Annotated in this window: 73 protein-coding genes and 1 pseudogene (1 of these 74 only partly in view); 53 read left to right on the top strand and 21 right to left on the bottom strand. The window is 74.6% G+C overall.

From position 1 onward, the window contains the following. Positions 1-82: pseudogene (locus tag ACWCRA_RS22325) on the bottom strand (electron transfer flavoprotein subunit beta); the annotation flags it as partial. Between the two features lie 185 nt (positions 83-267). Between ACWCRA_RS22325 and ACWCRA_RS22320 the strand changes: the two are divergent. Continuing rightward, positions 268-981, top strand: coding sequence for a TetR family transcriptional regulator (locus ACWCRA_RS22320; protein ID WP_451068425.1), 714 nt, complete (start codon positions 268-270; stop codon positions 979-981). Between the two features lie 98 nt (positions 982-1,079). Further along, a complete protein-coding gene (locus ACWCRA_RS22315; protein WP_351554655.1) occupies positions 1,080-1,463 on the top strand; it encodes a Zn-ribbon domain-containing OB-fold protein in 384 nt (127 codons plus the stop codon). A 42-nt stretch (positions 1,464-1,505) separates the two neighbouring features. Here the strand turns inward: ACWCRA_RS22315 and ACWCRA_RS22310 are convergent, their stop codons facing one another. Beyond that, positions 1,506-2,096: a TetR/AcrR family transcriptional regulator gene (locus tag ACWCRA_RS22310; RefSeq protein WP_451068417.1), complete on the bottom strand. Its 591-nt coding sequence runs from the start codon at positions 2,094-2,096 to the stop codon at positions 1,506-1,508. Positions 2,097-2,193: 97 nt separating this feature from the next. On the opposite strand from ACWCRA_RS22310, the gene ACWCRA_RS22305 reads away from it, so the two are divergent. From ACWCRA_RS22305 to ACWCRA_RS22290, 4 genes are all read left to right on the top strand, one after another. Beyond that, the gene (locus tag ACWCRA_RS22305; RefSeq protein ID WP_351554649.1) at positions 2,194-2,607 is read left to right on the top strand and encodes a VOC family protein; all 414 of its coding nucleotides are present in this window, start codon (positions 2,194-2,196) and stop codon (positions 2,605-2,607) included. Positions 2,608-2,691: 84 nt separating this feature from the next. Next, positions 2,692-3,372, top strand: a complete 681-nt coding sequence (locus ACWCRA_RS22300) for an ABC transporter permease (protein WP_451068416.1) — start codon at positions 2,692-2,694, stop codon at positions 3,370-3,372. Further along, complete coding sequence (locus tag ACWCRA_RS22295; protein WP_351554643.1) at positions 3,369-4,040, top strand: ABC transporter permease; 672 nt, start codon at positions 3,369-3,371, stop codon at positions 4,038-4,040. The genes ACWCRA_RS22300 and ACWCRA_RS22295 overlap by 4 nt, the downstream gene beginning before the upstream one ends. After that, the gene (locus ACWCRA_RS22290; protein WP_451068415.1) at positions 4,040-5,035 is read left to right on the top strand and encodes an ABC transporter substrate-binding protein; all 996 of its coding nucleotides are present in this window, start codon (positions 4,040-4,042) and stop codon (positions 5,033-5,035) included. Before ACWCRA_RS22295 ends, ACWCRA_RS22290 begins: the two co-directional genes overlap by 1 nt. 16 nt (positions 5,036-5,051) lie before the next feature. Here the strand turns inward: ACWCRA_RS22290 and ACWCRA_RS22285 are convergent, their stop codons facing one another. The 5 genes from ACWCRA_RS22285 to ACWCRA_RS22265 form a co-directional block, all read right to left on the bottom strand. Then, entirely contained in the window at positions 5,052-6,410 is a 1,359-nt protein-coding gene (locus ACWCRA_RS22285; RefSeq protein ID WP_451068414.1) for a sensor histidine kinase, read from the bottom strand. Continuing rightward, entirely contained in the window at positions 6,407-7,087 is a 681-nt protein-coding gene (locus tag ACWCRA_RS22280; protein WP_351554634.1) for a response regulator transcription factor, read from the bottom strand. The genes ACWCRA_RS22285 and ACWCRA_RS22280 overlap by 4 nt, the downstream gene beginning before the upstream one ends. Positions 7,088-7,652: 565 nt before the next feature. Beyond that, positions 7,653-9,206, bottom strand: coding sequence for a hypothetical protein (locus ACWCRA_RS22275; RefSeq protein ID WP_451068413.1), 1,554 nt, complete (start codon positions 9,204-9,206; stop codon positions 7,653-7,655). A gap of 70 nt (positions 9,207-9,276) precedes the next feature. Continuing rightward, a complete protein-coding gene (locus tag ACWCRA_RS22270; protein WP_351554628.1) occupies positions 9,277-10,248 on the bottom strand; it encodes an acetylxylan esterase in 972 nt (323 codons plus the stop codon). A 302-nt stretch (positions 10,249-10,550) separates the two neighbouring features. Further along, the gene (locus ACWCRA_RS22265; RefSeq protein WP_451068412.1) at positions 10,551-11,714 is read right to left on the bottom strand and encodes an ABC transporter ATP-binding protein; all 1,164 of its coding nucleotides are present in this window, start codon (positions 11,712-11,714) and stop codon (positions 10,551-10,553) included. A gap of 198 nt (positions 11,715-11,912) precedes the next feature. Between ACWCRA_RS22265 and ACWCRA_RS22260 the strand changes: the two genes are divergently transcribed. The 3 genes from ACWCRA_RS22260 (at position 11,913) to ACWCRA_RS22250 (ending at position 15,734) form a co-directional block, all read left to right on the top strand. Next, complete coding sequence (locus ACWCRA_RS22260) at positions 11,913-13,424, top strand: cellulase family glycosylhydrolase (protein WP_351554622.1); 1,512 nt, start codon at positions 11,913-11,915, stop codon at positions 13,422-13,424. 237 nt (positions 13,425-13,661) lie between these two features. Then, entirely contained in the window at positions 13,662-14,960 is a 1,299-nt protein-coding gene (locus tag ACWCRA_RS22255) for an alpha/beta fold hydrolase (RefSeq protein WP_351554669.1), read from the top strand. A 27-nt stretch (positions 14,961-14,987) separates the two neighbouring features. Next, positions 14,988-15,734 carry a PIG-L deacetylase family protein gene (locus ACWCRA_RS22250; protein ID WP_351554619.1) on the top strand — a complete coding sequence of 249 codons (747 nt, stop codon included), beginning with the start codon at positions 14,988-14,990 and terminating at the stop codon, positions 15,732-15,734. Positions 15,735-15,752: 18 nt separating this feature from the next. Here the strand turns inward: ACWCRA_RS22250 and ACWCRA_RS22245 are convergent, their stop codons facing one another. From ACWCRA_RS22245 to ACWCRA_RS22235, 3 genes are all read right to left on the bottom strand, one after another. Further along, the gene (locus ACWCRA_RS22245) at positions 15,753-16,505 is read right to left on the bottom strand and encodes an SAM-dependent methyltransferase (protein ID WP_351554616.1); all 753 of its coding nucleotides are present in this window, start codon (positions 16,503-16,505) and stop codon (positions 15,753-15,755) included. 66 nt (positions 16,506-16,571) lie between these two features. Continuing rightward, positions 16,572-17,477: a ribokinase gene (locus ACWCRA_RS22240; protein ID WP_351554614.1), complete on the bottom strand. Its 906-nt coding sequence runs from the start codon at positions 17,475-17,477 to the stop codon at positions 16,572-16,574. A 289-nt stretch (positions 17,478-17,766) separates the two neighbouring features. After that, entirely contained in the window at positions 17,767-18,852 is a 1,086-nt protein-coding gene (locus ACWCRA_RS22235) for a LacI family DNA-binding transcriptional regulator (RefSeq protein ID WP_451068411.1), read from the bottom strand. 274 nt (positions 18,853-19,126) lie between these two features. Here ACWCRA_RS22235 and ACWCRA_RS22230 point away from each other — a divergent pair, with 274 nt between their 5' ends. From ACWCRA_RS22230 to ACWCRA_RS22185, 10 genes are all read left to right on the top strand, one after another. Then, positions 19,127-20,149 (top strand): NADPH:quinone oxidoreductase family protein, encoded by a 1,023-nt coding sequence (locus ACWCRA_RS22230; protein ID WP_451068410.1) that lies wholly within the window; start codon positions 19,127-19,129, stop codon positions 20,147-20,149. Then, positions 20,146-21,333 (top strand): acyl-CoA dehydrogenase family protein, encoded by a 1,188-nt coding sequence (locus ACWCRA_RS22225; protein WP_351554609.1) that lies wholly within the window; start codon positions 20,146-20,148, stop codon positions 21,331-21,333. The genes ACWCRA_RS22230 and ACWCRA_RS22225 overlap by 4 nt, the downstream gene beginning before the upstream one ends. Then, complete coding sequence (locus ACWCRA_RS22220; RefSeq protein WP_451068409.1) at positions 21,330-22,451, top strand: acyl-CoA dehydrogenase family protein; 1,122 nt, start codon at positions 21,330-21,332, stop codon at positions 22,449-22,451. The genes ACWCRA_RS22225 and ACWCRA_RS22220 overlap by 4 nt, the downstream gene beginning before the upstream one ends. A 161-nt stretch (positions 22,452-22,612) precedes the next feature. Beyond that, positions 22,613-24,187, top strand: coding sequence for an ABC transporter substrate-binding protein (locus tag ACWCRA_RS22215; protein ID WP_451068408.1), 1,575 nt, complete (start codon positions 22,613-22,615; stop codon positions 24,185-24,187). A 62-nt stretch (positions 24,188-24,249) separates the two neighbouring features. Continuing rightward, positions 24,250-25,215 (top strand): ABC transporter permease, encoded by a 966-nt coding sequence (locus ACWCRA_RS22210; RefSeq protein ID WP_351554667.1) that lies wholly within the window; start codon positions 24,250-24,252, stop codon positions 25,213-25,215. Beyond that, positions 25,208-26,086, top strand: a complete 879-nt coding sequence (locus tag ACWCRA_RS22205; RefSeq protein ID WP_351554600.1) for an ABC transporter permease — start codon at positions 25,208-25,210, stop codon at positions 26,084-26,086. The genes ACWCRA_RS22210 and ACWCRA_RS22205 overlap by 8 nt, the downstream gene beginning before the upstream one ends. An 86-nt stretch (positions 26,087-26,172) precedes the next feature. Then, positions 26,173-27,099, top strand: a complete 927-nt coding sequence (locus tag ACWCRA_RS22200; RefSeq protein ID WP_451068424.1) for an ABC transporter ATP-binding protein — start codon at positions 26,173-26,175, stop codon at positions 27,097-27,099. A 35-nt stretch (positions 27,100-27,134) separates the two neighbouring features. Next, on the top strand, positions 27,135-27,806 hold the full coding sequence (locus ACWCRA_RS22195) for an ABC transporter ATP-binding protein (protein WP_451068407.1): 672 nt from the start codon (positions 27,135-27,137) through the stop codon (positions 27,804-27,806). 272 nt (positions 27,807-28,078) lie between these two features. Beyond that, on the top strand, positions 28,079-28,885 hold the full coding sequence (locus tag ACWCRA_RS22190; protein WP_451068423.1) for a phosphatidylinositol-specific phospholipase C/glycerophosphodiester phosphodiesterase family protein: 807 nt from the start codon (positions 28,079-28,081) through the stop codon (positions 28,883-28,885). Positions 28,886-29,005: 120 nt separating this feature from the next. Further along, the gene (locus tag ACWCRA_RS22185; protein ID WP_351554594.1) at positions 29,006-29,200 is read left to right on the top strand and encodes a hypothetical protein; all 195 of its coding nucleotides are present in this window, start codon (positions 29,006-29,008) and stop codon (positions 29,198-29,200) included. 21 nt (positions 29,201-29,221) lie between these two features. Here the strand turns inward: ACWCRA_RS22185 and ACWCRA_RS22180 are convergent, their stop codons facing one another. Beyond that, complete coding sequence (locus tag ACWCRA_RS22180; RefSeq protein WP_351554591.1) at positions 29,222-29,578, bottom strand: DUF779 domain-containing protein; 357 nt, start codon at positions 29,576-29,578, stop codon at positions 29,222-29,224. Positions 29,579-29,757: 179 nt separating this feature from the next. On the opposite strand from ACWCRA_RS22180, the gene ACWCRA_RS22175 reads away from it, so the two are divergent. Together ACWCRA_RS22175 and ACWCRA_RS22170 are read left to right on the top strand one after the other, a co-directional pair. After that, positions 29,758-30,204: a nitroreductase family deazaflavin-dependent oxidoreductase gene (locus ACWCRA_RS22175; protein WP_351554588.1), complete on the top strand. Its 447-nt coding sequence runs from the start codon at positions 29,758-29,760 to the stop codon at positions 30,202-30,204. Between the two features lie 714 nt (positions 30,205-30,918). Next, complete coding sequence (locus tag ACWCRA_RS22170; protein ID WP_451068406.1) at positions 30,919-32,112, top strand: hypothetical protein; 1,194 nt, start codon at positions 30,919-30,921, stop codon at positions 32,110-32,112. 39 nt (positions 32,113-32,151) lie between these two features. Here ACWCRA_RS22170 and ACWCRA_RS22165 read toward each other — a convergent pair whose 3' ends face one another. From ACWCRA_RS22165 to ACWCRA_RS22155, 3 genes are all read right to left on the bottom strand, one after another. After that, positions 32,152-33,162: an ABC transporter substrate-binding protein gene (locus tag ACWCRA_RS22165; RefSeq protein ID WP_351554582.1), complete on the bottom strand. Its 1,011-nt coding sequence runs from the start codon at positions 33,160-33,162 to the stop codon at positions 32,152-32,154. 113 nt (positions 33,163-33,275) lie between these two features. Then, positions 33,276-34,073, bottom strand: coding sequence for an ABC transporter ATP-binding protein (locus ACWCRA_RS22160; RefSeq protein ID WP_451068405.1), 798 nt, complete (start codon positions 34,071-34,073; stop codon positions 33,276-33,278). Continuing rightward, entirely contained in the window at positions 34,073-35,185 is a 1,113-nt protein-coding gene (locus tag ACWCRA_RS22155) for a FecCD family ABC transporter permease (protein WP_451068404.1), read from the bottom strand. The genes ACWCRA_RS22160 and ACWCRA_RS22155 overlap by 1 nt, the downstream gene beginning before the upstream one ends. Before the next feature lie 539 nt (positions 35,186-35,724). On the opposite strand from ACWCRA_RS22155, the gene ACWCRA_RS22150 reads away from it, so the two are divergent. Continuing rightward, the gene (locus ACWCRA_RS22150; protein WP_451068422.1) at positions 35,725-36,945 is read left to right on the top strand and encodes a serine hydrolase domain-containing protein; all 1,221 of its coding nucleotides are present in this window, start codon (positions 35,725-35,727) and stop codon (positions 36,943-36,945) included. A gap of 5 nt (positions 36,946-36,950) precedes the next feature. Here ACWCRA_RS22150 and ACWCRA_RS22145 read toward each other — a convergent pair whose 3' ends face one another. After that, on the bottom strand, positions 36,951-38,432 hold the full coding sequence (locus ACWCRA_RS22145; protein ID WP_451068403.1) for an MFS transporter: 1,482 nt from the start codon (positions 38,430-38,432) through the stop codon (positions 36,951-36,953). A gap of 421 nt (positions 38,433-38,853) precedes the next feature. On the opposite strand from ACWCRA_RS22145, the gene ACWCRA_RS22140 reads away from it, so the two are divergent. From ACWCRA_RS22140 to ACWCRA_RS22100, 9 genes are all read left to right on the top strand, one after another. Beyond that, positions 38,854-39,837 carry a FecCD family ABC transporter permease gene (locus ACWCRA_RS22140; RefSeq protein WP_451068402.1) on the top strand — a complete coding sequence of 328 codons (984 nt, stop codon included), beginning with the start codon at positions 38,854-38,856 and terminating at the stop codon, positions 39,835-39,837. Continuing rightward, positions 39,834-40,904 carry a FecCD family ABC transporter permease gene (locus tag ACWCRA_RS22135; protein WP_351554567.1) on the top strand — a complete coding sequence of 357 codons (1,071 nt, stop codon included), beginning with the start codon at positions 39,834-39,836 and terminating at the stop codon, positions 40,902-40,904. The genes ACWCRA_RS22140 and ACWCRA_RS22135 overlap by 4 nt, the downstream gene beginning before the upstream one ends. A 70-nt stretch (positions 40,905-40,974) precedes the next feature. After that, a complete protein-coding gene (locus tag ACWCRA_RS22130; protein WP_351554564.1) occupies positions 40,975-41,841 on the top strand; it encodes an ABC transporter ATP-binding protein in 867 nt (288 codons plus the stop codon). A gap of 596 nt (positions 41,842-42,437) precedes the next feature. Next, positions 42,438-43,805 carry a salicylate synthase gene (locus tag ACWCRA_RS22125; RefSeq protein ID WP_451068401.1) on the top strand — a complete coding sequence of 456 codons (1,368 nt, stop codon included), beginning with the start codon at positions 42,438-42,440 and terminating at the stop codon, positions 43,803-43,805. A 24-nt stretch (positions 43,806-43,829) separates the two neighbouring features. Continuing rightward, positions 43,830-47,480, top strand: a complete 3,651-nt coding sequence (locus tag ACWCRA_RS22120; protein ID WP_451068400.1) for a non-ribosomal peptide synthetase — start codon at positions 43,830-43,832, stop codon at positions 47,478-47,480. Continuing rightward, a complete protein-coding gene (locus ACWCRA_RS22115; RefSeq protein ID WP_451068399.1) occupies positions 47,477-49,108 on the top strand; it encodes a (2,3-dihydroxybenzoyl)adenylate synthase in 1,632 nt (543 codons plus the stop codon). The genes ACWCRA_RS22120 and ACWCRA_RS22115 overlap by 4 nt, the downstream gene beginning before the upstream one ends. Before the next feature lie 57 nt (positions 49,109-49,165). Next, positions 49,166-53,917 (top strand): amino acid adenylation domain-containing protein, encoded by a 4,752-nt coding sequence (locus ACWCRA_RS22110; protein WP_451068398.1) that lies wholly within the window; start codon positions 49,166-49,168, stop codon positions 53,915-53,917. Beyond that, positions 53,914-58,590, top strand: coding sequence for an amino acid adenylation domain-containing protein (locus ACWCRA_RS22105; RefSeq protein WP_451068397.1), 4,677 nt, complete (start codon positions 53,914-53,916; stop codon positions 58,588-58,590). Before ACWCRA_RS22110 ends, ACWCRA_RS22105 begins: the two co-directional genes overlap by 4 nt. Next, positions 58,587-66,146 (top strand): amino acid adenylation domain-containing protein, encoded by a 7,560-nt coding sequence (locus ACWCRA_RS22100; protein ID WP_451068396.1) that lies wholly within the window; start codon positions 58,587-58,589, stop codon positions 66,144-66,146. Before ACWCRA_RS22105 ends, ACWCRA_RS22100 begins: the two co-directional genes overlap by 4 nt. 738 nt (positions 66,147-66,884) lie before the next feature. Here ACWCRA_RS22100 and ACWCRA_RS22095 read toward each other — a convergent pair. Next, the gene (locus tag ACWCRA_RS22095; RefSeq protein ID WP_351553579.1) at positions 66,885-67,925 is read right to left on the bottom strand and encodes an ABC transporter substrate-binding protein; all 1,041 of its coding nucleotides are present in this window, start codon (positions 67,923-67,925) and stop codon (positions 66,885-66,887) included. 357 nt (positions 67,926-68,282) lie between these two features. On the opposite strand from ACWCRA_RS22095, the gene ACWCRA_RS22090 reads away from it, so the two are divergent. Continuing rightward, positions 68,283-69,212: a TauD/TfdA family dioxygenase gene (locus ACWCRA_RS22090; RefSeq protein ID WP_451068395.1), complete on the top strand. Its 930-nt coding sequence runs from the start codon at positions 68,283-68,285 to the stop codon at positions 69,210-69,212. Positions 69,213-69,248: 36 nt separating this feature from the next. On the opposite strand, the gene ACWCRA_RS22085 is transcribed toward ACWCRA_RS22090, so the two are convergent. Genes ACWCRA_RS22085 through ACWCRA_RS22075 form a run of 3 tightly spaced genes read right to left on the bottom strand, consistent with a single transcriptional unit; the run spans position 69,249 to position 72,060 of the window. Next, positions 69,249-69,884 carry a LutC/YkgG family protein gene (locus tag ACWCRA_RS22085; RefSeq protein WP_351553585.1) on the bottom strand — a complete coding sequence of 212 codons (636 nt, stop codon included), beginning with the start codon at positions 69,882-69,884 and terminating at the stop codon, positions 69,249-69,251. After that, positions 69,881-71,305: a LutB/LldF family L-lactate oxidation iron-sulfur protein gene (locus ACWCRA_RS22080; protein WP_451068394.1), complete on the bottom strand. Its 1,425-nt coding sequence runs from the start codon at positions 71,303-71,305 to the stop codon at positions 69,881-69,883. Before ACWCRA_RS22080 ends, ACWCRA_RS22085 begins: the two co-directional genes overlap by 4 nt. Continuing rightward, positions 71,302-72,060: a (Fe-S)-binding protein gene (locus ACWCRA_RS22075; RefSeq protein ID WP_451068393.1), complete on the bottom strand. Its 759-nt coding sequence runs from the start codon at positions 72,058-72,060 to the stop codon at positions 71,302-71,304. The genes ACWCRA_RS22080 and ACWCRA_RS22075 overlap by 4 nt, the downstream gene beginning before the upstream one ends. A gap of 248 nt (positions 72,061-72,308) precedes the next feature. On the opposite strand from ACWCRA_RS22075, the gene ACWCRA_RS22070 reads away from it, so the two are divergent. Continuing rightward, positions 72,309-74,411 carry a restriction endonuclease gene (locus ACWCRA_RS22070; RefSeq protein ID WP_451068392.1) on the top strand — a complete coding sequence of 701 codons (2,103 nt, stop codon included), beginning with the start codon at positions 72,309-72,311 and terminating at the stop codon, positions 74,409-74,411. 54 nt (positions 74,412-74,465) lie between these two features. On the opposite strand, the gene ectB is transcribed toward ACWCRA_RS22070, so the two are convergent. Next, the gene (ectB, locus tag ACWCRA_RS22065) at positions 74,466-75,734 is read right to left on the bottom strand and encodes a diaminobutyrate--2-oxoglutarate transaminase (protein WP_351553596.1); all 1,269 of its coding nucleotides are present in this window, start codon (positions 75,732-75,734) and stop codon (positions 74,466-74,468) included. Between the two features lie 488 nt (positions 75,735-76,222). On the opposite strand from ectB, the gene ACWCRA_RS22060 reads away from it, so the two are divergent. The 20 genes from ACWCRA_RS22060 (at position 76,223) to ACWCRA_RS21965 (ending at position 112,542) form a co-directional block, all read left to right on the top strand. Then, on the top strand, positions 76,223-80,263 hold the full coding sequence (locus tag ACWCRA_RS22060) for a non-ribosomal peptide synthetase (protein ID WP_451068391.1): 4,041 nt from the start codon (positions 76,223-76,225) through the stop codon (positions 80,261-80,263). A 53-nt stretch (positions 80,264-80,316) separates the two neighbouring features. Further along, on the top strand, positions 80,317-81,288 hold the full coding sequence (locus ACWCRA_RS22055; protein ID WP_351553601.1) for an ornithine carbamoyltransferase: 972 nt from the start codon (positions 80,317-80,319) through the stop codon (positions 81,286-81,288). Positions 81,289-81,580: 292 nt separating this feature from the next. Then, a complete protein-coding gene (locus ACWCRA_RS22050; protein ID WP_451068390.1) occupies positions 81,581-83,173 on the top strand; it encodes a hypothetical protein in 1,593 nt (530 codons plus the stop codon). A gap of 14 nt (positions 83,174-83,187) precedes the next feature. Then, a complete protein-coding gene (locus ACWCRA_RS22045) occupies positions 83,188-83,415 on the top strand; it encodes an acyl carrier protein (protein WP_351553607.1) in 228 nt (75 codons plus the stop codon). 12 nt (positions 83,416-83,427) lie between these two features. Next, the gene (locus ACWCRA_RS22040; protein WP_351553610.1) at positions 83,428-84,366 is read left to right on the top strand and encodes a thiamine pyrophosphate-dependent dehydrogenase E1 component subunit alpha; all 939 of its coding nucleotides are present in this window, start codon (positions 83,428-83,430) and stop codon (positions 84,364-84,366) included. Beyond that, positions 84,359-85,438: an alpha-ketoacid dehydrogenase subunit beta gene (locus ACWCRA_RS22035; RefSeq protein WP_351553613.1), complete on the top strand. Its 1,080-nt coding sequence runs from the start codon at positions 84,359-84,361 to the stop codon at positions 85,436-85,438. Before ACWCRA_RS22040 ends, ACWCRA_RS22035 begins: the two co-directional genes overlap by 8 nt. Further along, on the top strand, positions 85,435-86,625 hold the full coding sequence (locus ACWCRA_RS22030; RefSeq protein ID WP_451068389.1) for a 2-oxo acid dehydrogenase subunit E2: 1,191 nt from the start codon (positions 85,435-85,437) through the stop codon (positions 86,623-86,625). The genes ACWCRA_RS22035 and ACWCRA_RS22030 overlap by 4 nt, the downstream gene beginning before the upstream one ends. Next, a complete protein-coding gene (locus ACWCRA_RS22025; RefSeq protein WP_451068388.1) occupies positions 86,622-88,397 on the top strand; it encodes a hypothetical protein in 1,776 nt (591 codons plus the stop codon). Before ACWCRA_RS22030 ends, ACWCRA_RS22025 begins: the two co-directional genes overlap by 4 nt. A 108-nt stretch (positions 88,398-88,505) precedes the next feature. Then, positions 88,506-91,796, top strand: a complete 3,291-nt coding sequence (locus ACWCRA_RS22020; protein WP_351553622.1) for a non-ribosomal peptide synthetase — start codon at positions 88,506-88,508, stop codon at positions 91,794-91,796. Continuing rightward, positions 91,786-96,447 (top strand): SDR family NAD(P)-dependent oxidoreductase, encoded by a 4,662-nt coding sequence (locus ACWCRA_RS22015; protein ID WP_451068387.1) that lies wholly within the window; start codon positions 91,786-91,788, stop codon positions 96,445-96,447. Before ACWCRA_RS22020 ends, ACWCRA_RS22015 begins: the two co-directional genes overlap by 11 nt. 67 nt (positions 96,448-96,514) lie before the next feature. Beyond that, positions 96,515-99,757: a non-ribosomal peptide synthetase gene (locus ACWCRA_RS22010; RefSeq protein WP_351553627.1), complete on the top strand. Its 3,243-nt coding sequence runs from the start codon at positions 96,515-96,517 to the stop codon at positions 99,755-99,757. Next, positions 99,754-103,074 (top strand): amino acid adenylation domain-containing protein, encoded by a 3,321-nt coding sequence (locus ACWCRA_RS22005; RefSeq protein WP_451068386.1) that lies wholly within the window; start codon positions 99,754-99,756, stop codon positions 103,072-103,074. The genes ACWCRA_RS22010 and ACWCRA_RS22005 overlap by 4 nt, the downstream gene beginning before the upstream one ends. A gap of 19 nt (positions 103,075-103,093) precedes the next feature. After that, positions 103,094-104,908, top strand: a complete 1,815-nt coding sequence (locus ACWCRA_RS22000) for a condensation domain-containing protein (protein WP_451068385.1) — start codon at positions 103,094-103,096, stop codon at positions 104,906-104,908. A 43-nt stretch (positions 104,909-104,951) separates the two neighbouring features. Continuing rightward, entirely contained in the window at positions 104,952-105,890 is a 939-nt protein-coding gene (locus ACWCRA_RS21995; RefSeq protein WP_451068384.1) for a class I SAM-dependent methyltransferase, read from the top strand. Positions 105,891-105,938: 48 nt separating this feature from the next. Further along, complete coding sequence (locus ACWCRA_RS21990; RefSeq protein ID WP_351553639.1) at positions 105,939-106,148, top strand: MbtH family protein; 210 nt, start codon at positions 105,939-105,941, stop codon at positions 106,146-106,148. 48 nt (positions 106,149-106,196) lie between these two features. Then, a complete protein-coding gene (locus ACWCRA_RS21985; RefSeq protein ID WP_351553642.1) occupies positions 106,197-107,513 on the top strand; it encodes a lysine N(6)-hydroxylase/L-ornithine N(5)-oxygenase family protein in 1,317 nt (438 codons plus the stop codon). Positions 107,514-107,527: 14 nt separating this feature from the next. Beyond that, complete coding sequence (locus ACWCRA_RS21980; protein WP_351553645.1) at positions 107,528-108,223, top strand: FMN-binding negative transcriptional regulator; 696 nt, start codon at positions 107,528-107,530, stop codon at positions 108,221-108,223. 12 nt (positions 108,224-108,235) lie between these two features. After that, entirely contained in the window at positions 108,236-109,063 is an 828-nt protein-coding gene (locus ACWCRA_RS21975) for a 2OG-Fe(II)-dependent halogenase WelO5 family protein (protein ID WP_351553648.1), read from the top strand. Positions 109,064-109,130: 67 nt separating this feature from the next. Then, positions 109,131-109,982 carry a dimethylargininase gene (ddaH, locus tag ACWCRA_RS21970; protein WP_451068383.1) on the top strand — a complete coding sequence of 284 codons (852 nt, stop codon included), beginning with the start codon at positions 109,131-109,133 and terminating at the stop codon, positions 109,980-109,982. Positions 109,983-110,301: 319 nt separating this feature from the next. Next, positions 110,302-112,542 (top strand): BTAD domain-containing putative transcriptional regulator, encoded by a 2,241-nt coding sequence (locus ACWCRA_RS21965; RefSeq protein WP_451068382.1) that lies wholly within the window; start codon positions 110,302-110,304, stop codon positions 112,540-112,542. On the opposite strand, the gene ACWCRA_RS21960 is transcribed toward ACWCRA_RS21965, so the two are convergent. After that, a protein-coding gene (locus ACWCRA_RS21960; RefSeq protein ID WP_351553657.1) for an MFS transporter crosses the window boundary here: on the bottom strand, positions 112,510-113,486 show its 3' portion. The gene runs 580 nt beyond the window's last position; 977 of the gene's 1,557 nt are visible here — the last part of the coding sequence; its start codon lies beyond the right edge, outside the window; it ends in the stop codon at positions 112,510-112,512. The two genes, ACWCRA_RS21965 and ACWCRA_RS21960, sit on opposite strands and share 33 nt — an antisense overlap.

The raw sequence follows: 113,486 nt of genomic DNA, 5'->3' as shown, positions 1-113,486 counted from the left end.
CCACCGTCAGATCCCCGGCGAAGCCACGGTCACCCGAGGCATCGGGCACATACTTCACACAGACAACGATCCTCAAGCTCACGCCGGCTCTCCTCGTGATGGGCGGGTCAGTCTCCGACCGAGGCTATGGCACTGAGTACCCCGTGTAAAGGTACTCAGTGCCAAAACCTCCCTTCCGGTGCTACGTTTCCCGGCATGACTGAGGTGCGCAGACGACGCAAGGCCGCCCCCGGGCCCACGACGGAGCCGGCGGCGGCCAGGGCACCCATGCGCGATGTGCTCGCCGAGGCCGCCTTCCAGCTCTTCATGGAGCGGGGTTTCGAGGGGACCACGGTGGACGACATCGTGGCCCGGGCGGGGGTGGGGCGCCGGTCCTTCTTCCGGTACTTCCCCTCGAAGGAGGACGCGGTCTTCCCCGACCACGAGCGCTGCCTCGCCGATATGACGGCGTTCCTGGGGGCCGCGGCCGACGGCGACCCGGTGGAGCGGGTCTGCGAGGCGGCCCTGATCGTGCTGCGGATGTACGCGGCCAACCCCGAGTTCTCCGTCCAGCGTTACCGGCTCACCAGGGAGGTCCCCGGGCTGCGCACCTATGAGCTGTCCGTGGTGCGCCGCTATGAGCGCACGCTCGCCGGCTATCTGCGCGGACGCTACGCCACGGCGCCGGACGGGTCGCTGCGGGCCGAGGTGATCGCCGCCGCCGTGGTGGCGGCGCACAACAACGGCCTCCGCTCGTGGCTCCGTTCGGGCGGCGACGGCGATGCCCGGGCCGCGGTGGACCACGCGCTCGGATTCGTGCGCGAGGTCTGGGGCGGCGCCCCGGGCGGGTCCGCGACGGTGCTGCCACCGGCGGCCGGGGCGGGCGCCGGGACCGGCGACGACCGCGAGGTCGTGGTGATGGTCGCACCGAGAGGCGCCCCGCTGTGGCGCGTGGTGCAGCAGCTCGAAGCGGCCCTCGGCGACGGCCGCACCAGCACATAGGCACTCAGTACCTGTACGGGAAGGCACTCAGTGCCATATGGTGCGGAGGCGCCCCCGCGAGGCGTGGCGCGTTCGAGTCGAGTGCAGGGAGTCGAGACGTGTCCCAGCCCGCAACCGGTACCGCGCCGACGGCGCGGCGAGAGACCGGCCTGATCTTCCAGCGCTGCCGCTGGTGCGGTACCGCCTCCTTCCGGCGGCTGCTGTGCCCGGTCTGCGCGTCCAGTGACCTGGAGTCGGAGTGCAGCTACAGCGAGGGTGTCGTGGTCCGGTCGGCCGTCGTCAACCGCTATACGCGGGTGGCGCGCAACGAGTCCCTGGTGCGCTTCCCCGAGGGCTTCATGTTCCGCTGCCGTGTCGTCGGCATCCCGCCGCAGTTCGTCTGGGTCGGCGCCAGGGTGCGCCCGGTGGCCGACTGCGACCCCCACGAGGGCGATCCCGTCCTGGAACTCTGTGATCCGGTCGGACACTCCGACCGCTACTGAGCACCCGCCGGCCCGGCCGCCCGGGCGGGCCGCCGCCCCGGCTCACGGCGCCCGCAGCGCCTCCAGCATCCGGGAGAGCGCCGCCCGGGTGTCCGCCAGATCGTCCGGGGTCCCGGACGCGGCCAGCCACAGGGCTGCCTCGTTCATCGCGCCCGAGAGCAGATGGGCCAGCGGGGCGACCGGCTGCCGGGTGATGACGCCCCGCTCCGCCAGCGCGGTGAGCGCCTCGGCGAGATGGCGCGCCGATGACGCCTCGTCCATGCCCCGCCACTCGTTCCACCCCAGCACCGCGGGGCCGTCGATCAGCATGATCCGCTGGATCTCGGGGGCGGTGGCCGCCGTGATGAACTCCTGACAGCCGGCGGTGAGCCGCTCCCACGGGTCCTCCCGGGCGTCGGCCGCGGCGGCCACCCGCTCGCCCACCTCCTCCTGGACCTGCTCCAGCACCGCGCGGAACAGCGCCGCCTTGCCCTCGAAGTGGTGGTAGAGCGCGCCCTTGGTGACCTCCGCGGCCCGCACGATCTCCGCCAGGCCCACCGCCCCGTACCCCTGTGCCGCGAACAGCTCCCGGCTCACCCGCAGCAGGGTCTCGCGGGTCCGCTCCCGCTGCTGGGCTCTGGTCATGTGCCGCATCGTGCTCCGTCCGCCATGCGCTCCCGCCTTTGACATACCGATGGTACGTCACTACCGTTATTCGCGTACCAACGGTATGTGAAAAAGGGAGACCACCGTGCTGACCAGCTTCTATCCCGTGATTGCCACCGACCGGGTCCAGGAGACCGTGGACTTCTACACCCGGCTCATGGGCTTCGAGACCACCTTCGAGGCCGACTGGTACGTCAGTCTGCGCCGCCCCGGCGAGCTTCCCTACGAACTGGCCGTCCTGGACCACACCCACCCCACCATCCCCGAGGGCCACCGCAACCCCGTCAGTGGTCTCCTCCTCAACTTCGAGGTGGCGGACGCCGACGCCGAGTGGGAGCGCCTGGTCGTCCGCGAGGGACTCGAACCCCTGCTGGAGCTGCGCACCGAGGACTTCGGCCAGCGGCACTTCATCGTCGCCGACCCCAACGGCGTCCTCATCGACGTCATCACCGAGATCCCGCCGGCGGCGGAGTACGCGGGCCACTTCCTCACCCCGTGAGCCGCCCGCGGCCCACGGGCGGGCACGCACTCGAACAGGCGAGCAGAACGCGCGCCCGTCCCGCCACCGGGCTCCAATGAACGGGTGACGGCGACCCCCGACGACTGCCTCGCACGCAATGAGTGGATCTGCGGTGAGTACCTCTCCACACGCAGCGCGATCCTCACGGACGCGGTGCTCCAGCACCTCCAGCTCACCGCGGTCTCCGTGCTCATCGCCCTCGTCGTCGCCTTTCCGCTCGCCATCGCCGCCCGCCGCTGGCGCTGGGCGGCCGGACCGGTCCTCGCCGTGACGACCGTCCTCTACACCATCCCCTCCCTGGCGATGTTCTCGCTGCTGCTGCCCGTCTACGGGCTCTCCGCCTCCATCGTCATCGCGGGCCTGGTCCTCTACTCCCTCACCCTGCTCGTACGGAACATCCTCGCCGGGCTCCGCGCGGTCCCCGAGGAGACCCGGCAGGCGGCCCGCGGCATGGGGTACGGCCCTGTCCGGCTGCTGCTCGCCGTCGAGCTGCCGCTCGCGCTGCCCGCCGCCATGGCGGGTCTGCGGATCGCCACCGTCTCCGCGATCTCCCTGGTCACCATCGGGGCGATCGTCGGCTACGGCGGTCTCGGCAACCTCATCTACGCCGGAATGAACACCTACTTCAAGGCGCAGGTCCTGACCGCATCGGTCCTCTGCGTGGTGATCGCCGTCGCCGCCGATCTGCTGCTCCTGCTGGTCCAGCGGTTCGCCACCCCCTGGACCCGGGCGGTGAGCGCATGAACACCCTCGCCCAGGCGTGGGAGTGGCTCACCGACCCGGCCCACTGGTCCGGCGAGGACGGCATCACCCACCGCCTCGTCGAACACATCCACCTCACCGGAGTCTGCCTCGCGCTGAGCTGTCTGATCGCCCTGCCCGTCGCCCTGGTCCTCGGCCACCTCGGCAGGGGCGGTGCGCTCGCCGTCAACATCTCCAACGTCGGCCGCGCCGTGCCGACCTTCGCCGTCCTCGTCCTGCTGCTGCTCAGCCCGATCGGCGGCTACGGCGCCTGGCCCACCATCATCGCCCTGGTGCTCTTCGCCGTACCGCCGCTGCTGACCAATGCCTACGTCGGCATGCGCGGCGTCGACCGCGATGTCGTACGGGCGGCACGGGGCATGGGCATGACGGGCCGGCAGATGCTGTACGGAGTGGAGATCCCGCTCGCGCTGCCGCTGATCCTCACCGGCGTACGGATCGCCGCGGTCCAGCTCGTCGCCACCGCCACCATCGCCGCGCTCGCGGGCGGCGGCGGGCTCGGCCGGATCATCACCGCGGGCTTCAACCTCGCCTCCACACCCCAGGTGGTGGCGGGCGCGGTCCTGGTCGCCGTCTTCGCGCTGATCGTCGAGGGACTCTTCGAGGCCGGGCAGCGACTGGCCCCCGGCCGGCCCCGGGGGAACGGCTGATGCGGGCCCGCCTCGGTGTCGCCGCCCTCGCCCTGCTGGCGGTCACCACCTGCACCAGCGGGCCCTCGCTGGAGCACCGGGGCGAGGTCACCGCGCCCCCCGGCGACAGCAGGGACCTGACCATCGGCTCGGCCGGCTTCACCGAGAGCGACCTCCTCGCCCAGATGTACGCCCTCCTCCTGCGCCACGCCGGATACCGGACCCGGGTCCTGTCCGTCACCAACCGGGAGATCTACGAACCCGCGCTGGAGAGCGGTCAGATCGATGTGGTGCCCGAGTACGCGGCCACCTTCGCCGACTGGCTGAACGCCAAGGCCAACGGCCCCGACGCGCCGCCCGCCGGCTCCCCCGATCTCGGCCGGACCATGACCGCCCTGCGCCGGCTCGCGACCCCGCGCGGCCTCGAAGTCCTCGACCCCGGGAAGGCCGTCGACCAGAACGCCTTCGCCGTGGCCCGGAGCTACGCCGCCGAGCACCGGCTGAAGACCCTGAGCGACCTGGGCAGGTCGGGGCTCCCCGTACGGCTCGCCGCGGGCGACGAATGCGTCCAGCGGCCCTACTGCGAACCCGGGCTCAAGAAGGTCTACGGAATCGACATCACCGCCGTCGACCCCAAAGGGGTCGGCACCACCCAGGCCAAACAGGCGGTCCAGAGCGGCCGGGACCAGATGGTGCTGACCACGACCACCGACGCGACACTCGACAGCTTCGGACTCGTGCTCCTCGCGGACGACCGGCACCTCCAGAACGCCGACTACATCGTGCCCGTGGTCAACCGCTCCCGCGCGGGCGGCGCGGGGGCGACCCGCGCGCTGGCCCGGCTCAACACCGTACTGACCACCGCCGATCTGGCGTCGCTGAACCGGCAGGTGGACAGCTGGCGCAGACTGCCCGAGGACGTGGCACGGCGGTATCTGGAGTCCAGGGGACTGCTCAACGGGCCCGGGGCGGGACCCCGGTCCTGGGTCTGCCCCTCCTGCGCGGGGCCGCCCTGACCGGCGGGGCCGCCGGTCAGCTCCCGTCCGCGCAGTGGGCGCACGGCAGGGAGACGACGAAACGCGCACCGCGCGGGCTGTCGACGATCGCCAGAGAGCCCTGGTGGAGCCCGACGACATGGTGGGCGATGGCCAGACCGAGCCCCGCCCCGCCGGTACGGTGGCTGCGGGCGTCATCGAGCCGGCTGAACCGTTCGAACACGCGCTCACGGTCCTGCGCGGGGATGCCCGGACCGTCGTCGCTCACCTCCAGCAGCGCCCGCCCGGACCGCGCCTCGTGGCGCAGCCGGACCGAGATCCGGCCGGCGGCGTAGCGCTCGGCGTTGTCGAGCAGATTGCCGAGCACCTGCGCCAGCAGCAGCGGATGGCCGCGCACCACCGAGGGGCCCGGCCCGGCCGACACCGCGAGCGCCAGATGCGCGGCGGGGGAGCGCCGGCCGCACTCCGAGCGCACCAGACGCCCGAGGTCGACATCGTGCCCGGCGGCGGGCCGCACGGCACCCGCATCGATCCGGGCGAGCACCAGCAGATCCGCCGTGAGCTGCTGAAGCCGCATCGCGTCGCCCAGCGCGCGCTCCACCACCCGGGGCCAGTCCGCGTTCCCCGGCTGCGCCAGCGCGATCTCCAGCTCCGCGCGCAGCGCGGCGAGCGGTGTGCGCAGCTCGTGCGAGGCGTCCGCGGTGAAGCGCCGCTGCTGCTCCACCGAGAGTTCGAGACGGGCGAGTGTCTCGTTGAGGGTCCGGGCCAGCCGGCTGATCTCGTTGTCGGTCCGGGGAACGGGCACCCGCTGGTCGAGATGGTGCTCGCTCAGGTCGGTGAACCGCAGCCGGATGACCTCCATGGGCCGCAGGGCGCGCCGGGCGGTGAACCAGGCGGTCGCCGCCACCGCGGCGGTGACCATGATGACGGAGACCGCCGCCCGCCGCCCCACCGTGGTGAGCCTGGCCTGCTCCCGCTCCAGGGTGTTGACCGTGACCAGCCGGATGATTCCGGGCGGGGCGTTCGCCGGGGTCGTCATCCGCAGCGGCCGGGGCCGGTCGCCCAGGAGCGCGGGCCACGGCCAGGGTGACAGCGTGCCGCCCCGCTCGCCGCCCGCCGGGTCCTCCACCGCGCAGTACATCCGTATCCGGGGAGCGGGCGCGGCCGTGCGGGCCATGCCCAGACGGTCGCAGGTCTCCAGCATCCGGCCGTCCCGCACGGCCTGCTCCCCGGCGAGGTTCGCCCGCAGCGCGGCGGCGCTCAGCAGCTCCTGCCGGGACAGAAGCACGACGAAGGACGCCCCCATGGCCAGCGGGATCGCCACCAGGACCGCGGCGAGCAGCGCCACCCGCGCCCGCAGGCTCAGCGCGGGCCACGGCCGCCGCGCGCGGATCACGGCGCGGGCCGTTCGTCTTCCAGCCGGTAGCCGGCGCCGCGGACGGTGTGGATGGTGCGGCGCCCGAACGGGGTGTCGATCTTGCGGCGCAGCGCGCTGACATAGACCTCCACCACATTGACATCGCCGTCGAAGTCGCCCCAGACGTGCTCCAGCACCTCGGTCTTGGCGACCACCTCCCCCTGGCGGCCGGCGAGATACCAGAGCACGGCGAACTCACGGGCCGTCAGCGGCACCGGGACATCGCCGCGGTGGCAGCGCCGGGTGGCCGGGTCCACCGTCAGATCGCCCAGCCGGATGACGGCGGGCCGCTCCCGCCGGCCCCGGCGGACCAGGGCGCGCAGCCGCGCCACCAGGGCGACATACGAGAACGGCTTGGTGACGTAGTCGTCCGCGCCGGTGTCCAGCCCCTCCGCCTCGTCGTACTCGCCGTCCTTGGCCGTCAGCATCAGGACGGGGGTCCACGAGCCGGCTTCCCGCATCCTGGCGCAGACCCGGAATCCGTTCATCCTCGGGAGCATCACATCGAGTACGACGATGTCGTACTCGTTCTCCAGCGCCAGCTCCAACCCCCGTAACCCGTTGTCCGCGGCGTCGACCGCGAACCCCTCCCCGGTCAGCCCGCGTCTCAGCAGTTCCACGAGTCTCGGGTCGTCCTCCACCACCAGAATCCGCATGTGCGCAGTATTGCCCCGCGCGCCTGAGGCCACGCTGAGAACGAACACGCGCGGGACGCCGCCGCGTTCCTGAGGATCTCTCAGGAATCCTCAGGCTGCCCACAGGACACCGGTGCCAGCATTTCCCCACGAGGACGGCCGGCCCGGAGGCGGTCCCCCCGGCGGGCGGACCGCCCGGGGGCCCGGCCGGGGTTCGCGGTACCGGGGGACAGGAGGGGGCGTGCCGATGTCCGGGCAGCGGTGTGAGGGCGGTTGCCCCGGCCTCGCGGTCGCCCCGCCGGCGGCCGGGGGCGCCGGCGCCTCCCGGGCGCTGTTCCCCGGCCTTTTCGGGGGAGGGGCGGGGCGCGTCGCGGAGCGCGGACCGGGGGAGGGGGCGCGGAGTCCGGGCAAGGGGTCACGGGGGTATCCCTTGCCCGGCGGACCACCGTGCCCCCGGCCCCGCCCGGAGGAGGGGGCGGCCCGGGCGCCCCGGGCCGGCTGCCGCGCCGGTGGCCGCGTGGTTCTTCCGGCGGGCCCGCGGGGACGCGCCCGCCGGGGGGACCGCCTCCGGGCCGGCCGGCCCGGCTCAGACCGGATGCTCCGCGTGCAGGCTCTCCAGCCGCTGCTGGAGCACCTTGAGCGCCCCGCGCTGCCGCCCCGGCACCCGGCGGCGCAGCGCCACCAGCCTGGGGGCGAGCGCGCGGGCCCGGGCCGCGTCCTGGATCTGCTCCCACTGGTGGTGGGCCCGGTCGACGGCGCCCTCGACATCGGGGTCGTCGGTGGTCTGCTCGCGGACCAGCCGGGCGTCGGCCGCGGTCATCCACAGCTCACAGCTGAGCGCGGGCTCCCGCGCCAGCCGCGCCAGATCGGCGCGCACCTCCAGCCAGTGCAGGGCCTGCGCCGAACCGGGGCCGTGGGCCCGCAACTCCTGCTGCTCCCACGCGGCGGCGGCAGCGGCGGCCTCGGTGTGCCGGCCCGCGCGCGCGGCCGACAGTATCGCCGGATGGGGATCGTCGGCGGCGCCGCCGCCCGGAGGCGCCAGCGGACCGGGCCCCGGCCGTGTCCGCCGCGGCGGACCGCCCACCACGGGCGACGGGCCCGCACCGCCGTACCCGGGGGACGGCTCCGGCGCCCCGGCCGGAACCGGTGTCCCGGTGGGTGCCGGCGCGGCGAGGGGCGGGCCTGGAAGGGTGTCGGGTGCCTCGGAGGAGGGTGCGGGGTGCGGCGAGGGGGCGGCGGCTCCCGGGAGGGAGGGTGCCGAGGGAGCGCCGGGCGTCGCGGTGCCGAGGGACGGCGCGGGGCCGGGAAGGGGTTCGGGTGGTCCGGCGGGGTCGGGGTCCGGGGTCCCGCCCGGCGCCCCGGGGGAGGGCGCGGAGGCCGCCGGCGCCGGGTTCGGGAAGGTGCCGGGGAGTGCGGCGCGGGACACGAACGGGGGCGCGCCCGGTGTCCCGGCGGGAGCGCTTCCCGGCTCCCCGAACACCCCGGGCCAGCTCGGCAACCCGGACAGCAGCAGAGCCCCCTCCGCCCCCACCTGGGCCACCGCCTGCTCGTGCAGGGCGTCCGGGCCGGGCCGGGCACCGGCGCGCCAGATCGACGCGCACGCCCGCAGATACTCGGGGGCCGCCTCCTCGCGGCGGGACGGCGCCGGCACCACCCGGCCGTACATCCGGATGGAGAGCCCCAGCCCGAGACCGTCCTCGCCCACCTTCCGCCAGGCGTCGGTGTCCGCCACCAGATCGACGAAGACCGTGGTCGTCCCCGGCCGTCTGATCGTCAGCTCCGAGGCCAGCCAGTGCCAGGGCAGCCCCGTGTACCGCAGGGTCGACGGCGTCGACCGGGCGAGCGCCAGATGCGGCAGCCGCTGCTTGCGGTCGAGCTGCAACTGCCCGGCGACATAGAGGAACAGCGGTCCGGGCTCGGCCGCGGCGGCCCGGATACGGGTCAGCACCGTCTGCGGGTCGAGCGGATCGGCGAGTTCGACCACGGTCGCCGCGCCGGTGCCCGTCAGCGCGCTCGGCGGCACCGCGGCGAGCGCGGGCAGCACGGAACTCGCGTCGACCAGACGCCCTTTCCCGACCGGCGCGGCCGCGATGAGCAGCGCGGTCCCCGTCGCGGCAGTGTCCCCACCCGTGATCAGCACACCCCGCACGGTATCCGACGCCGCCCCCGGGGAGCGCCCCGCACGCCGGTTCCGGGGTGCGCCCCGCACCTCACCCGGACAGGACCTTCGGCAGCCAGCGCAACTGGGCCGCCTGCTGGAACGGTCCGCCCCCCTCATGGTCGTTGAAGTCGTAGACCTCGATCTCCTTGCTCCGCCCGGCATAGGCGTTGAACGCCGCGAACACCGTCGACGGCGGGCAGGTCGTGTCCTCCAGGGCCACCGAGAACAGCGCGGGCATCCGGGCCCGCGCCGCGAAGTGCACTCCGTCGAAGTACGCCAGCGTCCGCCGGACCCGCTCCCCGCTGCCCCGGTGCGTCCGGAGGTAGTTCCCCACCTCGACGTAGGGGAGCCGGTCGGTGATGGAGATCGCCCGGGGGAAGTCGCACAGAAAAGGCACATCCGGAGCTATCGCCACCAGGTCGGGGACGAGCCCGCCCACCGCGAGCGCGACTCCGCCGCCCTGGCTCTCCCCGACCACCGCCGTGCGGGTGGCGTCGGTGAGCGGATGCGCGCGCGCCGCCTCCACCGCGCGGACCGCGTCCGTGATCAGCCGTCGGTAGTAGAAGCTCTCGGGGGCCTCGATGCCCCGGGTCAGAAAACCGGGGTGGGAGGGAGCGCTGCCGACCGGGTCGGCCGTCGTCCCCCCGCTCCACATGCTGCCCTGGCCCCGGCTGTCCATCACGAAGTGGGCGAACCCGGCCGAGGCCCAGAGCAGATGGGCGTGCGGCAGCCCGCGCCCACCGCCGTACCCGACGAACTCCACCACCACCGGGAGCGGTTCACCGGCCCGCGCGGGGAGCACCAGCCAGCCGTCGACCGGATGCCCGCCGAACCCGGCGAAGGTCACGTCGTACACCTCGACCGTGGCGAGCCCGGTCTCCACCGGTTCGAACCGCGCCCCGAGTCCGTGCGCCCGGGTCCGCGCCAGGGTGTCCGCCCAGAACCGGTCGAAGTCCTCCGGCTCGGTGGAGCTGCTGTGGTAGGTGCGCAGTTCTTCGATGGGCAGATCGAACAGGGGCATCGGGCACCGCCTTGGGCTCGGGGACGGCCGCGGCCGCGGGGTGAACGGGGCGGAACAGGGGAAGCGCGGGGAAATTGTGCCCGAAGTCCTGACGATTGTTCAGACGGCGTCGCCCGTATCCCCTTGAAGTGCCGGACCGGTGGACACCCGTCCGCGGGGGCGGTACGGCCCCGGCGCCCACCGCCCCCTGTCCGCGCCGGGCGCCCCACCCCTGCGGGGGAGCGCGTACGGCTCCGTACCGCCCCCTGTGTCCGCCGCTCCGCGCCCCCTGTGTCCGCCCGGCACGGTCCGGGCGGAAGACCCTAGGCGTCCGACACCGAGTCGAAGTCCACCTCGTCGCGCGGGATGCCGCGCTCATCCGCGTCCACCGACCGGCGCAGCGCCTCGTGCAGCTTCGCCGGGGTCAGCACCCCGGCGAAGCGCGCTCCGTCGACCACCGCGACCCACCCGGCGTCGTGCTGGAGCATTTCGCTGAAGGCCTGCTTCAGGGGCGCCCCGAGCGGTACCCACGCCTCCATGCGGCGGGCCTGGTCGCCCACCGTGGCCTGATCCCCGGCGAGCGAGAGCGCCTCGGCCGACACCCAGCCGTGCAGATCGCCGCTCGTGCCGACCACCACGGCCCAGCGTGCCTCCTCGGCCCTCAGCCGGGCCGCCGCCGCCCGCGCCGGCTCGTCCAGCCGGGCGAGCGGCGGCTGCTCCAGGTCGTCCCGCTCGATCGCGGTCACCGAGAGCCGCTTCAGCCCCCGGTCGGCGCCGACGAACCGGGCCACATAGGGGGTGGCGGGGGCGCCCAGCACGGCGGCCGGGGTGTCGAACTGCTCGATGTGCCCCTGTCCGTACACGGCGATCCGGTCGCCCATCCGCACCGCCTCCTCGATGTCATGGGTCACCAGGAGCACCGTCTTGCGCACGGTCGCCTGGAGGCCGAGGAACTCGTTCTGGAGCCGTTCGCGCACCACCGGGTCGACCGCCCCGAACGGCTCGTCCATCAGCAGCACGGGCGGGTCGGCGGCGAGCGCGCGGGCGACACCGACCCGCTGGCGCTGGCCCCCGGAGAGCTGGGCCGGGTAGCGGGGCCCGTAGGTGCCGGGGTCGAGCCCCACCAGATCCAGCAGTTCGGCCGCCCGGGCGCGCGCCTTCGCCCGTTTCCACCCGATCAGCGCGGGCACCGTCGCCGTGTTGTCCAGAACTGTGCGGTGCGGGAAGAGCCCGACCTGCTGGATGACATAGCCGATACGGCGGCGCAGCCGCACCGGATCGACGGCCGCGATGTCCTCGCCGTCGACCAGGATGCGGCCCGAGGTCGGCTCGATCAGCCGGTTCACCATCATCATCGTGGTGGTCTTGCCGCAGCCGGACGGCCCCACCAGGGTGACCAGCTCACCCTCACCGACCTCGAAGGACAGGCCGTCGACGGCGGCCGTGCCGTCCGGGTAGACCTTGCTGACCTGCTCGAACCGGATCATGTCCCCACGCTAGGAGCGCGGCCGTGCCGCCGCACACGGGCGGGACTGTACGAGTTGCCCGCCCCGGGGCCGGGGGCCGCGCCGGTGGCCGATCTTTACTTGTCATGACCCTTGCAGACCATGGCCGGGACTGGTTCCATCGTTAGGAAAGTTTCCTTCCAGTCCCGGTCTGTACCCCAACCAGGCAACGGAGACCTCATGAAACCCTCACGGAACGTGCTCCGCTCCCTCGGCGGCTTCGGCGCGGTGGCGGCCGCCCTGCTCCTCGGCGCCACCGCCGTCCCCGCCGCCCAGGCCACCCCCGCCGCCCAGGTCACCGCCCCCGTCTCCCGGGCCGCCGCCCCCACCGCGCCCCGCCCGGCAGCCGCCACCGTCCACGAGGCCGAGAGCGCGGCCGTCTCCCGGGGAGCCGTCGAGTCCAACCACCGCGGCTACACCGGAAGCGGTTTCGTCAACTACGACAACGTCACCGGCAGCAGCGTCGAGTGGACCGTCGCCGCCGCACAGGCGGGCGCCACCTCACTCACCCTCCGGTTCGCCAACGGCACCACCGCCAACCGGCCGATGGACATCAGCGTCAACGGGACCGTCGTCGCCGCGAAGAAGTCCTTCGCCGGCACCGGCGCCTGGACCACCTGGACCACCGTCACCGTGGAGGCCGACCTCAGGGCCGGTGCCAACGCCGTCCGGGCCACCTCCACCAGCGCCAACGGCGGACCCAACGTGGACAGCCTCAGCAGCGAGCCGAAGGGCGCGCCGCCCGCCGGGAACACCCCCGCCGGGATCAACGGCCAGCTCACGGTCTGCGGCACCAAGCTCTGTAATCAGTACGGCAAACCCATCCAGCTGCGGGGCATGTCCACCCACGGCCTCCAGTGGTACCCCCAGTGCGTGACCAACGGCTCCCTCGACGCCCTCGCGGGCGACTGGAAGGCCGACGTCCTGCGGATCTCCATGTACATCCAGGAGGGCGGCTACGAGACCAACCCGCGGAAGTTCACCGACCAGGTCCACGCGATCATCGAGCAGGCCACCGCGCGCGGGATGTACGCGATCGTCGACTGGCACATGCTCAGCCCCGGCGACCCGCACCACAACCTCGCCCGAGCCAAGACCTTCTTCACGGAGATCGCCCAGCGCCACGCGGGCAAGAGCAATGTGATCTACGAGATCGCCAATGAGCCCAGCGGTGTCACCTGGTCGCGCATCAAGAGCTACGCCGACCAGCTGATCCCCGTCATCCGCCGGCAGGACTCCAACGCCCCCGTCCTGGTCGGCACCCGCGCCTGGTCGTCCCTCGGGGTCTCCGAGGGCGCCAACGAGACCGAGATCGTGAACAACCCGGTCAGCGCCTCCAACATCATGTACACCTTCCACTTCTACGCGGCCTCGCACCGCGACGAGTACCTCAGCACGCTGTCCCGCACCGCCGACAAGCTCCCCGTCTTCGTCACCGAGTTCGGCACCCAGGACTACTCCGGTGACGGTGCCAACGACTTCACCATGTCCCAGCGGTATCTGGACCTGATGGCGAGCAAGAAGATCAGCTGGGTCAACTGGAACTTCTCCGACGACCACCGCTCCGGCGCCGTGTTCCAGCAGGGCACCTGCGACAGCGGCGGACCCTGGGCCGGCACCTCGTCCCTGAAGCCCGCCGGTGTCTGGATTCGCGACCGGATCAGGACCGCGGACAACTTCCCCACCGACTGATCCGCCCCTCCCCCGCGGACCGGCCCGCCACCGGTCCGCCGGCCGGCCCCCGCCGGCCGTCTCCCGACCGGGCCCACCGGCCCGTCTCCTGACCGGTCCGGCAAGGCCCGCCCCACCGCTGAACAGCACAGCGGCCGGGCGGCGCCGGCCGGACCCCGCAGTGCCACCCGCGCCCGCCCGGGGCATCGCCGTGTGATCCCATGGGCGGGCGTGCAGCACAGAACATCAGGAGTGCCAGTGACCCGTTACCGCCAGCCCGGCGTCGTCCTCACCGATCGGTCCTTCACCGTCCCGCTCGACCACACCGAACCCGGTGGCGAGCAGCTGGAGCTCTACGGCCGCGAGGTCGCCGCCGCCGGGCACGGCGGCGAGGAGCTGCCCTGGCTGGTCTATCTGGAGGGCGGCCCCGGCTGCGGCGCCCGCCGCTTCGCCGGTGCGCAGGCCTGGCTGGGCCGCGCCGTCCAGGACTACCGGGTCCTCCTCCTCGACCAGCGCGGCACCGGCCGCTCCACCCCGCAGAACCGCCAGACCCTCCCGCAGCGCGGCGGCCCCGGGGCCCAGGCCGCCCACCTCGCCCACTTCCGCGCCGACAGCATCGTCCGCGACTGCGAGCTGATCCGGCGGCGGCTCACCGGCGGCGCCCCCTGGAGCGTGCTGGGCCAGAGCTTCGGCGGCTTCTGCGCCACCCACTACCTCTCCACCGCGCCCGAGGGCCTGCGCGAGGTGTTCATCACCGGCGGCCTGCCCTCCCTCGACGCCCACGCCGACGACGTCTACCGCGCCGCGTACCCCCGTATCCAGCGCAAGACCGAGGCCCACTACGACCGCTACCCCCAGGACGTGGCGCGGGCCCGCCGGGTCGCCGCCCATCTCGCCGAGCACCCCACCGTGCTCCCCGGCGGCTACACCCTCACCCCCGAGGCGTTCCAGTCGCTCGGCATCCTCCTCGGCGGCGGGGACGGCAGCCACCAGCTCCACTACCTCCTGGAGGACGCCTTCATCAGGACGGGCTCCGGACACCAGCTCTCCGACGCCTTCCAGGAGGCGGCCCTGGGCCACCTCTCCTTCGCCACCCGCCCGCTGTACGCCGTACTGCACGAGGCCATCTACGGCCAGGGCGGGCGGCCCACCGGCTGGTCCGCCGAGCGGGTCCGGGCCGAGTTCCCGCAGTTCGACGCCGCCGGCGCGCTCGGCGGCGGCGCGCCGCTGCTGTTCACCGGCGAGACCATCCACCCCTGGCACTTCACCGCCGACCCCTCGCTGCGCCCCCTGCGCGAGACCGCGGAACTGCTCGCCGCCCGCACCGACTGGGCCCCGCTGTACGACGCCGGCCGGCTCGCCGCCAACGAGGTGCCCGTCGCCGCCGCGATCTACCACGACGACATGTACGTCGACACCGCCCACTCGCTGCACACGGCCCGCGCCATCCGCGGACTGCGCACCTATGTCACCGACGAGTACGAGCACGACGGGGTGCGGGCCGGCGGACGACGGGTGCTGGACCGGCTGATCGCCCTGGTCCGCGGAGAGGTCTGAGCGGCCTCCCCGTCCTAGGGTGTGATCATGACCGACTCCCGTGATCAGCAGCTCGCACCCATGCCCGAGGACTGGCGGCGCGCGCTCGCCGTCGTCGCCCACCCCGACGACCTCGAATACGGCGGTGCCGCGGCCGTCGCGGGCTGGACGGACGGCGGCCGGGAGGTGTCGTATCTCCTCGCCACCCGCGGCGAGGCCGGGATCGACACCATCCCGCCGGCCGCGTGCGCGCCGATCCGCGAACGGGAGCAGCGGGCGAGCGCGGCGGCCGTCGGGGTGTCGACGGTGGAGTTCCTGGACCACCCCGACGGGGTGATCGAGTACGGCACCGCCCTGCGCCGGGACATCGCGGCGGCGATCCGCCGCCACCGCCCCGAGCTGCTGATCACCCTGAACCACCGGGACACCTGGGGCGGCGGGCACTGGAACACCCCCGACCACCGGGCCGTGGGCCGGGCGGCGCTCGACGCGGTGGCCGACGCGGGCAACCGGTGGATCTTCCCCGAACTGATCGCCGAACAGGGCCTCGAACCCTGGAACGGGGTCCGCTGGGTCGCGGTGGCCGCCTCCACCACCCCGACCCACGCGGTCGACGCGCGCCCGGGCCTGGAGCGCTCCATCCGCTCGCTCCTGGAGCACCGCACCTACCTCGAGGCGCTCACGGACGAGGACCCGGAGACCTACTGCCGGACCTTCCTCACCGGCCACGCGGAGGCGGCGGGGGAGCGCTTCGGAGGACGGCCCGCGGTGACCTTCGAACTGTTCCCGCACTGACCGGTCCCGGACCGGCGCTCACCCGCCCCCGGGCGTCTCCCGGAGCAGCAGGGTGACGAAGCCGAGCGTGCGCCGGTAGCCGCGCAGCCAGCCGGCCCGGTGCTCGGCCGCCGCCCTGAGCGCGTCCCCGCTCTCCGGGTCCTCCGGATGGTCGAGTCCCCAGCGTGCCAGGGTCCCGGTCCACGCCCACTCGTACGCGTCCCACTCGGCGAGCGAGCTGACATGCCCGTGGACCGGCGTCCAGCCCTCGGCGGTCACCCGGTCGACGGTCACGGCGAGAGTGTCGTACTCGTCCGCCGCGAACCCCGCGCCGAGCGCGGCCCGGTCCGGCTCCCGCTCCCAGAACCCGTCCCCGATCAGCGCGGTGCCGCCCGGCGCGAGATGGCGGCGGGCGGCCTCCAGGGCGGGCAGCAGACCCCCGAAGGCATGGGCGGCCCCGACGCAGATCACCACGTCGAACCGGTGGCCGGGCGCGAAACCGGCCGCGTCCCCGGTGTGCAGCGCGATCCGCCCGTCCAGACCGGCCGCGCGGAGGTTCTCACGGCCCCGCGCGACGGCCGCCGCGTCCAGGTCGACGCCCTCCGCCCGCAGCCCGGGGCGGTTCCGCGCCGCCCGCTCCAGCCAGACCGCCCGGCCGCAGCCGAGATCGAGCACCCGTTCGTCACCGCGCGGCAGGGCGCGGTCCAGGAGCGCGGCCACCGAGTCGTCGCTCAGGGGCGCGGCGACGGGATGGTCGCCATGGGCGAGCGCACTGATCCTCTGACGTTCCATGGGCACATCCTGCCGCCGGCCGCCCCGCGCGTCTCCTGGATTCTCCCGCCGGGCCGCGCCCCCGCTTCAGCCCGCCGGGAGCTGCTCGGCGGTGGGGTACGAGTCCTGCGCGCCCTTCCGCGTGACGGCGGCGGCTCCCACCCGCGCGGCGTAGGCGGCTGCCGCGGCCAACTCCTCTCCGAGTCCCAGCCGCCACGCCAGGGCGGCGGTGAACGCGTCGCCCGCCCCGGTGGTGTCGACGGCCCGGACCCGGGGGCTCGGCACCCGTACCGCCGTGTCCCCGTCGCCCTCGGCGACCAGCGCGCCCTCCGCGCCCAGCGTCACCACCACCGAGCGGGGGCCCCGGGCGAGCAGGGCCCGCGCCCAGCCGGCGGGGTCGTCGCCCGCCTCCTCGCCGAGCAGGAACCGGGCCTCGTGCTCATTGACGATCAGCGGATCGCAGGCGGCCAGCACCTCGGCGGGCAGCTCGGCCGGCGGCGACGGATTGAGCACCAGCCGCCCGCCGGGCGGCAGGGCGCGCACCGTCTCCGCGACCGTCGCGAGCGGGATCTCCAACTGGACCGAGACCACCCGGGCGGCCCGGAACAGCGGCGCGGCGTCCCGGACATCCGCCGGGGTCAGCCGGGCGTTGGCGCCGGGCGACACCACGATGCTGTTGTCGCCCGAGGGGTCCACCGTGATCAGCGCGACGCCCGTCGGCGCGCCGCCCACCAGCACTCCGCTCACATCGACCCCGGCCTCGCGCTGGGCTTCGAGCAGCAGCCGCCCATGGCCGTCGTCGCCGACCCGGGCCAGCAGGGCGGTACGGGCCCCGAGCCGGGCCGCCGCGACGGCCTGGTTGGCGCCCTTGCCGCCGGGGTGGACGGCCAGATCGGAGCCGAGCACCGTCTCACCCGCCCCCGGCCGGCGCTCCACCCGGGTCACCAGATCGGCGTTGGCCGAGCCCACGACCAGCAGTTCACAGTCGTCCATCCGCAGTCTCCCTCGCTCCCACAGGTCCGGGTCCGTGTCCGGGTCCGGTTCAGCTCCGGGACCGGGTCCGGTCAGCCGGAGCCGGTCGCCTTCCCGCCCCTGTCCATCCTCATGGGCACCGGCACCCGGCGGCGGGCCTCCCGCGCCGGGCCGCGCCGGCCGTGTGCCCCGCGGCCGCCCGGCGGCCCGGTCGCCCGGAGCCCGCCGCCGTCGCGGCCGGCCGCCGTCACCGGGGAGCCGCGCGGGCGCGGGCGGGCGCCCCCGGTCGGGGGCTGTCGGGCGGGTGTGCTCATGAGGCCGTCGTCCGGCCCTCCGGCCCCCCACCGCCGGAGCCGTGGAGGGTCTGTCCGCGACCGGGGGAGGGGGCGGCGGGCGGCGGCGGGTGCGGCTCGCCGCAGGAGCGCCGGACGACCAGCCTGGCCGGGAGGGTCACCGACCTCGGGGGCCGGCCCTCGATCCGGTCGATCAGCGCCCGCACGGCGGCGCGGCCCAACTCCTCGGTGGGCTGGGCCACCGAGGTGATGGGCGGATCGGTGTGGACGAACCAGGGGATGTCGTCGAAGGCCGCCAGCGCGATGTCCTCCGGGACCCGCAGACCGCGGGCCCTGATCGCGTCCAGCGCGCCGAGCGCCATCAGATTGTCGGCGGCGAAGACGGCCTCGGGGGGCTCGGGCAGCGCGAGGAAGCGCTCCATGGCCGTCCGCCCGCTCCCGGCCTGGAAGTCGCCCTGGCCGATGTACGTTTCGGGCAGCGCCAGGCCCAGGGCGCCGAGCCCCGCGCGGAACGCCGTCACCCGCTCGCTGCCGGTGGTCGTGGCGGGCGGACCCGCGATGATCGCGAGCCGGCGGTGGCCGAGGCCGTGCAGATGGCCGACCAGATCCGCCACGGCGGCCCGGCCGTCGGCCCGGATGACGGGCACGTCCAGGCCCGGAATCCAGCGGTCCACGAAGACCACCGGCATACCCGACCGCACGGCGTCGGGCAGCAGCGGGGAGCCCCCGCCGGCCGGGGAGACCAGCAGCCCGTCGATCCTGCGGTCCAGCAGGGTGCGGATGTGGTGGTCCTGGAGTTCGGGCCGCTCGTCGGCGTTGCCGAGGATGACGCTGTAGCCGAGGGTGCGGGCCTCCTCCTCGACGGCGCGCGCCAGCGCGGTGAAGTAGGGGTTGAGCAGATCGCTGATGACCAGGCCCAGGGTGCGGGTGCGGTCGGTGCGCAGCGACCGGGCGACCGCGTTGGGCCGGTACTCCAGCGCGGTCACGGCCGCCAGCACACGGGCCCGCGCGCCGGGGCTGACCGAGGGATGGCCGTTGAGCGCGCGCGACACCGTCGCCACGGACACCCCGGCGCGCGCCGCGACATCCTTGATGCTCGCCACCGCCGGACCGCCTCCCTGCCGTGTCATGTTCCGCGTGTCACCGTTTCCAGCGCCGATTGGAATCGATTACACCGAGGTGTGACAAGAGGTCGTGACCGGATTGTGATCTGCCGGTTCGCTTCTCTGTTCCGGCTGGGCGACGGCTCCCGGCCCTGGTCTCATGGGTGCGTACCCGGCGTCCGGCCGGGCGCGGCGCCTCCTTCCCGGAGTGCAAGCGACCGCTTAGTATGCGCTCCGTGGGCAGTGCTGCCAACGGTTTGTGGGAGGCCACGAGATGCAGGCATGGCGAGTGCACCGCAACGGCGAGCCGAACGAGGTGATGCGGCTCGAAGAGGTGGAGCGGCCGGTCCCCGGGGAAGGACAGGTGCTGCTCAGGGTCCGCGCCGCCACGGTCAACTTCCCCGACGCGCTGCTCTGCCGGGGGCAGTACCAGGTGCGGCCCCCGCTGCCCTTCACCCCCGGGGTCGAGGTCTGCGGCGAGACCGGCGACGGGCGCCGGGTGATCGCCAACCCGGTGCTCCCGCACGGCGGCTTCGCCGAGTACACCCTCGCCGACGCCGCCGGGCTGCTCCCCGCGCCCGACTCCCTGGACGACGCCGGTGCCGCCGCCCTGTGCGTCGGCTACCAGACCGGCTGGTTCGGGCTCCACCGCCGGGCCCGGCTGCGGGCGGGCGAGACCCTGCTCGTCCACGCGGCGGCCGGCGGGGCCGGCAGCGCGGCGGTCCAGCTCGGCAAGGCGGCGGGTGCCACGGTCATCGGAGTGACCGGCGGGCCCGAAAAGGCCGCCGCCGCCCGGGAGTCCGGCTGCGATCTGGTCATCGACCGGCACGCTCAGGACGTGGTGGCCACCGTGAAGGAGGCGACCGGCGGGCGGGGCGCGGATGTCGTCTACGACCCGGTCGGCGGTGACGCGTACACCATGGGGGCGAAATGCGTCGCCTTCGAGGGCCGCATCGTCGTCGTCGGGTTCGCGAGCGGCACGGTCCCGGCCCCGATGCTCCACCACGCCCTGGTGAAGAACTACTCGATCGCCGGGCTCCACTGGGGCCTGTACCGCCAGAAGGACCCGGCGGCCGTGCGCGACTGCCACCGGGAGCTGACCCGGCTGGCCGCCGAGGGCGCGATCGCGCCGCCGATCAGCGAACGGGTCCCCCTGAAGGAGGCCGCCGACGCCGTCCAGCGGGTCGCCGCCGGCACCACCACCGGCCGTCTGGTGGTCTTCCCGGGCGCCGTCGAGGCCCCCCGGACCGGGGCGGTCGCCGACGGGAGCCGCACCCGGCGGGGGGACACCCGATGACCGCCACCGGCGACGGCGGCGTGCGCGGCCTCGCCCGGGACCTGCTCGCCGCCCATCCGCCCGCCACCACCGCGCGGGCCGACTTCCTCCGGGCCCGTTTCGACGCCGGGCTCGCCTGGGTGCACTACCCCGAGGGCCTCGGCGGCCTCGGACTGCCCCGTTCCCTCCAGGCCGTCGCCGACGCCGAACTGGCCGCCGCCGGCGCGCCCGGCAATGACCCCCGCCGGATCGGCATCGGCCTCGGCATGGCCGCTCCCACTCTGCTCGCCCACGGCTCCGAGCAGGTGAAACGGCGCTTTCTGCGCCCCTTGTGGACCGGCGAGGAGATCTGGTGCCAGCTCTTCAGCGAACCCGGCGCCGGTTCGGACCTGGCGGCGCTCGCCACCCGCGCCGTCCGGGCCGGCGAGCACTGGACCGTGGACGGCCAGAAGGTGTGGACCTCCGGCGCCCACCTGGCCCGCTGGGGCATCCTCATCGCCCGTACCGACCCCGATGTGCCAAAGCACCGGGGCATCACCTACTTCATCTGCGACATGACCGACCCCGGTGTGGAGGTCCGCCCGCTCCGCCAGATCACCGGCGAGGCCGAGTTCAACGAGGTCTTCCTCAGCGGGGTGCGCATCCCCGACGCCCACCGCGTCGGCGGCATCGGCGACGGCTGGAACGTGGCCCGCACCACCCTGATGAACGAGCGGTTCGCCATCGGCGGCGGCCGGCTGCCGCGCGAGGGCGGGATGATCGGCCGGGCCGCCCGCACCTGGCGCGAACGCCCCGAACTGCGCACCCACGATCTCCATCAGCGGCTGCTGGCCCTCTGGGTGGAGGCCGAGGTCGCCAGGCTCGCCGGGGAGCGGCTGCGCCAGCAACTCGCCGCCGGCCGCCCCGGGCCCGAGGGCAGCGCGATGAAGCTCGCCTTCGCCCGGCTCAACCAGCGGATCAGCTCCCTGGAGGTGGAACTCCTCGGCCAGGAGGGGCTGCTCTACGACGACTGGACCCTGCGCCACCCCGAACTGGTCGACTTCACCGGCCGGGACGCGGGCTACCGCTATCTGCGCGCCAGGGGCAACTCCATCGAGGGCGGCACCAGCGAGGTGCTCCTCAACATCGTCGCCGAACGGGTGCTCGGACTGCCGTCCGAACCGCGCGACGACAAGGACACCGCCTGGAAGGACCTCGCCCGATGAACCCCGGGACCACCCGCACGACCGGCCTGGCCGGCGACACAGCGGCCGGCCCGCCCGGCCTCCTCTACTCCGACACCGAGGACGAACTGCGCGCCGCCGTGCGCGCCCTGTTCACCGACCGGGCCGGCACCCCCGCCCTGCTCGCCCGCGCCGAGGCCGGGGCGCCCTACGACCCGGTGCTCTGGAAGACCCTCACGGCGGACATCGGCGCCGCCGGACTCCTGGTGCCCGAGCGCCTCGGCGGACAGGGCGCCGGCCACCGCGAGGCCGCCGTCGTCCTGGAGGAGATCGGCCGGGGCATGGTGCCCGCGCCCTATCTCACCAGTGCGGTCATCGCGACCGAGACCCTGCTCGGCCTCGGCGGCTCACACCCCGGCGCCCCCGGCCTCCTCGGCGAGATGGCGGCGGGCCGGGCCACCGCCGTCGTCGCCGTGCCGCTCTCCACCGCACCGCACGGACGGCTCCCCGCCGGCACCGCCCCCGTCCCCGCGGTCGCCGACGCCGCCGCCGCGGATGTGCTGCTCATGCTGCTGCCCGACGGTCTGTACGCCGTCGAACGCCCCCCGCTCGTCCCGCAGACGGCCCTCGACCTCACCCGCCCGCTCGCCACCGTCACCCCGGTCCGCGAGGGCCTCCGGCTCGCGGACCGGCCCGCCGCCGAGCGGGCCGTCCGCCGGGGGCTGCTCGCCGGGGCAGGGCTGCTCGCCTCCGAGCAACTGGGCACCGCCGAATGGTGCCTGGAGGAGACCGTCCGCCACACGCGCCGCCGTCATCAGTTCAACCGTCCCATCGGCTCCTTCCAGGCACTCAAGCACCGTATGGCGGAGCTGTGGCTGGAGATCGTGTCGGCCCGCGCCGCCGCCCGCAACGCCGCCGGGGTCCTCGCCGCCGGCGGTCCCGGCGCACCCCTCGCGGTCGCCGTGGCACAGGCGTACACCTCCAGGGTCGCCGTCCACGCCGCCGAGGAGTGTGTCCAATTGCACGCGGGCACCGGCATGACCTGGGAACACCCCGCGCATCTGTACCTCAAGCGCGCCAAGTCGGCGGAGATCGCCCTCGGTTCCCCGGGCAGCCACCACCGGGCGCTGGCCGAGCTGACCGGGCTCCGCGGCCCCTAGCCGCCGTCCCGCTTCCCGGAGGTATTACGCACCCCATTGACATGCTGTTTAATGCAATCCGTTCGCAATAACAGCTGATCTTCAGTAGGGGTGTGGGTAGCGTGTCCGCGCGACCGAACCGACCGACGCGATCCAAGCGATCGATACGCGGCCTGGCCGCCATGACGACCGTCGCCGCGCTGACCGCCGGCGCGGCGGCGTGCTCCAACCCGGAGAGCTCCGGCTCGGACGGCAAGGACGCCGGGACCAGCGCCGTCGTCGGTATCGCCTATGAGCCGGAGACCCTCAGTCCGCTCCTCGGCTTCGGCAAGGACGGCAACTCCAAGATCTTCGACGGGCTGCTCGCCTTCGACGCCGAGATGCGGCTCAAGCCCGCCCTCGCCGCCGCGCTCCCCGAGGTCGGCGCGGACGGCCTCACCTACACGTACAAGCTCCGCCAGGGCGTGGAGTTCAGCGACGGGAAGCCGTTCACCGCCAAGGACGTGCTCTTCACCTACCGCACCATCCTGGACGAGAAGACCAACAACGCCTCGAAGTCCGAACTCGACGCGATCGAGGACATCCGGGCCCGGGGCGACGACACCGTCGTCTTCACCCTGAAGTACCCCTACGCGCCCTTCGCCCAGCGCACCGTCCTGCCCATCGCGCCCGAGCACATCGCCGGGGAGCAGGACGTCAACACCGGCCCCTTCACCACCAAGCCGATCGGGACCGGCCCGTACACCCTGACCAACTGGTCCAAGGGCGAGAAGATCAGCTTCACGGCCAACCCGTCCTACTGGGGCGGCGCGCCCAAGGTGAAGAAGTTCACCATGGCGATCATCAAGGACGACGACGTGCGCGCCACCCGGCTGCGCGCCGGCGACCTCGACGGCGCGATCCTGCCGCCGAACCTCGCCGAGGGCTTCAAGGGCGACAAGGGCCGGAAGACCCACGCCGCGAAGACCTACGACTACCGCACCGTGACCCTCCCGACCGGCAACAAGGTCGCCGGGGACACCGCCGTCCGCCGGGCGCTCGATGTCGCCGTCGACCGGCAGGCCATGGTCGACCAGATCCTGGAGGGCGCCGGAAAGCCCGCTCACGGCCCCGTGCCCACCGACAGCGAGTGGTTCACGAAGGGCACCGAGCGCACCCACGACCCGGCCCGGGCCAGGAAGATCCTGGACGACGCCGGCTGGAAGCCCGGCGCGGACGGCATCCGGGTCAAGGACGGCGTGCGCGCCGAGTTCCCGCTCTGGTACCTCTCCGGCGACCGGCTCCGCCAGGACCACGCGCTCGCCTACGCCTCCGACGCCAAGAAGGCCGGGATCTCCATCAAGACCCAGGCCGGCACCTGGGAGGTCATCGAGCCCCGGATGAAGAGCGACGCCGTCCTCGCGGGCGGCGGCGCCCCCGGCGACCCCGACTTCGACCAGTACCTGCTGCTCACCTCCTCCCTCGCGGGCGACGGCTTCAACAACATGGCCTGGTACGACAACCCGGTGGTCGACAAGGCGCTGGTCAAGGGCCGGGAGAGCGGGAAGAGGGCCGAGCGGAAGGCCGCGTACGACACCGTCCAGCGCGAGCTGGTCAAGAACCCCGGCTACACCTTCCTCACCCACATCGACCACCTCTACGTCGTGGACGACACCTGGGAGCCGCTGACCAACCAGGTCGAGCCGCACGACCACGGTCTCGCCTCCGGCCCCTGGTGGAACGTCGAGGACTGGACGCCCAAGGGCACGGAGAAGTGACCACCGGCCTCATGAAGGGCGGGGCGGCGACCCGGCGGGCGCGCCGCCTCCCCTGGGGGCCGATGGCACGGATGGCGGGGCGGCGGACACTCTTCGCCGTCCCCGTCCTGCTGGCGGTGACCTTCGGCGTCTTCGCCGTCGCCGCCGCCTCCCCCTTCGACCCGGTGAAGGCGTACACCGGCACCGCCGGGCTCACCGCCTCCCAGGAGAACCTGGACCAGATCCGCGCCAACCTCGGCGTCGACCAGCCCTTCACCACCCGCTGGTGGAACTGGCTCACCTCCGCCCTCACCGGCGACCTCGGCGACTCCAGCGTGATGCGCCAGCCCGTCGCCGATGTCATCACCGAACGCGTCGGCTGGTCGGTCCTGCTCGCCACCACCGCTTTCCTCGTCGCGATCGTGCTGGGCACCGTCCTCGGCGTGCTCGCCGCGCGCCGCCCGGGCGGCTGGCTCGACCGCGCTGCCTCCTCCGCCGCGTACACCCTGGAGGCCGCGCCCGCCTTCTGGCTGGGGCTGCTCGCCATCTGGTTCTTCGCCCTCGAACTGGGCGTCCTGCCCGCCGGCGGGCTCACCGACACCGGCAGCGATGTCATCACCCCCGGCCAGGTCGCCTCCCACCTGGTGCTGCCCGCCGCCGTCCTCGGCATCTCCCAGCTGCCCTGGTTCTTCCTCTACGTCCGCCAGGGCGTCGGCGACGCCCTCGACGAGGACCCCGTGCGCGGCGCCCGCGCCCGGGGCCTGGGCGAGAGCACCGTCCTGCTGGGACACGCCCTGCGCTCCGGGATGCTCCCCATGCTCACCCTCATCGGCTCCCGTGTCCCCGAGCTGATCACCGGCGCGCTGCTGGTGGAGACCGTGTTCAGCTGGCCCGGCATCGCCGCCGCCACCGTCGAGGCCGCCACCTCCGTCGACTTCCCGCTGCTCGCGGCGCTCACCGTGCTCGCCACCGCCGCCGTCCTCCTCGGCAATCTGCTCTCCGATCTGCTGTACGGACTCGCCGACCCGAGAGTGGGCTTCGATGGCTGACACCCTCCCCGAGACGTCCTGGCGCTCCCGGGGGCGCACCCGGCGCTCCACCCGCACGGTCCGGATCTCCGTCTCCGGCCTGATCGTCGCCGCCGTCGTCCTCGCCGTGCTGATCGTGCCGCCGCTCGTGCAACTGGACGAGCAGGCCGTCGACCTCTCCCAGAAGCTCCAGCCGCCGTCCTGGGCCCACCCCTTCGGCACCGACGACGTCGGCCGGGACCTGCTCGTGCGCTGTGTCTACGGGCTGCGGATCTCGCTCCTGGTCGGACTGGTCGCCGCGCTCGTCGCCACCGTCGTCGGCACCCTCGTGGGAGCGGCCGCGGCCGCCTTCGGCGGCTGGGTCGACCGGATCGTGATGCGGCTCGTGGACACCTTCGCCTCCGTGCCCCACCTCCTGCTGGGCATCTTCATCGTCGCGATGTTCCGCCCCGGGGTCTGGCCGGTGATCGCCTCCGTCGCCCTCACCCACTGGCTCTCCACCGCCCGGATCGTCCGCTCCGAGGTGCTGTCGCTGCGCTCCCGCCCCTTCATCGACGCCGCCATCTCGGGCGGCGCGTCCCGGCTGCGGGTCACCGGACGGCATCTGCTGCCCAGCGTGCTGCCGCAGGCGGGGCTCGCGGCCGTGCTGATGGTGCCGCACGCCATGTGGCACGAGTCGGCGCTCTCCTTCCTCGGTCTGGGGCTCCCCACCCACCAGGCGAGCCTGGGCAACCTCGTCCAGTCCGCGCGCAGCTCCCTGCTGGCGGGGGACTGGTGGCCGACCCTCTTCCCCGGACTGTTCCTGATCATCCCCACCCTCGCGATAGCGGGGCTCGCGGGGGCCTGGCGGGAACGGATCAACCCGCGCCGTCGATCGGAGCTGATGCTGTGACTCCCGCCCCTCCGGCCTCTCCCGTCGCCCCCGTGTCACCGGCGTCCCCGGTCCTCTCGGTGCGGGATCTCTCCGTACGGTTCCGGATGCGCGGCGGCCGGCACATCGCCGCCGTCAGCTCCGTGGGCTTCGACCTCGCGGCGGGGGAGTGCCTGGCGCTCGTCGGCGAGAGCGGCTGCGGCAAGTCGGTCCTCGCCTCCGCGCTCCTCGGACTGCTGCCGGGCAACGCCCAGACCACGGGCAGCGCCACCATCGACGGCCTCGAACTGCTCGGCGCGGACGAGCGCACCCTCGCCCGCACCGTACGGGGGCGGCGCGTCGGACTCGTACCGCAGAGCCCCGCCGCGCACCTCACCCCCGTACGCACGGTCGGCGCGCAGCTGGAGGAGACCCTGCGGGCCCTGACCGGCACGCCCCGGCGGGAGCTGCGCCGGGCTGCCGTCGCCGCCGCCGAGCGCGCCGCCTTCCCCGCCGACCACCTCGACCGCTACCCGCACGAACTCTCCGGCGGGCTCGCCCAGCGCGCCGCCACCGCCCTCGCGCTCATCGGCGACGCGCCCCTGCTCCTCGCCGACGAGCCCACCACCGGGCTCGACCGCGAGCTGGTCGACCGGACCGCCGACGAGCTGCGCCGGCACATCGACGCCGGCGCCGCCGGCCGGGCGCTGCTGATGATCACGCACGATCTCGCGGCGGCCGAGCGGATCGCCGACCGGGTGGCCGTGATGTACGCGGGCCGGATCGTCGAGATCTCCGCCGCGAGTGCCTTCTTCGGCGAGCCGGGGCCGCGCCACCCCTACGCGCGAGGGCTGCTCGCGGCGCTGCCCGAGCGCGACTTCGCCCCCATCCCGGGCCTTCCGCCGGAGCTGGGCGACCTCCCCGAGGGGTGCGCCTTCGCCGCCCGCTGCCCGCGCGTGACGGAGCGCTGCGCCACCCGCCCGCGCTTCGAGGAGCGCGTGGCCTGCCACCACCCGGCGACCGTGTCCGACGAGCGGAGGACGGCCCGTGTGTGAGCCCGCCGCCCGCCCCGCCGGCCAGGAGGCCCGCCGTGCTTGAACTGGACTCCATCACCGCCGGGTACGACCGCCGCCGTCCCGTCGTCCGCGACGTGTCGCTGACCCTCGCTCCCGGGGAGGCCGTGGGACTCCTCGGCCCCAGCGGCTGCGGCAAGTCCACCCTCGCCCGGGTGGCGGCGCTGCTGCACCGCCCGTACGCGGGCCGGGTCGTCATCGACGGCGAACCCGCCCGGGGCTGGCGGCACACCGCGCCCCGCGCCCAGCGCACCGCGATCGGCGTGGTCTTCCAGCAGCCGAGGATGTCCGCCGACCCCCGGCTCTCCCTGCGCGATCTGATCGCCGAGCCGCTGCGCGCCACCGGCCGCCGGGACGAGACCGGCCTCCGGGTGGCGGAGCTGGCGGACGCGGTCGGCCTCACCGGAGAACTCCTCGCCCGCCGCCCGCACGCGGTGAGCGACGGCCAGCTCCAGCGCGCCTGCCTGGCCCGGGCGCTGGTGCTCCGGCCGCGCTGGCTGATCTGCGACGAGATGACGGCGATGCTCGACGCGTCGACCACCGCGGCCCTGGTGGCGGTGGTCGAGGAGTACCGCCGCCGTGAGGGCGCCGGGCTGCTGGCCGTCGGCCACGACAGGGTCCTCCTGGAGCGCTGGTGCGACCGGACCCTCCACTGGAGCACCCCGGCCCCGGCCCCGGCCGCCGTCTGAGGAGCCCCCGGTCCCGCACGGGCGGGCGGGTGCCACCTCGGCCGTCCCCGAGGTGGCACCGGCCGTCCCCGAGGTGGCACCGGCCGCCCCCGAGGTGGCACCGGCCGCGCCGGCGGGTGGCGTTCCGGTGGCGGTGGCGCGAACTCCCCGTGGTCCCCTGCCCTTCCGGGGCCCGCGGGCCGATACTCGGGGCGTCCCTCCCCTCTCCGCGCACCGGAGGCATCCCCGTGCCGAGCACCCGCCGCAGAGCCCTGACCGTCGCCGCCGCCGCGCTGGCCGGCGGCATCACCGTACCCGCCGCCGCCCGTGCCGACGGGCGCTCCCGCACCCGCGCGCTGCGCCGGGCGCACGCGCACAACGACTATCTGCACCCGCGCCCGCTCCACGACGCCCTGGCGCACGGCTTCACCAGCCTGGAGGCCGATGTCTTCCTGGTCGGCGGGGAGCTGCTGGTCGCCCACACACCCGGGGAACTCGACCCCGCCCGCACCCTCGGCGCCCTCTACCTCGACCCGCTGCTGGAGCGGGTCCGGGCCCACGGCGGCCAGGTCCACCGGGGCCGGCCGCACCCCGTGCAGCTCCTGATCGACATCAAGGCGGACGGCGCCGCCTGCTACGGCGAACTCGACCGGCTGCTGCGGCGGTACCACCGGATGCTCAGTGTCTTCTCGCACGGACGGGTCCGCCTCGGCGCGGTCACCCCCGTGATCTCCGGCGACCGGGCCGCCCGCGCGCCGATGGAGGCGCAGGCGCACCGGTACGCCTTCTACGACGGCCGTCTCGACGACCTCGGCACCTCCGCCCCGGCCTCCCTCATCCCGCTGGTCTCCAGCAACTGGAACCACAGCTTCACCTGGCGCGGAGTCGGCCCCTTCCCGCCGGCCGAGCGGAAGCTGCTGCGCACGATCACCGCCTCGGCCCACGCGGGCCGCCGGCGCGTCCGCTTCTGGGCCACCCCCGACACCCCCGGAGCCGCCCGGGAAGCGGTCTGGGGCGAGCTGCTCGCCGCCGGCGTCGACCATCTCAACACCGACGACCTGGCCGGCCTGGAGCGGTTCCTGCGCCGCCATGGGCCCTGACGGGACGGCCCGCGAGCCCAACCACCCGTACGGCGGACACGCCAGTCGGCCGTACGGACCGCTCACTGCGCCAGACTACGGCCGAATGCCGCAAATCCGGCACAGTGAAGGAGGTTGGCGATGGCCATTTCGATTTCGGTGGTGCTGCTTCTGGTGGTGCTCGCGGTGATCTTTCTCCGCAACGGCGGACTGAAGTTCTCCCACGCGCTCACCTGCGCGCTGCTCGGCTTCTTCCTGGCGGGCACCAGCATGGCGCCGACCATCCACGAGGGGGTCGCGGCCACGGCCGAGGTCGTCGGCAGCCTGCATCCGTGATCCCGGTCCCCGGGCGGCGGATCAGCCGCCCACCACATGGGACCGGATCAGGAACCGCACCCCCTCCGGCGCCTCCAGGGAGAAGCCGCTGCCGCGCCCCTCGACCACATCCACCACCAGCCGGGTGTGGCTCCACAGCTCGTACTGGCTCCGCGACATCCAGAAGGGGATCACCTCCGCGACGCCCTCCACGCGCAGCTCCGCCAGCAGCACATCGGACTGCCCGGTCCGGAACTCGCCTCGCGGATAGCACATCGGGGCGCTGCCGTCACAGCAGCCGCCCGACTGATGGAACATCAGCGGACCGTGCGCCGCCGTGAGGACGGACAGCAGTTCTGCGGCGGCCGGAGCCAGCTCCACGCGCGGGGATGCGGTCATCCCGGCAGCAGAGCACGGACAAGGTTGCGACCCCGTTGCGCCCCGCCATTCGGCCGACGGGCCCTGTCGCCCGCGCCCGTGTCCGGGAATGATGTCGGGGGTCCGGCCGCTTGGACGATGTGGCGGCGAAGCGGCCGTGACCGACGAGAACTGTCTCCGAGGAGAGAAGGGCGGACACCATGCCTCTTGAGGGCGAGTACGAGCCGAGCCCGGCGCAGTGGGTGCGGGACCAGGTCGAGCTGTACGAGAGCTCCGGCGGCACCGAGGGTACGACACTCAGGGGCATGCCCGTCGTCATCCTGACCACCCGGGGCGCCCGGAGCGGCCGTATCCGCAAGTCCCCGCTGATGCGGGTGGAGCACGGCGGCCGGTACGCCATCGTGGCCTCGGCCGGCGGCGCGGACAAGCACCCCGTCTGGTACCACAATGTGGTGGCCGAGCCGGAGGTGGAGCTTCAGGACGGGCCCGTGCGGCAGGACATGACGGCACGCGAGGTGACCGGCGAGGAGAAGGCCGAGTGGTGGGCGCGGGCCGTCGAGGCCTACGCCGACTACGCCGACTACCAGAAGAAGACGGACCGCCCGATCCCCGTGTTCGTCCTCGAACCGGCCGGGGAAGCCGTCTGAGCGGAGCCGTGGAACCCGGCCCCGTCTGCGTGTGCCGCGCGGGGGCCGGCCCTGCCCGCCGGACGGGATGAATTCGGCGGTCCCGTCATGCGGTGAAGCGCGCCCCGCCCCGCCCATCCCGCCCGCCTCGCCGGCCCCGCCGGGAGCCCGGGCGATCCCCGCGATCCCCGCCTCGGCCTCCGAGGCGCGGGGATTCGTGGCCCTCGGCGCGGCTCCTGTGGTCCGGGGTCCTTCCTTGAGCGCCGGACCGACCGGGAGTGCCCGGCGCCGGTCCCTGTGCGCCGGGACGCGTCGTTGAGCGCCGCACGGGCGCGGAGCGTCCGGCGCGGGTTCAGGCCAGATTCGGGGCGGCGGGGCGGCGCCCCGGCCGGCACCCGCCACCGACGGCCGCCGGGCGCGCCCGGGCGGCCGTCCTCCCGGTTCCCGCTCCCCGGCCCCCTGCGGAGCCGCCCCTCGGGCCACATGCCCCGCAGAGCCCGCCAGGCGACCGCGCCCCCCCGCCCTGTCCGGAACGGACGCGCATTTTCCCCACCCCGACATCGGCGCGGCACCACCATGACCGGTATTGACCATATGAAGGTCAGAAGTGTCGTTTTCCTTATACGCCGGAGACACGCCACGTTCATCCGGCGCTGGTCTCCCGTGCACGCGCGGCGGGCATCACTCCCACACCCCCATCCCTCAGAGCCCAGGATCAGGACCTCGGAGGAACCCATGCGAAGAAGCACCCCCACCCGGCCGGCGGCCCTCCCCATGACCCTCGTCACCGCCACGGTCGTCGCATCGGCCGTGGTGGCGGGCGGCGGCACGGCCCACGCCCGCACCCCCGCCGAGCACCTCACCGCCAGGACCCCGCTCCCCGCACCCCCCGTCGTCGACGGCGGCGCCTGGAAGTCCGGCCACCTCCAGGGCATGGCCCTCGACCGGCTCAAGGGCCATATGTACTTCTCGTACACCAACCTCGTGGTGAAGACCGACCTGCGGGGCAAGCCCATCGGCTCCGTCACCGGTTTCACCGGACACCTCGGAGACCTCGCCTTCAACAAGAGCGACGGCCGGGTCTACGGCTCCCTGGAGTACAAGTCGGCGAAGGCCTTCTACATCGCGATCCTCGACGGCGACCGCATCACCCGGATGAACATGGACGCCGAGTCCACCGGCGTGGTCACCACCGTCCACCTCGGAGAGGTCGTCAAGGACTACACCGCCGACATGAACGGCGACGGGGTCTTCGACGGCAACACCGGCAACACCCCTGATCACCGCTACGGCTGCAGCGGCATCGACGGCGTGGCCTTCGGCCCCGCCCTGGACGGCTGGGGCCAGAGCCGGCTCACGGTGGCCTACGGCGTCTACTCCAACACCACCCGCACCGACAACGACCACCAGGTCCTGCTCCAGTACGACGTCCGCACCTGGTGGAAGTACGAGAAGCCGCTCACCGAGAGCGCCCCGCACACCAGCGGCCCCCGGTTCCACCAGGGCAAGTTCTTCGCGTACACCGGCAACACCACCTACGGCGTGCAGAACCTGGAGTACGACGCCGACAGCGGCAACTGGCTGATGGCGGTGTACAAGGGCAAGAAGAAGACCTTCCCCAACTACTCGCTCTACGTCGTCGACGGTGCGAAACGCCCCCGCTGGGCCCCCGTGACCGGCCAGGCGCGCCCCGAGTACGGCCGCCATCTCTCCCTGCTGCCGCAGGGGCTGCACGACACGAAGACCGGTCTGTACGGGTATGAATCGGCCGGGCAGTACGGGCTGATCCCGCTCGACGACGGCCGCTTCTACGTCGCCGAGGCGGGCACCGTCGACTCGGGGGGCGAGACCCTCCAGACCGGGCGGGCCCTGCTCCACGAGTGGACCGGCGCCACCCCCAACCCGTTCGCCCGGCTCACCCGCCGCTGATCCGTACGCCTCCCCGTTGCCGAGTTCGGCGGCCGGCGGTCAGCGGGCCCCACCGCCGAACTCCTCGGCCAGCTTCTCCACGGCGGCCGGGTTGCGCGGGCTCTCCACCAGATCCACGTAGTCCAGCACGACGAAACGGTTGTTCCGGACCGCCGAGACACCCGCGAGCGGCGGATACGAGCGGAGGAAGTCCTTCTTCTGCCCGGCGGTGGTCCCGCCGTAGTTGTTGATCACGATCACCTCGGGGTCCCGCTCCACCACCGTCTCCCAGCCCACCGTCGTCCAGCTGTCCTCCAGGTCCTTCATCACATGGTCGCCGCCGGCCTTGGTGATGATGTCGTGCGGTCCGGCGAAGGCTCCCGAGGTGAACGGCTTGTCCCGGCCGTCGTCGTAGAGGAAGACCCTCGGCCGGTCCGCCCCTCGCGGCGCCCCGGCCTGCGCGTCGGCCACCCGCTTCCGGAACTCCCGCACCAGCTCGTCGGCGCGCTTCTCGACATCGAAGAGGGTCCCGAGGTTGCGCAGATCGGTGTAGAGGGCCTCCAGCGGCGGCATCACCCCGCGCACCTTGCCCTTGCCGCTGCGGCAGGACTCGGTCAGCAGATACGAGTCGACTCCGAGCCGCTTCAGCACGGCGGGGGTGAAGCCCTCGCCCTCGTTGAAGCCGTAGTTCCAGCCGGCGAAGACCAGATCCGCGCGGGCGTCGAGGACCAGCTCCTTGTTGATCCGCTTCTTCGACAGCCAGGTGGTGCGGTCGTAGGCGCCCTTCCACGGCACGTCCTTGACGGAGCCCTTGTTGTCCGGCATCACATAGCCGGCCATCCGGTCCTCCAGACCGAGGGCGAACATGATCTCGGTGATGCCGACATCGTTGGTGACGACCCGCTCGGGAGCCCGGTCGAAGGTCCTGCGCTCCCCGCAGTTCTCGATGGTCACCGGGTAGTGGCGGCCGGCCCGGGGGCCCTTCTCCTCGGTGGCGACCTCGGCCCCGCAGCCGGAGAGCGCCAGCACGGTGGCGAACGCCAGAGCGGCGGTGAGCGGGGGACGGAACATGGCACGGACTCCTCGGTGAGAGCGGACAGCGCGGCGAAACGAACAGAACAGTCAGCACGGACAGAACAGACAGCACGGACAGGGCGCACAGGGCGCACAGGGCGGACGGAGGGTCAGAAGGGCCGGGGGATCTCCCCGGGACCCGGCGGCAGCCGGTCGAACAGCAGATGGACCGCGCCCGACACCGGATGCGCCACGCGGTGCGCCCGCACCCCGAACACCTCCGCGAGCAGCTCCGCCGTCAGCACCTCCCCGGGAGGCCCACAGGCCACGATCCGGCCGTGGTCGATCACCTGGAGCACATCGCAGTGCGCCGCCGCCAGATTGAGGTCGTGCAGCGCGGTCAGCACCGTGAGGCCGCTGGCGCGCACCAGCGCGAGCACCTCCAACTGCTGGGCGATGTCCAGATGGTTGGTGGGCTCGTCGAGCACCAGCACACTCGGCCGCTGGGCCAGCGCGCGGGCGATGAGAACCCGCTGTCTCTCGCCGCCGGAGAGGGTGGGGAAGGCACGGCCCGCCAGATGGGCCGCACCGACCGAGGCCAGCGCGGCCCGGCACACGGAGCGGTCCTCGGCCGTGGTCCTGACGGCCGCCCGCTGATGGGGGAGACGCCCCATCGCCACCACCTCGGCGACGGTGAAGTCGAATTCGGCCATGGTCTCCTGGGGAAGCGCCGCCACTCTGCGCGCGCCCTCCCGGGAGCTGAGCGCGTGCAGATCGTCGCCGTCGAGCCGTACCGTGCCGGCCGTGGGCGTCAGCGCCCGGTAGACACAGCGCAACAGGGTGGACTTCCCGCTGCCGTTGGGGCCGACCAGACCCACCAACTGCCCGCTCCCGGCCCGCACGCTGACCTCCTCCACCAGACGGGCCCCGGCCACGGAGACGGTCACGTCCTCGATGTCGATCCGCATCACTTGCCTCCGAAGGCATAGCCGCGACGGCGCATGAGCAGGACGAAGCACGGCACTCCGATGACCGCCGTCAGCACGCCCACCGGCAGCTCGGTCGGTGCCAGCACCGTCCGCGAGAGGATGTCCACCCAGATCAGCAGGATCGCGCCCGCCAGGGGCGCGACCGCCAGCAACCGGCGGTGGTCGGCGCCCACCACCATCCGTACGGCATGGGGGACCATCAGCCCCACGAAGCCGATCGCCCCGCTCACCGCCACCACCGCACCCGTGACGGCGGCGGAGACCAGGAAGAGTTCCCGGCGCAGCCGGTCCGCGTCCACGCCCAGCGCGGCGGCGGTCTCGTCGCCCATGGCCAGCGCGTTCAGCCGGCGGGCGGAGAGTCCGAGATGGACCAGCCCGGCGGCCACCGCGCCCGCCGCGATCGGCACCGAGTCCCAGTTCGCCCCGCCGAGGCTGCCGAGCAGCCACATCATCGCGGAGCGGGCCGCCTCACCGTGCTCGGCCGCGAAGACCATGAAGGTGGTGACGGCCGAGAAGCCGTAGTACATGGCGGTGCCCGTCAGCACCAGCCGGACCGGGGTGAGCCCACGATCCGTCCTGGCCACCGCGTACACCAGGGTCATCGCCAGCAGAGCGGAGACGAAGGCCGCGGTGGAGAGCGCCCAGACCCCGAGGGCGCTCAGCGTCCCGAAGATGAGGACGGCGTTGGCCCCGACCGCCGCCCCCGAGGAGATCCCGAGGACGAACGGGTCGGCCAGCGCGTTGCGCACCATGGCCTGCACGGCGACCCCGATCGCGGCCAGACCGGCCCCGACGACCGCCGCCAGCACGGCGCGCGGGAAGCGCAGCTCCCAGACGATGGTGTACGCGGCGGCCTCGCCGGGGGTGATGGTGCCGCCGGTGAGCCCGGCCCGCAGATGGCCCAGCACCTCGCCCCAGCCGATGCCCGAGGCGCCGATGCCCGCGCCGCAGACCACGGAGAGCGGCAGCGCCGCGCCGAGCGCGAGGACGAGCGGGAGGAGGGGGACGCGCCGGAGCGGCGCGGGGCCCGTGCCCGAGGGGGCCGGACCGCCGGGTGGCGCGGTGGTCTTGCGGTCGGTGCCTACGGCCACGTGCGAGGTCGCTTCCGCCTCGGGCCGTGCTCCGGCGGGGAGAAAGCGGCCCGGTGACGCACGCGCCCGGCCCGGCATCCTCTCGCAGTCCACGGCGAGTTGACAGGATTCAGCGCCGCTGCGGGTGATCGGGCTCACGGGCCCGGCTCTCCCGGGCTCCGTCCACCGTTGCGGGTCAGCGCCGGATTTCGACCGGACTTCCCCCACAGGGCGGTTGCAGCGTAACGCGTCCCCGCGCGGGCCGTCGGGCGGGGGCCGCCGCACGCGGGTCGGCGGCCGGCCCAAGTGCCCCGGGGCACCGCCCGTCACCGGCCGCGCGGGTCTCCCGCCCGGCGCGGCGGCCCGCCGGGCGCCGGTGATCCCGTCACCCCGGCACGAGCGCTCCGTCACCCCGGGTGGCGGGGGCGGGTGCCGCCGTGCGGGGCCGCCGGAGCGGACCTAGCCTGGTGAAAGATGTCCGTCCCCGGCCCGGAGGAGGTCCCGTGAGGTGTTCGCCGTCTCTCCGGCGCGGGGCCTGCGCGGCTCTGGCGACGGCCGCGATGCTGGTGGCACCCGTCTCCACGGGAGTCGCCGGCACCCTGACCGCGCCGGGGGCCGCCGCCTCCGTGTCCGCCGCCTCTGTCGCCGCCTCCGCCTCCGGGGAGCCCTCGCCGGGCGGTGGATTCCCCGAGCTGGACGCCTCCGTCGCCGAGCGGCTGGACACGGCGGTCCAGCGGGTCATGCGGGAGGCCCGGGTGCCCGGTGTCACCGTCGGGCTGTGGGCCGCCGGGAAGGGCGGCTATGTGCGCTCCTTCGGCGTGGCCGACAAGGCCGGCGGCGCGCCCATGGAGCCCGGTCTGAACATGCGGATCGGCAGCGAGACCAAGACCTTCACGGTGACGGCGGTCCTCGAACTGGTGGACCGGGGCGAGGTGGGACTCGACGACCCGATCGCGCGGTACGTCGAGGGGGTGCCCAACGGGGACCGGATCACCCTGCGCGATCTGGCGGGCATGCGGAGCGGGTTGTTCAACTACTCCATGGACGAGGACTTCTTCCGGGCGCTGACCTCCGATCCGGAACGGCCGTTCACCCCGCAGGAGTTGCTGGACTACTCCTTCAAGCACCCGGTGCGGTTCCAGCCGGGGGCGGAGTTCGAGTACTCCAACACCAACGCGATTCTGCTGGGGCTGGTCGTGGAGAAGGCCGGCGGCATGCCGCTGAACGAATTCATCGAGGAGAATGTCCTGGAGCCCGCCGGGCTGCACCGCACACTCTTCCCGACCGGCGCGGAGTTCCCCGCTCCGCACGCCCACGGCTACACCGACCAGACGGCGTCCGGCGAGGTCGAGGACGCCACGGACTGGAATCCGTCCTGGGGCTGGGCCGCCGGGGCGATGATCTCCGACCTCGGGAATCTGCGCAGCTGGGCCCGGACCGTCGCCACCGGCACCCTGCTGACCCCGGAGACCCAGGCCGAGCGGCTGAGGACCGGCCCGACCACCATCCCGGGCGCCGGGTACGGCCTGGGCATCTTCAATGTGCGGGGGTGGATCGGCCACAACGGATCACTGCCCGGCTACGAGTCCCTGACGATCCATCTCCCCGAGGAGGAGGCCACCCTGGTCGTCCTCCTCAACACGGACATCGTGCACGACGGGGCCGAGCCCAGCACCCTCTTCGGTGAGGCGGTCACCCGCATCGTGACACCGGACCACGTCTACAACCTCCCGGTACCGGCGACGAAGTCCCCGTCCCCGTCTCCGTCCCGCAGCGGCTGAGCCGCTCAGGACGCCGCGGCCGGCTTCTCCCGGGGGAGGGAGACCGCGGTGAGCAGCGCGGCGGCGACCAGGAGCCCGCCGGCGACCAGAAAGGCCCGGCCGTACCCCGCCGCCAGCGCCTCCTGGGCCGTGCCGCCCGCGTTCCCGGAGGCGCGGCCGGCGCTGAGCGCCAGGGTGGACAGCACCGCGAGGCCGATGCTGCCACCGCACTGGCGGCTGGCGTTGAGCAGCCCGCTGGCCAGCCCGGCCTCCTCGGGCGCCACCCCCGATGTGCCCATATAGGTGTTGGTGACCATGCTCAGCCCGATGCCCACACTCGCCACCAGGGACGGGCCGAGGAAGCCCCCGGCGAAGGTCGACGTCGGCGCCATGGTGCTGAACCACACCATGCCCGTGCCGCCCAGCAGCAGCCCGCCGACGATCAGGGTCCTGCGGTCCACCCGTCGCACCAGGCGCATGCCCAGGGTGCTGCCGGCCACGGCCCCGCAGCAGAACGGGAGGAACGCCGCGCCGGCCTCCATGGGCCCGTACCCCAGCACGTTCTGGAGGAACAGCGAGGCGAAGTAGAAGCCGGCCACCATCCCGGCGCCCACCAGCAGCCCCGTCACATTGGAGAGCCAGACGGTCCGGCTGCGGAAGATCCCCAGCCGGACGATCGGCGCGGGACAGCGGCGCTCCCACCAGACGAAGACGGCGCCGAGCACCACCGCCAGCCCCAGCACCGACAGGGTGCGGACCGAGTCCCAGGCGTGGTGCTCGGTGCCCAGCACGCCGTGGGCGGCCGCGGTCATCGCCGCCGTGACGAGCACCGCGCCCGGCACGTCGAGCCGCGCCCGGCCGCCGGTGCGGCGGTCCCGCACCGATGCCAGGGCGATCGGCAGGGTCAGGGCGACCAGTGGCACATTGATGAGCAGGACCCACCGCCAGCCCAGCAGATCGGTCAGCAGCCCGCCCGCCAGCACGCCCAGCGCGGTGCCGGAGCCGGCCACCGTGGCCCAGACACCGACCGCCCGGGAGCGGGCCGGCCCCTCGGCGAAGGTCACCAGGATGACGGTCAGCCCGATCGGGGCGAGCACGGCGCCCGCCAGCCCCTGGCCCGCGCGGGCCGCGATCAGCTGCGCCGGGTTCTGCGCGAGGCCGCCGAGCAGTGAGGCGACGCCGAAGAGCACCAGACCGGCGGCCATGGTGCGCCGGTGCCCGAAGAGATCCGCCAGCCGGCCGCCCAGCAGGAGCAGCCCGCCGAAGACCAGGGTGTAGGCGTTCACCACCCACGACAGTCCGCCGGGGGAGAAGCCGAGGTCGCGGCTGATCTCCGGCAGCGCCACATTCACCACGCTGATGTCCAGCACCACGATCAGCTGGGACAGGCACACCGCCGCCAGCACCAGCCCGGTGCGGGGCCCGGGGCCCGGTGTCGCTTCCGCCGCCCCGGGCGGCGCGCCGGGCGCCGTACCCCTGGCGGGGGAGTGTCCGGCGGAATCACCCACGGTTGCCTCCTGTGTACCTGGCCGCACTGCTCGGGTAAGGTATGCCTAACTTACCTGCTGTGCAAGGGTGCTCGATCGACACGGCGTCCAACTGGCGGGCAGGCCAAGTTGATTCGCTCATACAAGGATGATTAGGCTTGCCTAATCAAGATCGCATGCAGGGTGTCGGGTGGAATGGGGGAGGCCGGGTGGCTGAGTCATGGTGCCGCTCCGCCGGTACGGAGGCGGCCGGGTGGTGAGGCCGCGCGGTCGGACCGCGTCCGCCCCCACCGCGTCGCCGGCAGGGCCGCGCAAGCGGCCCGGGACGGGATCGCATCCCTCGGAGAGCCGTTTACCGGACCCGGCCCGGAGCGCCGGACCCCCGGAGGGGGCGGCGGCGCGGCACCCCGCCCGGGCCACGGGCCGCCGCCGGGCGGCGGCGGTGCGCTGGAGCGGGCTGGCCGCCGCCCTGGTGGCGCTGGCGGCCGTCTGTGTGCTGAGCCTCGCCGTCGGCGCGCGGAGCATTCCGTTCGCCACCGTGTGGGAGGTGCTGGCCCACGGCCGGGGCGGTGAGGAGAGCTTCGTCGTACGGGAGCTGCGGCTCCCGAGGACCGTGCTCGGACTGCTCGCCGGGGCCGCCCTCGGGCTCGCCGGAGCGCTGATGCAGGGGCTGACCCGCAATCCGCTGGCCGACCCGGGGCTGCTCGGTGTGAACAACGGGGCGGCGGCGGCCGTGGTGGTGGCGATCTCCGTGCTGGGCCTCGGATCGCCCGTCGGCTACGTCTGGTTCGCCTTCCTGGGCGCCGCCGTGGCGTACACCGCCGTCTATCTGCTCGGCTCGACCGGGCGGGCGGCGACACCCGACCGGATGGTCCTCGCCGGGGCCGCGGTCAACGCCTCCCTGGTCGCCTTCGTCTCCGCCGTGGTGATCCACGACCCCGCCACCTTCGACGAGTTCCGCTTCTGGGCGGTGGGGTCACTCGCCGGGCGGGACCTCGATGTGGCGTTCCAGGTGGGCCCGCTGATCCTGCTGGGTGTGGTGATCGCGCTGAGCCTGGCCCGGCCGCTGAACGCGCTGGCGCTGGGCGACGAGACGGGCCGGGCGCTGGGCGCGCGGACCGAGCGGACCCGGATCGCCGGTGCCGTCGCGATCGCCCTGCTCTGCGGGGGAGCGACCGCCGTCGCGGGGCCCATCGCCTTCATCGGTCTGGCGGTGCCGCACATCGTCCGCATGGTCACCGGCCCGGATCAGCGCTGGGTGATGGCCTATTCGCTGGTACTGGCGCCGGTCCTGCTGCTGGGCGCCGATGTCGTGGGGCGGCTGCTCGCCGCCCCGGGAGAGCTGGAGGCGGGTATCGTCACCGCATTCCTGGGCGCGCCGGTCTTCATCGCGCTCAGCCGCCGACGCAGGATCACCGCCCTGTGAGCGCCGTACGGGAGCGCCGGCCCGCTGTCCGGCCGGTCACCGGCGAGGTGTTCCGCACCCGCGCGGGCGGCGTCTCGCTCCGCTTCCACCGGCGCACGTTCACCGTGGCCGCGCTGCTGGCCCTGGTGACCGCGGTGGTGGGTGTCGTCAGTCTGACCACCGGCAGCTACCGCGCCTCGGTCCCCGACGTGGTCGCGACCCTGCTCGGCGGCGGACCCGCCGGGCTGGACTTCATCGTCAACGAACTGCGGCTGCCCCGGCTGCTGGTGGCCGTGATGGTCGGTCTCGCGCTGGGCATCAGCGGGGCGATGTTCCAGAGCATCTCCCGCAATCCGCTGGGCAGCCCGGACATCATCGGCTTCACCGTCGGCTCCGCCTCCGGCGCCCTGGTGGTGATCCTGCTGCTGGACGGTGGTGTCCAGGCCATAGCCGCCGGCGCGGTCGGCGGCGGCCTCGCCACCGCCGCGCTCGTCTACGCGCTCGCCTTCCGCCGGGGTGTGCAGGGGTTCCGGCTCATCCTGACCGGCATCGGCACCACCGCCATGCTGGCCTCGCTCAACGCCTATCTGCTCTCCCGCGCCGCGCTCGCCGACGCGCAGACGGCCCAGCTCTGGCTGACCGGAAGCCTGAACGGACGGCGCTGGGAGCACGCCGGGCCGCTGGCCCTCGCGCTGCTGGTGCTGGTGCCCGCCGCCCTCTTCCTCGGCCGCCGGATGACACTGCTCGAAATGGGGGACGACGCGGCCCGCGCCCGCGGGGTGCCCGCCGAGCCGACCCGGCTCACCCTGCTGGTGGTGAGTGTCGCGCTCACCGCGGTGGCCACCGCCACGGCGGGGCCGATCGCCTTCGTGGCGCTCGCCGCCCCGCAACTGGCCCGCCGGCTGACCCGCTCACCCGGCGCCGGCCTGGTGACCGCCGGGCTGATGGGCGCCCTGCTGCTGGCCGCCAGCGATCTGGCGGCGCAGCGGGTACTGGCCCCGACCCAACTGCCGGTGGGGATCGGCACCGCCGCGCTCGGCGGACTGTATCTCGCCTGGCTGCTGGGCCGGGAATGGCGGAACCGGTGAGCGCGCGCCCCGGCCGGGGCCGTACGGCAGACCACTTCGGGCACCACCAGGGAAGCGGACAGGACACGACATGAACGACTCCGCGCACAGCGTCCGGCTGCACGGCGAGGGGCTGACCCTGGCCTATGACGAGCGAGTGGTCGTCGACGGCCTCGACGTCGCCGTACCGGACGGCTCCTTCACGGTCATCATCGGCCCGAACGCGTGCGGGAAGTCCACCCTGCTCAAGGCGCTCTCCCGGATGATCAGGCCCCGGGCCGGGGCCGTCCACCTGGACGCGGCGCCCATCTCCTCGTACTCCGCCAAGGAAGTGGCGCGGCTGCTCGGCCTGCTCCCGCAGACCTCCACCGCCCCGGGCGGGATCACGGTGGGGGACCTGGTCGCGCGGGGCCGCTATCCGCACCAGCGGATGCTGCGCCAGTGGTCCACCGCGGACGAGGACGCGGTGGTCGGGGCGATGGAGATGACCGGAGTCCTGGAACTGGCCGACCGCTTCGTGGAGGAGCTCTCCGGCGGGCAGCGCCAGCGGGTCTGGCTCGCCATGGTCCTCGCCCAGCAGACCGGGATTCTCCTGCTGGACGAGCCCACCACCTTTCTCGACCTCGCCCATCAGATCGAGGTGCTCGACCTCTGCTGGGATCTGCACCGCACACGGGGGCACACCCTGGTCCTGGTGCTGCACGACCTCAACCAGGCCTGCCGCTACGCCACCCATCTGATCGTGATGAAGGACGGCCGGATCGCCGCCCAGGGCGATCCCGCCGAGATCGTCACGGCTGAGCTGGTGCGGGAGGTGTTCGGGCTGTCCTGCCGGATCATCCCCGATCCCGAGGTGGGCACTCCGCTGGTGGTGCCCTCGGCCCGCCCCGACGACCCGCGCCGGCTGCGCTCCGCGCCGGCCGCTGCGCTCACCGCCGCCGACACCCGGCGCGGCTGACCTCCGTCCGCCTCCGTTCCGGCCGGGCCCGCGCGGGCGGTCGCGGAACACCCCCCGCTGTGGAGTGCCGGGGGCGGGACCGTCGCGTGCACCCTGTTCCGGGAGGGTGTTCCGGGGCTCCGGAGGGGTGCGTTCCACCGGCGTCGCACGGTGCGTCAATGTCGCTGTGACGATGGTCATTTGGCCGATGACCAGTGGTGCGCACGGAAGAGATTAGGTTAGACTAACCTTACTATCCGCTGGTCGGGTGGTGGCACGGGTAACCCAGGCCGACGACGTGAGGATCTCGTCCATGACGACGAACCCCTTTGACGACGACAGTGGAACCTTTCACACCCCGCTCAACCAGGAATGCCAGGGGACCGGTACGCGGCCGATGAGCCCGATCGGACGGACGGCCCGCCACGCGCGGAGCCGTGCGCACCTCTGAGATCACCAGTACCGCTGAGCCGGTCATAGGCAATACCTCTCATCAGCAGGTGTCGACCTGCGTTTGAGCCGTCCAGAAAATCTGTCTGTCACGGCGCACTCAGTGCTGCCAGAAGAGGACTTCCCATGCGGACCACGGAGCACCGTCAGCATGCGGTGAGCGTGCGGTGACCACTCTCTCCGATCGATTCGACTACCGGGCCGGCGCCGTCGCCGCCCTCGGCGACCCTCTCGCGGTCGCCGCCTCCCTGGCCAAGGGAGCCACCGCCCCCTATGTGCTGTTCGAGCGCGGCGGCCAGTGGTCCTTCGGCTCCGGGGCGGCCTATGAACTGCTGCTCCACCCCGACCGCATCGAGGTGCGGTCCGGCTCCGGCACAACCGTCACCCCCACCGGGCCCGACCCGCTCCAGCAGGTCGCGGAGCTGCTCGCCGAGTGCCCGCTGCCCGGCTGGCGCGCCTACGGCTGGGCCGGCTTCGAGCTGTCGTATCTGCTGCACGGCCTGCCCGGGCTGATCGGCTCCGAGCCACTGCTGCACTTGATCGTCCCCGAGCGGGAGGTGCGCTGCCGGGAGGGCGAGGCGGCCCTGCGGGCCGTGGACCCGGGGGACCTGCCCGCGCTGGAGGCCCTGGTCGCCGAGGGACCGGCGCCCGCCCCGGGCCGGCCGCTGGAGCTGGACGAGAGCGAGTCGGGCGACCAGTACCGCAAGGCCGTCGCCGCCGCCGTCGACGACATCAGGGCCCAGCGGCTCCAGAAGGTCATCCTCTCCAGGATCGTCCCGGTGCCCCAGGACATCGACCTGGCCGCCACCTACCTCCTGGGCCGCCGGGGCAACGACCCCGCCCGCTCCTTCATGCTGGACCTGGGAGTGCACCGGGCGGCCGGGTTCAGCCCGGAGACCGTGGTCGAGGTGGACCCGGACGGCTGGGTCTCCACCCAGCCCCTGGCCGGTACCAGAGCCCTCTCCGGCGACGCGGACGCCGACCGGGGCCGGCACGAGGAACTCCTCGGCGACCCCAAGGAGATATTCGAGCACGCGATCTCCGTCAAGGCGGCCTGCGAAGAGCTGTACACGATGTGCGAGCGCGACTCCGTCGTCGTGAACGAGTTCATGACGGTCCGGGAGCGCGGCAGCGTCCAGCACCTCGCCTCCCGGGCCGGCGGGCAGCTCGCCCCCGGCCGCAACGCCTGGCACGCGCTGGCCGGGCTCTTCCCGGCGGTCACGGCCTCCGGCCTGCCCAAGGCCGCCGCCTGCACCACCATCCACCAGTACGAGAACAGCCCGAGGGGGCTGTACAGCGGCGCCGTCCTCACCGTCGACGCCGATGGCTCCCTCGACGCCGCCCTCGTCCTGCGGACGGTCTTCCAGCGCGACGGCCGCACCTGGCTGCGCGCGGGCGCCGGAATCGTCGAACACTCCACTCCGGAACGCGAGTTCGAGGAGACCTGCGAGAAGCTCCGCAGCACCAGCAGATTCCTCGTCCCCTCGACGCCGTCCGACACCGGCCGCCCCGCGGGGCCCCGGCGACCCGCGTAACCGCGATTCGGGAGCAGCTGACTGATGAGCCCACACGACCTGACCCCCGACGGCCTGCGCCGGGTGATCGCCGAACTGGTCGAGGAGGAACCGGAGTCGATCGACCCCGATGCCAACCTCTTCGCGCTGGGGCTGGCCTCCATCGAGGTGATGCGCCTGGTCGGCGGATGGCGCCGGGCCGGACTGACGGTGAACTTCGCCGAGCTGGCCGAGCAGCCCACGCTGGCGGGATGGACCGGGCTGGTCGCCGCCCGGAGCCCGGCCGCGGCGCAGCCGCCGCGGACCGCCGCCCCGGAGCCGCCGGCGGAGCCCGGCGACCCGGACGCCGAGTTCCCGCTCGCGGTGATGCAGCACGCGTACTGGGTCGGACGGACGGACGGGCAGCGGCTCGGCGGGGTCGCGGCGCACCTCTACACCGAGTTCGACACCGCCCCGGGCGGCGGGGTCGACCCCGGGCGCCTGGGGGCCGCGCTGGAGCGGCTGGTGGAGCGGCACGCGATGCTGCGCGCCCACTTCACCGACGACGGGCGGCAGCGGATCGGGGCCCGCTCCGGCTGGCGCGGGCTGACCGTGCACGATCTGCGCGGCCTCGACGGGCCCGCGGTCGGCAAGCGGCTCGAACACACCCGGGACCTCCTCTCCCACCAGATGCTCCGCATCGACCGGGGCGAGGTCTTCTCCACCGCGCTCAGCCTGCTCCCCGGCGACCGGACCCGGCTGCACCTCGATGTCGACATGGTCGCCGCCGACGCGGTCAGCTACCGGCTGCTCCTGGCCGACCTCGCCCGGCTGCACACCGATCCGGACACCGAGCTGCCCGCCATCGGCTACGGCTACCGCCAGTACCGGGCGGCCCGGCCCGGCAGCCGTGCCACGGCCGCCGCCCGGGCCGCCCGCTACTGGGCGGACCGGCTGCCCGAGCTGCCCGGCGCACCGGAGCTGCCGCTCGCGGCGGCCACCGGGGACCGCCCCGCCGCCCGGGTCACCCGCCGCCACTTCGTCCTCGGCCCCGACGGCCGCCGCCGGCTCACCGAGGCCGCCCGGCGGCGCGGACTGACCCCGGCGATGGCCGTGGCCACCGCCTTCGCCGAGGTCGTCGGGGCCTGGTCCGCCCAGCCCCGGTTCCTGCTCAATGTGCCGCTGTTCGACCGCGAGCCGCTCCACCCGGACATCGACCGCGTCGTCGGCGACTTCACCGGCTCGGTCCTGCTCGACGTGGACCTCTCCCGGCCGCTGCCGTTCGTGGAGCGGGCCCGCGCCGTCCAGGCCCGGATGCACGCCGACATGGCCCACGCCGACCACTCCGGCGTCGAGGTGCTGCGCGACCTCTCCCGGCGGGCCGGGGAACAGGTCCTGGCCCCCGTGGTCTTCACCAGCGCCCTCAATCTGGGCGAGCTGTTCCACCCCGCCGTGCGCACCGCCTTCGGCGAGCCGGTGTGGATCGTCTCCCAGGGCCCCCAGGTGCTGCTCGACGCCCAGATCACCGAACTCGGCGGCGGTCTGCTGGTGAACTGGGACATCCGGGAGGACGAACTCGCCCCCGGAGTGGCCCCGGCGATGTTCGCCGCCTTCGAACAGCTGGTGCGCCGGCTCACCGAGTCCGGGCCCGCCTGGGACCTCCCGGTCGACGGACTGCTGCCCGCCGCCCAGCTCACCGCCCGTGAGCGGGCCAACGACACCGCCCGCCCGCGCCGTGACCGGCCACTGCACCAGGACTTCTTCGACCGGGCCGGTACGCACCCCGAGGCGCCCGCGCTCCTCTGGGGCGAGGACGGAGTCCTGACCCACGGCGAACTCGCCGACCGGGCGCTGCGGGTGGCGCAGGCGCTGCGGAACCGGGGAGTGGGCCCGGGCGACCGGGTCGGGGTGACCCTGCCGAAGGGCCCGGACCAGGCCGTCGCGGTCCTCGGAGCGCTCGCCGCAGGCGCCGCCTATGTGCCGCTGGGGGTGGAGCAGCCGCCCGCGCGCGCCGCCCGTATCACCGCGGCCGCCGGGTTCGCCGCCGTCATCGCCGAGCGCGGCGGGGCCGGGAGCGGAAGCGGGGACGACGGCGCCGGTACGGTCCGCGCGCTGACCCTGGCCGAGGCGCTCGCCGAAATCCCCCCGGGGGCCGCGCCCGCGCCGTACACGGGCGACCCCGAGCACCCCGCGTATCTGCTCTTCACCTCCGGCTCCACCGGAGAGCCCAAGGGCGTCGACGTGCCGCACCGGGCCGCCGTGAACACCCTCGACGACCTCGTCGAGCGCTACGCCCTGGGCCCGGACGACCGCACCCTGGCCCTCTCCGCGCTCGACTTCGACCTCTCGGTCTTCGATCTGTTCGCCCCGCTCTCCACCGGCGGCGCCGTGGTCTGGCCGGGCCAGGACGACCGCCGCGACGCCCGGAGCTGGGCCGAGCTGGTCAACCGGCACCGGGTCACGGTCCTCAACTGTGTGCCCGCGCTGCTCGACATGCTGCTCACCACCGGGGAGGAGCTGGGCACCTCCCTGCGGCTGGTGCTGCTCGGCGGCGACCGGATCGCCCCCGAACTGCCCGGCCGGCTGGGCGATGCCGTCCCCGGCTGCCGCTTCGTGGGCCTCGGCGGCACCACCGAGACCGCCATCCACTCCACCGTCCGCGAGGTGGACACCGTACCCGCGCACTGGCACTCCGTCCCGTACGGAACGCCGCTGGGCAATGTGGTCTGCCGGGTGGTGGACCCCCTCGGCCGGGACTGTCCCGACTGGGTCCCCGGCGAGCTGTGGATCGGCGGCGACGGTGTCGCCCTGGGGTACCGGGGCGATCCCGGGCGCACCGCCGACCGCTTCGTCCAGCACCTGGGCCGGCGCTGGTACCGCACCGGCGACCAGGCCCGCTACACCCCCGCCGACGGCATCGAGTTCCTCGGCCGCCGCGACCACCAGGTGAAGATCCGCGGCTTCCGGATCGAGCTGGGCGAGGTGGAGGCCGCCCTCGCCGCCGACCCCCGGGTCCGCTCCGCCGTGGCCCTCGCCACCGGCACACCCGCCGCCCTCGTCGCGGCCGTCGTCCCCGCCGCGGCGGACGCCGGCCGGGAACCCGCTCCCGGCGCGGAGCCCGCGCCGGACCCCGGCGCCGGCCGGGACCCGGAATCCGCCCCGGACCGGGGCGCCGGACCCGGCGGCGGACCGGACCACGGCCCCGAGGCCCTCCGGGAGGCCCTGCGCGCCCTGCTGCCCCCGCACATGGTGCCCGACCGGATCACCTTCCTGGAGGCCCTGCCGCTCACCGCCAACGGCAAGACCGACCGCGCCGCCGTCGCCGCCCTCACCGGACGGGACCGCTCCGGCCGCGCCCGTACCGCACCGTCCACCCCCCTGGAGCGCGCCGTCGCCCACATCTGGGAGGAGACCCTCGCCGTCCGGGACATCCCCGCCGACGAGGAGCTCTTCGCCCTCGGCGGCGACTCGGTCCGCGCCACCGGCATCGTCGCCCGCATCCGGGAGGACCTGGACGCCCCCCAGGCGTCCGTGCGGATGCTGTTCGCCGCCCCCACCGTCGCCGGGCTGGCCCGTGCGCTGGCCGCCGCCCACCCCGACCCCGGGCGGCTCGACCGGGTGGCACGGCTCTTCCTCGACATCGAGGCCCTCTCCGACGACGAGGTCGCCGCCCGGCTGGAAGCCGCCGGCACCCCGGACGCGGGGGAGGGGCGATGAGCGCCGCGACCGGGGACCCCGGACCCGCCTTCACCCCCTGGCCCGGCGCGGACGCCGCGCGCTACCGCGGCCTCGGCCACTGGCGCGGCACCGCGCTCGGGGAGCTGCTGCGCACCTGGGCCGCCCGCTCCGGCGGACACACCGCCGTGATCGCCGGCTCCGAACGGCTCACCTACACCGAGCTGGACGAACGCGCCGACCGGCTCGCCGCCGGTCTGATCGCCCTCGGTGTCGAGCCCGGCGACCGGGTCCTGGTCCAGCTCCCCAACACCACCGACTTCGTGGTGCTGCTCTTCGCGCTGACCCGCTGCGCCGCCGTACCCGTCCTCACCCTGCCCGCCCACCGCCGCTCCGAGATCGCCCATCTCGCGGCCCTCTCCGAGGCCGTCGCCTATGTCGTCCCCGACCGGCACGCGGGCTTCGACCACCGGGAGCTGGCCGCCGAGGTCGCCGGGCTCGTCCCGACCCTGCGGCACATCCTGGTCGCCGGGGACCCCGGGCCCTTCACGGCGCTGCGCGACGTGACGGCGGAGCCCGGTCCGCTGCCCGCGCCGGACCCGGCCGCCCCCGCCGTGCTGCTGGTCTCCGGCGGCACCACCGGCAAGCCGAAACTCATCCCCCGCACCCACGACGACTACGCCTACAACGCCCGTGCCAGCGCCGAGGTCTGCGGACTGACCGCCGCCGACGTCTATCTCGCCGCCCTGCCCGTCGCCCACAACTTCCCCCTCGCCTGCCCCGGGCTGCTCGGTGTGCTCGGCACCGGCGGCACCGTGGTGCTCGCCCCCGCGCCCAGCCCCGATGTGGCCTTCCCCCTCATCGAGCGCGAACGGGTCACCGTGACCGCGCTGGTGCCGCCGATGGCCCGGATGTGGACCGAGGCCACCGAGTGGGCCCCCGAGGACCTCTCCTCGCTCCGGCTGCTCCAGGTCGGCGGGGCCAGACTGGACGCCGATCTCGCCCGGCGCATCCCGCCCGCCCTCGGGTGCGCGCTGCAACAGGTCTTCGGCATGGCCGAGGGGCTGCTCAGCTACACCCGGCCGGAGGACCCCGACGAGACGGTCGCCACCACCCAGGGCCGTCCGCTCAGCCCGGAGGACGAGGTGCGCGTCCTGGACCGCGACGGCGCCCCGGTGCCGCCCGGCACCGTGGGGGAGCTGTGGGCCAGGGGTCCGTACACCCTGCGCGGCTACTACCGCGCGGCCCGCCACAACGCGGGCGCCTTCTCGCCCGATGGCTTCTTCCGCACCGGCGACCTGGTGCGCCGGCTGCCCAGCGGCCATCTCGTCGTCGAGGGCCGGGCCAAGGACGTCGTCAACCGGGGCGGTGAGAACGTCTCCGCCACCGAACTGGAGGAGCACCTCCTCACCCATCCGGCCCTCTCCCAGGCCGCGGTCGTCGCCCTGCCCGACGAGAGCCTCGGCGAACTGGTCTGCGCCGTGGTCACCCTCGCCCCCGGTGCCGCCCGGCCCAGGCTCAAGGAGCTGCGCGCCCATCTCGCCGGGTGCGGCCTCGCCGACTTCATGCACCCCGACCGGCTGGAGGTGCTCGACACCCTCCCGCTCACCGCGGTCGGCAAGATCAGCAAACGCGACCTGGTGACCCGGCTCACCGAGGGCTCCGGCTGAGTGCCGCCCTCGCCCCACCGATCTGACCGAACCATGCCAATGGAAGGCGAACCCCCCGTGACAACTGACGGTGCCCGGACGGAACGAGGAGCGGCTGAGCGCAGGCGGGAACTGCTGCGCCTCGCCAAGGAGCGCGAGAACCTCGGCGCCGACCCCGCCCCCCTGTCCGCGCCCGCCGCCGCGGACCGCCAGGACCTGCCGCTCTCCGCGGGCCAGCGGCGCATGTGGTCGATCCAGCAACTGCACCCCGAGAGCGTCGCCTACAACGTGCTGATCGCCCTCGACCTCACGGGACCGCTGGACGGCGCGGTCCTGGGCCGGGCCCTCGCCCGGCTCACCGCCCGCCACGACATCCTGCGCACCACCTACCGCACCGGCCCCGACGACACCCCCGTCCAGCGGGTCGAGGCCGGCCTCGCCGTGCCCTTCGACCGGGTGGACCTCAGCCATCTGCCGGGCCCCGCCGCCGCCGAGCGCACCGCGGCGGAGGCCAGGGCCGCGGCCGGCCATGTCTTCGACCTCAGCGCCGAGGCCCCGCTGCTGCTGCGGCTCATCCACACCGGCGCGGACACCCACACCCTGGTCCTCGTCGCCCACCACATCGCCTGGGACGACAGCACGTCCGCCGTCTTCTTCGGCGAGCTGATGGAGGAGTACCTCGGACTCATCGGCGGTACGCCGCCCCCGCGCGGCCCGGCCCTCCAGTTCGCCGAAGCCGCCGCCCCGGACCGGCCCGCGGACCCCCGGCCCGAGGGACTGGCGTACTGGCGCGAACGGCTGGCCGCCCCGCCGCCCCCCGTCGACCTGCCCCGGCTCGGCGGCGGCTCCGGTGGCACCGGGCGCCCCGGGGACGACCAGGCGCACCGGCTGCTGCCGGGCACCGGCCGCCGCGTCCGGGAGTTCGCCCGCCGCGAGGGCGCGTCCCCGTTCATGGTGCTCCTCGCCGCGGTCAACGCCCTGGTCCACCGCTACACCGGCGCCCAGGACTTCCTGGTGGGCGCGCCCGTCGTCAACCGGGACTTCCCCCGCGCCGATGAGGTCGTCGGCTACCTCGGCAACACCCTCGCGCTCCGCGCGGACGTCCGCCCCGGGGACAGCTTCACCGAACTGGTCGCCAAGGCCCGGGCCCGCTGTGTCGAGGCGTACGAGCACCAGGACATCGAGCTGGACCATGTCGCCCGGGAGGCCGACCCGCAGCGTCTGCGGGGCGACCAGGGCCTGTTCAACCTGGTCCTCTCGCTGCGCAGCACCGTGCTCGCCCCCTTCACGGCCGCCGGTCTCACCGCGACCCGCCGCCACCTCTACAACGGCAGCGCCCGCTTCGATCTGACGCTGGCCGCCGAGTTCGACGGCGACGAGGTGGGCGTCGAGGCCAACCACTGGGCCGACGACGGCGCCGCCGCCATGGCCCGGCAGCTCCTGCGCCATCTCGACACCCTCCTCGACGCGGCCCTGGAGCGGCCCGACGCCCCCATCGGCTCCCTGGAACTGCTCACCGCCGGCGAGCGGGCGCGGATCACCGCCGCCGCGGCCGGTCCCACCCCCGAGCTGCCCGGCACGCTGCTGCCCGCGCTCTTCGAGGCCCAGGCGCGGCGCACCCCCGAGGCCACCGCCCTGCTCTCCCCGGCCGGTTCGCTCACCTACGCCGAACTCAACGCCCGCGCCAACCGGCTCGCCCGCGAGCTGGCCGGCCGGGGCATCGGCCCCGAGGACCTGGTGGCCCTCTCGGTGCCCCGCTCCCACGACACCGTCGTCGCGGCGCTCGCCGTGCTCAAGTCCGGCGCCGCCTATGTGCCCGTCGACCCCGACTACCCGCCGGACCGGGTCCGCTTCATGCTCACCGACCCCGCGCCCGCGCTGCTGCTGACCACGGCCGGCGCCGCCGCCGGGCTGCCCGGGGACGCGGGCCCCGAGCGGCTGCTCCTGGACGCCCCCGGGACCGCCGCCCGGCTCGCCGCTCACGGCGGGGAGGACCTCACCGACGCCGACCGGACCGCCCCGCTCCACCCGGACCACCCGGCGTATGTCATCTACACCTCCGGCTCCACCGGCACCCCCAAGGGCGTGGTCGTCGCGCACCGCGCGCTCGCCGCCCATCTGGACTGGGCCGTACGGCTCTTCAAGGGCCTCGCCGGGCACACCCTGATGCACTCCTCGGTCTCCTTCGACTTCTCCGTGACACCGATGTACGGGCCGCTGCTCCAGGGCGGTGTGCTCGAACTCTGCGAGGACACCCTCGACGCCCTGGCCTCCGCCGCCGGCCGGGCCAGCTTTCTCAAGATCACCCCCAGCCATCTCCCGCTGCTGCCCGCCGTACGGCTCGCCGAGGCGGGGGAGCGCACCCTCGTGATCGCCGGTGAGGCGCTGCGCGGCGAGGCCCTCGCCGAATGGCGGCCCCCGGCCGGCGGCACCACCGAGGTGATCAACGAGTACGGTCCGACGGAGACCACGGTCGGCTGCCTCCTGCACAGCCTCGGCACGGGCGACGGCACCCCGCCGGGCCCCGTCCCCGTGGGCCGCCCGGTGCCCCACACCACCTGCCATGTGCTCGACACCTCCCTCGCGCCCGTCCCCGACGGGGTCACCGGCGAGCTGTACATCGGCGGAACCCAGCTCGCCCGCGGCTATCTCGGCCGCCCCGGCCTCACCGCCGCCCGCTTCGTCGCCGATCCGTTCGGCGCGCCCGGCACCCGGCTCTACCGCACCGGGGACCTGGTCCGCCGCCGCACGGACGGCACCCTGGACTTCGTCGGCCGCGGCGACGACCAGGTGAAGGTCCGCGGCTTCCGGGTCGAGCTGGGCGAGGTCGAGGCCGCCGTCGCCGCCTTCCCCGGCGTCACCGCCGCAGCCGTGACCACCCACCACGACGGCCCCGGCGGCACCTATCTCGCCGCCTACGCCGTTCCCGCCGGACCCGGCGCCGTCGACGAGACCGCACTCCGCGGCCATCTGGCCGCCCGCCTCCCCGAACACGCCGTCCCCGCCGCCGTCGTCCTGCTCGACGCGCTGCCGCTCTCCCCGTCCGGCAAGACCGACCGCCGGGCCCTGCCCGCTCCCTCCTTCACCGCCACCGCGCCCGCCCGGGAGCCGCGCACCGACGCCGAGCGGACCCTGTGCGAACTCTTCGCCGGGCTGCTGGGCATCGAGTCCGTCGGGGTGGACGACTCGTTCTTCGAACTCGGCGGGGACAGCATCGTCGCCATCTCCCTCGTCAGCCGCGCCCGCGCGGCGGGCCTGCGGATATCGCCCGGCGACGTCTTCACCCACCGCACCCCCGCCGCGCTGGCCGCCGCCACCGCCGCGCCCGAGGAAGCGGCGGCCCCCGCCGACGACGGCACCGGCACCGTCGTGCCCACGCCCGTCATGCGGGCCTTCGCCGCCCGCCCCGGCGGCCTGCTGCCCCGGCACCACATGTCCGCGCTGCTCGACGTGCCCGGCGAGCTGGACACCGAGGCGCTGACCACCCTGCTCCAGGCCCTCATCGACCACCACGGCGCTCTGCGCTCCCGGCTCGAACCGGGACCGCAGCTGGCCGTGCCCGCTCCCGGAGCCGTGTCCGCCGCGACCCTGCTGCACCGCGTCGACACCACCGGGACCACCGGCCCCGGACTCGCCGATCTGATCGCGGCCGAGCACGCCGCGGCCCTCGCCCGGCTCGACCCCCGGGCCGGGGCCATGGCCCAGGCGGTCTGGTTCGACGGCGGCCCGGACGGCGGCAGGCTCGCCCTGCTCGTCCACCACCTCGCCGTGGACGGCGTCTCCTGGCGGATCGTCACCGAGGACCTCGCCACCGCCTGGCAGCAGCTCCGCGCCGGCGAACCGGTCCGGCTGCCGGAGGTCCGCACCTCCCTGCGCCAGTGGACCAGCGCCCTGGTCGACGCGGCGAACCAGCCCGGGCGCACCGCCCAGCTCGACATCTGGCGGGAGGTCCTGGACGGCCCCGACCCGGTTCTCGGCACCCGCAGGCCCGACCCCGAGCACGATCTGTGGTCCACCATGGACACCGTCACCGTCACCGTGCCCCCCGCGACCACCACCGCGCTGCTGACCACCGTCCCCGCCGCCTACTCCGCCGGCGTGGAGGACATCCTGCTCACCGCGCTCGGCCTCGCCGTCACCGCCTGGCGCCGCGACCAGGGCACCGACGAGCCCACCACCCTGGTCACCCTGGAGGGCCACGGCCGCGAGGAGAGCGTGCTGCCCGGCGCGGACCTCACCCGCACCGTCGGCTGGTTCACCAGCCAGTACCCGGTCCGCCTCGATGTCGCCGGGCTCGACCTCGACGACGCGCTGGCCGGCGGCCCCGCCGCCGGGGACGCCGTCAAACGCGTCAAGGAACATCTGCGCCAACTCCCGGACCGGGGACTGGGGTACGGACTGCTCCGCCGGCTCAACACCGCCACCGCGGCCACCCTCGGCGCCTTCCCCGAACCACAGATCGGCTTCAACTACCTCGGCCGCTTCGGCACCACCGACGGGGAGAGCCGCCGGGACTGGACGATCGGCTCCGGCGGCCTCACCGCCGCCTCCGACCCCCGGATGCCCGCACCCTCCGCCGTCGTCGTCAACGCCCTGACCGAGGACACCCCCGAAGGCCCCCGGCTCACCGCCCACTGGACCTTCCCCGAGGGCGTGCTCGGCGCCGTCGGCGTCACCGCGCTCGCCGATCGCTGGCTCGCCGCCCTGACCGCCCTCACCACCCACACCGAGCGCCCCGACGCGGGCGGTCTGACCCCCTCGGACCTCTCCCTGGTCTCCCTCGACCAGGCCCAGCTCAACGCCCTGGAATCGAGGTGGCGCACCGCATGAGCACCCGCTCCCCGATCGAGGACGTCCTGCCCCTGACCCCCCTCCAGGAGGGTCTGCTCTTCCACTCCGTCTACGACGAGACCTCCCTGGACGTCTATGTCGCCCAGCTCGTCGTCGATCTGACCGGCCCGCTGGAGCCCGCCCGGCTGCGCCGCGCCGCCGAGGCCCTGGTCCGCCGGCACACCTGTCTGCGCGCCGGCTTCATCCGCGACACCGGCTCCCCGGTGCAGGTGGTCCTCCGCGAGGTCACCGTCCCCTGGCGGCAGACCGATCTGTCACCGCTCGACGAGAGCGCCAGGGACGCCGAGCTGACCCGGCTCGTGGAGGCCGACCGGGTCCGCCGCTTCGACCTGGAACAGCCACCGCTGATCCGCTTCCTGGTCGTCACCACCGGCCCCGGCCGGCACCGCCTGGTGATGACCAACCACCACATCGCCCTGGACGGCTGGTCCACCCCGCTGCTGATGCGCGACCTCTTCGCGCTGTACGCCGCCGACGGCGACCCCGCCGCGCTCCCCGCGGCCAAGCCCCACCGGGACTTCCTCGCCCACCTCGCCGGGCGGGACCGCGAAGCGGCGCTGGCGGCCTGGCGCACCGCCCTGGACGGCGTCCACGAACCCACCCTGCTCGCCCCCGCGGGCCGGCCCGACCGCCCCCAGCTGCCCGAGGAGGTCGGCGCACGGCTGCCCCAGCACCTCACCGAGCGGCTCACCGCGCTGGCCCGCGCCCACGGCGTCACCCTCAACACCGTCGTCCAGACCGCCTGGGGTCTGCTCCTCAGCAGGCTCACCGGCCGCCGGGACGTGGTCTTCGGCGCCACCGTCTCCGGCCGGTCGCCCCTGCTCCCCGGCGTCGAGACCATCGTCGGCCTGCTGATCAACACCCTTCCGGTACGGGTCCGCACCGACCCCGCCGAGACCGTCGCCGAACTGCTCGTCCGCGTCCAGGCCGAACAGGCCGCCCTCATGGACCACCAGCACCTGGGCCTCGCCGACATCCAGCGGATCACCGGCACCGGGGAACTCTTCGACACCCTCACCGTCTTCGAGTCCTTCCCCTTCGACGCCGACGCCATCACCGCCGCACAGCGGGGCGCCGGACTCACCGCCGCCTCCACCACCCGGCCCATCGCCACCCACTACCCCCTCACCCTCATGGTGGAGCCCGGTCCGGGCGGCACCGGTCTCCTCCTCAAGCACCGGCCCGACACCTTCGACCGGGCCGCTGCCGAGACCGTGCTGGACCGCTTCCAGCGCGTCCTCGTGGCCATCGCCGACGACCCCGGCGCCCGCTGCTCCCGGCTGGACGTGCTCAGCCCCGGCGAGCGCCGCGAACTGCTGAGGCCGGCCGCCGAAGCCCCGGCGCCACCGCCCGGCGCCACCCTGCCCGCGCTCTTCGAGGAGCGGGCCGCCGGCGCCCCCGGGCGCGTCGCCGTCGTCGACGGCGAGGAGCGGCTCACCTACGGCGAACTCAACTCCCGGGCCAACCGGCTCGCCCACCGGCTGATCGCGCTCGGTGCCGGCCCCGAACACCTGGTGGCCCTCGCCCTGCCCCGCTCGGCCGAGCTCGTCGTCGCCGTCCTCGCGGTCCTCAAGACCGGCGCGGGCTACCTTCCCGTCGACCCGGACTACCCGGCCGACCGGATCAGGCTGCTGCTCACCGACGCGGCCCCCACCGCCCTGCTGACCGTGCGCGGCACCCTCACCGACACCACCCTGCCCGCTCTGCCCACCCTGCGCCTCGACGACCCCGGCACCCTCGCCGACCTCGGCCGCCGCCCGGACACCGATCCGGACGACGCCGCGCGCCGGGCCCCGCTGGACCCCCGGCACCCCGCGTACGCCATCTACACCTCCGGCTCCACCGGCACCCCCAAGGGCGTCCTGATCCCGCACGCCAACGTCGTCCGCCTCTTCGCCGCCACCGCGCCGCTGATCGAACCCGGCCCCGACGACGTGTGGACGCTCTTCCACTCGTACGCCTTCGACTTCTCCGTCTGGGAACTCTGGGGCGCCCTGCTCCACGGCGGCCGGCTCGTCATCGTGCCCACCGCCGTCAGCCGCTCGCCCGAGGACTTCCTCACCCTGCTCGACGAGAGGGGGGTGACCGTGCTCAACCAGACGCCCTCCGCGTTCCACCAGCTCACCGCGGCCGTGACGGAGCGCGGCACCCCCACCGCCGGTCTGCGCGCCGTCATCTTCGGCGGCGAGGCCCTCCAGCCCCCGCGCCTCGCCGACTGGTACGCCGCCCACCCCTCCGGCGGCCCGCGCCTGATCAACATGTACGGCATCACCGAGACCACCGTCCACGCCACCCACCAGCCCCTGCACGCCGGGATGACGGACACCGCCGCGAGCCCCATCGGACACGCCCTGCCGGGCCTCGGCCTCCATCTGCTCACCCCGGACCTGGACCTGGCACCGCCCGGTGTCATCGGTGAGGTGTACGTCGGCGGGGGCCAGCTCGCCCGGGGCTATCTGGGCCTGCCCGGGCTGACCGCCGGCCGCTTCGTCGCCAGCCCCTTCGCCCCCGGCGAGCGGCTCTACCGCACCGGCGACCTGGCCCGCCGCGCCGCCGACGGCACCCTGGAGTTCGCCGGCCGCGCCGACGACCAGGTCAAGATCCGGGGCTTCCGGATCGAGCCCGGCGAGGTCGAGGCCGCCGTCGCGACCCACCCGGGGGTCTCCCGCTGTGTGGTCGTCGCCCGCCGGGACGGCCCCGGCGGAACCCGGCTGACGGCCTACGCGGCCACCGCCGCCGGCCCCGCGCCCACCCCCGCCGAACTGCGCGCCCACACCGAGAAGGTGCTGCCCCCGCACATGGTGCCGGCCTCCTTCACCGTGCTCGACACCCTCCCGCTCACCCCCCACGGCAAGGTCGACACCCGGGCCCTGCCCGCCCCCGACACCAGCGGCACCACCACCGCGAGGCAGCCCTCCGGCCCCGCCGAGACCACCCTGTGCGAGCTGTTCGCCCACGTGCTCCACCTGGACCGGGCCGGGCCCGATGACTCGTTCTTCGAACTCGGCGGAGACAGCATCCTCGCCATCGGACTGGTCTCCCGCTCCCGCGCCGCCGGACTGCCCCTGACCCCCAGGGACGTCTTCACCCACCGCACGCCGGCCGCCCTGGCCCGCGCCGCCGGCCGGGCCGCGCCCGCCGCCCCCGCCGAGGCCGACGACGGCACCGGCGAGGTCGGCCCCACACCCATCACCGCCTGGCTCGGCGCCCTCGGCGGCCCGGCGGCCGGACTCTCCCAGTCCGCCACCGTGCCCGTCCCGGCCGGCACCACCGAAGAGCACCTCACCACCGCCCTCCAGACGCTCATCGACCACCACGACGCCCTCCGGCTGCGCACCGAACGCACCGCACCCGACTCCTGGACCCTGCGCGTCCAGCCCCCGGGCGCCGTGCCCGCGGGCCCCCGGCTGCACCGGGTGGAGTGCGCCGGACTCGGCGGCGCCGAGCTGGCCGGGACCGTCCGTGCCCGCGCCGAGGCCGCCCGCGCCCGGCTCGCACCCGACAACGGCGACCTGCTGCGGGCCGAGTGGCTCGACGCCGGACCCGGCCGCCCCGGAACGCTGCTGCTGGTCCTGCACCACCTCGCCGTCGACGGCGTCTCCTGGCGCATCCTGCTGCCGGACCTCGCCACCGCCCTCACCGCCGCCGCCGCGGGCACCCCGCCCGGGCTGCCCGCCGCCACCACCTCGCCGCGCCGCTGGGCCCAACTCCTCGGCGAGGAGGCACGGAACCCCCGCAGAACCGCCGAACTCCCGCTGTGGACCGAGATCCTCACCGACCCCGGCCCCCTCCTCGCCGGGCGCCGGCCCGACCCCGAGCGCGACACCCAGGGCACCGCGGGCCGCCTCGAACTCCGGCTGCCCGCACACCTCACCGAACCCCTGCTCGGACGCGTCCCCGCCCTCTTCCACGCCGGAGTGCAGGACATCCTGCTCACCGCGCTGACCCTCGCCCTCGCCCAGTGGCCCGAGGGCGGCAGCCCCGCCGTCGTCGAGGTCGAGAGCCACGGCCGGCACGAACACCTCTTCCCCGGCACCGACCTCTCCCGCACCGTCGGCTGGTTCACCGCCGTCCACCCGGTCCGGCTCGCCACCGACCCGCTCACCCCCGCCCGGCTCCGCGACGACGGCGCCGCCCTGGGCCGCGCGGTCAAGGAGGTCAAGGAGCAGCTGCGGGCCGTCCCCGACGCCGGAATCGGCTACGGACTGCTGCGCCGGCTCAACCCCGACACCGCGCGGGCCCTGGCCGCCCTCCCCGCGCCGCTGGTGGGCTTCAACTACCTCGGCCGCTTCACCGCCCCCGCCGGCGACGCGCCGGCCGCCGGGGGACCGGTGGGCAGCGGCGCCGACCCGGCGATGCCGCTCGGCCACGCCATCGAGGTCAACGCCGCCACCTGGGACACCCCCGAGGGACCCCGCCTCACCGCCCGCTGGACCTGGGCCCCCACCCTCCTCACCGAGGACCGCGCCCACGCGCTGGCCACCGCCTGGTTCACCGCCCTGGAGGCCCTCGCGTCCACCGAGGACCTGGCGGGCGCCGGCGGACGCACCCCGTCGGACCTGCCCCTGACGGGGCTCTCCCAGGACGACATCGACGACCTGGAAGCCGAGTTCGACGACACCGTGACCGACAGCGACAGGATGCCGTCATGACCCAGCAGTCCCGCATCGAGGACGTCCTGCCCCTGACGCCCCTCCAGGAGGGCATGCTCTTCCACACCCAGCTCGACGACGGGCAGGGGCCCGATGTCTACACCGTGCGACTGGGCATCGACCTCACCGGACCGGCCGACCCCGCGGCCCTGCGGCGCGCCGGACAGGCGCTGCTGGACCGGCACCCCAACCTCAGGTCCGCCTTCCGCACCAGCAAACAGGGCCGCCCGATGGCCGTCGTGCTCCGCCGGGTCGCGCTCCCCTGGACCGAGCACGACCTCGCCGCACTCGACGAGGGGCCGCGCCGCGCCGCCCTCGCCGAACTCGCCGAGCGCGAACGCGCCCGCCGCTTCGACGTCCGCACCCCGCCCCTGCTGCGCATGGCGCTCATCCGCCTCGGCGCGGACCGCTTCCGTCTCACCCTCACCTTCCACCACGTCCTGCTCGACGGCTGGTCCTCCCCGCTGGTCCTGCGGGAACTGCTGGCGCTGTACGCGGGCGGCCCGGACGCCGCCGCGCTGCCCCCCGTCACCCCCTACCGCGACTATCTGGCCTGGCTCGCCGAGCAGGACCGCGACGCCACCGCCGCCGTCTGGGACCGGGCGCTCGACGGGCTCGACGGACCCACCCTGCTGGCCGGCCCCGCGCCCGCCCGCACCCCCGCGCTGCCCCGGCGGGTCGACCTCACCACCCCGCCGGAGCTGGCCGCGGCCCTGCACACCCTCACCCGGAGCCGGGGACTGACCACCGCCACCCTCGTCCAGGCGGCCTGGGGCCTGCTGCTCGCCCGCCGCACCGGCCGCACCGATGTCGTCCTCGGCACCGCCGTCTCCGGCCGCCCCCCGGAGATCCCCGGGGTGGAGACCATGGTCGGCCTCTTCATCAACACCGTTCCGGTACGGGTCCGGCTGGACCCCGCCGAACCCCTCGGCGCCCTCCTCGAACGCCTCCAGGCCGAGCAGTCCCGGCTCCTCGGCCACCAGTACCCCGGCCTCGCCGAGATCCAGCGCTCGGCCCCGTCGGCGGGCGGCGGCGAACTCTTCGACACCCTCGCCATCGTCGAGAACTACCCGCCGCCCACCACCCGCGAGCCGGTGGCCGGACTCCGGGTCACCGGCCTCGACGGCGAGGACGCCACCCACTACCCGCTCACCCTCACCGCGGTCCCCGACCCCGCCACCCCCGGCGGGCTCGCCCTCACCCTCGACTACCGGCCGGACACCTTCGAGCGCGCGGACGTCCTCCTCATCGGCGAGCAACTGCTCCGCGTCCTCGGCCACCTCGCCGCCGACCCCGGCCTGCCCACCGCCCGCTGCGAGGCCCTCGCCCCCGCCGAGCTGACCCGAGCCCTGGAGAGCTGGCGCGGTGAGAGCGCCCCGCTGCCCGAACAGACCCTGCCGGAGCTGTTCCGGGCCCGGGTGGCCGCCGACCCCGGCGCCGAGGCCCTGGTGCACGAAGGGCAGAGCCTCAGCTACGCGCGGCTCAACGCCCGCGCCAACCGGCTCGCCCGGCTGCTGACCGCGGCGGGCGCCGGCCCCGAGGACCTCGTCGCCGTCGCCCTGCCCCGCTCGCCCGAACTGGTCGTGGCGCTCCTCGCCGTCCACAAGGCCGGAGCCGGCTACCTGCCCATCGACCCCGGCTACCCCGCCGAGCGCGTCACCCTCATGCTCGACGACGCCCGGCCCGCCCTGCTGCTCACCCCGCCCGGGGTGCCGCACCCGGCGCCGGACACCGGCACACCGCAGCTCACCGTCGGACCCGACACCGGCGCGGAGCACCCGGACCACGACCTGGAGCCCGGGGAGCGCACCGCCCCGCTGCGCCTCCAGCACCCCGCGTACACCATCTACACCTCCGGCTCCACCGGCCGTCCCAAGGGCGTCACCGTCCCGCACACCGCGATCGTCAACCGGCTGCGGTGGACCCAGCGGGCCTACCCCCTGCGCCCCGGCGACCGGGTGCTCCAGAAGACCTCCGCGAGCTTCGACGTCTCGGTCTGGGAGTTCTTCTGGCCGCTGATCACCGGCGCCACCCTGGTCCTCGCCCGCCCCGAGGGCCACAAGGACCCCGCCTATCTCGCGGCCCTCATCCGGGACGAGCACATCACCACCGTGCACTTCGTCCCCTCGATGCTCGACGCCTTCCTCCAGGAGCCGGCCGCGGCCGGCTGCCGCGGGCTGCTGCGCACCCTGCTGTGCAGCGGGGAGGCACTGCGCCGGGAGACCGCCGACCGCTGCCACCGGCTGCTCGGCATCAGCCCCGACAACCTCTACGGGCCCACCGAGGCGGCCGTGGACGTCACCGCCCACGCGCACCGGCCCGACGCGCCGCCCGCGCCGACCGTCCCGATCGGCCGCCCGGTGCACAACACCCGGGTGTACGTCCTCGATCCGGCGCTGCGCCCGGTCCCGCCCGGCGTCACCGGCGAACTCCACCTGGCCGGGCCCCAGCTGGCGCGCGGCTACCTCGGCCGGCCCGGCGCCACCGCCGAACGGTTCTGCGCCGACCCCTACGGCCCTCCCGGCGAGCGCATGTACCGCACCGGGGACCTGGTGCGCTCCGACGCCGACGGCGTCCTGGAGTTCATCGGCCGCACCGACGACCAGGTCAAGATCCGGGGCTTCCGGGTCGAGCCGGGCGAGGCCGAAGCCGCCCTCACCGGCTTCCCCGGCACCGCCCGGGTCTGTGTCGTCGCCCGCGAGGACCGCCCCGGCGACCTCCGCCTGGTGGCCTACGCCGTACCCGCCGAGGGGGCCGGAACCCCCGACCTCGAAGCGCTGCGCGCCCACGCCGCCCGCACCCTGCCCGAGCACCTGGTGCCCGCCGACTACGTCCGGCTCGACACCCTTCCGCTCACCCCCAGCGGCAAACTGGACCGCCGCGCCCTGCCCGCCCCCGGGCGGACCACCGGCGCCGGGGGACGGGCCCCGGCCACCCTCCGCGAGAAGCAGCTGTGCGCGCTCTTCGCCGATGTCCTCGGCCTGCCCGCGACCGGCCCCGACGACCACTTCTTCCACCTCGGCGGCCACTCGCTGCTCGCCACCCGGCTCGTCAGCCGCATCCGCGGCGAACTGGACACCGACGTACCCCTGCGGGCCGTCTTCGACGCCCCCACCCCGGCCCGGCTCGCCCTCCTCCTCGACGGCGGCGCCACCGCCCGGCCGGCCCTCGCACCCGCCGTACGGCCCCCGGCGATACCGCTCTCCTTCGCCCAGCGCCGGCTCTGGTTCCTGGACCGCCTCGACCCGGACGGCACCACCTACAACATCCCCTGGGCCTGGCGGCTGTCCGGACCCGTCGACCCCGGCGCCCTCCACGCGGCCCTCGGCGATCTGACCGGCCGCCACGAGGCCCTGCGCACCGTCCTCCCCGACGACGACGGCGTCCCGCGCCAGCACGTACTGGCCCCCGAGGAGGCCCGCCCCCCGCTGCACACCGAGTCCCTCGCCCCCCGGGACCTTGCCGCACGCCTCGCCGAGGTCGCCGCCCACCGCTTCGCCCTGGACCGGGAGATCCCCTTCCGGGCCCATCTGCTCACCATGGGCCCCGCCGACCACCTCCTGATGCTGCTGGTGCACCACATCGCCGCCGACGGGGCCTCGCGCGGCCCCCTCCTGCGCGACCTGGACACCGCCTACGCGGCCCGCCGCGAGGGCCGCGAGCCCTCCTGGGCGCCGCTGCCCGTCCAGTACGCCGACCACACCCTGTGGCAGCGCGAACTCCTCGGCGACGAGGACGACCCGCGGAGCACGGGCCGCCGCCAGGAGGCGTTCTGGACCTCCGCCCTGGCCGGTCTCCCCGAGGAACTGCCCCTCCCCGCCGACCGCCCCCGGCCCGCCACCGCGAGCCACCGGGCCGACACCGTCCCCTTCACCGTGCCGCCGCGGCTGCACCGCGCCCTGCGCGACCTCGCCGACCAGTGCGACGCCAGTGTGTTCATGGTCCTCCAGGCCGCCCTGGCCGCCCTGCTGACCCGGCTCGGCGCCGGCCACGACATCCCCCTCGGCACCCCCGTCGCGGGCCGTGCCGACGAGGCTCTCGACGGCCTGGTGGGCTCCTTCACCAACACCCTCGTGCTGCGCGCCGACACCTCGGGGAACCCGGGCTTCCTGGATCTGCTGCGCCGGGTCCGGGACACCGACCTCGCGGCCTACGCCCACCAGGAGCTGCCCTTCGAACGCCTGGTTGACCTGCTCAACCCGGTCCGCTCGCTCTCCCGCCACCCGCTCTTCCAGGTGATGGTGGCCCACCAGGTCGTGCCGGCGCCGGGCACTCGTCTGCTGGGGGTGCCCGCCGCCCAGCACGACACCGGGCTGCGCACCGCCAAGTTCGACCTCGCCCTCGATCTCACCGAGCGGCCGGGCGAGGACGGCATCAGCGGCCGGCTCGACTACCGGCTCGACCTCTTCGACCCGCCGACCGCCCGGGCCCTGGCCGAACGCCTGGTCCGGGTCCTCGAAGCGGTCGCCGCCGAACCGGACCGTCCGATCGGCGCGATCGAGGTGCTCTCCCCGGACGAGCGGACCAATATCCTCGGCCCCTGGAGCGGCTCCCCCTCCTCCCAGGCCCCCATCACCCTGGTGGACGCCTTCGAGGAGCAGGCCGGGCTGCGGCCCGACGCGGTGGCGGTGGTCCTGGAGACGGAACAGGTCACCTACCGGGAGCTGGACGAGCGCGCCAACCGGCTGGCCCGGCTGCTGCTGTCCCGGGGAGCCGGACCCGAGCGGCTGGTCGCCCTCGCGCTGCCCCGCTCGATCGACACCGTCGTGGCGCAGCTCGCCGTGGTCAAGACCGGCGGTGCCTATCTGCCGCTCGACATCGACTACCCGGCCGAGCGGATCGCCCTGATGCTCGACGACGCCGCGCCGGTGATCGTGGTGACCGTCGCCGCGCTCACCGGGGGACCGGCCGCCGCCCGACCGGAGGCGGTGGCCGTGGTGCTCGACGACCCGGCGACCGCCGCCCGCGCCGCCGCGCTGAGCGCCGGCCCGGTCACCGACGAGGAACGCGGCGGGGCCGTGACCCCGGACCACGCCGCCTACCTCGTCTACACCTCGGGCTCGACGGGCCGGCCCAAGGGGGTGCTGCTCACTCACTCCGGAGTCGCCGGGCTGATCGCCACCCAGCGGGAGCGGTTCGGCGTGGGCCCCGACAGCCGCATCCTGGCCTTCGCCTCACCCGCCTTCGATGTGGCGTTCTGGGAACTCTGCCTGGCGCTCTGCTCCGGCGGCCGGCTGATCGTCGTACCCTCCGAGCGGCGGGTGGCCGGACCGGAGCTGACCGAGTACGCCCTCGACCACGGAGCGACCGTCTTGATCCTGCCCCCCGCGCTGCTGGAGGCCCTGCCGCCCGAGTGCGAACTGCCCGAGGACTCCGTGCTGCTGGCCGGCACCGAACGGGTCTCCCCCCAGCTGGTGACCCGCTGGGGCGCCAACCGGCGGCTGTTCAACGCCTACGGGCCCACCGAGGCGACCGTCAACTCCACCCTCGGCGCCTGCGATCCGCAGGAGTACGCGGACACCGCGCCGGGCTCCGTGCCCATCGGCATCCCCGACCCGGGGACCCGTGCCCATGTCCTCGACGCCGCCCTGCGCCCGGTGCCGCCCTCGGTCCCCGGTGAGCTGTACCTGGGCGGCGGCGGACTCGCCCGGGGATATCTCGGCCGCCCCGGCCTGACGGCGGAACGGTTCGTGGCCGACCCCTTCGGACCGGCGGGCAGCAGGCTCTACCGCACCGGCGATGTCGTGCGCCGGCGGCCCGACGGCCGGATCGACTTCATCGGACGCAGCGACGACCAGGTGAAGATCCGGGGCTTCCGGATCGAACTCGGCGAGGTGGAGGCCGCCCTGACGGCGCAGCCGGAGGTGGTGTCGGCCGCCGCCGCGGTCCGCGACGACCTCCCCGGCGGACGCCGTCTGGTGGCGTACGCCGTCCCCGCGCCGGGCCGGACCCCCGACCCCGAGGAACTGCGCGCCGCGCTGGCCGGCGTGCTGCCCGGGGCCATGGTCCCGTCCGCCGTGATGCTCCTCGACGCGCTGCCGGTCACCGGCAGCGGCAAGCTGAACCGTGCCGCGCTGCCCGCGCCCGACCGGCTCGGCCCCGCCGAGGGGGAGCGGCCCACCGACCCGGTCCAGAAGACGCTGGCGGATGCCTTCGCCGAACTGCTCGGCCTGCCCGGGGTGGGGGTCCACGAGGACTTCTTCGCCATCGGCGGGCACTCGCTGCTCGTCCCGCGGCTCCTGGCCCGGGTCCGCTCCGAGCTGGGGGCGAGGATCGCGACCAGGACCTTCTTCGACGCGCCCACCGTCGCCGCCCTGGCCGCGCAGGTCACCGCGGCGACCGGTGGGGCCGGCGCGCCCGGCGGCGCGGACGCGCCCGACCCGGCGGCCCAGCTCCGGCTGGACGCCCGGCTGGACCCGGCGCTGCGCGCCCTGCCCGGCCCCGCGCACCCCGCCGACCGCCCGGCGGAGATCCTGCTGACCGGGGCCACCGGCTTCGTCGGCACGTTTCTGCTGGAGACGCTGCTCTCCGTCACCGGGGCCCGGGTGCACTGCCTGGTCCGCGCCGCCGACGAGACGGCGGCCGGCGCCCGGCTGCGGGAGACCAGGGACCGCTACGGCCTGCCGGAGCTGCCGCCCGGCCGGGTGACGGCGGTCCCCGGCGATCTGGGCCGGCCCGGGCTCGGACTGGACCCGGCGACCTATGCGGCGCTCGCCGGGCGGATCGACACCGTCTTCCACAACGGCGCCTCGATCAGTCTGCTGCGCGGGTATCCGGCCCTGCGGGCGGGCAATGTGCTGGGCACCGCGGAGATGGTGCGCTTCTCGCTCACCGGGCGCCTCAAGCGGCTCCACCACACCTCGACCCTGTCGGTGATCCCGCGCCTGGAGACGGGGCTCGCCCGCTGGCCCGAGGAGGCGGAGCTCCCGGAGATCGAGGGGCCGGGCAACGGGTATGTGCAGAGCAAGCGCGCGGCGGAGGCGCTGGTGGCGGCGGCCGGGCGGCTCGGTGTCCCGACGACCGTCCACCGGCTCGCCCGGGTGACCGGGCACAGCCGCACCGGCGCGTGGACCACCGAGGACTTCCTCGGCAGGCTGCTGGTCGGCTCGCTGCGGGTGGGGCTGCTGCCCAGCCACGGCCCGGCCGAACTGTGGACGCCGGTGGACCAGGTGGCCGAGGGGATGGTCCATCTGGCGCTGCGGCCCGAGTCGCGGGGGCAGGTCTTCCACCACGCGGACACACCGGCGGTCTCCATGGCCGACCTGGCCGAGTGGATGACCGCCTGCGGGCGGCCGGTGGGGCTGGCGGAACCGGCGCGGTGGGCGGACGCGCTGGCCGAGGACCCGGGGAACCCGGTGGGTCCGTTCCTGCCGCAGCTCCGCGGCCAGGCTCCCCGGCCGGCGGCTCCCTGGGTGCCCGAGCCCTTCCACACCGACCGTCTGCGGTCCGGGCTCGCGGGCTCGGGGCTGCCGCGCCCGCAGCCGGGGCCCGGGCTGCTGGCCCACTACCTCCGCTTCTTCGAGTCCCAGGGCCTGCTGCCCCCGCCGCCGTCCTAGCCACCCGAGCCCGGGCCGCCCGCACCCCGCGGGCCCCGGGGCCAATCACCGGTGTGCGGCCCCCCGGGGCGCCGGGTCGGTCCTCAATCGCCGGACGGGCTGGGAATGCCGCTGGGCGGGCCGCGAGTGCGGGCTCCCGGGGTGCCGGGTCGGTCCTCAGTCGCCGGACGGGCTGAAAATGTTGCTGGGCGGGTCGCGAGTGCGGGCTCCCGGGGTGCCGGGTCGGTCCTCAGTCGCCGGACGGGCTGAAAATGTTGCTGGGCGGGCCGCGAGTGCGGGTTCCCGTGGCCCGGGGTCGGTCCTCAGTCGCCGGACGGGCTGGGAATGTTGCTGGGCGGGCCGCGAGTGTGGGCTCCCGGGGTGCCGGGTCGGTCCTCAGTCGCCGGACGGGCTGGGAATGTTGCTGGGCGGGTCGCGAGTGCGGGCTCCCGGGGCCCCGGGTCCGTCCTCAGTCGCCGGACGGGCTGAAAATCAGCCCCTCCGGCGATTGAGGAGCGGGGGTTCGGGGGCTGGCCCCCGACGGGTGCCCGCGCGTCGCGGGGCCGGGCTCGGGAGCGGGCTCCGACGGGGTGCCCGGGCGTCGCGGGGTGGGGTTCGGGAGCGGGCTCCGACGGGGTGCCCGGGCGTCGCGGGGTGGGGTTCGGGAGCGGGCTCCGACGGGGTGCCCGCGCGTCGCGGGGCCGGCCGCACCCCCGGGCACCCCCAACTGCAACCCCACCCCCCACCCCCAACCCCGGCCTACTTCTTCAGCACCTTCGCGAGCAGCGGCACCAACCCCTCCACCGCGTACGGAATGCTCAGCACCGACGCGCTGGACAGCGCCAACCCCACCGACGGGTCGTCCGGAAAGACCAGCCGGTTCTCGCGCGCCGCCTTCATCGCGGCCACCTGCGGGTACTGCTTCAGGGTCTGCTTCAGCGGCAACTGCTGCTGGCTCAGCAGAATCACCACATCCGCCTCCGCGTCCCCGGTCTTCTCCGCCGACAGCTCGGCGAAGTACGTCTCCCGCCCCAGGCTCTCGACGTACGCCGACGGCTTCAGCCCGAGCGCCGTGGCCAACTGCATCCGGGTGTCCCCGGCCGTGTACACCCCGATCTTGCCGCCGAAGGCGAGCAGGATGGAGACGGTCTTCCCGGCGAACTCGGGGTGGCTCCTCGCCGTGGACTCCAGCAGCGCCTCGGTGTCCTTCACCAGCTTCTCCCCCTGCTCGGCGCGCCCCACGGCGGTCGCGATCAGCTTGGTGGAGTCCCGCCACGGCACCGCGTTGGGCGTGGCCCCCTTGGGCAGCCCCACGGTGGTGGTGATCCCCGTGAGGGTCGTGTACTCGGTCTGGTCGCCGCCGGACTGGACATTGACGATGAGGTCGGGGTTGAGCGAGGCCACCTGCTCGAAGTCGAACGGCGGCTTGAGGAAGGCGGGCGTCTTCCCGTCGAGGGGCTTCTCGGCCCACGCCCCGACCCCGCGCTTCATGGTCGGGATGAACTGCCACACGCCGACCGGGACGATGCCGAGGGCCAGCAGCACATCGTGGTCGGTGCGCCCCAGCGAGAGCACCCGCTCCGGCTTCTTGTCGATCTTCACCGTGCCGAACTTGTCCTCGACCGTGACGGGGAAGGCGCCGGAGCCCCCGGTGTCCTTGCCGGAGTCCCCGGTGGACCCCGTGTCCTTGGAGTCGTCCTTGCCGCAGGCGGCGAGGAGCGCGGACGAGCCGAGCACCGCGCCCAGCGAGAGCAGTCCGCGTCGGCTCAGCGAACGCCCGTGGTTGGTGGGTGTGTTCATGGTTCGGCCCTGTCTGTGAGGTGAGGAGTGGTGGGGCGGCGACCGCACCCTAGTCAGGCAAGGCTCACCTTGGCAAAGCGGCTCGATGTATTCCCTTTATGCCTGACAAGACATCAGGAAACAGTCGATGACGGTCTCTTGACTGCTCACGCTGCCGGGCGGGGCTGCCCCTTGAGGTCTCTACTTAGGTTAGGCTAACTTTGCTCGTGGCGGGTTGAGTTGGGCGGTGCCCGGAGCTCGGGACACCACCGCGACGCTCCGCGCCGTACGCCCCGCTTTCCGTTTCCCCGCAGGCGGGTCAAGGAAGACACCGCTGACGGATCGGTGACCGCACCGACGCGACAGGAGAACACGCTGATGGCTGGCTCGACGATCCCCTGGACCATCGAAGGAGACGGGGGGCTGGCCTCCGAGGCCATCCGCCAGGACCGAGCGAACCTCCGGGACCGGCTGTACGAGCACGGTGCCCTGCTTCTGCGGGGCTTCGACGTCGGCGGAGTGGACGGCTTCGAGGCCGTGGTGCGCGAGCTGTCCGGCGCACCGCTGACGTACACGGAACAGTCCTCGCCCCGTAGCGTCATCAAGGGCAAGGTCTACACATCGACGGAGTATCCCGCGCAGGCCGAGATACCGCTGCACAATGAGATGTCCTACCAGGCCAGCTGGCCCCTGGTGCTCTACTTCCACTGCGTCGAGCCGCCGCTGACCCTGGGCGCCACCCCGCTGGCCTCCACCCGCGCGGTGTACGACCTGATCGACCCCTCGGTGCGCGAGGAGTTCGTCCGGCGCAAGTGGATGGTGGTGCGCAACTACCGGGACGACATCGGACTCCGCTGGTGGCAGGCGTTCAACACCGAGAGCCGCGAGGAGGTCGAGCGGCTCTGCGCGGCCGGCGGCCTCGAGGCCGAGTGGATCGGCAGCTCCGGCCTGCGGACCCGCGCGGTCCGTGAACCGGTCCACACCCACCCCGTCACGGGCGAAACCGTCTGGTTCAACCACGTGGTGATCTTCCATGTGAGCAGCCTCCCCGCGCACACCCGCAGCGGACTGCTGGACATCTGCGGGGAGGACGGGCTGCCCAACAACACCTACTACGGCGACGGCGAGCCGATCCCGGACGAGGTCACCGACCATCTGCGCGACTGCTACCGCCAGGCGTCGGTCCGCTTCGACTACCACCGCGACGATCTGCTCGTGGTCGACAACATGCTGGTCTCCCACGGACGGGAGCCGTTCACCGGACCCCGCAAGATCGCCGTGGCGATGGGCGAGGCCTCCGACGCCTGAGCCGCGACCGGGTGACGGGACGCGGCCCGCGCCCCGTCACCCGGCGGTGAGCAGCACCGCGTGCAGGGTGCGCGGGCCGTGCACGCCCTCCACCCGGTCGAGTTCGATGTCACTGGTGGCCGAGGGGCCGGAGATCCAGGTCAGCGGGCGGGCCGGGTCGAGGAGCGGCAGGGCGTGCGGTACCGAGGCGACGACCTGCTCCGGGGCCCGCACGACACAGATGTGCAGATCCGGTACGAGGGTCAGGGCGCGCCGGCCCTGACCCGGGCCCGCGTCCAGGACGATCGTGCCGGTCTCGGCGATGGCGAGGGCGCAGCCGGTCACCACGGCGTCCACGGCGTCCAGCTCCACCGCCGTCAGAGGCCCGTCGTCGGAGCGCCGTACGGCCGTGGTGGCCGAGAGCCAGCCGGCCGGCAGCCCCGGCGGCACGGCGACACTCCGCGCTCCGTGCCCGGCCAGCAGCCGGCCGATCAGGGCGGGCAGTTCGCCGGCGGTGCCGCGGTGCACCACCGCCCGGTAGTCGGCGAGGTTCCCGTGCAGCAGGTCCAGCAGGACGCCGGGGTCGTCGGGGGTGTGGCTCGCGAGGTAGTCGCGGGCGGCCTCCGGGACGTCCGGCGCGCCGGCGACCGCCTCGCGCACCCGGCCCAGCACCCGGTCGCGGGACGAGGTCATGAGCGGTTCCTCCTCCACCAGTCACGGAACGGTTCCCCGGGCATCTCGGGCAGTCCCCGGCTCGCCGTCCACTGCCGGGCGCCCGGGCCGGGCAGCCGCCGGGGGTGGAGTGCGCGGGTCCGGGCCGCCAGCCGTTCGCCGAGCCCCAGCGCGCCGGGGTGGTCCAGCAGCCAGCCCGCCGCCCGGACCGCCGCCCGCTCCAGCCGGTGGCCGCCGCCGCCCCGCTCGGCGACCCGCTCCCGCAGATGCACCAGGACCTCGGGGATGTCGATGGCGACCGGGCACACCTCGTAACAGGCCCCGCAGAGCGAGGAGGCGTACGGCAGCGAGGCGTCCACCTCACTGCCGATCCCCCGGAGCTGCGGGGTGAGGATCGCGCCGATCGGCCCCGGGTAGACCGAGCCGTACGCGTGCCCGCCGGCCCGCTCGTACACCGGGCAGACATTGAGACAGGCCGAGCAGCGGATGCAGCGCAGCGCCTGGCGGCCCACCTCGTCGGCGAGGACGCCGGTGCGGCCGTTGTCGAGCAGCACCAGATGGAAGGCGCGCGGCCCGTCCTCGCCGGTGGTCCCGGTCCACATGCTCGTGTACGGGTTCATCCGCTCGGCCGTCGACGAGCGGGGCAGCGTCTGGAGGAAGACCTCCAGATCCCGCCAGGTCGGCACCACCTTCTCCAGACCGACGACGGAGATCAGTGTCTCCGGGAGGGTCAGGCACATCCGGCCGTTGCCCTCCGACTCGACCACCACCAGGGTGCCGGTCTCGGCGACCATGAAGTTGGCGCCCGAGATCCCGACCCTCGCCCGCAGGAACTTCTCCCGCAGATGCAGCCGGGCCGCCTCCGCCAGCTCCCCGGGCGCGTCGCCGAGCCCCTCGGGTGCCGCCCTGCCCCAGCGGCCCATCTCCCGGCGGAAGATGTCACGGATCTCGCCCCGGTTGCGGTGGATCGCGGGGACCAGGATGTGCGACGGCCGGTCCTCGCCCAACTGGACGATCAGCTCGGCGAGATCCGTCTCGTACGCGGAGATGCCCTCGGCCTCCAGCGCCTCGTTCAGCCCGATCTCCTGGGTGGCCATCGACTTGACCTTGACGACCTCCCGCTCCCCGGTCGCCCGCACCAGCCCGGTGACGATCCGGTTGGCCTCCGCCGCGTCCGCGGCCCAGTGCACCGTGCCCCCGGCGGCGGTGACCGCCGACTCCAGCTGCTCCAGATAGCGGTCGAGATACCGCAGCGTGTGGTCCTTGATCTGCTTGCCCGCCTCGCGCAGCCCCTCCCAGTCGGAGAGTTCGGCGACGGCGCGCGAGCGCTTGTCGCGGATGGTGTGGGTGGCGTGGCGCAGATTGGCGCGGAGTGTCTCATTGCCCACGGCCTCCTCCGCGGCCCGGGGGAACGACGGCATCCCGAGGAAGGTCCCGCTCATACCAGTGGCTCCTCTTCGGTGCTCGCCAGGATCTCGGCGAGGTGCAGCACCCGCCGCGGGCCGGCCCCGGGCGGCCCCGACCCGTGGCGCAGCAGGCCGTCGAGATGCAGCAGACAGGAGGTGTCCGCGCCGCAGAGCACCCGCGCGCCGGTGGAGCGCGCCGCGCGGAGTTTGTCGGTCCCCATCGCCACCGACACATGGGGGTTCTTGACGGCGAAGGTCCCGCCGAAGCCGCAGCACTCCTCGGCGCCCGGCAGCTCGGCCAGCTCCAGCCCCCGCACCGCCTCCAGCAGCCGGCGGGGCCGCTCGCCCAGACGGAGCGTCCGCAGACCGTGACAGGACGGGTGGTAGGTGACGGTGTGCGGGAACCAGGCGCCCACATCCGTCACCCCCAGCACGTCCACCAGGAACTCGGTCAGCTCCAGGACGCGGGGGGCGAGCGTCCGCGCGATCCGCGCCAGCCCCGGGTCGCCGCCGCGGCGGGCGACACGCGGGTAGTTGTCCCGCACCATCGCGACACACGACCCGGAGGGCACCACCACATGGTCGTATCCGGCGAAGACCCGGCCCATGCGGCGCATCAGCGGCTCGGTCTCGCGCCGGTAGCCGGTGTTGTACTGGGGCTGTCCGCAGCAGGTCTGACCGGGCGGGAAGTCCACCTCCACACCGAGCCGTTCGAGGAGCCGCACCGTGGCGACCGCGGCGGAGGGCCGGACCGCGTCGTTGACACAGGTGGCGAAGAGAGCGACCCGCATGGCGGTTCTCCTTCGGGGCCGAGGTCGGGCCGGGCGGCAGCCGCCTCCCGGGAGTGGGGAACCGCGAGGAGTGTAGTGGCGCGGGCGCCCGGTGTCCGCGACCCGGCCGCACGGCCCGGCGGAAAGCGCCCCCCGGGTCCGGCCGCAACCGGCACCGGTGCACGGGGTGAGCCGCCCCGTAGCAGGTCCGTAGACTGTCGGCTCCGGTGCGATGCGGGCCGTGCGGCCCGGGGGGAGGGGAGCGCGGAATGAGTCGTCGCTCCAGTGGACTGATCGGGGCCTGGGCGGAGGCCCAGCGACGGCAGCAGCGCGAGCAGGAGGCCCGGACACGGGCCTTCGCGCGGGCGCAGCGGGAGCAGGAACAGCGGCAGCGGGCACACCAGCGGGACATGGCGCGGCTCCACCGCGAGCAGCGGGCCGCGTACAAGCAGCGCCGCGAGGCGGACGCCAGGGCGCGGACGGAGGAACTGGAGACGAGGGTCGCGGCGCTGACCGGGCTGCTGGCCGCCGGATGCCGGGGGACGGCCTTCCGGACGGCGCTGCTGGCCCGCGCCGAGGACATCGAGCCCTTCGCGCCCGGCCGGCTGGCGTACCCGGTTCCCCTCCCCGACCCGAACGGATACCGGACCCAGGGCGGCTGGTCCGCCTCCCGGCGGAGCCAGGCCGAGGAGGCGCAGGCGCGCTACCAGCACGATCTGCACCGGGCCCGGGCCGCCGAGGCACAGCGACAGCGCCAACTGGCCGAGTACCGGAGGCAGTACGACGCCTGGGCGGACGCCCGCCGCGCCGAGATCCGGGGCCACAACGCGTCCATCGCCCGGATGGCCGCCGCCCTGCGCGCGGGGGACCCCGACACCGTCGTGGAGTACTTCTCCGCCGCGCTGTACGCCTCCACGATCTGGCCGGCGGAGCTGCCCCGCCGGGTCGAGGCCGCCTTCGACACGGGCGCCCGGCAGCTGGTGCTCAACTGGGAGCTGCCCGGCTTCGACGTGATACCCCGGACGAAGTCGGTCCGGTACGTGGCCTCCTCCGACGAGGACCGGGAGAGCCCCCGCCCGATGACCCGGCGCCGGGCGCTCTACCGCGACCTGGCCGCGCAGTGCGTCCTGCTGGTGCTGCGGGATCTCTTCGCGGCGGACGAGTTCGGGGTGCTGGAGTCGGTGGCCCTGAACGCCTTCGTGGACGATGTCGATCCGGCCACCGGGCAGCGGAGGAACCTGGTTCTCGGCACGGTGATGGCCGTCCGCGCCGAGTTCACCCGGCTCAATCTGGAGCAGGTGAGCGCGGTGGAGTGTCTGGAGGGCATGCGCGGACAGCTCTCCGCCCGCCCCGACCAGCGGGTGGCCGTACGGCCGGGCCGGGTACCGGAGGACGTCGGCGCCGGGGTCGTCTCGCACGGCGGGGGAGACGACCCCGATCTGCTGGAGATGGACCCGGTCGCCTTCGAGCATCTGATAGCCGAGCTGTTCCGGGCCCGGGGCATGCAGGCGGTGACCACCCAGCGCTCCAACGACGGCGGTGTCGACGTCGAGGCGTTCGATCCCGACCCGATCAGCGGCGGCCGGATCATCGTGCAGGTCAAGCGGTACCGCAACACCGTGCCGCCGAGCGCGGTCCGCGACCTCCACGGCACCGTGCAGGGCTCCGGCGCCAACAAGGGCGTGCTGGTCACCACGTCGGGCTTCGGCCCCGGCTCGTACACCTTCGCCAACGGCAAGCCGCTGACCCTGGTCTCCGGCCCCGAGCTGGTCGATCTGCTGGGCCGCCACGGGCTGCGCGGCCGGCTGGGGACGGCCGCGGCGCCCGCGCGGCGCCCCGGCGAGAGCGCCCCCACGGCCCCGACCGCCCCGCCCGCCGAGGCCGGTGAGGCCAATGTGCTGGGGATGACCTGGTCGGGGGAGGTGGCCCTCGATGTCTGCGCGCTGGTCTGCCGGGGCGGACAGGTGCTCGGCGACGAGTACTTCGTCTTCTTCAACAACGAGCGCACCCCCGACGGGGCGGTGCGCGCCGTGCCCGGCGCGGCGACGGGCGACCGGGCCGCGATCCGGGTGGTCTTCGACGGGCTGCCGGAGCGGGCCGACCGGCTGGTGATCGCGGCGGCCGTCGACCCCGGGGCCGATCCCGGTGCGGACCTCTCCGGGTTCACCCGGGCCGGCATCGTCCTGCGGGACGCGGCCGGCACCGAACTGGACCGGCTCGTCGTCTCGGAGGGCCGGGCCGGGGAGACCGCCCTGGTGCTCGGCTCCTTCCGGCGCCGCGCCAACGGCGACTGGGAGTTCGTGATGGGCGGCAAGGGGTACCCGGGCGGGCTGGAGGCCCTGGTCCGCGAGCACGGCATCGACGTCGCCTGAACGGTCCGCCCGCTCGGTGCGCCGGAGCCCCGCCGCCGGCCGCGCGCCGGGCCCTCACAGGGACTCCCGGACCGCGCGGGCGAGAATGCTCAGCCCCTCGTCCAGCTCGTCGGCGCTCGCCGTGAGCGGCGGGAGGAGTTTCACCACCTCGCCCAGGGTGCCGGAGGTCTCCACCAGCAGCCCCAGGGCGAAGGCCCGCCGGGCCACCCTCGCGGCGAGCGGCTTGTCCGCGCACTCCAGCCCCCACGCCAGACCGCGGCCCCGGCACTCCGCCACCGCCTGCGGGTGCTCCGCGGCGATGGCCCGGAGCCGGGACTCCACCAACTGCCCCCGCGCGCGGGTGTGCCGCTCCATCTGGCCGTCCGCCCAGTAGGCGTCCAGCGCGGCGGTGGCGGTGACGAAGGCGGGATTGTTGCCGCGGAAGGTCCCGTTGTGCTCGCCGGGCTCCCAGATGTCGAGCGCGGGGGTGAACAGGCACAGGGCCATCGGCAGCCCGTAGCCGCTGATCGACTTGGAGAGCGTGACGATGTCCGGGACGATCCCGGCCTCCTCGAAGGAGAAGAAGGCGCCGGTACGGCCGCACCCCATCTGGACATCGTCGACGATCAGAAGCATGTCCTGCCCCCGGCACAGCTCCGCGAGGGCGCGCAGCCACCCGGGCCGGGCGACATTGACACCGCCCTCGCCCTGGACGGTCTCGACGATGACGGCGGCGGGCCGGTCGAATCCGGAGCCCGGGTCCTCCAGCAGGCGTTCGAACCAGAGGAAGTCGGGGGCCCGGCCGTCCAGATAGCGGTCGAAGGGCATGGGTGTCCCGTGGACGAGCGGCACCCCGGCCCCGGCGCGCTTGAAGGCGCTGCCCGTGACGGCCAGCGAACCCAGGGACATGCCGTGGAAGGAGTTGGTGAACGACACGACCGTCCCGCGGCCCTTCACCTTGCGGGCGAGTTTCAGCGCGGCCTCGACGGCGTTGGTGCCGGTGGGGCCGGGGAACATCACCTTGTAGGGCAGGTCGCGCGGGCGCAGGACCAGGTTCTCGAAGGCGCGCAGGAAGCCGCGTTTGGCGGTGGTGGCCATGTCCAGGCCATGGGTGATGCCGTCCCGCTCCAGATAGTCGAGCAGGGCGCGCTTGAGCACCGGGTTGTTGTGGCCGTAGTTCAGCGAACCGGCTCCGGCGAAGAAGTCCAGATAGCGTCCGCCGTCCTCGTCGAACAGCTCACTCCCCTGGGCGCGGTCGAAGACCACGGGCCAGCCGCGGCAGTAACTGCGCACCTCCGACTCCAGCGTCTCGAAAACACTCAGATCGGGCTGGACCATGGTCATGTGCGCTCCCGGAAGGTGAAGAGGTGGCTCTCGGGACGGTTCTCGGTGCAGGGCGCGTCGAAGCGCCGGGCAGAGGTCTCACGCGCATGTTCCGGTACACCCGGGAACGGGACTCTGGGAAGTCCGGTCGGGTCACTGGCCGGGAGCGGGAGAGAAGAGGATAAAGGTGCCCGCCTGAGCGGACAGCGCACACCAGGAGTTTAGGTCCCGCACTGGCGTCGCTGTCAACATCCCCGCGCCATCCGATGTCCGCGCCGAAAGGGAATGAGGGCTTGCGCGGTGCCGGCATTCTCTGTCTAATGGCCGGGCATCCACGAAAGCACCGAGTGAATCCCTCGTGCCGTGTGATGGCGCCGCCGGACACCCCGCCGGCCGGACCGGGGTGCGGGACGCCCGGTCAGCACACCCCCTTCCTTCCCTTCCTCCTTCTTTTTTCCCCGTGCCGCCCCGGCACACCGTCTCCAGCGACGCCATCGGAGGCACACCCCATGAGCGAAACGGACCGTGAACCGATAGCGGCCAATCAGCTGCGGCTGTGGATTCACCAGGAATTCGACCTCGGCTCCAACGCCTACAACATCACCCGCTCGCTGCGGCTGCGCGGCCCGCTGGACGCACCGGCGCTGATCGGCGCCGTGAACGCGCTGGTGGAGCGGCACGAGATGCTCCGCACGACCTTCGCGGAGGAGGGGGACACGGTCCGGCTGCGGATCGCGGACCCGGCGCCCGTCCTCGCCGGTGTGACCGAGGTGCCGGGCACCGGCCCCGGAGACCGCGCGGAACTCCCGCCCGATGTGGAGGACGCCTGCCGGGCCTTCGCCCTCGCCCCCTTCGACCTGCGCGCCGAGCCGCCGTTCCGGGCCCGGCTGCTCCGCCTCGGCGACCGGGACCATCTGCTGCTGCTCGCGTTCCACCACATCGGCGTCGACGGCCACTCGCTGGGCGTCCTCGAACACGAACTGGCCGAGGCGTACGCCGCGCTCGCGGCGGCGGGGGTCTGGCACCCCGCCACCGCACCGGCCCCGTTCAGTGCATTCGCCCGCCACCAGCGGTCCGTCCTCACCGAGGAGACCGCCCAGCACCAGCTCCGCCACTGGCGCGAGGCGCTGCCCGCCGAACTCCCGCCCGTCTCGTTCCTCGCCACCAGCCCGCTCGGCGGCGGCGGAGCGGGCCCGGTGGCGGTCCACTCCGCCACCGTCCCCCGGGAAGCCGCCGACGCCCTCGCCGCGCTCGGCGCCGCCCATCAGCTCACCGCCTTCGGCGTCTTCCAGACGGCGGTGCAGATCCTGGCCCACCGCTACTCGGGCAGCCCCGACGCCGTACTCGCGACCACGACACTCAACCGGAAGGAGCCGCGGTTCGAGGGCTCCGTCGGCTTCTTCGTGAACACCGTGGCCCTGCACACCCCCCTCGGCGACAACCCCACCCTCGCCGAGGCCCTGGAGCGCGGCGGACGGACCCTGATCGGCGCGCTCTCCCACGACGATCTGCCCTTCGACCGGGTGGTGCGGGAACTCTCCCCGAGACCGCCCGGCGAGCGCGGAGCGCTCTTCCAGATCGCCGTCGAGACGCAGAGCGAACCGGCCGGACGGCCCCGGGGGTGGGGGGAACTCTCCGTGGAGGCCGGCGGCTTCGACGGCCACCCCGCCAAGCGCGCCCGCGGCGACCTCACCCTCAACCTTCTGCGCGGCGCCGGCGGCGGGCTGCGGCTCGTCACCGAGTACGACTCCGCCCTCTTCGACGAACGGTTCATCGACGGGCTGGCGCGCTCGCTGTTCACCCTGCTCGCCGAGGGCGCCCGCGCCCCCGGCACCCCGGTGTCGGACCTCCCGCTGCTGGACCGGGCGGCGGAGGCCGAACTGCGCACCCTCCGCTCCGCGCCCCCGCGCGGCGACACCTCCGTACCCATGAGCGACCTCGTCCGCTCCCTGGCCGTCCGGGAGGGCGACCGCACCGCCCTCACCGCGCCCGGCGAACGCGTCGGCTTCGCCGGGCTGACCGCGCGCGCCGAGGCCGTGGCCGAGGCGCTCATCGGCCGGGGCATCGCCCCGGGTGCCTTCATCGGCGTCGTCGCCGACCGGTCGGTCCACTCGGTCGTCGCCCTGCTCGGCGTCTGGCTGGCCCGCTGCGCGTACGTACCCCTCGATCCCCGCACGGGCCCGGAGCACCGGGACCACCTCCTCGACGACGCCGGGGTCCGGCAGGTGCTCGGACCTCCCGGGTTCGACGCCCGGGGCGCCGAGCTGATCGATGTCCGGGCGCTCCCGGCGACCCCGGCCCAGCGGGACGCGCCCGAGTCCCGCACCACCGCACCCGACGACATCGCCTACGCCATCTACACCTCCGGCACCACCGGGAAGCCCAAGGCCACCCTCGCGACCCACGCCAATCTGCTCCATCTGCGAGCCGGTCTCGGCGCGGCGTTCCAGGTGCCCGACTGGCGCCGCGAGACCGTCTCGCTGAACGGGCCGCTGGTCTTCGACGTCACCCTCCAGCAACTGCTGCCCCTGCTCGACGGGGCCACGGTCGCCATCGTCCCGGAGGAGACCCGGCTCGACCCCGACGCGATGATCCAGTACGTGGCGGACGCGGGGATCACCCTGCTCGACGTCACCCCGGGCCATCTCCGGCTGCTGGTCGAAGCCGGCCTGCTGGACCGCACGGACCTGCCGCTGCGCACGCTCATCACCGGCGGCGAGGCGCTTCCCGCGCCGCTGTGGGCCCCCCTCGCCGCCGGGCCGCTGCGGGTGTTCAACTGCTACGGGCCCACCGAGTGCACGGTCAACTCCACCGTCCAGGCCGTCGACGCGACCGCCGGGCGGCCCAGCATCGGGACCGAGGTCGCCGGAGTCTCGCTCTTCGTCGCCGACTCCCGGCGCCGGCTCGTCCCGTACGGCGCGACGGGCGAGCTGTACATCGCGGGCGGGGGCCTGGGGCCCGGCTATCTCGGCCGCCCCGCGCTCACCGCCGAACGCTTCGTCCACGCACCCTGGGGTCCGGACGGCGCCCCGCTGCGCGTCTACCGCACCGGGGACCGGGTCCGGCTGGCCAGGGGCGGCGTGGTGGAGCACCTCGGACGGCTGGACGACCAGGTCAAGATCCGGGGCAACCGGGTGGAGCCGGGCGAGGTGACCGCGGCCCTGCTGACCCACCCCCGGGTCGCCGCCGCCGTCACCCTCGCGGACGACAGCGACGGGCGCGGCGCCGTACTGCACTCCTTCGTCGTGGCCGCCGGTGAGGGCGCGGGACAGGAGGAGCTGAGGCGCCACCTCGGTGCCTGCCTGCCCGCCTACATGGTGCCCACCCGGATCATCCCCGTCCCCGCGCTGCCCGCCAACGCCGCCGGCAAGACCGACCGGACGGCCCTGCGCGCCCTGCTCGCCGCCCCCATCGCGCCGGACCCCGGCACGGAACCCACCGCCGCGACCACGGCCCCGGACGGGACCGAGCACCGGCTGACCGCGCTCTGGCGGGAGGTGCTCGGCCGGCCGGAACTCGGCCCCGACGCGCACTTCTTCGCCTCGGGCGGCCACTCCCTCCTCGCCGCCCGGCTGATCGCCCGGCTGCGGCGGGAGTTCGGCGCCGGGCTCACCCTGGCGGCCCTGCTGGAAGGCCCCACGCCCCGGGAGTTCGCCGCCCGGGTGCGCGCCGCGGCCGAGCCGGCGCCCGGGCGGGCGGGGGAGTGGCGCCATCTGATCGAGCTGAGCGCCGCACCCGACGACGAACCCGTCGTCTGCCTCCACCCGCTGGGCGGCGACGCCCTCGTCTACCAGGACCTGGTGGACGCCCTGCCCGTGCCCCGGCAGGTGTACGGAGTCTTCGACGGCCGCACCGACCCGCGCACCCTCGGCGGCTGGGCCTCCCCGGAGGAGATGATCCGGGCGTACGCGGCCGAGATCACCGGGGCCCTCGACGGGCGCCCCTGCCATATCACCGGGTGGTCACTGGGCGGGCTGATCGCCCACGGGGTGGCCCAGCGGCTGGAGGAGACCGGGGCGCGCGTCCGGTCCCTGACCATCTGGGACGCGGGATGCTCGCCCGTACGGTTCGCGCGCCCCGCCGAACCCGACTGGTCGGCCGGACCGCTCACCGTCCTCGCCACCCTCGCCCCGGAGGGCGTGCCGACGGCGCCGGCCGAGGCGAGGGACCGGTTCGGCGCGCGGTTCGCCACCCTGCCGGGACCGGATCTGGGCGAACGGATACTCCGCGCCGCCGACTCGCTGTGGGGCACGGAGGCGCGGGGCGAGCCCCGGGCGGTCGGCGACCGGGCGGTGCTGGCGTCCCTGCACAACTGGCTCTTCACGGGCTGGCGGCCCGGAACCGTCCGGGCCCCCGTCTCGGTGGTGTGGGCCGCCGACTCCCTCGCCAGGGGAGTGGTCGCCAAGACGGACTGGAGCCGCTACACCCGGGCGACCGCCCGCGCGTCCCAGGTGGACGGCACCCACTACTCGATCATGAAACGGCCCGTGGCCGGTCAACTGGCCGAGGCCCTGCTGCGGTTCGCCGACTCCTGCTCCCCCAGCCGCTGAGGCCCCCGCCGCGCCTCAGCCGCCCCCTGCCGAAACACCGTGGAGGTGCTGTCATGTACGACGCCGCTGACGAGACCCGCCGGGTCCCCCTGCTGAGCCTGACCGGTCTCGGCCCCGCGCGGACCGCCGCGCTCGGGGATCTGGCGCACAGGTTCGGAGCGTCGCCCGGGGAGTTCGCCGGAACGCTCGCCGGGACCCGGGTGGGGCTGCTCTTCACCGCGCCCTCCACCCGGACCAGGTCCTCCTTCTGGAGCGCCGCCACCACCCTGGGGTGCGACGTGCTGCATCTGGGCGCGGCGGACCTCCAGGTCACCACCGGCGAGACCTGGGGCGACACCGGCGCCATGTTCGCCCACTACCTGGACGCCGCCGTCGTGCGCACCAACGGCCCGCAGCGGGAGCTGGAGGAGCTGGCGTCCGGACTGGTGTCCACCGTCAACGCCCTCACCCACGAGGAGCATCCCACCCAGGCCATCGCCGACCTCTGCGCCCTGCGGGACCGGTTCGGCAGCGCCGAGAATCTGCGCCTCGCCTATCTGGGTCTGGTGAACAACACCGCGCGCTCGCTGGCCCATCTGGCGTGCGCGACACCGGGGATGGAGCTGGATGTCTACAGCCCCGGGGGCCAGGGCTTCCCCGAGGCGGAGACCGAGGCCCTGAACACCGGGGCGGGCCGGACCGCGGTGCGCCAGCACGACCGGATTCCCGGTGCTCCCCGGCCGGTGGACGCCCTCTACACGACCCGCTGGCAGTCGATGGGGGTGCCCAGCGCGGACCCGGAAGGGCAGCGGAACCTCTTCCTGCCCTTCGCCGTGACCCGCCGCACCATGGAGCGCTTCAGCGGGACCACCGAAGCCGTGTTCATGCACGATCTGCCCGCCATCCGCGAGCAGGAGGCGACCTCCGAGGTGCTCGACGGGCCGCTGTCGCTGGTCGCCCGGCAGGCGTACCACAAGACGTCCGCCGCCGCGGCGGCGCTGCTGTGGACGCTCGGCGCCGGCCCCGTGCTCCCGGCCGCGCGGTAGCGGTACGGCGTTCTCCCCGCGCGGGTGACGGTCCTCGGGCCGTCACCCGCGCTTTTCCATGACCGCGTAATACCGGGAGCGCCGGGCCGGATTCCCGGGTGTCCGGCCGGGTCACAGAGCCGGAAACCCGGGCCATAGCTGATCGATAGCGGCACGATAGGGGTTTCATGGAGGCACAGGCTAACGTCGCTGATGTTGGTCCGGGACAACCGGTCCAAGCCTTTCCGCACAATTCCCCTCCCTCTTTCTTTCGATGCGTTGTTTGATTCGAGGCACGCCAGGAGCCGGTCTTATGGAGAAAGCCGAAGAAGTGTCCGGAGCCCTATCGGTGTCCGTCGCGGCGACTTTCACCGTGGAACCGCTGCGGGAGCATCTCGCCGTATCCGGGCACGCGGTTTCCGCGGTTCCCTACGGCCAGCTGAACCGTCATCTCTGGAGCGGCGGGGACACGGGCGATGGCGCCCTGGTGGTACTGCTCCGGTGGGAGGACTGGCTCCGGTTCTCCCCGGGAACGACGGAGGGGAACGAGGGGGCCGCGGCGGGGAATGCCGACGAGGTCGCCGTCATGGCCGGGATGCTGGGCGAACTGTGCCGGGCCGTCGAGGCGTTCCGCTCGGCGTCCGGCGCCCGCACGCTGCTGGTCGTCTGCCCGCCGTCGGCCCGATGGCGGGCCAGGGACCGGGAACTCGCCCGGCTGGACGAGGAACTCGCCCGGTTCGCGCTGGAGTCGGGGGCCTTCGAGATCAGCTGGGCGAGCGGCTGGCCCACCGCGCTGCGCGAGGGAGAGGAGGAGGACCCGTTCTCGGACCGGATGGCGCACATTCCGTACGCGGACGAGTACTTCTCCGACCTCGCGTCGGGCATCGCCCGGTGGCTCGGCACAACACCGGGAACGGCAGCCGCGACAGCGCCCGGCGCGGCGGCGGACGACGGAGGGGAGCACGACGGGAACCAGGAGCCCGGAACACCCGGGGAAGGGCCCGCCACCGGCGGCACGCGCACCGTCGCGTCCGCGTGCGGCCCGCTCGACGGCCGTGTGCGCGCCGCGCTCACGGCAGGCCCCGACCGGCCGCCGGCGCACACGGCACTGGCTCCGGGCCGAGTGATGCGGCATCTGGCCGACCGGTCGGGTCCGCTGCGCGCCGCCGCGACCGCCGGGGTCCTGCTGGTCGACTGGGACGACCTGCTGCGGACCCCGCCCCGGCCGGACACGGCGCACGGCCTCGCGGAGGCGGCACGGGCCCTGGAACCCGTGGGAGCCGCTCTGGCGGAGGCGGTCCGCCGCTTCCGGGCCAAGGCTCCGGCTCCGCTGCTGATCGTCACCACCTGGTCCACCGGAACCGGAGCGGGAGCCCGGGAGAAAGAGGGTGCCGGAGCACCGATCGCCGGGCTGATGCGGACGCTCAGCGACACCCTGGCCGCCTCCCTCCACGGTCTGGAGGCCACGGAGGTCGTCTGTGTCCCCGGTCTCCCGGCCGGGCCCGGTACCGCCTCTCCCTCCGACCCGGAGCGCCTGCGGGCCGGGGCCGCTCTCACGGCGGCGGTGGCACGGGGGACCGGCCGGCCGGCGGACGCCCGCGACGCCGCCGGCCGGACCGTGATCGACGCGACGGGCCGCACGGCCCGCGAGATCAGCGGTCTCGTCGCCGAACAGCGGCGACGGGGCGGGGCCGTGGTGGCGTGCTCCCCGGAGCCGGGTGTCCATGGACCGCTGCGGGCCGTCTGGTCCCCGGCGGAGCTGGTGCTGACCCCGGAGCCGGTGGAGCGGGCGATCGCGGGCCTTCCGGGGACGGACACCACCGGCCCCGGAGCCGCCCCCGTCCGCCCCCGGGGCCAGGGCGTGCGACCGGCGCAACCGGCGCAACCTGCACAAAAAACGACATGAGGACGGACTCCGTTATGCAGCTGACCGAAGTGGTGGGCGAGGTGCTCGGTATCGACGCCGGCCGGGTGGACGACACCGCGCACCCGGGCGGCCTGGAGAACTGGGACAGCCTGCGCCATCTCCAGATCATCGTGCGGCTGGAGGAGGTCTACCGCGTCTCCTTCAGCCACGGCGAGCTGAGACGGCTCACCTCCGTCGGTGCCATCCGCGCCGTGCTCCACGGCAAGGGCGTACTCAACTGAGGAGGGAGCACGATGACCGCGCCGACCCCGGCGAAGGCACCGCCGCGAGGACCCCTGTCGCCCCTGGACGACCGGGACCTGGACACCCTGCTGCTCATCCGGCACTTCGAGAACGCGCTGCTCGACCTCTTCGCCGAGGGGAAGCTGCACGGCACCGTGCACACCTGTCTGGGCCAGGAGTACATCCCCGTGGCCCTGCGGCCCCTGCTGGACGACGACTTCATCCTGAGCAACCACCGCGGCCACGGCCACTACCTGGCCCGCTACGACGACCCGCGGGGGCTGCTGGCGGAGATCATGGGCCGGGAGGGAGCCGTCTGCCGGGGGGTCGGCGGCAGCCAGCACGTCCATCGCGACCGCTTTCTCTCCACCGGGGTCCAGGGCGAGAGCCCGGCCGTCGGCTGCGGGCTCGCCCTGCACGCCAAACGCGCCGGGCAGGGCCGGATCGTGGTGGTCTACATCGGCGACGGCACCTGGGGCGAGGGAGCCGTGTACGAGGCGCTCAACATGGCCGCCCTGTGGCGGCTGCCGCTGCTGCTCGTGGTCGAGAACAACGGGATCGCCCAGTCCACCCCCACGGAACACCAGCTGGCGGGCACCATCGGCGCGCGGGCCGCCGCCTTCGGCATCGCCCATCTGCGGCTGGAGTCCCTCGACATCAACGAGATCCGCCGGGTCCTCGACGCCCCGCTCGCCCGGGTCCGCGCGGAGCGGCTGCCGCTGGTGGTGGAGTTCGTCACCCACCGGCTCGGCCCGCACAGCAAGGGCGACGACTCCCGGCCCCCCGACGCGGTCGAGCGGGCGCGGGCACACGACTGGTACCGCCTGTACCCGCGTGTGGCACCCGCGCAGTTCGCGCTGCGCGACACCCTCGCCCGCTCGCTGGTGGAGGGTGTGGTCCGGGAGGTCGGCGCCCGCCCGCCGGCTGTCTGGAGGAACGACCATGAGTAGCGCGGCCCCGGTCCCGGCCGTGACCGGAACCCACCCGGCCCCCGGCACCGCACCGGCGCGCACCGGTGCTCCCCGGGTCGCGGACAACCTCAACGAGGCGCTCCGCGCCCGCTTCGCGACCGATCCCCGGCTCCACCTGCTGGGCGAGGACATCGCCGACCCCTACGGCGGCGCCTTCAAGATCACCAGAGGTCTCTCCGGCGCCCACCCCGACCGGGTGCTTCCGGCACCGCTGAGCGAGGGCGCCATCGTCGGGGTGGCCGCCGGACTCGCGCTGGCCGGCGATGCCGCCATCGCCGAGATCATGTTCAGCGACTTCACCACGCTCTGCTTCGACCAACTGGTGAACTTCGCCAGCAAGTCCGTCTCGATGTACGGACGGCGCATTCCGATGCGGCTGCTGGTGCGCTGCCCCGTGGGAGGCAACCGCGGCTACGGCCCCACCCACAGCCAGAGCCCGCAGAAGCACTTCATCGGAGTGCCCCATCTCTCGCTGTTCGAGCTGTCGCCGTTCCACGACAACCACACCGTGCTCGACCGGATCATGGAGCCGGCGGAGCCCTCGGTCCTCTTCGAGGACAAGTCGCTCTACACCCGGCGGATGGTCGCCCCGGGCATGGTCGACGACCTCTTCGACCACCAGCCGCTGGAGGGCCCGGGCGACTGGGCGCGGATCGGGGTCGCGGGCGAGGAGACGTACGACTGTCTGCTGATCGCCCCCGGCGGTATGGCCCACCGCTGTCTGGGCGCCATGCGCGAACTGCTCCTGGAGGACGAGATCAGCTGCCGGCTCCTGGTGCCCTCCCGGCTCTACCCGCTCGGAACGGGCCCGCTGCTCGCCGAGTTCACCGACGGGGCGCCCGTGGTCGTCGCGGAGGAGGGTGTCGCGGGCGGCACCTGGGGGACCGAGGTGGCGGCCGTGCTCCACGACCGGCTCTGGCGGCGGCTGTCCGCTCCGGTACGGCTGGTCTCCTCGCGCCCCAGCGTCATCCCCGCCGCCCCGCATCTGGAGCGGGAGGTGCTGGTGCAGCAGGACACCATCCGCGACGCCGTGAGGAGGGCCGTGCGGTGACCGGCATCCGGATACCCAGGTTCAACAGCAACGACGAGAGCTATGTCCTGGTCGAGTGGCTCGCCGAGGACGGCGGGCGGGTGGCCGAGGGCGAACCCGTCGCCGTGATCGAGACCTCCAAGGCCACCGTCGAACTCGACAGCCCCGCCGACGGGGTGGTGCAGCACGGGCTCCCGGAGCACACCGAGTGCGCCGTCGGCGACGTGGTGGCCGTGCTCCACCCCGACGAGGCCGCCCACCGGGCGGCACGGGACCGGCCCCCGGCTCCCGCCGCCCCGGACGTCCCGGCCGGACCCGCGCTCACCCGGGGCGCCCGGGAACTGGCGGCCGAGCACGGCATCGGCGCCGCCGAACTCGCCGCGACCGGCAGGAAGCTCCTCAAGCGCGCCGACATCGAGCGACTGCTCGCCGCGAGGGCCCCCGCCCCCGCCCCGGCCGCCCCCGCCGGGACCTCCCGTACCCCCGGAGGCACGCTCCGGCCGCTCTCCGCCGCCCAGCGCGCCGTCGCCGCCACCGTCAGCGCGTCCCACCGCACGGTTCCCACCGCCTATGTCGCCGTCCGGGCCCGCGTCGACCGGGCGCTGGAGCGCGCGGCCGGAGCAGGCCGGACCCACGGCGCGCTCATCGGGCTGCCGGAACTCCTCATCGCCGCCGTGGCCTCGCTGCGGGAACGGTTCCCGTACTGCTTCGCGACGCTCGTGGACGACACCACCGTGGAGCTCCACGACACGGCGGCGGTGGGCGTCACCATCGACACCGGCGACGGTCTGTACGTGGCCGCCGTGCACCGGGCCGAGACCCTGGACTGCGTCGGCATCGCCCGGCTGCTCATGGAGTTCCGGCTGCGCTCGCTCCGCCGGGACTTCCGCGCGGAGGACCTCGCGGGCAGCAATGTCGTGGTCTCGCTCCACAACGACCCCGGCGTGGTGCTCGCCCGGCCCATCGTCTTCCCCGGGCACAGCTGCGCCGTGGTCCTGCCGGGTGTCCAGGAGGAGGTCTTCCTCGACGCGGCCGGCGCCCCGGCCGTCCGGAGGACCGTGCAGCTCGGGCTCTCCTACGACCACCGGGTGCTCAACGGACGGGAGGCGACCCGGTTCCTCCTCGCGCTCAGGGAGCTGCTGGAGGCCCCCGAGGCGCTGCTGCCGGCCGGCCCCGGCCCGGCCGCCGGGGAGGTGCGGGCCCGATGACCGCCCTCCGCGACGGGACACCGGCCGGGACCCGGCGGGCGTGGCAGCGCCGGGACCCCGCCGCCGGCACCCCGCTGAGGATCGCCCTGCTGTCGAGCTTCACCGTCGATCCGCTCCTGCCCCACCTCGGCCTGCCGCTGCACGAGGCGGGCCTCGCGCCCGAGTTCCTGGTCGGGCCCTTCAACCAGATCGCCCAGGAGTGCCTGCGGCCGGACAGCGCCACCGCGCGCTTCGCTCCGGACGTGCTGCTGGTGGCGGTCCGTCCCGAGGACCGGCCCGCCGCGGGTGACGGCGACCCCGAGGGCGCCCCCGGCCGGCTCGCCACCCTGGCCCTGGACGCCGCCCGGCGCTGGGGAGCCCTGCTCCTGTGGGTGCTGCCGGCGCTGCCCGAGGAGCGCCCGCACGGCGCGGGCGACGCGGGCGACCCGCTGGGCGCGGTGGCCCGCGCCACCGCGCCGCGCGAGGCGGTCCGCGCCCGGCTGGCACGGGAGCCGGGCGCCCGCGTGGTCGACCTGGAGGAAGCGGTACGCGCGGTGGGCGCCCGTCACGCCCATCACGCGGCCCTCCTCGCCTTCGCCCGCATCCCCTACACCGAGGAGACGTTCAGCGCGCTGGGGGGCGCGGCCGCCCGGGTGCTGCTCGCCCGGTACGGGCAGGGCTGCCAGGGCGTCCTGATCGACCTCGACACCCTGCTGCCCGGGCCGGGAACCGGTGGCGATGGCGGTGACGGCGACAGCGGAGCCGGGGCCGGGCAGCCGGACGGCGCGGACGAGGGCGCCGCGCTCGCCGGACTCCTGGAGCGGCTCCCCCCGTACCGGCCGGTCGCCTTCCGCACCGACGGCACCGCGGACAGCGCCTGGGGCGCCGTCGCCGAGCGGGCCCCCCGCCTCGCCCGGGTGCCCGCCCGCTGGCTCGGCGGCGCCCCGGCCGCCGACCACCTCGCCCGCTTCGCCGCCGACACCGGCCTGCCGCCCGGCCGCATCGCCGTCCTCGCGGGGCAGTCCGGCGACGGGGGCGGCGCACGGTGGCCCGCCGGGACCCTCCTGGTGGACCGGGGCCCCGAGGCCGGACCGCCCTGGCCCGCCCTGGCCGCGACCGGGGTCCTCGACCACGTGCCACCGGTCACCTCGGCCCCCGGGCCGCCGCCCGGCACCGCACCCGGACCGACCCCGGCCGCGCCACCCTCACCCGGTCTCGACGACTTCCTGCGCGGGCTCGGTGTCACCGCCCGTGTCGACCGGATCGACAGCGGACCCGCCCACCCCGAGCACGAGGTCGCCGACCGGGCCCACGACTTCACCCTCGCCCTCGACCCCGCCCCCGGCCAGTACCTCCGCGCCGCCGGCCGCTCCCTGCTCTCCGCCCGGGTCCGCGACCGCCACGGCGACTACGGCACGTCGGCGGTGATCGGGGTGCGCGAGAGCGGCCCCGTGTGGGTGGTGGAGCTGTTCTCGCTCTCCTGCGTGGTCATGGGCAAGGGAGTGGAGGACATCCTCCTGGACGACCTCGCCGAACGGGCCGCCGCGGGCGGCGCCCGGGCCCTGGAGTTCCACTACCGCGACACCGGACGGAACCGGCCCGCGCTCGACTTCCTGCGCCGTGCGGCCGGCCCCCGGCCCGGCCGGGACGGACACCCGCTGGAGATCCGCGCCGTACCCGAGGGGCCCGGCCGCACCGGACCCGCCGTGCCCGAGGGGCCCGGCCGCACCGGACCCGTCGCACCCGAGGGGCCCGGCCGCACCGGACCCGCCGTACCCGAGGGGCCCGGCTGAGCCGGACCCCCCGCCCCGCACCTCCGCACCACCCACGACCCCCGGCCGGCGCGCACGGCCGCATCACGCCGAACCGCTCGGCCAGCGAGCGGACCTCAGGAGGCACGCATGACCGACGGCCCGGTGCCCGGAAGCGCGGGCACCCCCGAGCGCGAACCCGCGTCCGCGGAACAGCGGGGCCTGCTGCTGGTGGAGGAACTCCACCCCGGCACCCCCGCGTACAACATCCCGGCCGTCTTCCGGATGCTCGGCGAACTGGACGTGCCGGCCCTGGAGTACGCCATCGGCGAGCTGATCGCCCGGCACGAGTCGCTGCGCACCACCTTCGTGTGGGACGACGGCACCCTCCACCAGCGCATCGCGCCGCCCGGCGCCCCCGGCAGCCGGGCCGTGCCCCTCTCCGCCACGGCCGGCGACCACGACGGCCTGGACCCCGCCGGTTTCGCCGCCGCCGAGGCCACCCGTCCGATCGACCCGTACACCGGTCCGCCGCTGCGCGCCCGGCTGCTGCGCGGCCCCTCCGCCCGTGAGCACACCCTGTCCCTGGTCTTCCACCACGCCGTGGTGGACGGCTGGTCCCTGCGGCTGCTGCTCGCCGAACTGTCCGCGCTCTACACCGCGCGGACCACGGACACGGCGCCCCCGCCGCCCGGACCGGGCCGCTACCGCGACTACGCCGCCCACCAGCGCGGCGACGCCTGGGCGAAGGACCGGAGCGCGGCACTCGACCACTGGCGCCGCGCCCTGGCCGACCCGCCCGCACCGGTCGAACTGCCCGCCGACCGCCCCCGTCCCGCGATCCAGGACCTCTCCGGAGCCGTCCTCCACCGCACCCTGGACACCGGTCTCGGCGCCGCCGTCCGCGCCCGCGCCACCGGCCTGGGCACCACCCCCTACGTGGTGCTGCTCACCGCCTGGTGCGTCCTCGCCGGCCGTCTCGGCGGCGCGACCGATCTGCTGGTCGGCTCCCCGTTCGCCGGGCGCGCCAGGCCCGAGGACGAGCAGGTCGCGGGCTGCTTCGTGAACACCCTGGCGCTCCGCGCCGACCTCTCGGGCGACCCCGGCTTCGCCGAGCTGACCGGCAGGCTCAGGGCCACCGTCCTCGGCGCCTTCGACCACCACCGGCTGCCCTTCGACCGGCTGGTGGGCGAACTCGTACGGGAACACGACCCCGGCCGGCCCCCGCTCGTCCAGACCACCTTCGGAGTGGAACGCGCCGGCGCCGGCCTCGACCTGCCCGGACTGACCGTCCACGAGGAGTTCGCGCACAACGGCTGTGCCAAGTTCGACCTCTCCCTCCTCGTCGTGGAGAGCGGCGGACGGTTCACCGTACGGGCCGAGTACGCGACCGCCCTGTACGACCCGGCGACCGTGGAGCGGCTGGTCGACCACTATCTGACCCTCCTCGCGGCGGCCCTGCGCGCCCCGGACACCCCCATCGGCGCGCTGCCGCTGACGACCCCCGAGGAGACCGCGCGGCTCATCGCCCTCGGACGGGGCCCCGACGCCGGCGACAGCGGGGACCGGTGCGTGGACGAGATCTTCACCGCCCTGGCGCGCCGCGCCCCCGGCGCCATCGCCCTGGTGCACGGAGACGAGGAGATCACCTATCGCCGGCTCGACCGCCGCTCCAACGCCCTCGCCCGGGTGCTGCGCGAGCACGGAGTGACCACCGAGACCCCGGTCGGTGTCCTCCTGGACCGCACACCGGACCTCATCACCGCCCTGCTGGCGATCTGGAAGGCCGGGGGCGCCTATGTGCCCCTGGACCCGGACCACCCCGACGACCGGCTGCGCCTCATCGCCGACGACACCGCGCTGCCCCTGCTGATCACCGACCGCGACGGTGTCGCCGAACGGCTCGGACGGCCGGTACGGGTCCTGCGCGCCGGCGGCGGGAGGGCGGAGGCCGGACACGGACCCCCGCCCGCGCCCGGCCGCACCCCCCGCAGCCTCGCCTATGTGATCCACACCTCCGGCTCCACCGGCCGCCCCAAGGGCGCCCTGCTGGAGCACGCGGGGCTCGCCAACCTGATCGCGGCGCAGCGCCTGGCCCTGGGGGACCTCTCCCGGGCCAGGGTGCTCCAGTTCTCCCGTCCCACCTTCGACGCCTCGGTGTGGGAGATCGTGATGGCCCTGGGGCACGGCGGTGCGCTCCGTCTGCCCGCCGACGGCGCGCCGCTCTCCGGCGGCGCGCTCGCGGACGAGCTGCGCCGGGGACGCGTCACCCACGCGACCGTGCCGCCCTCGGTGCTGGCCTCGCTGCCCCCCGGCGCGGACCCGGGGGCGGTCACCCTGATCTCGGCGGGGGAGGAGCTGCCGGCGAGGCTCGCGGCCCGGCTCGCCGCCCGGGGGCCGCTGTTCAACGGGTACGGGCCCACGGAGGCCACGGTCGCCGCGTCCCTGGGCGAGATCCGCGGCACCCCCCGCAGACCCGCCATCGGCACCCCGGTCGGCAACGCGGAGGCCCTCGTCCTGGACGCCGCCCTGCGGCCGGTGCCCCCCGGCGTCACCGGCGAACTGCACATCGGCGGCGCCGGGCTGGCCCGGGGATATCTGGGCCGCCCGGGGCTGACCGCCGAGCGGTTCATCCCCCACCCCTGGGCCGCCCGTCCCGGGCAGCGCCTCTACCGCACCGGCGACCTCGCGCGGCTGCTCCCCGACGGGCGGCTGGAGTTCCTCGGCCGGGTCGACCGCCAGGTGAAGATCCGGGGCTTCCGGATCGAACCGGGCGAGGTGGAGGAGGCACTGAGGCTCCACCCGGACGTGGCCAACGCCGTCGTCACGGTCTCCCGGGACGACCACCCCGCGCCGGACGGCCGCCACGAGCGGGACGGGCAGCCCCCCGAGCGGGAGCGGCGGCTGATCGCCCATGCCGCGCCCCTCCCCGGCCGGGTGCTCCGGCCGGACTCCCTGGCCGCCTTTCTGCGGACCCGGCTGCCCGCGTACATGGTCCCCGCCGTCTTTGTGATCATGGACGCGATCCCGGTGAACTCCTCCGGCAAGGCCGACCACACCGCCCTGCCCCAGCCCGGCAGGGAACGCCCCGACACCGGCCACGCGTACATCGCCCCCGCCGACGACACCGAGCGCGACCTGGTCCGGATGTGGAGCGAGATCCTCGGCCTCGACCGGGTCGGCGTCACGGACAGCTTTCTCGCGCTGGGCGGCAGCTCCCTGGAGATGGTCCGGCTGCGCGACCGCATCCAGCAGGACCGCCGGATCAGGGTCCCCATGGCCGAACTCTTCCGCGCGCACAACATCCGGCTGCTCGCCGCCCATCTCGCCGAGCGGGAGGGCGAACCCGTCCCCCCGGCGCCGTCCGACCTCTCCGACCAGCGCCGCGCGCGGGCCGCACGGCTGAGCGCCCGAACCGGAAGGACCCGCCGTGACCACTGAGCAGACCGCCGACGACCAACTCCTCGACATCGCCGTCGTGGGCCTCGACTGCCGCTTCCCCGGCGCCCGCGACCCGCGCGAGTACTGGCGCCTGATCAAGGACGGGACCGTCGCGATCTCCCGCTTCGACCGCGCGGAGCTGACCGCGCGCGGCGTGCCCGCCTCCGTCCTGGACCATCCGCACCATGTGCCCGCGGGCGGGATCGTCGAAGGGGCCGAGGAGTTCGACTTCGCCTTCTTCGGACTCTCGCCCGGCGAGGCCGCCCTGATCGACCCCCAGCAGCGGATGTTCCTGGAGTGCGCCTGGCGCGCCCTGGAGGACGCCGGCCACGACCCCGCCGTCTTCCCCGGCGCCATCGGCGTGCTCGCCGGACAGACCATCAGCACCCATCTCCCCTCCGGCCTCGGCGAACTGCTCACCAACCCGATGGATGTCTTCCAGCGGATGTCCTCCAACGAGAAGGACTTCCTGCCGACCCGGGTCTCCCACCGGCTGGGGCTGACCGGCCCCAGCATCAACGTCCAGACCGCCTGCTCCACCTCGCTCGTCGCCATCCATCTCGCCGCCCAGAGCCTGCTGGGCCACGAGTGCGACATGGCCGTCGCCGGCGGGGTGTCCTGGACCTCCCTGCGGCCCCAGGGGTATCTGCACCAGCCCGGCGGCATCATGTCGCCCGACGGCGTCTGCCGCCCCTTCGACCGGGACGCGGCGGGCTTCGTCCCCGCCGACGGCATCGGGGTGGTGGTGCTGCGCCGGCTCGGCGACGCCCTCGCGTCCGGCGACCGGATCTACGCCGTGCTGAAGGGCAGCGCCGTCAACAACGACGGCGCGGCGAAGGTCGGTTACACCGCACCGGGCGCGGAGGGGCAGCGCCGGGTGGTGTCCCAGGCGCTGAGCAACGCGGGAGTCCACCCCGACACCGTCGGCTATGTCGAGACCCACGGGACCGCCACCCGCCTCGGCGACCCCGTCGAGATCTCCGCGCTCACCCACGCCTACCGCGCGATGGGCGCCACCGGCACCGGCACCTGTGCCATCGGCTCGGTCAAGGCCGCCATCGGCCACACCGATGTCGCCGCCGGGGTCGCCGGATTCATCAAGGCGGTCCTCGCCCTCCACCACGGGCACCTCCCGCCGGCCGTCCGTCCGGAGCGCGTCAACGAGGAACTCGGCCTGGACGGCAGCCCCTTCCGGCTGAGCGGGGAGGGGTCCCAGTGGAAGACCGGGGAACACCCCCGGCGGGCGGCCGTCAGCTCCTTCGGCATCGGCGGCACCAACGCCCACGCCGTCCTGGAGGAGGCCCCGCACCGCCGGAGCGACGGGACCCGCCGCCGCTGGCATCTGCTCACCCTCTCCGCCCGGGACGCCGATTCGCTCACCCCGCTGGCGACCTCCGCGGGCGCCCTTCTCACCGAGGCCGTCGACAGCGGCCAGGACACCGCGCTCGCCGACACCTGCCACTCCCTGGCCGGGCGCCAGGGCATGCGCCACCGGACGGCGGTCGTCCACCGCGACGGGCACACCGCCGCCCGGAGCCTGCTGGACCACCCCCGCTCCGGCGGATTCCTCGCCGGCGACGCCGAACAGGACCGCCCCGAGGAGACCGTGTTCCTCTTCCCCGGCGGTGGCGCCCACCACGCCGGCATGGGCCGGGGCCTGTACGCCGACGAACCGCTCTTCCGGGACACCGTCGACCGCTGCCTCGCGCTGCCCTGGGACCCGGATCTGCGCCGCCGGGTGCGCGAGGCCATGTACCCGCCCCAGGGGGCCGGACAGGGGGCGCCCGGCGCGCCGGACGCGCTGGCGGACCCCGCGGTCGGGCTGCCCGCGCTCCTCATCACCGAGGTCGCCGCGGGCGAACTCCTCGCCGCCCGGGGCGTGCGCCCCACCACGGTGCTCGGCCACAGCCTCGGCGAGTACGCCGCCGCCTACTTCGCGGGAGTGCTCACCCTGGAGGACGCGCTCGCCGTCGTGGTCAAACGGGGCGAGATCCTGGCCGGGATCGAGGGCGGGGCGATGCTGAGCGTGGCCGCGTCCGAGGAGTCCGTACGCCCCTTCCTCACCGGCCGGCTCTCGCTCTCCGCGGTCAACGGACCCCGGCTGTGCGTCATCGCCGGACCCCGCCGGGAGATCGAGGCGGCCCGGGAACGGCTCGCCGCCACGGGCACCGACAGCCATCTCCTCGCCATCGCCACCGCGGCCCACTCACCGCTGGTGGAGGCGGCGCTGCCCGAGTTCCGCTCCTTCATGGGCGCGATCCCGCTGCGCCCGCCCACCCTGCGGATGATCTCCAATGTGACCGGAGGGGCGGTCGGCGACGAGGTCACCGACCCCGAGTACTGGGTCACCCATCTGAGGAGCACGGTCCGTTTCGCGGAAGGGCTGGACTCCCTGGGCGACGGCAGGCTCGCGCTGATCGAAGCGGGCCCCGGGACCGCGCTGACCACCATCGCCCGCGCCCACCCTCTCGCGGCCCGCGCCACGATCACCAACACCCTGCGCCACCCGCGCGACCCCAGCGAGGACAGCGAGGTCTTCCTGCGGGCGCTGGGACGGCTGTGGGTGGCCGGAGCCGAGGTGGACCGGACCGGCCTGTACGCGGGGGAGCGCCGGTGGCGGATGCCCGCGGCCCGCTACCCCTTCCGCAGGGACCTCTGCCGCCCGGCCGGCTCCGCTCCCGAGCCCCGCCCCGCCGTGCCGGTGTCCCCAGGACCCACCCGTCCCGTCCCGGCGCTCTACGGGGCCGGCTGGCGCCGCCGCGTCGACCCGCCCGCCGCCGCCGGCCGTGTCCGGGACCGGCGCTGGCTCATCCTCTCCGACGGCTCCCCGCTCGCGGACGAACTCGTCACGGTGCTCCGGGAACACGGGGTCAACCCGGCCGTGGCCCGGCCGGGGAGCGCCTTCCGGCAGGCCGGCACCTCCTCCTTCGTCCTGGACCCCGATGACCGCTCCCACTGCCGGCGGCTGCTGGCCGCGCTGGCGGAACCGGCCCCGGGCGCGCGGGAGAACACCCCGCTGAGGGTCGTCGACCTCCGGCCGCTGGCCCCAGGGCCCGCCGGGCCGGGGGCGGCCGGCGCGGCAGGCGCGGCAGGCTCCGGGACGGACCGGTCAGAGGCCGCTGCCGGGGAGCCCGCCGGGGCCGCCGCCCCCGGCCTGGCCGGTCTGCTGGCTCTCGCGCACGCCGCCGGCCACACCACCGCCACCGCCCTCGAACTGTGTCTGGTCACCCGGGGCGCGTTCGATGTCACCGGAGCGGAGCGGCTGACCCCCCGGGCGGCCTGCGCCGCCGGGGCCGCCCTGGCCCTGCCCGTCGAACTTCCCCATGTGCGGCTGCGGGTGGCCGACCTGGACCACGCCGAGACCGGCACCGGTGCCGGTCCCGCGAGCCTGCGCCGCGCCGCCCGCATGCTGGTGGCCGAGACCGTGCCCGCCCCGGGCACCGACCCGGTGGCCGGATACCGGGGCGGCCACCGCTGGCAGCGCCGCTTCCAGCGGCTGGAACCGGTGGCGGGTGCCGCGCCGCTGCGGGCGGGCGGGGTGTACGCCATCACCGGAGGCCTCGGCGGAGTGGGCCGCGAGGTCGCCGCCCACCTCGCCGCCGAGTACGGCGCCCGGCTGGTCCTGATCGGCCGCACGGCCGAGGAGTCCGACGCCCCCGACCTGCTGGTGCGGCGAGGGGATGTCCGCGACCGCGAACGCCTCACGGCGATCCTCCGGGAGACCGCGGACCGCTTCGGCGCGCTCCACGGAGTGATCCACGCCGCCGGGTCACCGGGCGGCGGCATGGCGCAGTTCGTCGACCCCGCCACCCTCGGGGAGGCGCTCGGCGCGAAGGTCGACGGCGCCCACGCGCTCACCGACGCCCTCCTCCGGACCGGCCTCACCCCGGACTTCGTCGCCCTGTTCTCCTCCCTGGGCTCGCTGAGCGGCTCGGCCGGCCTGGCCCCCTACTCCGCCGCGAACGCCTTCCTCGACTCCTACGCCGTCCTGGCCTCCCGCGAACTCGGGCTTCCGGTCGTGGCGCTCAACTGGGACCGCTGGGAGGGCACCGGGATGGCCAGGGAGGCCGAACGGGCCCACCGCGAACTCACCTCCCACGACCTGGGCCCGGCCATGGACCCGGCCGACGCGGTCCGCGCGTTCGTCGACGCGCTCGGCCACGCCCACGCCGGACAGCTCGCGGTCGCCACGATTCACCCCGACGACCTCCTCGACGGCCCGGGCGAGCCGCCCGCCGCGCCGGCCCCCGTCCCCGCCTCCACCGTGCCCGTGCCCGTGTCCGAGTCCGCCTCCGTCGCGCCCCCCGCCGGTGCGGGAGCCGGGGAAGAGCGGCATCCGGCCGCCCGCCGCCCCGGGCTCACCACCGACCGTCTCGCCCCCCGCGACGACCGGGAGCGGGAGGTCCTGGCCATGTGGGAGGCCGCCCTCGGCATCAGCGGCCTCGGGGTCCGGGACAACTTCTTCGAACTGGGCGGCCACTCCCTGATGGCGATGCGCATCGCCCAGCGCTTCAACGACCGCTTCGGCACGGCCGCCACCGCCCAGACGCTCTTCCTCCATCCCACGGTGGAGGGGCTGACCCTGCTGCTCGGCACCGGCGCGACCGGGACCGGCGCACCCGGCCCGGACCCCGGAGGCGCCCGTGGCTGACACCGGGCGCCACTCCGCACGACACCGCCCATCACCCACCGGCACCCACCCGGAGAGAGAGATCAGCGTGCCCCAGCACCCCGCCCCCGGCCTCCCCCACGACGCCCCCGGCGACGCCCGTGCCGACGCCGCCCTCGCGCAGGCCCTGGAATCCGTGTTCGGCACGGGAGCGGCCGACGACACCAGCACCTTCGCGGAGCTGGGCGGCGACTCCCTGCGCGCCGTGCGCGTGCTCTCCGCCTGCTGGCGGACGCTCGGGACCGAGCTGCCCATCCAGGCGCTGAAACCGGCCACCAGGATGGGCGACTTCCGGGAGCTGCTGCGCAAGGCCGTGGCGGAGACGGGCGGCCGGGCCCCGGCGGAGGCCGGCCGCCCGCCGGGAGCGCCGGCCCCCCGGCCCGGCGACCCGGTCCGTCTCCCGCCCGCGCTGGAGAGCCTGTACTCCCTCCACACCGCCGACCCCGGCAACCCCGCCTACAACGTCCCGCTGACCCTGAGCTTCTCCGGCGCCCCCGACCCGGAACGGCTGCGCGCGGCCCTCGCCGACGTCGTCGCCCGCCACGGAGCACTGCGCACGGTCTTCACCTCCGGTGCGGACGGCCCCGTGGGCACACGGACCGAGCAACCGCCGGAGTGGGAGAGCGTCGACCTCTCCCCGCTCCGCGGAGCCGCTCTGGACGCCCGGGTCGAGCGGGAGATCGACGCGGCGGCGCTCGCCCCCTTCGATCTCGCGCGCACCCCCCTGCGCGCCCGGCTGCTGCGGCTCTCGCCGGACCGCTCCCTGCTCGTGCTCGTCCTCCACCACCTGGTCTGCGACGCGTGGTCGCTGCGGCTGATCACCGCCGATCTGCTGACCGCCTGTGCCGAGGGCCCCGGCACCGCGCCCCGCCCACCCGCTCCGGACGCCCTCGACGTGGCGGCCTGGGAGCGCGCGGAACTCGGCCGGGAGCGCCGGGAGCGGCTCGCCGCCCACTGGCGCGGCGCGCTGGCCGGACTCCCCGCCGTGCTGGAGCTGCCCACCGACCGGCCCCGGCCCGCGACCCGCTCCTTCCGCGGCGACCGGATTCCGGTCACGGTCGACCGGGCCACCACCGGCGCCCTGCGCGCCCTGGCGCGGCGGCGGAACGTCACCCTGTTCACCGTGCTCGCCGCGGCCTGCGCGCTCACCCTGCGCCGCCACACCGGACAGGACGACTTCGTGCTGGGCTTCCCCGTCGCGGGCCGCACCCGCCCCGAGTTCGACCAGGTGGCCGGATATCTCACCAAGACCGTGCCGCTCGCCGTCCGGCTCTCCGGCCGGCCGACGCTCTCCGCGCTCCTCACCGGCCTGCACGAGGAGATCGACCGGGCGCGGGAGCACGCCCTGCTCCCCCTGGAGGCCATCGCCGAGGCAGCGGGCGTCCCACGGGAGCCGGGCGTACCGACGCTGATCCAGTGCGCCCTGGTGCTGTTCTCCGGTGACAGCCTTCCCGCGCCGCCCCCGGGTCTGGACGTCGAGATCGCCGAACGCTCCACCGGTACGGCGAAGTTCGACCTCAACTGGTATCTCGACGAGAGCGACGGGGGGCTGAGCGGCTATGCCGAGTACGCCACCGATCTCTTCGACCGGGCCACCGTCGAACGGCTCCACGGCCACTTCGCCCATGCCCTCACCGCCCTGGCCGCCGCCGATCCGGAGACCCCCGCCACCGCCGTGCCCGTGCTCACCCCCGCCGAACGGGCGCTGCTGCTCGACCAGGAGGGCCGGGCGGAGCACGAGGACGGCGCCTGGGAACCCGTCCACCTCATGTTCGAACGCCGGGCCGCGGCGCATCCGGAGCACGACGCGCTCTGGTGCGACGGCGAGCGCGTCACGTACGGAGAGCTGGACGCGCGGGCCGGGGCGCTCGCCCGGGAGCTGCGGCGGCGGGGCATCGGCGCCGAGTCCGTCGTCGGCATCCACATCGCCCGCTCCCCGGACCAGATGGCGGCGCTGCTCGGCGTCCTCAAGGCGGGTGCCGCCTATCTGCCGCTCGATCCCGCCTATCCGGTGGAGCGGCTGACCGCCATGGTGGGCGACGCGGGACCCGCCGCCGTGGTGACCTCCGGACCCGCCGGCACGAAACCGCTGGACGCCGTCCTCGGCGCCACCCCGCTGATCGACCTGAACCGACTTCCGGCCGGGGCAGCGGAACCGCAGGGGCCGCCGGCCCGCGCCACCGAACCGGACGGGCTCGCCTATGTCATCTACACCTCGGGCACCACCGGCCGCCCCAAGGGCGTGCAGATCACCCACCGGGCCCTCGCCAAGGTCATCGCCTGCTCCGTGGAGGACTTCGGGCTCGGCCCGGGCAGCCGGGTCCTCCAGGTCGTCTCGTTCAACTTCGACGCCTCGGTGTGGGAGATCTTCATGGCGCTCTCCTCGGGCGCGACCCTCTGCCTGGGGCCGCCCGATGTCGCCCGCGCCGAGCAGGGCATCGAGGAGGTGATCCGCGCCTCGGGGGCGACCGTGGTCTATCTGCCGCCCGCCCTGCTGTCGCTGGTCGACCCGGCGGCCGTGCCCAGCGTCCGGATCGCGATCACCGGCGGCGATCTGGTGACCGGTGATCTCCGTGAGCGCTGGACGGGACGGTGCCGCTTCTTCGTCGCCTACGGCCCCACCGAGGGGACGATCGTCCAGACCTGGCAGGAGCACGATGAGCGCTTCAGCGCCGCCCTGCCCATCGGGGTGCCCTTCGACGGGGTGCGGCTCTATGTCCTCGACCGCGAACTCGAACCCGTGCCCCCCGGTGCCGTCGGCGAGGTCCACATCGGCGGCACCGCCGTCTCCCGGGGCTATCTCAACCGCCCCGGGACGACCGCCGGACACTATCTCCCCGATCCGCACAGCCCGCTGCCCGGCGCCAGGATGTACCGCACCGGCGACCATGTGCGCAGGCTCCCCGGCGGTGAACTCACCTTCGTGGGACGCCGGGACCACCAGGTCAAGGTGCGCGGCTACCGCATCGAGCCGGCCGAGGTCGAGGCCGCCCTGCTGCGGCTGGACGCCGTCGGCGCCGCGGTCGTCCAGGCCGAGCCGGGCCCCCAGGGGCGCGCCCGGCTCGTCGCGTACGTGGTCGCCCCCGGGCTCCGGGCCGGCTTCGAGCGCGAGGTGAGAGAGGCACTGGCGGCCACCCTCCCCGGCCATATGGTCCCCACCCGCGTCCACCGGGTGCCCACCGTCCCCCTGACCGTCAACGGAAAGGTCGACCGCGCGGCGCTCACCGCGCTCGCGGACATCGACGGCGACCTGCTGGAACAACTGCTGGAACAGGTGGAGAACACCCCATGAGCCCACAGGAAACGGCCCCGGCACCGGCCCCCGGCGAGGCCGCGATCGAGGACATCGGCCCCCTGACCTCCCTCCAGAGCGGCATGCTCTTCCACTGCCTCAAGGCCGCGCGGCCGGGGCCCTACCTGGAGCAGTTCGTGTTCCGCTGCGCCCGCACCGGCCCGGGCACCGGCCCCGTGGTGGACGGCCGGGCCCTGGGCGCCGCCTGGCGCTCCGTCCTGGCCAGGCACTCCGTCCTGCGGACCGGGTTCGTCTGGGAGGAGGTGGACGAACCCCTCCAGGTCACCCTCTCGCACGCGGAGGTGCCGGTCACGGAGACCTCCCTCGCCGGGCTCCCGCCGAGGGAGGCCGAGCGCCGTGTCGAGGAGTATCTGCGGGCCGACCGGGCCGAGGGCCTGGACATCACCCGGCCGCCCCTGATGCGCATCGCCCTGCTCCACGCCTCCGACGCCACCCATCTGATCTGGACGGTCCACCATCTGGTGCTGGACGGCTGGACCATGCCCCGCCTGCTCGCCGAGGCAGGGCGCGCCTACCGGGAGGGCCCGGACAGCGCGCGGGAACGGGAGCCCGCACCACCGTTCCGCGACTACGCCGACTGGCTGGCGCGCCAGGACACCCCGGCCGCCGAGCGGTTCTGGCGCGAGAGCCTCGGCCGCCGGACACCCCCCGCCCGGCTGGTGCTGCGCCCCGGGCCGCCGGGCGAGCGGCGCGGCCGGGTCGAGGGCGGCACCGCTCTCCACGAACTGCCCCCCGCCGTCGGCGCCGCCGCCCGCGCGGCGGCCCGCCGGGCCAGGGTCAGCCTCAGCACCTGGTTCCAGGCCGCCTGGGCGATGACCCTCTCCCAGGCGGCCCCCGGCCCACCGCAGCTGTTCGGCGTCACGGTCGCCCTGCGGCCCGCCGGGCTGCCGGGCGCACAGGAGATCACGGGCCCCTGTGTGAACACCGTGCCCCGGCGGGTGGACGCCGGCGGCGCCGAGTCCGTGCGCGACTGGCTCGCCACGATCCAGCGGCAGCAGAACGCCACCCTGCCCCACCAGCACCTCGGTCTCGCCGACATCCAGCGGCTGTGCGCGACCGAGCCGGAACAGCCGCTCTTCGAGAGCATCGTCGCCTTCGAGAACTACCCGCACCACGGCAGCCTGCTCGATCTCGGCCCTGGGACGGAGTCGACGCTGTGGAAGTACACCGAGGACACCGGCTATCCGCTGACCCTGGTGGTCCTCCCGGCGGACGGCGAGATCCGGCTCCAGCTCTTCCACGACACCGGCCGGTTCGCCCCGGAGGCCGTCCGCACCCTGCTGGGCCGGCTGGAGGCCGCCGTGGGCGCGATGGCCGACGGCCTGGACAGACCGGTGCGCGAGGTCCGGGCCGCCACCGCCGCGCCCGCCGTCGCCCACGGCCGCCCGCCGGCCGGTGACCGCGAGGACGACGGGGCATCCGACGGGTCCGGCGGCCGGGACGGTGACAGCCCGCGGGCCGTCACCCGGCTCCCGCTGCACCGGATCGTGGCGCGGCAGGCCGCCCGCACCCCGGACGCCATCGCCGTCGACGACCACGGCACGCTCCTCGACTACGCCGCGCTCGACGACCGGTCCGGCCGGCTCGCCGCGGAACTCGTCCGGCACGGCGCGGGACCGGACCGTGTCGTCGCGCTGCTCCTGACCCGCTCGGCCACGGCCCTGGTGAGCATCCTCGCCGTTCTCCGGGCGGGCTGCGCCTATCTCGCCCTCGACCCGGACCACCCCGACGAACGGCTGCGGTTCCTGCTGGCGGACTCCGGGGCACGGGTGCTGCTGACCGAGGAGGCCACCCACCACCGGGCACCGGGCACGGAACCGGTCCGGCTGCGCGCGGACCGCGAACCGCCCGCCGCCACCCCGCCCGACGCCGCCGTCGGACCGGACCACCTCTGCTATGTCACCTACACCTCCGGCTCGACCGGGCGCCCCAAGGCCGTGGCGATGCCGCACGGCCCGGTCGTGAACATGCTCGCCTGGGAACTCGCCCACGGCACGGTGCCCGCCCCCGCCCGCACCCTCGCCCAGGTCTCCTTCACCTTCGACGTCTCCGCCCAGGAGATCTTCACCACCTGGGCGGGCGGAGGCACCCTGGTCCTCGCCGGGGACGAGGACCGCCGCGACTTCGAACGCCTGCTGCGGCTCGCCCGCGACCAGGGCATCCAGCGCTGGTATCTCTCCCCGACCGCCCTGGAGCAGATCGCCCTTGCCGCCGATCGGCTCGGCATCACCCTGCCCGAGTTGCGGGAGGTCATGGTCGCCGGGGAGCCCCTCCGGATCAGCGACCCGGTGCGGGCCCTGCTCGCCGGCGCCCGGCACGGCGCGCGCCTGGAGAACCAGTACGGCTCATCCGAGGTGCAGGTCGTCAGCAGCCACCGGCTGACCGGCGACCCGGCGCTCCTGGCCGACCGCCCGCCCGTCGGGAAGGCCGTCGACGCGGTCAGCCTCCATGTCCTCGGCCCCGACGGCCGCCCGGTGCCGTACGGAGTCGCCGGCACCGTCCACATCGGCGGCGCCGCCCTGCCCCGCGGCTACCTCGGACGCCCCGCCACCACGGCGGAACGGTTCGTGCCCGACCCCTTCGCCACGGTCCCCGGCAGCCGGCTGTACGACACCGGCGACCAGGGCGTCCTCTCCTGGGACGGCACCCTGGAGTGCCTGGGCCGCACCGACGACCAGGTCAAGATCCGCGGCTACCGGATCGAACCGGGCGAGGTGCGCACCGCCCTGCGCGCCCTGCCCGGGGTGCGGGACGCCGCCGTGGTCATCAGGGAGATCCAGGGCGACCACCGGCTCATCGGCCATGTCGTCCACGACACGCCGGACGGCGGCGCCTGGGCCGAGCACGAACGGCGGCTGACCGCCGGACTGCGCGCGGTGCTCCCGCCCGCGTTCGTGCCCTGGCGCGTGGTCCGGGTCGACCGCATCCCGCTGACACCGAGCGGCAAGGTCGACCGGCGCGCCCTGCCCGATCCCGAGCCGGCGGCCCGCCCCGCCTCCGCACCCGGTCACGCCACCCGGCCCGCCGCCGCGCTCATGGACCGGCTGTGGACCTCGGTGCTCGGCACCGCCCCGGCAGGCCCCGATGACGACTTCCTGGCGCTCGGCGGCGACTCCCTGCTCGCCATCCGGCTCACCAGCCGGGTCCGGGGCGCGTTCGGCGTGGCGCTCGGCGTCGGCACCCTGCTCGCGGTCCGCACCCCCGGGGCGCTGCTCGCCGCCGTGGAGGAGCAGCTCGGCGGCGCCGGGGCCGCCGACCGCGCCGCCCGCCGCGCCGGACCCCCGGCCACCCCCTGACCACCGCAGAGAGGCACCCATGTCCACAGCGAACTACGCCGAACGGCTGGCCCGGCTCACCCCCGCCCAGAAACAGCGGCTGGAACGGCTGCTGGAGCAGCGCCGCCGCACCCGGGAGGCCGGAGCGGAGCGGGACCGGCCCGCCACCGCCACCGAGGAGGCCCTGGCCCGGATCTGGGGAGAGCTGCTCGGAGTCGACGACCCGGGGCTCCACGACAACTTCTACGAACTCGGCGGGGACTCGATCATCGGGATGCAGATCGCCGCCCGCGCCACCGCCGAGGGCATCCCCGTCTCACCCCAGCAGGTGCTGGAGGCCCAGACCGTCGCCGGTCTCGCCGAGCTGTCCCGCGGCGCCGCGGACGCGGCGCCGCAGGACGGCGAGACCGAGGGCGAGGCGGTCGGCGAGGTCCTGCTCACCCCCATCCAGCAGTGGTTCTTCGAACAGGACATCCCCGACTCCCACCACTGGGACCAGACCCTCCACATCGCCCTGCGGCAGCCCGTGCGGGCCGCGCTCCTGCGCCGCGCCCTCGCCCGCGTCGCCGCCCACCACGACGTCCTGCGCAGCCGGTTCCAGCGCACCGCCACCGGCTGGCGGCACTGGGTGGACGCCCACGCCCCCGACCCCGTGCTCTCCCGCGTGGATCTCACCGGACTGCCGGGGCCGCAGCGCGCCGAACGGGTCCGGCGCGCGGTCGCCGACGCCCAGCGCGACATCGACCTCGGCCGCGGCCCCCTGCTGACCGCGGTGCTCTGCGAGGGCGGCGCGGGCCCCGGGGACACCGGCGCGAACGGGGACTTCCTGGTGCTGATCGCCCACCACCTGGTCGTCGACGGCATCTCCCTGAGGGTCCTCACCGACGACCTGGACCAGGTGTACCGGCGGCTGGAGCGCGGCGAGGACCCCCGGCCCCCGGCCCGTACCACCTCCTTCCGGAAGTGGTCCCGGCTGCTGCGCGAGTGGGCCGCCGACGAGCGGATCACCGGTCAGCTCCCGTACTGGACCGGGGTCCCGGACGCCCGCGCCACCGAGGTGCCCCTCACGGGCCCGGGGGCGGCGCACGAGGGCGGCGCGGAGCCGTCGAACACCGTCGGGCGCAGCGCCGTCGTCACCACCCGGCTGGACCGGGAACTCACCGCGACCCTGCTGCGGCAGGTGCCCGCCCGCGGCACCCAGCCCCACCATCTGCTGCTGGCCGCGCTGCTCTCCGCCTGGCCGCGCACCCCCGGCACGGAGGGCCTCCAGCTCGATCTGGAGGCCCACGGGCGCGAGGTCGTCGCCGGGACGGCCAATGTCTCCCGTACCGTCGGCTGGTTCACCGCCATCCACCCGGTCCGCTTCCCGCTCCCCGCGCCGGACCGGCCCGGGGACGCCGTCGACGCGGTCACCCGGACCCTGGCCGAGGTGCCGGACAACGGTCTCGGCTACGGACTGCTGCGCTATCTGGGAGGGCCCGGCGGGGCCGCGCTGGCCCGGCTGCCGCAGTCCCGGGTCAGCTTCAACTACCTGGGCCGCTTCGAACGCGGCTCGGGCGCCGGAACCGGCGAGATCCTGGGCAATCCGGTCCAGGCCCCCGGCGTCCTGCAGAGCGCCGACGCCCCCCGCCGGTATCTGCTCGACATCGTGGTGACCGCCATGGACCGCGAGCTGACCGCCGAGTTCGTGTTCGCCCGGGATCTGCTCCCCGAGGACGAGGTGCGCCGGCTCGCCGACCACTGGGAGAAGCGGCTGCGGGAACTGGTGGGGCTGCTCACCGGCGCCGCCGGCGGTCTCGACGACCGCCAGTTGTCGGCCGTCCGGCGGCGGATGGGCCTCGGCCCCACCGCCTGAACCGCGCCCCGCCGGAGAAACCCCCTGGGAAGGAGCAGCAGCAGTGGAACAGCTCGGCGCACCACCTCTCGCGGCGGCCCTGGAGAACAGGCCCGCCCTCACCCGCCTCACCGAACGGGTGCTCGCCCACTGGCCCGACCACCTCGCCCACACGGAGGAGCGGTTCCGCGGACTCGACCGCGCCCATCTGGACTTCTGCGAACGCGTCAGCCGGAACATCGCCGCCATCGCCGGGCACGATCCCGACCGGTACGCCCGGAACTACCGCTGGACCTGCGACCGGATGCTGGAGGAGGAGTACCGCTTCCATCTGACCGGGGAGTACCGCTACACCTCCTTCGCCGAGGTCCGCGCCGGCATCGCACTCGAAACCGGCTACATGACCCGGTACACCGACGGCCTGCTGCTCTCCCAGATCTACTGGGTCAACCAGACCCGGGCGCTCCAGACCTATGTCGAGCGCTTCCTCCCCGGGCTCCGCCCCGGGAACACCCTGCTGGAGGTCGGCCCCGGGCACGGACTCCTCCTCGCGCTCGCCGCCGAGCGCCCCGGCGTCCGGGTCACCGGCTGGGACGTGAGCGCCAGCAGCCTGGCGAACACCGCGGACGCCCTGGAGCGCATGGGGGTGCGCACCGCCCGCCTGGAGCACCGCAACCTCCACGACCCCGGCACGGCGGAGAGCTTCGACGCCGTCGTCGCCAGCGAGCTGCTGGAGCACGTCGACGAGCCGGACGAGGCGGTGCGCCGGCTGCGCGGACTGACCCGCCCCGGCGGCCGGCTCTTCATCAACATCCCGGTGAACAGCCCCGCACCGGACCACATCAACCTCTGGCGCACCCCCGAGGAGGTCCACGCGTACCTCCGCGACGGCGGTCTGAGGATTCTCGGCGCCGAGGTGTTCCCCATGACCGGATACACCGAGCGGGAGGCCCGCGACAACCGGGCCACCCTCTCCTGCGCGCTGGTCTGCGAACCGGCGTGACCCCGAAGCCGCCCACCCGGCGGCCCATCTGGAGAAGAGGAGCAGGACATGGCGAGTGACGCACCGTACCGCGTGGTGCTCAACGACGAGGAGCAGTACTCGGTCTGGCCCGCCGACCGGGAGATCCCGGCGGGGTGGCGGGCCGAGGGAACCACCGGCGGGCGCGAGGAGTGCCTCGCCCGCATCGACGCGGTGTGGACCGATATGCGCCCGCGCAGTCTGCGCGAGAGCCTCGCCCGGGCCGGGCACGATGCCTGACCCGATGTCCGCCCCCACCGTCCGGCCACAGGGAAGAGGGAGGGACACATGAGCGTGTCCGCAGCGGAAACCGATCAGATCGTCGACGTCGTGGGCATAGGGTTCGGCCCCTCGAACCTCGCCCTGGCCACCGCGCTGGCGGAGACCGGGCCGCCCGGCTCCGCCGAGGCCGTGACCTCGGTCTTCTACGAACGAGGAGAGCGGTTCACCTGGCACGGCGGCATGCTGATCGACGGCGCCACCATGCAGATCTCCTTCCTCAAGGACCTGGTGACCCTGCGCGACCCGGGAAGCCCCTACAGCTTCCTCGGCTATCTCCAGCAGGCCGGGCGGCTGTCGGACTTCATCAACCACAAGGTCCTCTTCCCGTCCCGCATCGAGTTCCACGGCTATCTCTCCTGGGTCGCCGGATTCTTCGCCGACCGGGTCGAGTACGGAGCGGAGGTCACCGATGTCCGCCCGGTGCACTCCGGTGGTTCCGTGGACTCGCTGGAGGTCGTGGTCCGGCACAGCGGGCCGGACGGCGGGCGCACCAGCGTCCGGCGCGCCCGCAATGTCGTGGTCGCCACCGGTCTGGAGCCGAGCATGCCGCCGGGCGCGGTGCCGGGCGACCGGGTCTGGCACAGCTCGGAGCTGCTGGCGCGGGTCGACACGCTGCCCCGGCACCCCCGCAGGATCGTCGTCGTGGGCGCGGGCCAGAGCGCCGCCGAGGTCACCGAGTATCTGCACCGCCGGTTCGAGACCGCCGAGATCTGCCCGGTCTTCGCCCGCTACGGCTACAGCCCGTCCGACGACAGCCCCTTCGCCAACCGGATCTTCGATCCCGGGGCGGTCGACGCGTTCTACACCGCCGCGCCGGAGGTGAGGCGCGCCCTGCTCGACTACCACCGCAACACCAACTACTCCGTGGTGGACGCCGAGCTGATCGACGAGCTCTACCGGCGGGCGTACCAGGAGAAGGTGACGGGCAACCAGCGGCTGAGAGTCCTCAACACCTCGCGGCTGACCCGGGTGGAGCCCCGCGACGACGGGGTGGAGGTCACGGTCGAGTCCCTCGTCACGCGGGAACGGCTCCGGCTCCCGGCGGACTGCGTGGTGTACGCCACCGGCTACCGCGCCCCCGACGTACGGCGGCTGCTCGGCTCGGTGGCCGGTCTGTGCAAGGCCGACGAACAGGGCAGGCTCCAGACGGAGCGCGACTACCGGGTGGTCACCGAGGGCAGGGTGCGCTGCGGGATCTATCTCCAGGGCGCCACCGAGCACAGCCACGGCATCTCCTCCGGCCTGCTGTCCAACACGGCCGTGCGCGCGGGCGAGGTGGCCCGCTCCCTCGCGCGGCGCCCGGCCGCGGCCGGCCGCGAGTAGGAGAGGCGGCTCCCATGTATGTGCCCAGCCTGTACCGGACCGAGGACCGGACCTGGCCCGTACGGATTCTGGAGGAGAACCCGCTCGCGCTGCTGTCGACGAGCAGGGCATCCGCCGCTCCGTACGCCACCCATGTGCCGGTGATCATTCCCCGGGACTCCCGGGCGGAACTGCTCGCCGGGCAGGACCCGCGCGGCGCCGTGCTCCTCGGCCACATGAACCGGGCGAACCCCCACTGGGCGGCCCTGAGCAGCGGCTCACCGGCCCAGCTCGTCTTCCAGGGGCCCGGCGCCTATGTCTCGCCCGCCGTCTACGACACCGATCCCGCCGCGCCGACCTGGGACTTCGCCGCCGTCCACGTCCACGGCACGCTGCGGCTCATCGACGACGACACCGAGACGCTGGAGGTCGTCACGGCCACCGCCGCCGAGCTGGAGGGACGGTTCGGCGGCGGATGGTGCGCCCACGCGTCGGCGGCGTACTTCGAGGAACTGCTCCCGGGCGTCGGCGCCTTCGCGTTCCGCGTCACCCGGATGGACACCATGCTGAAGCTGAGCCAGGAGAAGTCCCCCGGGGTCCGGAGCGCGGTCACCGAGTGGTTCCGGGCCGGCGGCGGGCGCGGCGCCGAGATGGCACGGCTGATGAAGGACTTCTACCAGGACGGAGCTCCGCGCGGGGAAGGCCCCGCGGAGCCCCCAACCGATCCGTGAGGGGCGGCACCAGTGCAGCAGAGGACCGATGTGCCGCGGGAGCGGCATCACGACACCACACCCGTCCACACCCTCTTCGGGCTCGATGTCGTGGACGAGATGGACGCCGGACGGATGAGCCGGGTGGCGGCCGGAGTCCTCGGCGCGGTGCGGGTGCGGAACTTCTTCTCCCCGCACGAGTGCCGGACCACGGTCGCCTCGCTCGTCCAGGACGCCATGGGGGAGTACGACCAGCGGCTGGTCGGACGGCGGATCGCCAAGCTCGGCCCCGCCGTGTTCGACTACTACAACAGCGCCCGGGTGGAGCCCTCCTACTGGGAGGAAGCCGCTGCCGCGGCCCGGGTGCGCTCACGGCTGCTGGACGGCCGGGACCCGCTCGGCCTCGCCGGCGACCGGCTCGCGGCCGCGTGGCAGCAGGAGGTCACGCCCGCCACCGTCGGCGGCGCACCGCTGTTCGCGGGCATGATCCGGGAGATGTACCAGGGCGCCGGCCTCCACTTCGACGAGGTGGAGCGGGAGTTCCCGGCGGGTCTGGACGAGACCCCGCTGAGCCAGCTCGCCTTCAACTGCTATCTGGAGACCCCGCCCGACGGAGGCGCGCTGACCGTCTTCCGCCGCCGCTGGCGCCCGGACGACGAGCACCACCGGGACGGCTACTGGTACCGGCCCGAGGTGGTCGCGGGCGAGCCGAGCCTCACCGTCGCCCCCGCCACCGGCGACGCGATCGTCTTCGACCCCCGGAACTACCACATGATCGAGGCCAACCGGGGCGGCCGGAGGGTCACCCTCTCCTTCTTCATCGGGTTCTCCCGCCACGGCAACCTCCTCCTCTGGTCCTGAGCCCGCCCCACTCCTCCCCTCCCCGGAGCCCCGCGCGGGACCGCCCCCACCGACCGACTGGAGTGCCATGACCGCCGCCGCCGCACCGCACCGGGCCACCGGCCCCCGCGTCGCCCGCCGCCGCCGCTATCTGATGTGCCGGCCGGAGTTCTTCGACGTCACCTACGCCATCAACTCGTGGATGGACCCCGGGAAACCCGTCGACACCGCGCTGGCCGTCACCGAGTGGGAGCGGCTGCGCTCCCTCTACCTGGAGCTGGGGCACGAGGTCGAGCTGATCCCCCCGCTGCCCGGCCTGCCGGACATGGTGTACGCGGCCAATGGCGCGACCGTGGTCGGCGGCCGGGTCCTCGGCGCGCGCTTCCGCGACGCCGAGCGGTCCGCCGAGGGCCCCGCCCATCTGAGCTGGTTCCGGGAGCGGGGCTTCACCGAGGTGAGGGAGCCCCGCCACATCAACGAGGGCGAGGGCGACTTCCTCGTGACCGACAGCTGGATTCTGGCCGGGAGGGGTTTCCGCAGCTCGCCCGAGAGCCACGCGGAGGCCCAGGAGTTCTTCGGCCGCCCGGTGATCGGCCTGGAGCTGACCGACCCGCGCTACTACCACCTGGACACCGCCCTCGCCGTACTCGACGGCGACGAGATCATGTACCACCCGGAGGCGTTCTCCCCGGGGAGCCGCGCCGTCCTGCGGCGCGTGTTCCCCGGAGCGCTGCTCGCCGGTCCGTCCGAGGCCGGGGTGTTCGGGCTCAACGCCGTCAGCGACGGCCGCCATGTCGTCCTCCCCGAGGCCGCCACCACCCTCGCCGCCCGGCTGCGCGAGCGGGGCTTCGAGCCGATCGGGGTGGATCTGACGGAACTCCTCAAGGGCGGCGGCAGCGTGAAGTGCTGCACCCTGGAGATCAGACCCCCGCAGGATTAGTTGCCTTATCCAACGAATCTGACGTGAAATCACCCCCCGTTGATCCACGGTGTCGGGCAGTATCAATCGTCAGGAAGGGGCCGGCACTGTTCCGGACCCGGCGAGCGGGGTCCGCGGGAGGGGCCCGGGGCGCTGCCGACGGCACCCCCGGCGCGCACCCGTCCGGCCTCCCGACGGATGGAGCGGCAGGGCATGGAGAAGCCTTTCACGCCGGGACGGAACAGGTCGTGCGGACTCGCCGGGCTCCCCCGCCCGCCGTGCGGCCTTCCGTGCCCCCCACCCCGAATCGGGCGCAACCGAGACCGCGAGGAGTATGGGTGTGAAGTTCCAGGTACTGGGGCCGCTGAGCGTCGTCGACGGCGGAGTCCCCGTGATCGCAGGAGGACCCAAACAACAGGCCCTGCTCGGGCTGCTGATCGCCCGCTGCGGCACCGTCGTCCCGGTGCCGCAGATCGTCGACACCCTCTGGCAGCGCAGTCCGCCGTCCACCGCGCAGGCCCAGATCCACAGCAGGATCAGCACCCTCCGCCGGGTGCTCGGGACCCGGGCGATCGTGACCCATCCCTCCGGCTACCTCCTGGACGTCGCGCCGGACGCGGTCGACGCGCACCTCTTCGAGGCGGAGGTCGAGAGCGCCCTGGAGTGGGAGGCGAGGGGCGCCTTCCAGAAGACGGCCGCGGTGCTCCGCGGGGCGCTCGGCCGCTGGCGGGGGGAGTGCGCCTTCCAGATGCTGGACGGTGAACTCTTCGACCGGGAGGCCGGCCGGCTGGCCGAACTGCGGCTGCTCGCGCTGGAGCACTGCATCGGAGCGGATCTGGAGACCCGGGACGCCGCCGAACTCGTCCCCGAACTGGTGGATCTGGTCGCCGCCCACCCCACACAGGAGCGGCTCCACCGCCATCTGATGGTGGCGCTGGACCGCAGCGGACGGCGCAGCGACGCCTTCAACGTCTACTGGAGCCTGCGCAGGAGACTCGCGGACGAGTTCGGCGCGGACCCGGCCGAGGACATCCAGCAGCTCTACCAGTCGCTGCTGTCGGGCACCGCGGGCGACGGCGGACCGGACCGGCCCGCACGCCGCCCCGCCCCCTGCCGGGCCGGCGACGCGGCGGCCAGCCAGCTCCCGCCGGACATACCGGATTTCACCGGCCGGACGTCCGAGCTGCGGCAGATCGTCGCCCGGCTGGTCAACGGCGGCGCGGCCCACGCCGACACGGCCCCGCGCGCCGTCGTCGTCACCGGGATGCCCGGCGTCGGCAAGAGCACCCTGGCACTGCGCGCGGCGCACAGCCTCCACGAGGAGTTCGTCGACGGCCGGCTCTATGTCGACGCGGCGGCCTACCCGCGCTCCGAGGAGGGGCTGCGCGCCGTGCTGGGCCGGCTGCTGCGGGGACTGGGCGCGGCCGAGGGCACGGTGCCCGAGTCCGCCGGGGAGCGGCAGGACCTGTACCGCAGCCTGGTGGCGTCCCGCAGTGTGCTGCTGGTGGTCGACAACGTTGCCGGACCGGAGGATCTGCGGGCGGTGATCCCTCCCAGCGGAAGGTGCGCGGTTCTGGTCACCGCCCAGGCCGCCACCCTGACGGTCGAGGGAGCCCTGCGCGTACCGCTCGGCCCGCTGGCGCCCGAGGAGGCCCGGAGCCTGCTCTTCTCGGGGCTTCCCGCCAGACGCGACGAGGAACAGGGACCTCGGACCGAGGAGGTGCTGGCCCGCTGCGCCGGGCTGCCCATGGCGATCCGGTCGGTGGGCACCCTCCTCGCGTCCCGGCCGCACTGGTCGATGGCGCATGTCACCGAAGCGCTCTCCCGGGAGGAGAGCTGGCTGGAGCGGCTGGGCACCCCCGGCCGCTCCATCGTCAGCACCTTCGACGGCGCGCTCCGCGATCTGCCGGAGGACGACCGGGGGCCGCTCTCGGCCCTGGCCGTCTTCGGCCGCACGGCCCTGACCCCGTGGATCGCCGGAGTGCTCATCGGCCGTCCGGCCACCCGCGCCCGGGAGGTCCTCGACCGTCTCGCCGACCGCGGCCTGCTGGCCGTGCGGTGGTCGGAGCGCACCCACTCCTGGAGCTATGGCCTCCATGAGCTTCTCCGGGTCCATCTGCTGGCCCGGATGGACCCCGCCGAGGCCGTGACCGTCCAGCTGCGCGCCCTGCGGGGATGGCTGGAACTGGCGGAGAGGGCCACCGGGGCGCCCCGGTCCGGCGGCGGGCGCACCCCGCCCGACGCGGGCGCGGGACCGGCGGCCTCCCTCTTCACCGTCGGGGCCGGTCACGGACGGGCCCACCAGGAGCGGGAATTCCTCCGGGCCGTGCTGGGCCGGGCCGATGAGCGCTTCGGCCCGGCCGTCGCCTCGGGGCTGGTCATCGGGGACGGGCGCCGGGAACCCGGTGAGCTGCTCGCGCTGCTGCGCACGGCCGCCGCGCGGGAGGGCGGCGCTCCCGCGGAGGCGGGGACGTCCCGCCCTCCGCACCCGCTGGCCGACCCCGGCCCGCTCTGCCCGGCCGGACCGCCCCCGCCGCCCCGGCCCGCCTCACGCCTGTCGCTCCTGCGCCACCCGGTCTGACGCGCCCGCCCCCGCGCCCCCCTCGGCGCGGGGGCTCTCGCGCGGCCCGCCCCGCAGCGTGAACAGCGCCACGGCCGCGCCCGCGAGGGCGAAGCCCAGACCGGCGCCCATGGCGACCGACTGAGCGTCGGAGAACGCCTCCCGGGCGGTGCCGGCCAGCGCCGACAGGGCCGGGTCCGTCTCCGTGTACGCCAGGGTCTCGGCCAGCGAGCCCCGCGCGTGCCCGGGCACGTCCCCGGAGAGCAGCTCCCGGTAGACGGCCGTCAGCAGACTGCCCAGCACCGCCACGCCCAGGGCGATGCCCATCTGCTGGTGCGTGTCGTTGAGCGCCGATCCCATCCCCGCCCGGTGCGGCGGTACGGCGGAGAGCACCGTGCTGGTCCCCGCCGGGCTGGCGAACCCGGTGCCGCCGCCGCACAGCAGCAGCCCGGCCGCCACCACCGGGTAGGGGGAGCCGGGGGTCAGCGTGACCAGGACCGCGAAACCGCAGGCCGTCACGGCGAAGCCGGTGACGATGGTCGCCCGCGCGCCGATCCGCCCGGGCGCCCGCCCGCCGAAGACGGAGCCGATGACCACACCGGCCGCGAGCGGGGCGACGGAGAGCCCGGTCAGGGTGGCGCTGTAGCCGTGGACCAGTTGCAGATACTGGCTCAGGAGGAAGAGCGTGCTGCCCGTCGCCACCGACAGCAGGGCGATGGCGAAGCTGGCACCCGCGAACGTACGGTCCCGGTAGAGCGACAGATCCACCATCGGCTCCGCCGACCGCCGCTGGCGGAGACCGAAGGCCGCGAGCGCGATCGCGGAGAGCGCGAAGGAACCGAGGACGACCGGCGCGGTGAACCCCTCCTCCGGCACCGCGATCACCGCCCACACCAGCGCGACCATGCCCAGGGTGACCAGGACCGCGCCCAGCGGGTCCAGGGGCCGCCCCTCGGGGTCACGGG

The organism is Streptomyces sp. NPDC001889 (assembly GCF_053594535.1).
Note: the sequence above shows the minus strand (reverse complement) of the source record. Positions and strands in the feature narration are given on the sequence as shown.

Excerpts from the sequence above, each read along its gene's own strand:
- ACWCRA_RS22120 (WP_451068400.1), top strand. The coding sequence starts at position 43,830 with ATGAGCCCACACGACCTGACCCCCGACGGCCTGCGCCGGGTGATCGCC.
- ACWCRA_RS22245 (WP_351554616.1), bottom strand. The coding sequence starts at position 16,505 with ATGGAACGTCAGAGGATCAGTGCGCTCGCCCATGGCGACCATCCCGTC.
- ACWCRA_RS22310 (WP_451068417.1), bottom strand. The coding sequence starts at position 2,096 with ATGCGGCACATGACCAGAGCCCAGCAGCGGGAGCGGACCCGCGAGACC.
- ACWCRA_RS22070 (WP_451068392.1), top strand. The coding sequence starts at position 72,309 with ATGAGTCGTCGCTCCAGTGGACTGATCGGGGCCTGGGCGGAGGCCCAG.
- ACWCRA_RS22050 (WP_451068390.1), top strand. The coding sequence starts at position 81,581 with ATGGAGAAAGCCGAAGAAGTGTCCGGAGCCCTATCGGTGTCCGTCGCG.
- ACWCRA_RS22185 (WP_351554594.1), top strand. The coding sequence starts at position 29,006 with ATGGCCATTTCGATTTCGGTGGTGCTGCTTCTGGTGGTGCTCGCGGTG.
- ACWCRA_RS22225 (WP_351554609.1), top strand. The coding sequence starts at position 20,146 with ATGACCGCCACCGGCGACGGCGGCGTGCGCGGCCTCGCCCGGGACCTG.
- ACWCRA_RS22100 (WP_451068396.1), top strand. The coding sequence starts at position 58,587 with ATGACCCAGCAGTCCCGCATCGAGGACGTCCTGCCCCTGACGCCCCTC.
- ACWCRA_RS22165 (WP_351554582.1), bottom strand. The coding sequence starts at position 33,162 with ATGTTCCGTCCCCCGCTCACCGCCGCTCTGGCGTTCGCCACCGTGCTG.
- ACWCRA_RS22200 (WP_451068424.1), top strand. The coding sequence starts at position 26,173 with ATGCGCGGCGGCCGGCACATCGCCGCCGTCAGCTCCGTGGGCTTCGAC.
- ACWCRA_RS21980 (WP_351553645.1), top strand. The coding sequence starts at position 107,528 with ATGTATGTGCCCAGCCTGTACCGGACCGAGGACCGGACCTGGCCCGTA.
- ACWCRA_RS22130 (WP_351554564.1), top strand. The coding sequence starts at position 40,975 with ATGAACGACTCCGCGCACAGCGTCCGGCTGCACGGCGAGGGGCTGACC.
- ACWCRA_RS22175 (WP_351554588.1), top strand. The coding sequence starts at position 29,758 with ATGCCTCTTGAGGGCGAGTACGAGCCGAGCCCGGCGCAGTGGGTGCGG.
- ACWCRA_RS22045 (WP_351553607.1), top strand. The coding sequence starts at position 83,188 with ATGCAGCTGACCGAAGTGGTGGGCGAGGTGCTCGGTATCGACGCCGGC.
- ACWCRA_RS22265 (WP_451068412.1), bottom strand. The coding sequence starts at position 11,714 with ATGATCCGGTTCGAGCAGGTCAGCAAGGTCTACCCGGACGGCACGGCC.
- ACWCRA_RS22150 (WP_451068422.1), top strand. The coding sequence starts at position 35,725 with ATGCTGGTGGCACCCGTCTCCACGGGAGTCGCCGGCACCCTGACCGCG.
- ACWCRA_RS22290 (WP_451068415.1), top strand. The coding sequence starts at position 4,040 with ATGCGGGCCCGCCTCGGTGTCGCCGCCCTCGCCCTGCTGGCGGTCACC.
- ACWCRA_RS22160 (WP_451068405.1), bottom strand. The coding sequence starts at position 34,073 with ATGCGGATCGACATCGAGGACGTGACCGTCTCCGTGGCCGGGGCCCGT.
- ACWCRA_RS22295 (WP_351554643.1), top strand. The coding sequence starts at position 3,369 with ATGAACACCCTCGCCCAGGCGTGGGAGTGGCTCACCGACCCGGCCCAC.
- ACWCRA_RS22270 (WP_351554628.1), bottom strand. The coding sequence starts at position 10,248 with ATGCCCCTGTTCGATCTGCCCATCGAAGAACTGCGCACCTACCACAGC.
- ACWCRA_RS22035 (WP_351553613.1), top strand. The coding sequence starts at position 84,359 with ATGAGTAGCGCGGCCCCGGTCCCGGCCGTGACCGGAACCCACCCGGCC.
- ACWCRA_RS22210 (WP_351554667.1), top strand. The coding sequence starts at position 24,250 with ATGGCACGGATGGCGGGGCGGCGGACACTCTTCGCCGTCCCCGTCCTG.
- ddaH (WP_451068383.1), top strand. The coding sequence starts at position 109,131 with ATGACCGCCGCCGCCGCACCGCACCGGGCCACCGGCCCCCGCGTCGCC.
- ACWCRA_RS22055 (WP_351553601.1), top strand. The coding sequence starts at position 80,317 with ATGTACGACGCCGCTGACGAGACCCGCCGGGTCCCCCTGCTGAGCCTG.
- ACWCRA_RS22080 (WP_451068394.1), bottom strand. The coding sequence starts at position 71,305 with ATGAGCGGGACCTTCCTCGGGATGCCGTCGTTCCCCCGGGCCGCGGAG.
- ACWCRA_RS22115 (WP_451068399.1), top strand. The coding sequence starts at position 47,477 with ATGAGCGCCGCGACCGGGGACCCCGGACCCGCCTTCACCCCCTGGCCC.
- ACWCRA_RS22240 (WP_351554614.1), bottom strand. The coding sequence starts at position 17,477 with ATGGACGACTGTGAACTGCTGGTCGTGGGCTCGGCCAACGCCGATCTG.
- ACWCRA_RS22090 (WP_451068395.1), top strand. The coding sequence starts at position 68,283 with ATGGCTGGCTCGACGATCCCCTGGACCATCGAAGGAGACGGGGGGCTG.
- ACWCRA_RS22220 (WP_451068409.1), top strand. The coding sequence starts at position 21,330 with ATGAACCCCGGGACCACCCGCACGACCGGCCTGGCCGGCGACACAGCG.
- ACWCRA_RS21990 (WP_351553639.1), top strand. The coding sequence starts at position 105,939 with ATGGCGAGTGACGCACCGTACCGCGTGGTGCTCAACGACGAGGAGCAG.
- ACWCRA_RS22105 (WP_451068397.1), top strand. The coding sequence starts at position 53,914 with ATGAGCACCCGCTCCCCGATCGAGGACGTCCTGCCCCTGACCCCCCTC.
- ACWCRA_RS22000 (WP_451068385.1), top strand. The coding sequence starts at position 103,094 with ATGTCCACAGCGAACTACGCCGAACGGCTGGCCCGGCTCACCCCCGCC.
- ACWCRA_RS22040 (WP_351553610.1), top strand. The coding sequence starts at position 83,428 with ATGACCGCGCCGACCCCGGCGAAGGCACCGCCGCGAGGACCCCTGTCG.
- ectB (WP_351553596.1), bottom strand. The coding sequence starts at position 75,734 with ATGACCATGGTCCAGCCCGATCTGAGTGTTTTCGAGACGCTGGAGTCG.
- ACWCRA_RS22205 (WP_351554600.1), top strand. The coding sequence starts at position 25,208 with ATGGCTGACACCCTCCCCGAGACGTCCTGGCGCTCCCGGGGGCGCACC.
- ACWCRA_RS22320 (WP_451068425.1), top strand. The coding sequence starts at position 268 with ATGCGCGATGTGCTCGCCGAGGCCGCCTTCCAGCTCTTCATGGAGCGG.
- ACWCRA_RS21985 (WP_351553642.1), top strand. The coding sequence starts at position 106,197 with ATGAGCGTGTCCGCAGCGGAAACCGATCAGATCGTCGACGTCGTGGGC.
- ACWCRA_RS22020 (WP_351553622.1), top strand. The coding sequence starts at position 88,506 with ATGACCGACGGCCCGGTGCCCGGAAGCGCGGGCACCCCCGAGCGCGAA.
- ACWCRA_RS22230 (WP_451068410.1), top strand. The coding sequence starts at position 19,127 with ATGCAGGCATGGCGAGTGCACCGCAACGGCGAGCCGAACGAGGTGATG.
- ACWCRA_RS22085 (WP_351553585.1), bottom strand. The coding sequence starts at position 69,884 with ATGACCTCGTCCCGCGACCGGGTGCTGGGCCGGGTGCGCGAGGCGGTC.
- ACWCRA_RS22180 (WP_351554591.1), bottom strand. The coding sequence starts at position 29,578 with ATGACCGCATCCCCGCGCGTGGAGCTGGCTCCGGCCGCCGCAGAACTG.
- ACWCRA_RS22095 (WP_351553579.1), bottom strand. The coding sequence starts at position 67,925 with ATGAACACACCCACCAACCACGGGCGTTCGCTGAGCCGACGCGGACTG.
- ACWCRA_RS22060 (WP_451068391.1), top strand. The coding sequence starts at position 76,223 with ATGAGCGAAACGGACCGTGAACCGATAGCGGCCAATCAGCTGCGGCTG.
- ACWCRA_RS22005 (WP_451068386.1), top strand. The coding sequence starts at position 99,754 with ATGAGCCCACAGGAAACGGCCCCGGCACCGGCCCCCGGCGAGGCCGCG.
- ACWCRA_RS22280 (WP_351554634.1), bottom strand. The coding sequence starts at position 7,087 with ATGCGGATTCTGGTGGTGGAGGACGACCCGAGACTCGTGGAACTGCTG.
- ACWCRA_RS22250 (WP_351554619.1), top strand. The coding sequence starts at position 14,988 with ATGACCGACTCCCGTGATCAGCAGCTCGCACCCATGCCCGAGGACTGG.
- ACWCRA_RS22025 (WP_451068388.1), top strand. The coding sequence starts at position 86,622 with ATGACCGCCCTCCGCGACGGGACACCGGCCGGGACCCGGCGGGCGTGG.
- ACWCRA_RS22260 (WP_351554622.1), top strand. The coding sequence starts at position 11,913 with ATGAAACCCTCACGGAACGTGCTCCGCTCCCTCGGCGGCTTCGGCGCG.
- ACWCRA_RS22170 (WP_451068406.1), top strand. The coding sequence starts at position 30,919 with ATGCGAAGAAGCACCCCCACCCGGCCGGCGGCCCTCCCCATGACCCTC.
- ACWCRA_RS22215 (WP_451068408.1), top strand. The coding sequence starts at position 22,613 with ATGACGACCGTCGCCGCGCTGACCGCCGGCGCGGCGGCGTGCTCCAAC.
- ACWCRA_RS22075 (WP_451068393.1), bottom strand. The coding sequence starts at position 72,060 with ATGCGGGTCGCTCTCTTCGCCACCTGTGTCAACGACGCGGTCCGGCCC.